This is a genomic window from Hylemonella sp. GW821-FHT12C09, from assembly GCF_058807395.1.
Genome location: NZ_JBXAQQ010000013.1, coordinates 1 through 111,960 on the forward strand (window position 1 = coordinate 1; position 111,960 = coordinate 111,960).

General features: G+C 63.8%; 115 protein-coding genes (1 of these 115 only partly in view). 48 read left to right on the forward strand and 67 right to left on the reverse strand.

The window, feature by feature from the left end:
- Nucleotides 1-279 precede the first annotated feature (279 nt).
- Nucleotides 280-1,131: a hypothetical protein gene (locus AC1RRP_RS17915; protein ID WP_493038602.1), complete on the forward strand. Its 852-nt coding sequence runs from the start codon at nt 280-282 to the stop codon at nt 1,129-1,131.
- Nucleotides 1,132-1,292: 161 nt separating this feature from the next.
- Here AC1RRP_RS17915 and AC1RRP_RS17920 read toward each other — a convergent pair whose 3' ends face one another.
- From AC1RRP_RS17920 to AC1RRP_RS17935, 4 genes are all read right to left on the reverse strand, one after another.
- Nucleotides 1,293-1,649: a hypothetical protein gene (locus AC1RRP_RS17920; RefSeq protein WP_493038604.1), complete on the reverse strand. Its 357-nt coding sequence runs from the start codon at nt 1,647-1,649 to the stop codon at nt 1,293-1,295.
- A gap of 387 nt (nt 1,650-2,036) precedes the next feature.
- The gene (locus AC1RRP_RS17925; protein ID WP_493038606.1) at nt 2,037-3,317 is read right to left on the reverse strand and encodes a TniQ family protein; all 1,281 of its coding nucleotides are present in this window, start codon (nt 3,315-3,317) and stop codon (nt 2,037-2,039) included.
- A complete protein-coding gene (locus AC1RRP_RS17930; RefSeq protein ID WP_493038608.1) occupies nt 3,314-4,309 on the reverse strand; it encodes an ATP-binding protein in 996 nt (331 codons plus the stop codon). Before AC1RRP_RS17930 ends, AC1RRP_RS17925 begins: the two co-directional genes overlap by 4 nt.
- A gap of 15 nt (nt 4,310-4,324) precedes the next feature.
- Nucleotides 4,325-7,012 carry a TnsB C-terminal domain-containing protein gene (locus tag AC1RRP_RS17935; protein ID WP_493038610.1) on the reverse strand — a complete coding sequence of 896 codons (2,688 nt, stop codon included), beginning with the start codon at nt 7,010-7,012 and terminating at the stop codon, nt 4,325-4,327.
- Between the two features lie 112 nt (nt 7,013-7,124).
- Here AC1RRP_RS17935 and AC1RRP_RS17940 point away from each other — a divergent pair, with 112 nt between their 5' ends.
- Entirely contained in the window at nt 7,125-7,454 is a 330-nt protein-coding gene (locus AC1RRP_RS17940; protein WP_493038612.1) for a DUF6471 domain-containing protein, read from the forward strand.
- A 940-nt stretch (nt 7,455-8,394) separates the two neighbouring features.
- Here AC1RRP_RS17940 and AC1RRP_RS17945 read toward each other — a convergent pair.
- The 5 genes from AC1RRP_RS17945 to AC1RRP_RS17965 are packed head-to-tail and all read right to left on the reverse strand — an operon-like array spanning nt 8,395 to nt 13,086.
- On the reverse strand, nt 8,395-9,408 hold the full coding sequence (locus tag AC1RRP_RS17945; RefSeq protein WP_493038614.1) for a 2Fe-2S iron-sulfur cluster-binding protein: 1,014 nt from the start codon (nt 9,406-9,408) through the stop codon (nt 8,395-8,397).
- A gap of 8 nt (nt 9,409-9,416) precedes the next feature.
- Entirely contained in the window at nt 9,417-10,346 is a 930-nt protein-coding gene (locus tag AC1RRP_RS17950; protein ID WP_493038616.1) for a PdxA family dehydrogenase, read from the reverse strand.
- A gap of 23 nt (nt 10,347-10,369) precedes the next feature.
- Entirely contained in the window at nt 10,370-10,843 is a 474-nt protein-coding gene (locus AC1RRP_RS17955; protein ID WP_493038618.1) for an aromatic-ring-hydroxylating dioxygenase subunit beta, read from the reverse strand.
- 12 nt (nt 10,844-10,855) lie between these two features.
- Nucleotides 10,856-12,094, reverse strand: a complete 1,239-nt coding sequence (locus AC1RRP_RS17960) for an aromatic ring-hydroxylating dioxygenase subunit alpha (protein WP_493038620.1) — start codon at nt 12,092-12,094, stop codon at nt 10,856-10,858.
- Nucleotides 12,095-12,129: 35 nt separating this feature from the next.
- Nucleotides 12,130-13,086: a Bug family tripartite tricarboxylate transporter substrate binding protein gene (locus tag AC1RRP_RS17965; protein ID WP_493038622.1), complete on the reverse strand. Its 957-nt coding sequence runs from the start codon at nt 13,084-13,086 to the stop codon at nt 12,130-12,132.
- 159 nt (nt 13,087-13,245) lie between these two features.
- Here AC1RRP_RS17965 and AC1RRP_RS17970 point away from each other — a divergent pair, with 159 nt between their 5' ends.
- On the forward strand, nt 13,246-14,028 hold the full coding sequence (locus AC1RRP_RS17970; RefSeq protein ID WP_493038624.1) for an IclR family transcriptional regulator domain-containing protein: 783 nt from the start codon (nt 13,246-13,248) through the stop codon (nt 14,026-14,028).
- Between the two features lie 116 nt (nt 14,029-14,144).
- Here the strand turns inward: AC1RRP_RS17970 and AC1RRP_RS17975 are convergent, their stop codons facing one another.
- From AC1RRP_RS17975 to AC1RRP_RS17990, 4 genes are read right to left on the reverse strand one after another with little or no spacing between them, the layout of a single operon-like run.
- The gene (locus AC1RRP_RS17975) at nt 14,145-15,125 is read right to left on the reverse strand and encodes a PDR/VanB family oxidoreductase (RefSeq protein ID WP_493038626.1); all 981 of its coding nucleotides are present in this window, start codon (nt 15,123-15,125) and stop codon (nt 14,145-14,147) included.
- A 45-nt stretch (nt 15,126-15,170) separates the two neighbouring features.
- Nucleotides 15,171-15,950, reverse strand: a complete 780-nt coding sequence (locus AC1RRP_RS17980; RefSeq protein WP_493038815.1) for an SDR family NAD(P)-dependent oxidoreductase — start codon at nt 15,948-15,950, stop codon at nt 15,171-15,173.
- 2 nt (nt 15,951-15,952) lie between these two features.
- Nucleotides 15,953-16,936 (reverse strand): Bug family tripartite tricarboxylate transporter substrate binding protein, encoded by a 984-nt coding sequence (locus AC1RRP_RS17985; protein WP_493038628.1) that lies wholly within the window; start codon nt 16,934-16,936, stop codon nt 15,953-15,955.
- Nucleotides 16,937-16,969: 33 nt separating this feature from the next.
- Nucleotides 16,970-18,244 (reverse strand): Rieske 2Fe-2S domain-containing protein, encoded by a 1,275-nt coding sequence (locus AC1RRP_RS17990; RefSeq protein WP_493038630.1) that lies wholly within the window; start codon nt 18,242-18,244, stop codon nt 16,970-16,972.
- A 223-nt stretch (nt 18,245-18,467) separates the two neighbouring features.
- On the opposite strand from AC1RRP_RS17990, the gene AC1RRP_RS17995 reads away from it, so the two are divergent.
- Complete coding sequence (locus AC1RRP_RS17995) at nt 18,468-19,220, forward strand: IclR family transcriptional regulator (RefSeq protein WP_493038632.1); 753 nt, start codon at nt 18,468-18,470, stop codon at nt 19,218-19,220.
- Between the two features lie 255 nt (nt 19,221-19,475).
- Here AC1RRP_RS17995 and AC1RRP_RS18000 read toward each other — a convergent pair whose 3' ends face one another.
- From AC1RRP_RS18000 to AC1RRP_RS18035, 8 genes are all read right to left on the reverse strand, one after another.
- Entirely contained in the window at nt 19,476-20,792 is a 1,317-nt protein-coding gene (locus tag AC1RRP_RS18000; protein WP_493038634.1) for a M20/M25/M40 family metallo-hydrolase, read from the reverse strand.
- 17 nt (nt 20,793-20,809) lie between these two features.
- Entirely contained in the window at nt 20,810-21,331 is a 522-nt protein-coding gene (locus tag AC1RRP_RS18005) for a DUF3299 domain-containing protein (protein ID WP_493038636.1), read from the reverse strand.
- Nucleotides 21,332-21,368: 37 nt separating this feature from the next.
- A complete protein-coding gene (locus AC1RRP_RS18010; RefSeq protein ID WP_493038638.1) occupies nt 21,369-22,445 on the reverse strand; it encodes a CobW family GTP-binding protein in 1,077 nt (358 codons plus the stop codon).
- On the reverse strand, nt 22,438-23,691 hold the full coding sequence (locus AC1RRP_RS18015) for an LVIVD repeat-containing protein (protein ID WP_493038640.1): 1,254 nt from the start codon (nt 23,689-23,691) through the stop codon (nt 22,438-22,440). The genes AC1RRP_RS18010 and AC1RRP_RS18015 overlap by 8 nt, the downstream gene beginning before the upstream one ends.
- Before the next feature lie 42 nt (nt 23,692-23,733).
- Nucleotides 23,734-24,717, reverse strand: a complete 984-nt coding sequence (locus AC1RRP_RS18020) for a Bug family tripartite tricarboxylate transporter substrate binding protein (RefSeq protein ID WP_493038642.1) — start codon at nt 24,715-24,717, stop codon at nt 23,734-23,736.
- A gap of 73 nt (nt 24,718-24,790) precedes the next feature.
- A complete protein-coding gene (locus tag AC1RRP_RS18025; RefSeq protein ID WP_493038644.1) occupies nt 24,791-25,213 on the reverse strand; it encodes a cupin domain-containing protein in 423 nt (140 codons plus the stop codon).
- Nucleotides 25,214-25,243: 30 nt separating this feature from the next.
- A complete protein-coding gene (locus AC1RRP_RS18030) occupies nt 25,244-26,620 on the reverse strand; it encodes an NAD-dependent succinate-semialdehyde dehydrogenase (RefSeq protein WP_493038646.1) in 1,377 nt (458 codons plus the stop codon).
- The gene (locus AC1RRP_RS18035) at nt 26,617-27,696 is read right to left on the reverse strand and encodes an Ldh family oxidoreductase (protein ID WP_493038648.1); all 1,080 of its coding nucleotides are present in this window, start codon (nt 27,694-27,696) and stop codon (nt 26,617-26,619) included. The genes AC1RRP_RS18030 and AC1RRP_RS18035 overlap by 4 nt, the downstream gene beginning before the upstream one ends.
- Nucleotides 27,697-27,950: 254 nt before the next feature.
- On the opposite strand from AC1RRP_RS18035, the gene AC1RRP_RS18040 reads away from it, so the two are divergent.
- The 6 genes from AC1RRP_RS18040 (at nt 27,951) to AC1RRP_RS18065 (ending at nt 32,912) form a co-directional block, all read left to right on the forward strand.
- Entirely contained in the window at nt 27,951-28,862 is a 912-nt protein-coding gene (locus AC1RRP_RS18040) for a LysR family transcriptional regulator (RefSeq protein ID WP_493038650.1), read from the forward strand.
- Nucleotides 28,863-28,990: 128 nt separating this feature from the next.
- Complete coding sequence (locus AC1RRP_RS18045) at nt 28,991-29,389, forward strand: thiol-disulfide oxidoreductase DCC family protein (protein ID WP_493038652.1); 399 nt, start codon at nt 28,991-28,993, stop codon at nt 29,387-29,389.
- Between the two features lie 241 nt (nt 29,390-29,630).
- Nucleotides 29,631-30,665, forward strand: a complete 1,035-nt coding sequence (locus AC1RRP_RS18050) for an ABC transporter substrate-binding protein (protein WP_493038654.1) — start codon at nt 29,631-29,633, stop codon at nt 30,663-30,665.
- Between the two features lie 59 nt (nt 30,666-30,724).
- Complete coding sequence (locus AC1RRP_RS18055) at nt 30,725-31,621, forward strand: ABC transporter ATP-binding protein (protein WP_493038656.1); 897 nt, start codon at nt 30,725-30,727, stop codon at nt 31,619-31,621.
- A 79-nt stretch (nt 31,622-31,700) separates the two neighbouring features.
- Nucleotides 31,701-32,420, forward strand: a complete 720-nt coding sequence (locus tag AC1RRP_RS18060; protein ID WP_493038817.1) for an ABC transporter permease — start codon at nt 31,701-31,703, stop codon at nt 32,418-32,420.
- Nucleotides 32,421-32,432: 12 nt separating this feature from the next.
- Nucleotides 32,433-32,912: a nucleoside deaminase gene (locus AC1RRP_RS18065; RefSeq protein WP_493038658.1), complete on the forward strand. Its 480-nt coding sequence runs from the start codon at nt 32,433-32,435 to the stop codon at nt 32,910-32,912.
- Between the two features lie 12 nt (nt 32,913-32,924).
- Here AC1RRP_RS18065 and AC1RRP_RS18070 read toward each other — a convergent pair whose 3' ends face one another.
- Complete coding sequence (locus AC1RRP_RS18070; RefSeq protein ID WP_493038660.1) at nt 32,925-33,917, reverse strand: isopenicillin N synthase family dioxygenase; 993 nt, start codon at nt 33,915-33,917, stop codon at nt 32,925-32,927.
- A 263-nt stretch (nt 33,918-34,180) separates the two neighbouring features.
- Here AC1RRP_RS18070 and AC1RRP_RS18075 point away from each other — a divergent pair, with 263 nt between their 5' ends.
- Both AC1RRP_RS18075 and AC1RRP_RS18080 read left to right on the forward strand, forming a co-directional pair.
- Entirely contained in the window at nt 34,181-35,215 is a 1,035-nt protein-coding gene (locus AC1RRP_RS18075) for an ABC transporter substrate-binding protein (RefSeq protein ID WP_493038662.1), read from the forward strand.
- Nucleotides 35,216-35,259: 44 nt separating this feature from the next.
- A complete protein-coding gene (locus AC1RRP_RS18080; protein WP_493038819.1) occupies nt 35,260-35,718 on the forward strand; it encodes a nucleoside deaminase in 459 nt (152 codons plus the stop codon).
- An 18-nt stretch (nt 35,719-35,736) separates the two neighbouring features.
- On the opposite strand, the gene AC1RRP_RS18085 is transcribed toward AC1RRP_RS18080, so the two are convergent.
- Both AC1RRP_RS18085 and uraH read right to left on the reverse strand, forming a co-directional pair.
- Nucleotides 35,737-36,933 carry a urate hydroxylase PuuD gene (locus AC1RRP_RS18085; protein WP_493038664.1) on the reverse strand — a complete coding sequence of 399 codons (1,197 nt, stop codon included), beginning with the start codon at nt 36,931-36,933 and terminating at the stop codon, nt 35,737-35,739.
- Nucleotides 36,934-36,939: 6 nt separating this feature from the next.
- Nucleotides 36,940-37,296 carry a hydroxyisourate hydrolase gene (gene uraH, locus AC1RRP_RS18090; protein WP_493038666.1) on the reverse strand — a complete coding sequence of 119 codons (357 nt, stop codon included), beginning with the start codon at nt 37,294-37,296 and terminating at the stop codon, nt 36,940-36,942.
- Nucleotides 37,297-37,374: 78 nt separating this feature from the next.
- Between uraH and AC1RRP_RS18095 the strand changes: the two genes are divergently transcribed.
- From AC1RRP_RS18095 to AC1RRP_RS18115, 5 genes are all read left to right on the forward strand, one after another.
- A complete protein-coding gene (locus tag AC1RRP_RS18095; RefSeq protein ID WP_493038668.1) occupies nt 37,375-38,040 on the forward strand; it encodes a GntR family transcriptional regulator in 666 nt (221 codons plus the stop codon).
- A complete protein-coding gene (gene puuE, locus AC1RRP_RS18100; RefSeq protein WP_493038670.1) occupies nt 38,037-38,984 on the forward strand; it encodes an allantoinase PuuE in 948 nt (315 codons plus the stop codon). The genes AC1RRP_RS18095 and puuE overlap by 4 nt, the downstream gene beginning before the upstream one ends.
- 20 nt (nt 38,985-39,004) lie before the next feature.
- A complete protein-coding gene (uraD, locus tag AC1RRP_RS18105) occupies nt 39,005-40,780 on the forward strand; it encodes a 2-oxo-4-hydroxy-4-carboxy-5-ureidoimidazoline decarboxylase (protein WP_493038672.1) in 1,776 nt (591 codons plus the stop codon).
- Nucleotides 40,781-40,788: 8 nt separating this feature from the next.
- Entirely contained in the window at nt 40,789-42,042 is a 1,254-nt protein-coding gene (locus AC1RRP_RS18110; protein ID WP_493038674.1) for a M20 family metallopeptidase, read from the forward strand.
- Nucleotides 42,043-42,313: 271 nt separating this feature from the next.
- On the forward strand, nt 42,314-43,828 hold the full coding sequence (locus AC1RRP_RS18115) for a nucleobase:cation symporter-2 family protein (protein ID WP_493038676.1): 1,515 nt from the start codon (nt 42,314-42,316) through the stop codon (nt 43,826-43,828).
- Nucleotides 43,829-43,930: 102 nt separating this feature from the next.
- Here the strand turns inward: AC1RRP_RS18115 and AC1RRP_RS18120 are convergent, their stop codons facing one another.
- Nucleotides 43,931-44,080, reverse strand: a complete 150-nt coding sequence (locus tag AC1RRP_RS18120) for a hypothetical protein (protein WP_493038678.1) — start codon at nt 44,078-44,080, stop codon at nt 43,931-43,933.
- A 71-nt stretch (nt 44,081-44,151) separates the two neighbouring features.
- Between AC1RRP_RS18120 and AC1RRP_RS18125 the strand changes: the two genes are divergently transcribed.
- Entirely contained in the window at nt 44,152-44,610 is a 459-nt protein-coding gene (locus AC1RRP_RS18125) for a hypothetical protein (RefSeq protein ID WP_493038680.1), read from the forward strand.
- Between the two features lie 57 nt (nt 44,611-44,667).
- Here AC1RRP_RS18125 and AC1RRP_RS18130 read toward each other — a convergent pair whose 3' ends face one another.
- Together AC1RRP_RS18130 and orn are read right to left on the reverse strand one after the other, a co-directional pair.
- Nucleotides 44,668-46,551, reverse strand: a complete 1,884-nt coding sequence (locus tag AC1RRP_RS18130; protein ID WP_493038682.1) for a DEAD/DEAH box helicase — start codon at nt 46,549-46,551, stop codon at nt 44,668-44,670.
- Nucleotides 46,552-46,803: 252 nt separating this feature from the next.
- Nucleotides 46,804-47,373, reverse strand: coding sequence for an oligoribonuclease (gene orn / locus AC1RRP_RS18135; protein ID WP_493038684.1), 570 nt, complete (start codon nt 47,371-47,373; stop codon nt 46,804-46,806).
- A 37-nt stretch (nt 47,374-47,410) separates the two neighbouring features.
- Here orn and AC1RRP_RS18140 point away from each other — a divergent pair, with 37 nt between their 5' ends.
- From AC1RRP_RS18140 to rsgA, 3 genes are read left to right on the forward strand one after another with little or no spacing between them, the layout of a single operon-like run.
- A complete protein-coding gene (locus tag AC1RRP_RS18140; protein ID WP_493038686.1) occupies nt 47,411-48,727 on the forward strand; it encodes a M48 family metallopeptidase in 1,317 nt (438 codons plus the stop codon).
- On the forward strand, nt 48,724-49,050 hold the full coding sequence (locus AC1RRP_RS18145) for a 4a-hydroxytetrahydrobiopterin dehydratase (protein ID WP_493038688.1): 327 nt from the start codon (nt 48,724-48,726) through the stop codon (nt 49,048-49,050). Before AC1RRP_RS18140 ends, AC1RRP_RS18145 begins: the two co-directional genes overlap by 4 nt.
- Nucleotides 49,011-49,979, forward strand: a complete 969-nt coding sequence (gene rsgA, locus AC1RRP_RS18150; protein ID WP_493038821.1) for a ribosome small subunit-dependent GTPase A — start codon at nt 49,011-49,013, stop codon at nt 49,977-49,979. Before AC1RRP_RS18145 ends, rsgA begins: the two co-directional genes overlap by 40 nt.
- 6 nt (nt 49,980-49,985) lie before the next feature.
- On the opposite strand, the gene AC1RRP_RS18155 is transcribed toward rsgA, so the two are convergent.
- The 6 genes from AC1RRP_RS18155 to rpsP all read right to left on the reverse strand — a co-directional run bounded on the left by AC1RRP_RS18155 (nt 49,986) and on the right by rpsP (nt 53,962).
- Nucleotides 49,986-50,957, reverse strand: coding sequence for a CobD/CbiB family protein (locus AC1RRP_RS18155; protein WP_493038690.1), 972 nt, complete (start codon nt 50,955-50,957; stop codon nt 49,986-49,988).
- A 48-nt stretch (nt 50,958-51,005) separates the two neighbouring features.
- The gene (locus AC1RRP_RS18160) at nt 51,006-51,707 is read right to left on the reverse strand and encodes a CoA pyrophosphatase (protein ID WP_493038692.1); all 702 of its coding nucleotides are present in this window, start codon (nt 51,705-51,707) and stop codon (nt 51,006-51,008) included.
- 159 nt (nt 51,708-51,866) lie between these two features.
- Nucleotides 51,867-52,235: a 50S ribosomal protein L19 gene (gene rplS / locus AC1RRP_RS18165; RefSeq protein WP_493038694.1), complete on the reverse strand. Its 369-nt coding sequence runs from the start codon at nt 52,233-52,235 to the stop codon at nt 51,867-51,869.
- A gap of 121 nt (nt 52,236-52,356) precedes the next feature.
- Nucleotides 52,357-53,115, reverse strand: coding sequence for a tRNA (guanosine(37)-N1)-methyltransferase TrmD (gene trmD, locus AC1RRP_RS18170; protein WP_493038696.1), 759 nt, complete (start codon nt 53,113-53,115; stop codon nt 52,357-52,359).
- 17 nt (nt 53,116-53,132) lie between these two features.
- A complete protein-coding gene (gene rimM, locus AC1RRP_RS18175; RefSeq protein ID WP_493038698.1) occupies nt 53,133-53,696 on the reverse strand; it encodes a ribosome maturation factor RimM in 564 nt (187 codons plus the stop codon).
- A gap of 11 nt (nt 53,697-53,707) precedes the next feature.
- On the reverse strand, nt 53,708-53,962 hold the full coding sequence (gene rpsP / locus AC1RRP_RS18180) for a 30S ribosomal protein S16 (protein WP_057676842.1): 255 nt from the start codon (nt 53,960-53,962) through the stop codon (nt 53,708-53,710).
- A gap of 193 nt (nt 53,963-54,155) precedes the next feature.
- Here rpsP and AC1RRP_RS18185 point away from each other — a divergent pair, with 193 nt between their 5' ends.
- Complete coding sequence (locus AC1RRP_RS18185) at nt 54,156-54,605, forward strand: TM2 domain-containing protein (RefSeq protein ID WP_493038700.1); 450 nt, start codon at nt 54,156-54,158, stop codon at nt 54,603-54,605.
- Nucleotides 54,606-54,665: 60 nt separating this feature from the next.
- Here the strand turns inward: AC1RRP_RS18185 and AC1RRP_RS18190 are convergent, their stop codons facing one another.
- The 6 genes from AC1RRP_RS18190 to AC1RRP_RS18215 all read right to left on the reverse strand — a co-directional run bounded on the left by AC1RRP_RS18190 (nt 54,666) and on the right by AC1RRP_RS18215 (nt 61,569).
- Entirely contained in the window at nt 54,666-55,679 is a 1,014-nt protein-coding gene (locus AC1RRP_RS18190) for an inorganic phosphate transporter (RefSeq protein WP_493038702.1), read from the reverse strand.
- A 16-nt stretch (nt 55,680-55,695) separates the two neighbouring features.
- Nucleotides 55,696-56,343, reverse strand: coding sequence for a DUF47 domain-containing protein (locus AC1RRP_RS18195; RefSeq protein ID WP_493038704.1), 648 nt, complete (start codon nt 56,341-56,343; stop codon nt 55,696-55,698).
- Nucleotides 56,344-56,425: 82 nt separating this feature from the next.
- Nucleotides 56,426-56,794 (reverse strand): DMT family protein, encoded by a 369-nt coding sequence (locus tag AC1RRP_RS18200; protein WP_493038706.1) that lies wholly within the window; start codon nt 56,792-56,794, stop codon nt 56,426-56,428.
- 78 nt (nt 56,795-56,872) lie between these two features.
- Nucleotides 56,873-59,458 carry a bifunctional aconitate hydratase 2/2-methylisocitrate dehydratase gene (locus AC1RRP_RS18205; RefSeq protein ID WP_493038708.1) on the reverse strand — a complete coding sequence of 862 codons (2,586 nt, stop codon included), beginning with the start codon at nt 59,456-59,458 and terminating at the stop codon, nt 56,873-56,875.
- A gap of 39 nt (nt 59,459-59,497) precedes the next feature.
- Nucleotides 59,498-60,577 (reverse strand): HpcH/HpaI aldolase/citrate lyase family protein, encoded by a 1,080-nt coding sequence (locus AC1RRP_RS18210; RefSeq protein ID WP_493038710.1) that lies wholly within the window; start codon nt 60,575-60,577, stop codon nt 59,498-59,500.
- Nucleotides 60,578-60,582: 5 nt separating this feature from the next.
- Entirely contained in the window at nt 60,583-61,569 is a 987-nt protein-coding gene (locus AC1RRP_RS18215) for a malate dehydrogenase (protein ID WP_493038712.1), read from the reverse strand.
- Between the two features lie 187 nt (nt 61,570-61,756).
- On the opposite strand from AC1RRP_RS18215, the gene AC1RRP_RS18220 reads away from it, so the two are divergent.
- From AC1RRP_RS18220 to AC1RRP_RS18315, 20 genes are all read left to right on the forward strand, one after another.
- Entirely contained in the window at nt 61,757-62,545 is a 789-nt protein-coding gene (locus AC1RRP_RS18220) for a GntR family transcriptional regulator (RefSeq protein ID WP_493038714.1), read from the forward strand.
- Nucleotides 62,546-62,678: 133 nt separating this feature from the next.
- Nucleotides 62,679-63,122, forward strand: coding sequence for a succinate dehydrogenase, cytochrome b556 subunit (gene sdhC / locus AC1RRP_RS18225; protein ID WP_493038716.1), 444 nt, complete (start codon nt 62,679-62,681; stop codon nt 63,120-63,122).
- A 48-nt stretch (nt 63,123-63,170) separates the two neighbouring features.
- Entirely contained in the window at nt 63,171-63,536 is a 366-nt protein-coding gene (gene sdhD, locus AC1RRP_RS18230) for a succinate dehydrogenase, hydrophobic membrane anchor protein (RefSeq protein WP_493038718.1), read from the forward strand.
- Nucleotides 63,537-63,539: 3 nt separating this feature from the next.
- Complete coding sequence (sdhA, locus tag AC1RRP_RS18235) at nt 63,540-65,336, forward strand: succinate dehydrogenase flavoprotein subunit (RefSeq protein ID WP_493038720.1); 1,797 nt, start codon at nt 63,540-63,542, stop codon at nt 65,334-65,336.
- Nucleotides 65,337-65,404: 68 nt separating this feature from the next.
- A complete protein-coding gene (locus AC1RRP_RS18240; RefSeq protein ID WP_493038722.1) occupies nt 65,405-66,109 on the forward strand; it encodes a succinate dehydrogenase iron-sulfur subunit in 705 nt (234 codons plus the stop codon).
- Nucleotides 66,110-66,128: 19 nt separating this feature from the next.
- Nucleotides 66,129-66,407, forward strand: coding sequence for an FAD assembly factor SdhE (locus AC1RRP_RS18245; RefSeq protein ID WP_493038724.1), 279 nt, complete (start codon nt 66,129-66,131; stop codon nt 66,405-66,407).
- A 9-nt stretch (nt 66,408-66,416) separates the two neighbouring features.
- Nucleotides 66,417-67,727 (forward strand): citrate synthase, encoded by a 1,311-nt coding sequence (gltA, locus tag AC1RRP_RS18250; RefSeq protein ID WP_493038726.1) that lies wholly within the window; start codon nt 66,417-66,419, stop codon nt 67,725-67,727.
- A 60-nt stretch (nt 67,728-67,787) separates the two neighbouring features.
- Entirely contained in the window at nt 67,788-68,168 is a 381-nt protein-coding gene (locus tag AC1RRP_RS18255; RefSeq protein ID WP_493038728.1) for a hypothetical protein, read from the forward strand.
- A 140-nt stretch (nt 68,169-68,308) separates the two neighbouring features.
- Nucleotides 68,309-69,232, forward strand: coding sequence for a LysR family transcriptional regulator (locus AC1RRP_RS18260; protein ID WP_493038730.1), 924 nt, complete (start codon nt 68,309-68,311; stop codon nt 69,230-69,232).
- Between the two features lie 25 nt (nt 69,233-69,257).
- Entirely contained in the window at nt 69,258-70,679 is a 1,422-nt protein-coding gene (gene leuC, locus AC1RRP_RS18265; protein ID WP_493038732.1) for a 3-isopropylmalate dehydratase large subunit, read from the forward strand.
- 10 nt (nt 70,680-70,689) lie between these two features.
- The gene (leuD, locus tag AC1RRP_RS18270) at nt 70,690-71,340 is read left to right on the forward strand and encodes a 3-isopropylmalate dehydratase small subunit (RefSeq protein ID WP_493038734.1); all 651 of its coding nucleotides are present in this window, start codon (nt 70,690-70,692) and stop codon (nt 71,338-71,340) included.
- Between the two features lie 30 nt (nt 71,341-71,370).
- Nucleotides 71,371-72,453: a 3-isopropylmalate dehydrogenase gene (leuB, locus tag AC1RRP_RS18275; RefSeq protein ID WP_493038736.1), complete on the forward strand. Its 1,083-nt coding sequence runs from the start codon at nt 71,371-71,373 to the stop codon at nt 72,451-72,453.
- A 71-nt stretch (nt 72,454-72,524) separates the two neighbouring features.
- Nucleotides 72,525-73,664 (forward strand): aspartate-semialdehyde dehydrogenase, encoded by a 1,140-nt coding sequence (gene asd / locus AC1RRP_RS18280; protein ID WP_493038738.1) that lies wholly within the window; start codon nt 72,525-72,527, stop codon nt 73,662-73,664.
- A gap of 272 nt (nt 73,665-73,936) precedes the next feature.
- Nucleotides 73,937-76,357 carry a motility hub landmark protein FimV gene (locus AC1RRP_RS18285; protein ID WP_493038740.1) on the forward strand — a complete coding sequence of 807 codons (2,421 nt, stop codon included), beginning with the start codon at nt 73,937-73,939 and terminating at the stop codon, nt 76,355-76,357.
- 38 nt (nt 76,358-76,395) lie between these two features.
- On the forward strand, nt 76,396-77,178 hold the full coding sequence (gene truA, locus AC1RRP_RS18290; protein WP_493038742.1) for a tRNA pseudouridine(38-40) synthase TruA: 783 nt from the start codon (nt 76,396-76,398) through the stop codon (nt 77,176-77,178).
- A complete protein-coding gene (locus tag AC1RRP_RS18295) occupies nt 77,178-77,939 on the forward strand; it encodes a phosphoribosylanthranilate isomerase (protein WP_493038823.1) in 762 nt (253 codons plus the stop codon). Before truA ends, AC1RRP_RS18295 begins: the two co-directional genes overlap by 1 nt.
- A gap of 4 nt (nt 77,940-77,943) precedes the next feature.
- On the forward strand, nt 77,944-79,233 hold the full coding sequence (gene trpB / locus AC1RRP_RS18300) for a tryptophan synthase subunit beta (protein WP_493038744.1): 1,290 nt from the start codon (nt 77,944-77,946) through the stop codon (nt 79,231-79,233).
- Complete coding sequence (gene trpA / locus AC1RRP_RS18305; protein ID WP_493038746.1) at nt 79,230-80,048, forward strand: tryptophan synthase subunit alpha; 819 nt, start codon at nt 79,230-79,232, stop codon at nt 80,046-80,048. Before trpB ends, trpA begins: the two co-directional genes overlap by 4 nt.
- Before the next feature lie 57 nt (nt 80,049-80,105).
- Nucleotides 80,106-80,978: an acetyl-CoA carboxylase, carboxyltransferase subunit beta gene (accD, locus tag AC1RRP_RS18310; RefSeq protein ID WP_493038748.1), complete on the forward strand. Its 873-nt coding sequence runs from the start codon at nt 80,106-80,108 to the stop codon at nt 80,976-80,978.
- 31 nt (nt 80,979-81,009) lie between these two features.
- On the forward strand, nt 81,010-81,609 hold the full coding sequence (locus AC1RRP_RS18315; protein WP_493038750.1) for a hypothetical protein: 600 nt from the start codon (nt 81,010-81,012) through the stop codon (nt 81,607-81,609).
- A gap of 119 nt (nt 81,610-81,728) precedes the next feature.
- Here AC1RRP_RS18315 and AC1RRP_RS18320 read toward each other — a convergent pair whose 3' ends face one another.
- The gene (locus AC1RRP_RS18320) at nt 81,729-82,289 is read right to left on the reverse strand and encodes a YggT family protein (RefSeq protein ID WP_493038752.1); all 561 of its coding nucleotides are present in this window, start codon (nt 82,287-82,289) and stop codon (nt 81,729-81,731) included.
- Between the two features lie 100 nt (nt 82,290-82,389).
- Between AC1RRP_RS18320 and lysS the strand changes: the two genes are divergently transcribed.
- Nucleotides 82,390-83,922: a lysine--tRNA ligase gene (gene lysS / locus AC1RRP_RS18325; RefSeq protein WP_493038754.1), complete on the forward strand. Its 1,533-nt coding sequence runs from the start codon at nt 82,390-82,392 to the stop codon at nt 83,920-83,922.
- A 24-nt stretch (nt 83,923-83,946) separates the two neighbouring features.
- Nucleotides 83,947-84,465, forward strand: a complete 519-nt coding sequence (locus AC1RRP_RS18330) for a YgjP-like metallopeptidase domain-containing protein (RefSeq protein ID WP_493038756.1) — start codon at nt 83,947-83,949, stop codon at nt 84,463-84,465.
- A gap of 43 nt (nt 84,466-84,508) precedes the next feature.
- Here AC1RRP_RS18330 and AC1RRP_RS18335 read toward each other — a convergent pair whose 3' ends face one another.
- From AC1RRP_RS18335 to AC1RRP_RS18445, 23 genes are all read right to left on the reverse strand, one after another.
- A complete protein-coding gene (locus tag AC1RRP_RS18335; protein ID WP_493038758.1) occupies nt 84,509-86,095 on the reverse strand; it encodes a methyl-accepting chemotaxis protein in 1,587 nt (528 codons plus the stop codon).
- A gap of 106 nt (nt 86,096-86,201) precedes the next feature.
- Complete coding sequence (gene nagZ, locus AC1RRP_RS18340) at nt 86,202-87,260, reverse strand: beta-N-acetylhexosaminidase (protein ID WP_493038760.1); 1,059 nt, start codon at nt 87,258-87,260, stop codon at nt 86,202-86,204.
- Nucleotides 87,261-87,291: 31 nt separating this feature from the next.
- Nucleotides 87,292-87,702, reverse strand: coding sequence for a holo-ACP synthase (gene acpS / locus AC1RRP_RS18345; RefSeq protein ID WP_493038762.1), 411 nt, complete (start codon nt 87,700-87,702; stop codon nt 87,292-87,294).
- A complete protein-coding gene (locus AC1RRP_RS18350) occupies nt 87,699-88,448 on the reverse strand; it encodes a pyridoxine 5'-phosphate synthase (RefSeq protein WP_493038764.1) in 750 nt (249 codons plus the stop codon). Before AC1RRP_RS18350 ends, acpS begins: the two co-directional genes overlap by 4 nt.
- Nucleotides 88,445-89,194, reverse strand: coding sequence for a DNA repair protein RecO (gene recO / locus AC1RRP_RS18355; protein ID WP_493038766.1), 750 nt, complete (start codon nt 89,192-89,194; stop codon nt 88,445-88,447). Before recO ends, AC1RRP_RS18350 begins: the two co-directional genes overlap by 4 nt.
- A gap of 24 nt (nt 89,195-89,218) precedes the next feature.
- Nucleotides 89,219-90,154: a GTPase Era gene (gene era / locus AC1RRP_RS18360; RefSeq protein WP_057676874.1), complete on the reverse strand. Its 936-nt coding sequence runs from the start codon at nt 90,152-90,154 to the stop codon at nt 89,219-89,221.
- A gap of 4 nt (nt 90,155-90,158) precedes the next feature.
- A complete protein-coding gene (rnc, locus tag AC1RRP_RS18365; protein ID WP_493038768.1) occupies nt 90,159-90,845 on the reverse strand; it encodes a ribonuclease III in 687 nt (228 codons plus the stop codon).
- Nucleotide 90,846: 1 nt separating this feature from the next.
- Nucleotides 90,847-91,203 carry a DUF4845 domain-containing protein gene (locus AC1RRP_RS18370; protein ID WP_493038770.1) on the reverse strand — a complete coding sequence of 119 codons (357 nt, stop codon included), beginning with the start codon at nt 91,201-91,203 and terminating at the stop codon, nt 90,847-90,849.
- Nucleotides 91,204-91,231: 28 nt separating this feature from the next.
- A complete protein-coding gene (lepB, locus tag AC1RRP_RS18375; RefSeq protein ID WP_493038772.1) occupies nt 91,232-92,206 on the reverse strand; it encodes a signal peptidase I in 975 nt (324 codons plus the stop codon).
- Nucleotides 92,206-94,014, reverse strand: a complete 1,809-nt coding sequence (gene lepA, locus AC1RRP_RS18380; protein WP_493038774.1) for a translation elongation factor 4 — start codon at nt 94,012-94,014, stop codon at nt 92,206-92,208. Before lepA ends, lepB begins: the two co-directional genes overlap by 1 nt.
- Nucleotides 94,015-94,498: 484 nt before the next feature.
- Nucleotides 94,499-95,917, reverse strand: a complete 1,419-nt coding sequence (locus AC1RRP_RS18385; protein ID WP_493038825.1) for a DegQ family serine endoprotease — start codon at nt 95,915-95,917, stop codon at nt 94,499-94,501.
- A 109-nt stretch (nt 95,918-96,026) separates the two neighbouring features.
- Complete coding sequence (locus AC1RRP_RS18390) at nt 96,027-97,049, reverse strand: MucB/RseB C-terminal domain-containing protein (protein ID WP_493038776.1); 1,023 nt, start codon at nt 97,047-97,049, stop codon at nt 96,027-96,029.
- Nucleotides 97,050-97,065: 16 nt separating this feature from the next.
- Entirely contained in the window at nt 97,066-97,668 is a 603-nt protein-coding gene (locus tag AC1RRP_RS18395) for a sigma-E factor negative regulatory protein (protein WP_493038778.1), read from the reverse strand.
- 11 nt (nt 97,669-97,679) lie between these two features.
- A complete protein-coding gene (gene rpoE, locus AC1RRP_RS18400) occupies nt 97,680-98,303 on the reverse strand; it encodes an RNA polymerase sigma factor RpoE (protein ID WP_493038780.1) in 624 nt (207 codons plus the stop codon).
- Complete coding sequence (locus AC1RRP_RS18405) at nt 98,300-98,761, reverse strand: hypothetical protein (RefSeq protein WP_493038782.1); 462 nt, start codon at nt 98,759-98,761, stop codon at nt 98,300-98,302. Before AC1RRP_RS18405 ends, rpoE begins: the two co-directional genes overlap by 4 nt.
- 21 nt (nt 98,762-98,782) lie before the next feature.
- Nucleotides 98,783-100,027: a beta-ketoacyl-ACP synthase II gene (fabF, locus tag AC1RRP_RS18410; RefSeq protein ID WP_493038784.1), complete on the reverse strand. Its 1,245-nt coding sequence runs from the start codon at nt 100,025-100,027 to the stop codon at nt 98,783-98,785.
- Nucleotides 100,028-100,143: 116 nt separating this feature from the next.
- Nucleotides 100,144-100,383 (reverse strand): acyl carrier protein, encoded by a 240-nt coding sequence (gene acpP, locus AC1RRP_RS18415; protein WP_493038786.1) that lies wholly within the window; start codon nt 100,381-100,383, stop codon nt 100,144-100,146.
- Nucleotides 100,384-100,489: 106 nt separating this feature from the next.
- Nucleotides 100,490-101,236 (reverse strand): 3-oxoacyl-ACP reductase FabG, encoded by a 747-nt coding sequence (gene fabG, locus AC1RRP_RS18420; RefSeq protein WP_493038788.1) that lies wholly within the window; start codon nt 101,234-101,236, stop codon nt 100,490-100,492.
- Entirely contained in the window at nt 101,233-102,183 is a 951-nt protein-coding gene (fabD, locus tag AC1RRP_RS18425) for an ACP S-malonyltransferase (RefSeq protein ID WP_493038790.1), read from the reverse strand. The genes fabG and fabD overlap by 4 nt, the downstream gene beginning before the upstream one ends.
- A gap of 54 nt (nt 102,184-102,237) precedes the next feature.
- A complete protein-coding gene (locus AC1RRP_RS18430; protein WP_493038792.1) occupies nt 102,238-103,215 on the reverse strand; it encodes a beta-ketoacyl-ACP synthase III in 978 nt (325 codons plus the stop codon).
- 50 nt (nt 103,216-103,265) lie between these two features.
- The gene (gene plsX, locus AC1RRP_RS18435) at nt 103,266-104,291 is read right to left on the reverse strand and encodes a phosphate acyltransferase PlsX (RefSeq protein WP_493038794.1); all 1,026 of its coding nucleotides are present in this window, start codon (nt 104,289-104,291) and stop codon (nt 103,266-103,268) included.
- Nucleotides 104,292-104,399: 108 nt separating this feature from the next.
- Nucleotides 104,400-104,582 carry a 50S ribosomal protein L32 gene (gene rpmF / locus AC1RRP_RS18440; protein ID WP_057676887.1) on the reverse strand — a complete coding sequence of 61 codons (183 nt, stop codon included), beginning with the start codon at nt 104,580-104,582 and terminating at the stop codon, nt 104,400-104,402.
- Between the two features lie 160 nt (nt 104,583-104,742).
- Nucleotides 104,743-105,282, reverse strand: coding sequence for a YceD family protein (locus AC1RRP_RS18445; RefSeq protein ID WP_493038797.1), 540 nt, complete (start codon nt 105,280-105,282; stop codon nt 104,743-104,745).
- A gap of 25 nt (nt 105,283-105,307) precedes the next feature.
- Here AC1RRP_RS18445 and AC1RRP_RS18450 point away from each other — a divergent pair, with 25 nt between their 5' ends.
- Genes AC1RRP_RS18450 through AC1RRP_RS18460 form a run of 3 tightly spaced genes read left to right on the forward strand, consistent with a single transcriptional unit; the run spans nt 105,308 to nt 107,921 of the window.
- On the forward strand, nt 105,308-105,910 hold the full coding sequence (locus AC1RRP_RS18450) for a Maf family nucleotide pyrophosphatase (protein WP_493038799.1): 603 nt from the start codon (nt 105,308-105,310) through the stop codon (nt 105,908-105,910).
- Nucleotides 105,907-106,671 (forward strand): SAM-dependent methyltransferase, encoded by a 765-nt coding sequence (locus AC1RRP_RS18455; RefSeq protein WP_493038801.1) that lies wholly within the window; start codon nt 105,907-105,909, stop codon nt 106,669-106,671. The genes AC1RRP_RS18450 and AC1RRP_RS18455 overlap by 4 nt, the downstream gene beginning before the upstream one ends.
- Nucleotides 106,672-106,730: 59 nt before the next feature.
- Entirely contained in the window at nt 106,731-107,921 is a 1,191-nt protein-coding gene (locus AC1RRP_RS18460) for an HD-GYP domain-containing protein (protein ID WP_493038803.1), read from the forward strand.
- Between the two features lie 15 nt (nt 107,922-107,936).
- Here AC1RRP_RS18460 and AC1RRP_RS18465 read toward each other — a convergent pair whose 3' ends face one another.
- The 4 genes from AC1RRP_RS18465 to AC1RRP_RS18480 are packed head-to-tail and all read right to left on the reverse strand — an operon-like array spanning nt 107,937 to nt 111,014.
- Nucleotides 107,937-108,929: a S49 family peptidase gene (locus AC1RRP_RS18465; protein WP_493038805.1), complete on the reverse strand. Its 993-nt coding sequence runs from the start codon at nt 108,927-108,929 to the stop codon at nt 107,937-107,939.
- A gap of 1 nt (nt 108,930) precedes the next feature.
- A complete protein-coding gene (locus AC1RRP_RS18470; protein ID WP_493038807.1) occupies nt 108,931-109,302 on the reverse strand; it encodes a Rieske (2Fe-2S) protein in 372 nt (123 codons plus the stop codon).
- Between the two features lie 4 nt (nt 109,303-109,306).
- The gene (locus AC1RRP_RS18475; protein WP_493038809.1) at nt 109,307-109,972 is read right to left on the reverse strand and encodes an HAD family hydrolase; all 666 of its coding nucleotides are present in this window, start codon (nt 109,970-109,972) and stop codon (nt 109,307-109,309) included.
- A 7-nt stretch (nt 109,973-109,979) separates the two neighbouring features.
- Nucleotides 109,980-111,014, reverse strand: coding sequence for an RluA family pseudouridine synthase (locus tag AC1RRP_RS18480; RefSeq protein ID WP_493038811.1), 1,035 nt, complete (start codon nt 111,012-111,014; stop codon nt 109,980-109,982).
- Between the two features lie 494 nt (nt 111,015-111,508).
- On the opposite strand from AC1RRP_RS18480, the gene AC1RRP_RS18485 reads away from it, so the two are divergent.
- A protein-coding gene (locus tag AC1RRP_RS18485; protein WP_493038813.1) for an Rne/Rng family ribonuclease crosses the window boundary here: on the forward strand, nt 111,509-111,960 show its start. The gene runs 2,446 nt beyond the window's last position; only the first 452 of its 2,898 coding nucleotides appear in the window; its start codon is at nt 111,509-111,511; the stop codon falls past the right edge of the window.

The following is a 111,960-nucleotide window of genomic DNA, read 5'->3' on the forward strand; positions in this document are numbered from 1 at the left end:
CGGTTACGTCAGTCCGATAGACTTCGAGAAAGCTTCAGAAGCTTAGGTGGGTGTCCACGGAACCGGCAGCAGCCCAATATCGGCAAATCTACCTGAATGGCTTGGACTTTTGAAACTGTCCCTCGAGCTCATCGGGCTTTCTGCTCGGCCTTTATGGGCACTCGATGCGATTTTTTTGATTTATGGGTGGCGCGCGACGCTATACATAAAACGACCATCGCGCGCCGTGCCCTGGTGCCCCGTCGCGCTACATATCAATAGACTTTTTTGAGAACACCCATGGTGAAATTTCGCGTATCCCGTCTTGCTGCCGCACCTATCCTCGCTTACCGTCCCGGTTTTGCTGCGGATGCATCGCTTCGGCGTAGTCTCAAATCGGTCCTGCTCTACGGGGCGCTAGCTATGGCCGGCTTCGCGCAGGCTGGCGCGCTAACGGTTACAGCTTCAGATGTATCGGCCTCGTTGGCTCTCACCGGCAAGGGCTCCCCCGCTATCTACGTTTTCGCGCCAACTATTGCAGCCGACACGCAAAACTACAACGTCCGCAGTGCAGCTATTTCAGACGGGTGGGACCAGGTTGTACCACTTCAAGCCACCATCACCATCAATTCCGGCGTTTACGTTGGCTCTAGTTCAACAGCAAACTACTCCTTTGACACCGGCAATGGCTACCCGAGTGGCTCAATCCTCAAAGTTATCAACAATGGCTACATCGCGGGCACAGGCGGCGCAGGTGGCGCGGCGGGGGTTGCTGGCGCGCCAGGGGGGCCGGCACTTATTGCGCGAGCTACCATTTCAATCACAAACAATGGAACGATTGGCGGCGGCGGCGGTGGTGGGGGCGGCGGCTCCTACGGCTACGGCGGGGGCGGTCAAGGATTTTTTGGAGGCGCGGGGTATCAGGTGGGTACAAAAACGGCGCCAGGTGCCGGTCAATTCTTTTCCGCAGGACGGGGTTCTGCGGGTGGAGCTCTAGGGCAGGCTGGCGTTGCGGGTGGAACCGACGATGGCGCTGCAGCTGGCGGAAGCGTGCCTTACGGGAAGGCTGGCGGTTCGGGGGGTGCTGCAGTTACAGGTAACGCCAACATTACTTGGACTGCGACTGGGACTCGGCTCGGCGCGATTAATTGACGTACCCGAAAGGTGCTCCAGAAAAAATCCTCCTTGCGAGGGCGTTTCTGCTTTGACGGTGTTCATGCTCCGGTGCAAGCTGTCCGCGCGAGCTTGATGGTTCCTCACCCTTCCAAGGGTTTTGTCTACGGCCCTGTCATAGGGACTCGAGAGAGCTGAGCTCATTCACCGGCACCGTCAGCTTGCGCATCCACAAGCTGGCTGACGCGCTCAATCAACCAAGCTCGCTCCTTCGGGGTGATATCCCATCCAGCCGCCAGAATTCCACGCTCCAAGGCATGGTAGTGCCCCATCAGGAAGCGAATCTCCCCAATCCGCATGCCTACTAGAGTGTCCTCTGCCAGTTGCTGCGCCTTCTCCTCTACCCAGCTCCAACGCTCCCTAACTTCGTCTAGCGTGGGCCCAGCAACGAAGCGTCCATCAATCTCCCGAGCCAACAACTTGGTCTGAAACCCTGATACGCCGCCAAGAAAATAATCTCGCGGGAAATTCTCTGGGACATCACTCTCCGCCGTCATATCGTGACCTCCTCGCATGCTCGTCAATCGAGCTTTGACGCTACTGCTTTTTGATTTCCCTGTGAAGTTCCAAAAGAGGCCATTCGGCGCTACATGACGCTGAAATAGTTAAGCGTCGGTCTTAGTCGAGAACTTAACTTTGGCGCTTTCAAGCATGCCCTATAGCGCAGAAGGGCCTGTTTCGGAACTGTTCAAAGAACGAGAAACTCTGTAGGATTTTTACGTGAACATCGGTTGACCTCTGCCCGCACCTCTTCTTCAAGAGGCAAGGCCCCTTTTTATGAAAGTGGTACGCAGATGGAACGCCGTACATTACCGACTGCAGCTGGACTGGCAACAGCCAGCCTGTATGGTTGCCTGGTGAAGCGCAGTCATCACGCACTGTGCCTATTTTTGATGACGTGCAAGTACCTGACTGATGTGACCAAAAATGCCAGAAACTGATTGCGCATCGACATCCAGTGCCTCCCATACGTCTCGTGCACTCATCCCTTCGAGTCCAGCTGCCAGCCGCGTATCCAGCATTTCGCCAATCTGGGCCTGGAAATCTGCCTCCCGCTGTTGACGCATCGAAGTGCGATACCGGGAGTGCCGGTCGGTTATGGCCCTGGCTAACGTGTTGACCCGCAGGTACAGATGCTTGCGCCCAACACCGACCCGTTCACAGGCCTCATTAATCGAGATTGGAATTGGCAATTCCAAAATGGCCTGCAATTCGGCACGAATTTCGTCCCAATCCAGTTCACGAGATTGGATGCCGGCGCGTGGCGACGGGGCCAACGGAAACGCCAACTGCGCCGGTTCCTCCGGGAAGACCCATGCCTCAACCTCGCCCGCGAACAGCTGATTCACGCCTATCCCGCCGTTGAGGGCGATGGTGAGCCAGCCTCTGATAGTCGGCAGACCGCCCTTGCGCACCCAATGCCAGACCCCGCTCTTGGAGAAGCCATAACGGCTGGCGAACGTAGAAATATTGCCGTCGGCCATTCGCTCAATGACCGTCTCCAGCAGAGGTACGACACCTTCGCTGGCCACTCGTGGGCGTTTGGCCAACATACTGCCAACTTGACGCGAAATCCACATGGATTCCGGGGTCGCCGGCTCAGCGCCCCCGTCGCCCAGGAATCCCCCGCAAGCTGTGCAATACCCTGGTACTACGACTGAAGCGCGATTGCGCACATTGCTGCGCTGGCAATGCGGACACGTCGATGTCAGCTGGACTTTGTGACGCACGCATGCGTCTGATGGCGCCACTTCCCATGCCAGACGAAAGTATGGCTCCCTCCCCTGGCGCTTGTCTTCAGCTAGACAACAAGGGCACCAGCGGTCCGACTTGGGGGCGAGTCCAGGCATCCCCAGCAAATGGCGCCAGGGCGCAAGGGTCAGCTGGTCAAGACAGGCCACCCCGGTCAACTCTGACAGCCACGCCGCCCACTCTTCGCTTTGCACCGACATGCTGGACAAGTTGCGCTGATACCAAGCATATTTTTCGCTGACGGAGCGCTCAAAATGGGCCAAGACCCAGTCCGCAAGCTTCTGGGCCGTCATTCCATGGGAATACGAAAGCCGGCAGAAATAGCTGGTCAGGCTTTCCACCTCAGGGCTATCCATCCCCTGAGGAGCCAGCGCGTGCAAAGTCGACCGAGGAGTCTGGGTGCCTTGCATCATGCAGCCTTCCGGTTCAGTTCAGCTTTCGGAATCAGCAGACGGCGATTCAAGCCCGGGGCAATACGTTCTTCGCCCTCGACGATTTCACGCAGGATTTGCGTGACCTGAGCCTCAGTCAGGAGTGCACGGCGCAGAACGTCCTCCGAGAATCCATGCTCCTCGACCAGCAGTCCCAGTCGGGTGAGCAAGGTGCGCAACGTGCCGACACAGCCTAGAGCGTTTTGAACAAACACCTCCGAATACCGCAGCAAGTCCACGCCAGCCAAGGTTGGAATTGCAGCCGCAAGGTGCTTGAGGCACCCACGAAACGCCTGGAAGTCCGAAGCAAGGTCCTCGCGGTAACGCCCAAAGTGAATCACGTGGGTTCGCCTTGCCAACTGGCCACTCAGCGATACCAGCTCGAACAAATCGTACGAGCCCAGCAAAATCCATTGGACGCCATACTCGTTGGACAGAGACTTCAGGGTGTTGAGCTGCTGTTCGAGCCGGTCCGGGTGACACTGCCGCATCATGTGGGCGGCTTCGTCAACGACGATGAAGCGAGTCCCCCGCTGTCGCAATGACCGTTCTACGGCCGTTCGGAGGCCAGACAGTCGGTTTGTCTGAGCGCCAAGCGGACGCACGACACGGCCGGTCTCGGGGTCAACGCCATATGCGCTTCGAGGAGCATCCAGTTCTCCTTCCAAGGCGTGCAGGATACGTTGGTAAAACAGGCGCCATGAGAACTCCTTTTCGCCGGAGGATGGCGCCTCTACCCGGATGGCGGGTATGTGGTCAGGCCTGGTCGCCATGGCCTCGGACTGATGCTTCAATTCTTGCTCGACCAGAAAATGGCCTAGGGTTGTCTTGCCGACACCGGTTGGGCCGCAAACTAGAAGGATGTCGGCGCTTCCAGCAGCGTTCAGCATCAGCTGGCACTCGTCGATGGTCGAAGCAATGCGCGGGTGTCGAACGCGCTGGTGCGCGATGGTTGGAGGGTTATTGGTGGTCATAGTAGGTGTTCAATTTCAAAAGGTGTCGAATTCGGGGGGAGCCGGTGGCTCCGGTAGGTGGGGCGGCAACGTCGTGGCGACACTGACGGCCTGTTGTTGGGGCGGCATGTCGACGACGAGGTAGTTAGGCTCTTCTTGGGCCAGCTGCGGCAATGTCACTGGTTGCGTGATGGCACCCAGGCCAAGGCGCCCATATAGCTCGCGGTTTTCCTGCTGGCGCTCGAAAGCCAGCTTTGCCGCCCCTTCCGGAGTGAAGAAGCGCAGGAATTCCTTCATCTTTTGCGGGTTGACCTCTTCGTTCTCGTGAAGACGGAAGCGGCCACGGAATTCGTCGGCTATCAGCTCACGCTCCTTTTCCGTCATCTGTCCAAGGCCCACCAGTGTCTTGCCGTGCGCAGCTACCCAGCGTTTGTGAATCTGGATGTAGACGGTCGACGCATCCCACGGGTCGTAGCGCACGGGAAGACGCTTGCCATGCAGCTTGGCATCGCGAAATTCTGGGCACCAATAGTGGAAGTTGTTGTGAACCTTGACGCCACGTTGGCGGTCAACTTTGCGCGTACCAAGACGGCTAACCGTTGGACATGTCATGATGAGGAAGTCCTGGGTCAGGGTCACGATGCGGTGGGACCGCACTCCTGCGTTGGCCAGACTGCGCTCGCAAGCTTGACGGGGGGACATGCCCAGTGTGGGATGGTCTAGCGAGTCGTAGTAGTCGAAGGCCCAGTACTCAAGCCCGTAATAGAGGTATTCGAGGCACCATTCCGCAAGCCGAGACGGCAGGAACTTGCCCGTGGTTTGACGGACTTTCTTGGTTGCCTTGGTATTACCCGCCAAGTTGTGCACGTAGCTGGTATGAGCGTGTCCGAAAATGCGCTCCATGACTGCCCCGTGGCGCGGACGGCCAGCGGGTCGATAGCGCACATGAATGCCCATCAGTTCTGTGAAGCGGTCAAAGTCGTGGCTGCGGAAATCGGGGCCGTTGTCCACAACGATGAACTGCGGAAGGCGCCGATACCGTCTCACCATATCGCGCAGCAGCATCATGTTCGAGCGGTATGAAGGCGAGTCGAAGCTGAGGTAAATGCCCACGATGCGACGTGTGTACGCATCAATGGCCAGGGACAACCAGGGGCGCCCCAGACACTTTCCGGTTCTCAGGGAGACGAGCTCAATGTCCAACTCCGTGTGGTCCATATGCACGTATTGCAGAAAGCGGGAGCCGTGGACAGGCGTATCGGCATACAAGACCAACACAAACTCAGAGTTTTGGTAGGCAACCCGGTTGCCGTGGCGAGACCGGTCAGCAGTCTGCTGAGGGATTGCCTTGATTCTGGCCAGCAGGGTCGGGTAAGAAGGCTTGTCTATGCCCCGTTCGACGCACACCCTCGCGAGTTGAGCGTCGACATGCTTTGCGTTGGGCGCGATGGACGTCAGGTGGTGCTCTCGTATGACGTCCTGCATCGCGGCCTCCTGCGCCTCGCTAAGGCGAGGTTGACGGTTGCCACGTTGGCGAATGCGTGGAACTAAGGCGACAAGTTCGTCGGTTCCCGTCAGCCTGGCGATAGCCAGAGCCTTGAGATGACGTCGTTGCGTTCGATTTGGGGCCGCGACGTTTTCCAGGTCTTTCATGCGCCGAAGGGCCAGCTTCAGCTCGTCCTCGGTGACATCCGCCAGCCGAAAGGGTTCGGCCATACTCACGCTGTCGGATGCAGCTGTCAGGTCTTGGTTCAGAGCGAGTTGCTCCAGTGCGCTGATGGCAATCTCTACGGTTCTGTTGTCATCCGACTGCAGGACGGCCTTACTGGACCCAACCACCATGACGGTGTACGGCTGCTGGTCGTATGTAATGCGAGAGCCGATGCGAATGTCGACAACTCCGGCAACGGACTTGGGTACAGGGCGCAGGCGCGCGAACTCAAACTCCCGTACGGCGGTATCACGGTACACGCGGAAGCGATGAGGCTCCTCGAGGGGCGCGACATCAATGTCGGAAATCAGCAAGCCGTCTGCAATCAGCTTGAAGACTTCATCGGGTCCGCAGTTGAGTTTTTCGTACACCTCCGCCAGATAGAGTACGGCGTCTTCGTTCAGGGCGTTGAGAACCCCCTGCTCGACGTCAACCGGGCACGGCGGGGCGGCCGGGTCCAGATAGTCTTCCAGCAGAAGGATGTTCTCTACCCGACGTTGTGGAACATCGCGTTCGGTGCGGATGCGGTATTCAATGCCTCGCTCAGCCAGCCATTGCTCGATGAGCGGTGCGCGCCAATGGCCATCGGCGTCTAGCTGGTAACGCCAGGGATTGCGGGATGCCAGGCTTTGCAGTTTGCTCCACGGCTTGCGCTCTTCCAGGACGACAGAACGCTCACCGATGACCAAGAAGTCCGGTGTATGGTCAATCGTGTGGATTTCGCCGTCACCGTCAATGACTTCGAATTTCAGCCGGCACGGCTGGGGGTAATACTCCAGGACATCGGGGTCGTATTCGTGGCTCACCGCCGCCGGAAATTCAAAGTGACGGCTTTCGGTCTCCACCGTCCGCTGCATCTTTCGACTTTGAAAGGGCGTGATGACATTGCCGCCGCCCTTTGAGCGAACTTGGCGCACCGGTGCGTTCCTTGTCGCATCCAGGACCAGGCGACGACCGGCGATAGGGAGCCCGAGTCGGTCGAGCAATTGCTCCCGCTGGGATTTCTCAAGCATTGAATGTTGCCTCCAGGCAGTTGGGGCTAACGTATAGACAGCTTGAGACGAGATGCGTCAAAATTGACTCTAATTCGTACAGGCCGCTCGCTGGGAGAACAAACTGCAGAAGATGCTCACAGGCAAGGGACGCCCTCTTTCGCTCGACACCAAGGCCCCTCCGGTGCCTCCTCAGTCGCAAGTTCTTGCTGAATGGGGGATGAAGGCCGAGCTGCTGATTAAGCGCGGCATGACACAGCGTGCCTGGGGTTATCGAGAGCTGGCGGAGGCTCTGGGCAAGGAGGGACTCAGAGTGAGTGCGCCGGTCCTGAATCGCCGTATCAATCGCGGCAATTTCAGCGCAGCTTTTCTTCTGGCGTGTCTGGCTGTGCTCGGAAACAAAGACGACGTTTTGAGTGTCGTCAAAGCGACCAAAGTCGCCCGCGACAAAGCAAGACGGTGAGCGAATCGCTCGGCAGGACAGGCTTTTGAAGAGGCCTGATTTGCCAACAACGCTGAAGTTAACAGTTAAAGAAGCATGCTGATGCTTCGCTGCCTTATTAACAAAGTGACGCATTGCCCCGGCTCCATTTTGTGGTCCTCTCACAAAATGGGGCCCTGGAGGCGCCGCGCTCCATCAGCAGTCTAGATAGCATCCGTACGGCATAGGCCGCCAGATGATGCTATCGCAATCTGCGATGAAAAGGAACATCTCGACGCATTCTTGTCTGCTCTACTTTCAAAGATGCCACTCGAAAGTCAACTTCCGGCAGTGCGTAACCAGCAATTCGTTCACCCAGCCTTGAAAAAGAAAAACGCCCTGAAATTTCAGGGCGTTTTTTTGGTCAGCAAATGCTTTACTTGGCAACGATTGGCCAAGATATGGTTTTGTCTTCACCGCTAGACTGGAAAACGCCGAGCTATCATGAGAGAGACAGTGCCTGAACGACCATCCATTGGCCAATTAATGCTTTATTTCAGGCCAGTTAATGCTTAACGGCACACTTGAGTCACTGTAAGCATAAGCGTGCCGCTTCGGCATGCTTGTGCTACTTTTTCGGGTGACAGGTTTTGGCTTCCACGAATTTCCCGGGCAGCGAAGCCATCGCGCGGCTTTCCCCAATAAATTCAATGAGATATGACTGCCTAGCCTCCTCAGGCGGCATCAGAGAAAGTCTGCCCCTAAAAACAGATCAACTTTCGGCACGGTTATGGTGGTATCCGAGTCGACTCAGGGTCAACCGGGAGCTTTCTCGGCGAAACCTGTCGTTGATGCGACCTGATTTGATTCAGGCCTATCGATTAGGGCTCATGAAAATGGGATTAACCAAGCCCTCATACGCAGAGCGAATCAACTCAAGCGAGTTCGATCCCTGCGTGAACTCCGACTTTTGAACTGCGAATCATTGTGCAGAATGACCAACAAACGAATCGCTGAAGAACCTTGCCTCTGGAAGAGTGCCCTGTTCGACACAAACGCGTCTAAGTGCCGCCACCATAGCAGGTGCGCCACAAGCGTAGACGTCGTGAGAAGACAGATTGGCATGGTCGGCCAACACGGCCTCGTGAACCAAGCCGGTTCGACCGGACCATGCGCCAAGAGCGGCATCGCTTACCACTGGCGTGTAGCGCAGTCCAGGCAGGATCTTCTGCCATTTTGCAATCACTTCCGGCGCGTACAGGCCCTCCACTTGCCGGGAACCCCAATACAACGCCAGCGGGCGATCGATCTTGCATCGCACCATATGGTCGATGATGGATTTGATCGGGGCAAAGCCCGTGCCGCCAGCAACCATGATCAGTGGACGTACGTCATCTTCGCGTAGCCAGAAATCGCCGTGCGGTAGCTCGAGTGGAAGTGAATCGCCTACTTTGAGCGTGGGCAGGATGCCCGCACTGAAGTGGCCACCCGGCACATGACGGATATGCAGTTGCACGCCGTCGCTCTCATGCGGCGGGTTGGCCATAGAAAAGGCTCTGCGTTGGCCGTCAGGCAGAATCACCTGCAGATACTGACCGGCCCGAAACTTGGCCCGCTGGCCGGCTGCAAAACGCATCTGCAGAACGGTCACGTCGCTGGCAGGCTGTGTGATACGAAAGATCTTCGCTGGCAATATCCTGCGGGCATGGGGGTCGATGCGCTGCCAACTCCGAGGGCGGATCAACAGGTCGCTGGCAGCCTGGGCATGGCAGAAAAGGTGCTCGTTGTCCGCGTGGATGCCCGCCTCGGCGCTGCCGCCCGCGGTGCCAGGTACCAGCTGGCCTTCGAGTACCACGCCGCGGCAGTTACCGCAAACACCTTTTCGGCAGGAGTATGGCAGTTCGATACCATTGCGCGCAGCGGCGTCGAGCACCGTCTCGCCGTGCTCGCAGGAGAAGGTGACTTCGCTGCCTTCGATCTTGATCTGATGGGTCATTGAGATATTCAGAGAGGTACCGGTACAGCAGCGAGCCGCGCGACGGTATTGATCATGGCCCTGGCGTCGGCGATGCCTTGCCCAGCGATGTCCATGGCGCAGCCATGGCCTACGCTGGAGAGGATCACATCGGCGCCTATGGACAGGGCGCTGGCCTGCTTGGGACTTAGCAGCTTGACCGGGATATGGCCTTGGTCGTGCAGCATGGCAACGTACAGGTCATGGCGACGGTCTGCCAGCAAGGCATCGGCACCAACTGGGCCGTCAACTTGTAGACCGGCCGCACGCAACCGCTCGGCAGCGGGACGGGTGATGTGTTCGTCGGCATCACCGAACAAACCATTCTCCCCGGCATGTGGATTGATGCCAAACAGGCCAATGCGCGGTGTGGATATGCCCAGGCGCTGCATGGCACGCACGCCAGCCAGCGTAGCCTGTTCGACCAGCTCGGGACTGAGTCGGTCCAGAGCGTGCTGCACACTCTCGTGCAGGGTGGCATGCACGATGTGCAGCCCGCCCCCGACCAACAACAAGAATACGCTGTCTTCCGGCTGACCACAGACGCGCGCGACGAGCGAGGGATAGCCCGAAAATGCGATGCCGGCTAGATGCACTGCGGTCTCGTGGTGCGGAGCGGCGACCACAGCGTCGAACTCGCCGTGCCGCGTCGCTTTGATGGCAACAGTAGCGGCGGCGATCATGGCGGCGCCGGCTTCGGCACATACCTGCCCCGGGACGAAAGCGTTGTTGACTCCAACCTCTGTCAAAACGACAGCATTAGCGTCCAGCAGGGCCGCGAGGCCCAGTTGGACGGCCGTGCGCTGTAGTACCACTTGAGGGCCAAACAGAGTGATCTGCACGTCACTGCGTCCGGCATAGGCGGCAACGGTCTTAAGGGCAATCTCCGGCCCGATGCCGTTCGGATCGCCGACGGGCAAGGCAATGCGGGCAGCCTTTCGAATCACAGCGGCACGGCCAGCAAAGTGTCGATACGGCTGCTGTCGCACACTACGATGCGGCTTTCCAGACGCAATTTGTCAGTGCTCGTGTCGTACACATCGTGGTAGACACCTGTGCAGTAGAGGCTGGTTTCGCCGTCGTGCATGATGCGTGCCACCATGAAAGGCGTCTCGGCACCGGTCTTCTGCGCCTGGCTGGCCGTGATGAAGGGTTGGCCGACGATGTGTCGGTAGCTGTGCTTCTCGTAGACGTTGGCATGGCGCAGGGCGGAGATGCGATCTTCCAACATGGCCCGGTTGCTGGCCCAGATCAGGCCGGCGGCCAGACCATCGCGGTGATTGTCGGCCGTGGTCACGGTGTACCGGCATTGCGCCACGAAGAAATCCGGCCAGTTTTCCAGCTCGTTGTTGTCGATGCAGCGGATGTATGCGGCCTGAAAAGCTGCGATCTTTTCTCGTAAGGAAACGGTTTCCATCAGTCTGTGCTCCTAGATGTCCATGAGGCGGCGGTAGAGTTTCCAGAAGCCTCGTACGGAGGCTTCTGTCACGCGTGAGGGGCTGGACGAGGTGCTATCCCCGCCCATTTCGATCACCGCCTGGCCTTCACCGGCTGCAGCGATGCCGCGCTGAACAAAGCCGCCGACCGCACCGTCCTCCATAGAGACAAAGCCAGCTGGGCCGATCAGGTTGGCCTGCTTGAGGCGCACATTGCGCTGTTCGGGGGTGTCGTCGGCATAGCCGAGGTAGGTCCAGTTCAGGTCGGTCTTGTCCACGCCGCGCGGTAGCACCTGGCGGATTGCCAGGCAGTTCTGGATCTGCTGCAACACGAAGCCGGGAAAGACAGACAGGATCTGCAGCGTGATGCCGTCCTCGAACTCCTTGAAGCCCGCCAGCAGCGTCGGGTCGGCCAGCTTGTAGCCTTCCTGGTCGGAACGCAGGCCTTGCTCCTGATATTGTTTGCCGGCTTCTGCTTGCGGTGCGTCCACCATCGAATAGCTGACATGATGGCCGCCCGACTCGCTGACTATCACCGCACCGCGTTGCGACAGGCGGTTGAGACGGAAGGTGGTGAAAAAGAGGTGCAACAGGCTAGCGTGGTAGCTGTCCTTGACGTTCTCGAAGTAGAGTTTCCAGTTGTTCGGCAGTGCCTGGGTGAAGCGACCGATGACCTCCACAGGCTTGTGCAGTACGCGCTCAATGCGTGCGCAGATCTCGGGGCCAAGGTAGTCTTCGATGTCGTCCACCTCGTCGCTGAAGCTGCCGAACACCAGTCCACAGAAGGTGGCGATGCGCAGCTTGCGCGGCGAATGATCTTCCTTGCAGAAGCTGGCTGGCATGCCACCGGCGCCATTGAGGCCAGCCTCGAAAGCCACGCCCTTGAGCGTGCCCTGCAGGTCGTAGGTCCAAGCGTGGTAGACGCACTGAAAGTCTTTGGCCGTACCGGCTTTTTCCAGGCAAATCAGTGCACCGCGGTGGCTGCAGCGGTTTTCGAAAGCGTAGATCTCGCCGTCGTTATCGCGCGCCACGACGATAGGGGCACGTCCGGCGAAAGTCGTGCGATAGCTGCCTGGTTCCGGCAGTTCAGCTTCCAGGCAAAGGTAGTTCCAGGCCGGTCCTTCGTAGACACGCTTTTGCTCTTGCTCAAGGACGTCCTGGTTTTGGTAAACAGCGTAGGGCACGCGGGTGTGCTGCCCCCGCACCCACTGGATAGGGTGAGTCTGGCTCATGGTGTTTTCCTTGTGTTGGAGAATCTTTGTGTCGATCAGTCGACTGTGACGTTCGCCTTCTTGACGACGGTGGCCCAACGTTCGGCTTCGCTGCGCATGAAACGGCCCATTTGTTCTGGCGTGTTGCCGATGACTTCGGCACCTAGCTCGGCGAAGCGCGACTGGACATCGGGTTGCTTGAGCGCCTCGACTAGCGCGCTGTTGAGGGATTTCACCGCGGCAGCCGGTGTGCCAGGTGGTGCGACAACTGCGAACCAGGTCACAGCCTGCATGCCAGGCAGACCAGCTTCGGTGAACGAAGGTACTTCCTTGATCGTTGGCGCGCGTTTGCTGTCAGCCACAGCGAAGATGCGAATCTTGCCGGCTTTGTGCAGCGATCCTGAAGAGCCGAGGTTGTCAAAGAAGACATCGACTTGCCCGCCGGCAAGATCCGTCAGCGCCGGTGCCGTTCCCTTGTAGGGAACGTGGGTCATCTGCGTGTCGGTGAGCAACTGGAATAGATTGGCCGTCAGATGCGAAGTCGAGCCATTACCCTGCGAGGCGTACGACACCTTGCCTGGATTGGCCTTGAGGTAGGCGATGAGCTCCTGCACATTCTTCACCGGCAACTGATTGCTGACGGCCAGCACGTTGGGCACGGCTGCCAGTACGGTCACGGGCACCCATTTGCTGGCGTCGTAGGGCAGTTTGGGATAGAGGCTCTGGTTGATGGCGATGGGGCCGGGCGGCGAAACCAACAAGGTGTGGCCGTCTGGCTCGGATTTGGCCACCAAATCGGCGCCGATGTTGCCGCCAGCACCCGGCTTGTTCTCGACGATCACGCCGGCCGGAAAGCGATGGCGGATCTTTTCGGACAGGATGCGCGGCAGCACATCAGCCGTGCCACCAGCAGGAAAGGGAACGATCAGGCGAATCGGTTTGTTCTGTAAGTCGGCAGCGTGCAGGCTGGTCCAGGCGAACGCAGCACACAGCCAGATCATCAATTTTCTCAAGTGGCTTCTCCTCGGGTAGTGATAGTCCGGATGAACCAGACGGATGGCGAAAAACAGGCAGAAGTGTGTGGTTTCGACCTAGGTTTGACAAAGTCAAATTTGCGGATATCGCAAAATCAGTGAAATTCTTTTGACTCCCGTCAATGCAAAATCCAGGTCATGGAAACGAATTCTCTGAATCCATCTGTTAGCGACAAGGACTTGATTGCAGGTCTGGCCAAAGGCTTGCGTCTGATAGAAGCCTTCGATGACGTACACGCCCGACTGACCTCCTCCGAGGCAGCGCGACGGGTCGGCATCAGTCCTGCTGCAGCCCGGCGTTGCCTGCTGACGCTGTGTCATGGCGGCTACGCTGAGACGGACGGCAAGCGCTTCTGGCTGAACCACGGAATACTGCGGCTGTCCTACGCCTACGCTGCATCCACGCGGCTGCCGCGCCTGCTGCAACCCACGTTGGACGCTCTGAGCGAACGCACACGCGAGTCGGCATCCGTGGCCGTTTTGCACGGGACGGAAGTCATGGTCGCAGCGCGATCGACAGCCCGTAAAAGCTTGACTGTCGGTCTGGGCGTCGGGTCGCGCCTTCCTCTGCACTGCTCGGCCACCGGCCGTGTGCTGCTAAGCTCGCGTCCTGCAGCGGAGTTTGAGGCTCTCTTCAATGCGATGCCACTGAACAGACTGACACCGCACACTCTTACGGACCCGATTCGTCTGCGCAAAATCCTCAAGGCCTGTGCCGACGATGGGTACGCACTTAGCAACGAGGAAATTGAAATCGGGGTCAGGTCGATCGCGGTCCCGCTGTACAACATGGGGGGGCTGGTTGTTGGCGCTCTCAGTCTTTCCAGCCGCGCCGATCGTATGACCGCCAGTGAAATGGCAGAGCAATTGCTGCCAGCCATGCTGCGCAGCCAGACATGGGTACGCGCAAGGTTGACCTGAGGCTACGGGGCTATGCTTGGCCCCGGGCGCCAGCCCTGCCAACAAACGCGCTGGCGGATCCGAATCTGAGCATTCCTTCATTAGGAGACATCGAAGTTCCCCAGATCCAGGCTACTTTACGCATCCAGTACCAATGTCCCCGATCGACAACCTGAAACACAGAGCATCATCGATTTGTTAGCTGCGCGTTCTTCCTTGGTCAAGATGCTGTCTCGATGTTCAACTTCGCCTGACAAGACTCGCGTTTCGCAGGCGCCGCACAGCCCTTCCCGGCAGCTGGACTCAACCGCGCACCCGGCGGTCAACAGCGCGTCAAGCAAGGTCGTTCCTGGTGACACGTGAATGGTCTTTTTGGATCTCCGCAATTCCACTTCGTATCCTTCCAGGGCGACAGCATGGCCCTCTGGCAGGGCGGTAGCGGCAAAGCGTTCCATGTGAACGTTTTTGTAGCCTAGCTGGGTGCATGCCTTCTCATAGGCCTCCAACATCCGCCCTGGCCCGCAACTGTAAAAGTGGGTCTCCCTTGGAAAGCCGCTGAGCAGGCGAGTCATGTCTGGTGGAGCACCCTGCTCATCATCGAAATGAAAATATGCGGTGATGCAATTTTTCTTGCTGTTAGCGACCAGTTCCTTGATCTCGGCCACAAATGCGGCATCCTGGTGACTACGTGCGCAGTAAATCAGATGGGCTTGCCGTCCCAGTGCTGAAAGATGTTTCAGCATGGCAACAAGGGGGGTGATACCAATGCCTCCCGCCAGTAGAACACTCAACCTTGCCTCTTCATGGAGGCGAAAGTGGTTCCGAGGAACGCTAGTCGTAATAACTTGTCCAACTCGCAGCTGCTGATGCACATAGCGCGATCCACCTCGGCTTGCTCGATCTCTGAGAACAGTCACCACGTACCGACTGGACTCGCCGGTGTTGGTCAGGGAGTAGCTTCTTACCAGTCCGGTGCCCAGATGAAGATCGATGTGGGCGCCAGCCTCCACATTTGGAAACGCGACTTCTGGCGAGACTGGTCGAAGCTCGACGCTGACGATGTCGCGGGCTTCATAGCGAATATTGAAGACAAGTGCTTGGAGGAGGTTTGAGGACATGACAAGCGCGCACCACAAAGATGGGGCCGGCAAGACCCCATCGGATTACATGATGTGAAGGCCACCGTCGACCATCAGCGTGGTCCCGGTGATGAAAGATGCCTCGCTGGATGCCAGCCAGAGAATGGGCCATGCAACTTCCTCAGGGCTCGCCCATCGGCCGATCAGCGAAGTGTCTTTCCGTTCTGTCCGGAGCTGCTCCACGGACTTGCCTGCCTGCTGCGCACGTCCAACGTGAAAATCGGTCAGCGTCGAGCCCGGGCATACCGCATTGGCACGGACGCGATACGGAGCCTCTTCGAAGGCCAGCGTTCGGGTGTAGGCCAGCTGCGCAGCCTTGGTCGCGTCGTACAAAGCCATGCCTTTGCGGCCCGTTACGGCATAACACGAGGAAACGTTGACGATGCTGCCAGCCCCTGAGGCCCGCAGGTACGGCAGTGCAGCCCTGCAGTAGTTGGAAATGCCCACCAGGTTGACGCCGACCATCGCCTGCCATTCGGCGGGCGTAACTTCCGCTGCGGCACTGTAGTTGCGCATGGCAGCGTTGTTCACAAGAATGTCCAAGCTCTCAAACTGCGCCACAGCTGACTGCACGGCGGCAAGTGCCGCCTCCGCGTCAGAGACATCCGCCGTGACGCTGGTCACGCGTGCCTGCGGTACAGCTTGGCGGAGAGCCTCGCAGGTTCGCTGCAGGGCCTCGGCGTTGGCGTCGACCAGGAGAACGGATGCACCCTCCTGAGCGAAACACTTGGCAGCCGCTGCTCCAATGCCTGCACCTCCACCGGTAATCAGGGCGGTCTTGCCACCCAAACGTGCTTGCCTCATGCTCATTCCGCCTTTGCGCCAGTGTCTTTGATGACTTTGCCCCAGCGCTTGATCTCGATACGGATCCAGTCGCTGAATTGTTTCGGATTGGAGGCCACGATCTCGAACTCCATTTCGACCAGCCGTTTCCGAATGTCGGGCGAGTTGAGAATGTTGACGATCTCCCGGTGATAGCGTTCGATAATGGGTGCCGGTGTACCCCCCGGTGCCAGAAAGCCGATCCAGGATGTCGCCTCAAAATCCTTGTAGCCCGATTCAATCAGCGTCGGAATCTCCGGTGTGCTGGCAAAACGCTTGCCGCCGGAACTGGCCAGCAAGCGCAGACGCCCTTCCTTGACGAACTGCTGCACATTGCCCGGCACAAAGAAGCCTGCCTGGATATTGCCGGCGATCAGGTCGGTTACAGCCGGACCCGCGCCCCGGTAGGGGATGTGGGTCATGTGGAAGCCAGCAGCTGACTTGAACATTTCCATTGTCAAGTGAGAGGCGCTACCCAGCGCGACCGATCCATACGAGTATTTGGTCGGCGCGGCCTTGGCCTTGGTCACCAGATCTTTGACGCTGGTGATGCCGGTCGCGGGATTGACCACCAGGTACTGCGGCGATTTCACTGCCAGTGTGATCGGTGCGAGGTCCTTGGTCGGGTCATAAGGCATCTTGTCGAACAAGCTGACATTGATTGCCAGAGGGCCGTTGTAACCTACCAGCAGTGTGTGCCCGTCAGGTGCCGACCTTGCCACCTCATTCGCGCCGATGTTGCCGCCTGCGCCGGGCTTGTTGTCCACCACAACCGGCTGTCCCAGAGCCTCCTGCAGTCTGGGGGCGATCAGCCGTGCCAGCACGTCGTTGGTACTGCCGGTGATGGGTACAACGATGCGCACCGGCTTGCTGGGCGCCCAATCGCTGCCAGGGCCTTGTGCCCACGTCGCGAATGATGCGCAAATGGCAACCATAGCCACAGCCATGTTCCGCTTCAGATAATCCATGCTGTCTCCTTCATTATGGGGATTTGTCCGGCATCAGAGGCTGAAGACCGGCTTGTTGATGCTGTCGGCGAGGTTTTCGCTCGCCCATTCGACCGGATCCTGGTCTTTGGGGAGCAATACGCCCGCAGGGCGCACTCGCTGCTGGCTGGCATCAAGCGCGGGTGGCTCTTGCCCCTCTTTCAGGCCGAGTGCCGCTTCGTTCAGCATGCGTCGCGCCATCACGATGGCTTTGTCTGTCGGCAGTAACTGCTCGGCTTCGTGATTCTGGATCGAGCCCATGCTTTCTTGCAGCGAGTAGTCTTGTGCGGCGAAGCCGAAAATGCCGCTGTAGGAGCGCTTTTCCTTCTGGGCCACACGGTCCATCATGTAATCGTTGTCACGGTTGGCCTTGGGGATGAAGCTGCCAGGGGCTTCGTACTCCACGTGGATGCCCTTGCCGGCTTCCATGGCAGCACGTTCCTCGGCCGACAGCGGGCGGCTGGGTTGCCAGTTGATGCTCCAGGCCCAGCAGCTGTGGTCGTCGATCGGCACCCATACGTGGCCGCCCAGCGCGTGCTCGCCGAACGGGGCGATCAGCGTGAACCAAGGGAACAGCCACTGGGTGACGCGCCAATAGTAGGAGTCGGGTTCGCCGTTGCGGCGGCCAAACAGGCTCAAGCCGAAAGGCGTCTTTTCAATCTCGAACACCACATTCCCATCGGCCTTGATGTAGTCCAGCGCCTTGACGCCCTGGTGCATCGGGTCTGAATCGACTTCGAAGCTATGTACATACGAGACGTGCGCGGTGTCGATGCCGCCCTCCATCGCTTGCAGGTAGTTCGAATATTGCAGTCGCTTGGAGACGAACACATGGTCCGCCGGTAGCGTGCACCACTCGAGTTCCGGCGGTGCCGGCTGCTTGTCAGCCGGGCCCATGTAAGTCCACACGATACCGCCGCGCTCGATGCACGGATAGGCCTTGATGTGCATGCGTTCGCAGGCTTGTGGCGACGACGGGACGTCCACGCATTTGCCATCGCCGTTGAACTTGACGCCGTGGTAGGCGCAGCGGATGCCGTTTTCCTCATTGCGGCCGAAATACAGCGAGACGCCGCGGTGCGAGCAGAACTCGTCGATCAGACGGGCCTTGCCATCGCTGTCGCGGAAAGCCAGCAGTTTCTCGCCCAGCAACTGGACACGTACCTGAGGGCCGTCAGGGTCGGCAATCTCGCTCGATTGCAGGGCCGGTACCCAGTAGCGGCGCATCAGGTCGCCCATGGGGGTGCCACGACCCACACGGGTAAGCGTTTCAGACATTTCCTTGTTCATGACTGCAGTCTCCTTCGGTTGAAAACACGGGCGTTCTTAGGAAAAACGCCTATTTTTTGATGTCCATCAGGCAATAACAATGTCCATTGTATGGACAGTTTGAGCTATGTCAAGTGCCTTGGCAACAAAACCCGTCGTTTCTGGCGCTGCCAGGTGTAGCCGGGGATACGATGCAGGCTCTGCCTGTTATGCGAAGGAACCTGGATTGGCCCAGCCAGAAAAAATGAACGACAGCGTCCGTGCGGTGGATCGCGCGCTAGAGATCCTCATGGCGTTCACAGCCACCGACTACGAACTGTCGGTCGCTGAATTGCTCAAGCGCGTCGATCTGAGTCGTCCCACGCTGTACCGTCTGCTGCACACCCTGGAGCAAAGCGGCTTCGTCATATCGGGCGGAGAGCCGCAAAAATTCCGGCTAGGTCCGTCCGTTGCGCATTTGGCGCATGTGTGGACGTCCAGCTTGGACATCAGCGCTTTGGCACAGCCCGTCATGCGCCGAATCTGGGAACAGACTGGAGAAACGGTGGCCTTGTTTGTTCCGCAGGGGGCCTATCGTCTTTGCGTTGCCGAAATGCCAAGTGCCCAACCGTTGAGTTTCAAACGAGGCGCCGGCTATCAAGAACGGATCTTGTTGGGCGCCAGCGGCCGGGCTATCTTGGCTTATGCGGTGGATGATGCGAATGATCTGAAGGACTATGCGGTCGGCACCCAGATCGATTTGACAAGGTATCCCGCTGAACTCGCGCAAATTCGCAAACGCGGCTACGCCATCAGCAAGGATGAGTTAATTGAAGGTGCGGTTGCAGTGGCTGCCCCGTTTTTCAACGGGGCAGGCAGGGTTGCCGGGTCTATTGGCGTGTTTGGTCCTGGTGCTCGATTACATGCAGCGCAGATCGAGGCCTATGGTCTGCTGCTGTTGCAGGAAGCCGGCGTTCTATCCGAGGCGCTGGGCCATGTCGCGTCGGGTCAGAAATAGCCTATGGTTGGGAGAAGGATATTCAGCCTGACCTTCCCGTGTTGAAGTCACCTTGGTTCGCGCTGGACTTAGAGCACATTGCAAGCCTGCCCGCCGCTGAGTAGGCTATTTCAAGCCATCTCCAAGTCGAACGGCACATTTATGCGTCTCTTTGCGGCAGGGATATGGTTCCGGCGACACCTTGCTGCGGCATCCGCCCCATGAAAAAAGCCCCAGGCAGCGCAAGCCGCCCGGGGCTTTGTACATTGCAGCGCCTCAGCGCGCCCGCAGCGGCAGCAGGGGCTCCGTCACGCCCTCCACCCCCACCAGCGACAAGACCGTGAGCAGGGTGCTCTGCGGGCCGAGCCAGGCATTGATGGGCGAGAACCACTCCCCCGGCCCGTGCGAACCACCGCCCACCCCCCCGCTGCCCAGCGTGACGGCAGGAATGCCCAGGCTGATCGGCAGGTTGGAGTCGGTGCTGGAAGCGGTGATGGCCTTCACCTCGCCGCCCACCGTGGCCACGGCGCGGCGCGCGGCCTGGACCATGGGGGAGCCCGGCTGCCCGGCACCGGCCGGACGGTCGCCCACCAGCTTGAATTCGACCTTGATCACGTCTTTCTTGTCCCAGCGCTTGTTCTCCTCATCGGCGGCCTCCCGGGCCAGCGCCATGATCTGGTCTTCCAGCTTCTTGAGTTCGACGGCGCTGTTCGAGCGCATGTCCAGCCCGAGTTCAGCCTCGGCCGCAATCGCATTGACCGAGGTACCGCCCTTGAGCGTGCCCACGGTGAAGGTGGTTTTCGGCTGCTCGACGGTCCGCACTTCGCTGATCTTGGCAATCGCGCGGCCCAGCGCGTGGGTGGCCGAAGGCAGGCCGAACGCCGAGAAGCTGTGTCCGCCCGGGCCGGTGTAGATGATGCGGAAACGGCGGCTGCCGGTGGCCTGGTTCACGATGCGGCCGATGTCCAGGCCATCGAGCGAGATGAAGCCGTCGATGGCCTTGTTGTCGCGAAACAGCGCCTTGACCCCGCGCAGGTCACCGAGTTCCTCTTCGCCCACCGTGCCGACAAAAACGATGTCACCCACCGTTTTCAGGCCGGTCTGGTTCAGCGCACGCAGCACGCTGAGCAGCGAGGCCAGGCCCCGCCCGTCGTCATAGATGCCCGGGGCTTCATAACGGTTGCCCTTGACCTTGACTTTCACATCCGTGCCTTCGGGAAACACCGTGTCCAGATGCGCCGACAGCACCAGCACCGGGCCCTTGCCGCTGCCCTTGCGCACGGCGATCACATTGCCTTCGGCGTCGATGCGGGCGTCGCTCAGACCCAGCGCCTTCAGCCGCTTCTGGTACTCCTGGGCGCGCACCATTTCCTTGAACGGCGGCGCGGGGATTTCGGTCAGCTCGATCTGGTCCTTGAGCGTGCGCTCGTCGTCTGCCCGCAGAAAATCCACCGCCTGCCTGACACCCGCATGCGCCGTCAGCCTGGCGAACGCGGTCTCGGTCGCCGCATCGAGCGGCGGCAAAGCCGCCTGGGACCAGGCGGCGCTGACCGCCAGCGTGAGCGTGGCGGCCGTAAAAAGACGTCGTAGCATGGGATCTCCGTTGCAGTTTATGGAAGGCTGGCGGGCACCGCTTCGACCAGCCGGTAAAACACGCCGCCGGGATCGTTGTCCAGCAGCAGCAGGCGCCCTTCGACCACGACCGGGTCGATCGAATATTTCACCGCCTTGCGCGCACGCACCTCGACCATGGCTTCAGGCCCGGCCGACAGGCAGAACGGACAGGTGGGTGACCAGGCCGAGAGCAGGAAGTAGCTGTGGGTCTGCCCGGCCTCGATGGGCAGGAGGTAACCCTGCAGCTTGACGGTCTTGCCCTGCAGGGGCCGCAAGGCCTCCGGAAACGCCGGCCCCAGACTGCCCTGGCTCATCTTGATGGTGGCCGCACTGAGCACGGACCAGGGTACGGCGCCGGGGGCATCGGGCAGCATGGAGGTGCTGGGGTCGTGCGCGGGGGCAGCGGCAGCGGGACGACCGGTTTGCGCCAGCGCCGGCAGCATGAACAGGCCGAGCCACAAGCCCATGCCCGCCAGCAGGTGGCGGATACGGCGCTCAGGCAGGCGCAAGCTCATCATGGGATCAGTGTAGCAAGCGCCACGGTCCCCGACCCGCCTAAGCGGCAGACCCCAGCCCGCCGACCACCTGGAACAGGGCCCTGATCTTGTCGGCGTCGATGTTGCGGGTGATGAAGACGATGCGGCTGCCCTGGTCATCACTGGGCCAGCGGTCCAGCGGGACCGGCGGATGGAACACATGGCCCACGCCCTGCACGACCACGGGGCGGCCCTCGACGTTCACGATGCCCTTGACGCGCAGCATGTCCTGGCCGCGCAGGGAGATCAGCAGCTCCATGGCCGCCGAGAACGCGGGCCAGGTGAAGGGTGCGTCAAAGCGCAAGGACAGGTTGCGCACGGAAGGGTGGTGCCGACCGGGCAGGCGCCCCGCCAGATAGGCCCCCTCCTCCCCGGTCGCCTGGTCCACGCGCGAGGCCATCTCACCCAGGAAGCGCAGGGTATCGGGGCCGGCGCGCTCGCTTTGCAGGCCCAGCCCGATGAGGTCGCGGGGATGGAGTTCGCCCTGGGTGCAGCGGCGGATGTCGGCGCGCGTGTTGACCGCGGCGATCTCGGCCATGAGCTCGTCCACGCTCGCGGCCGGCACCAGGTCACCCTTGGTGATGAAGATGCGATCCGCCAGGGCGATCTGCTGCTGGGCCTCCGGTTGCTGCGCCAGCTGGTCACGCGCGTTGACGGCGTCGACCAGGGTCACCACACCGTCCAGGCGGTAGTGCGCGCCCAGCATGGTGTCGCTGGAGAGGGTCTGGATCACCGGGCCGGGATCGGCCAGGCCGGTGGTCTCGATGATGACGCGGTCGAAGTCGGGGATCACCCCGGCGCGGCGGTCGCCGAAGAGCTCGCGCAGGGTGTCCTGCAGGTCGGTGCGCACCGAGCAGCACAGGCAGCCGTTGGCCAGCAGGCTCACGCTCTCGGTCGACATCTTGACCAGGTCGTTGTCGATCCCGATCTCGCCGATCTCGTTGATGACCACCGCCACCCGGTCCATCTCCGGGTGCCTGACCAGCTTGCTGATCAGCGTGGTCTTGCCCGCGCCGAGGAAGCCGGTGACCAGCGTGACCGGGATCTTGCCGGCCAGCGCATCACGCCCGCCGGAGGCCGTGGACCACTCAGACATTCATTTCAAGGATGTAGAGCCCGCCACTGAAACGGTCCACCGTGTAGACCAGCTTGCGCTCGTCGACGTAGACGTCGTTGAGCTGCACCGCACCGCGCGGCGAGAGGGCCGGGGTGGGCGGCACGTAGTAGGCCACTTCCTGCACCTGGTAGGGGTTGCTGGTGTCGTAGACGCGCACGCCGGCGTTGAAGAAGGTGCCGATGAACAGCGTCTCCGAGCGGAAGGAACAGGGCACGGGCAGGTTCTCGTGCAGGTTGTGCGCACCGAAACGGCCGCCGCGCTTGGCGAAGGTGTCGTAGGGCGGGGCCGGGAAGGTGCCGATGGGCAGGGGATTCGCATCGGTACGCGAGTCCACCACCCAGACCAGCTTGGGCCAGTCCTTGCCGTCGTCCTGCACGCACTCGTCGGAGACGATCCACAGATTGCGCTCGAACAGCGGCAGCACCGTGTGGGTGAAACCGTTGAAGGGCGGCGAATGGTTCCAGTGCGACACCACCTTGATGTCCGCCGGATTGCTGATGTCGAGCACGATGGCGCCGCCGTCGATGTAACCCACATAGGCGCGGTCGGGCCGCTGGGGGAAGACGTTGGTGTTGTGCGCGCGGAAACCCGTGTCGAACTGGGCCGGCAGGCGCGGCGGCGGGGGCGCCACATCGCCCTCGCGCGTGCCGGGGTACCACCAGCGGCCCTTCTCGAACGGCTGGGTCGGATCGGAGATGTCGATGATGCGATAGATCTGGTCATCCTTGGGGTTGCGCGGCTGGAAGTCCGCTGCGCCCGAGGAGATGTGCACGGTCTTGCCGTCCACGAACCAGACCGCGTGCACACCGCGCGAGTACGGGCCCGAGCAGTCGAAGTGCGAGAGCAGGCGCGGCGCTTCGGGTTTGCTGATGTCGTAGATGTTGAGGCCGGCCGGCTTGGCGCCGAGCTCCTTGACCTGGCTGGCCACCACCATGATGTTGCCCACCACGTCCAGCGAGTTGGAGCGCACCTTCATGTGCGGCAGCTCGGTCTGCACGATCACGCGCGGGTTCTTGGGGTCGGTGACGTCGACGCCCGTGAAGTTCTTGGGCGCCGACTCGTGCGCCATCCACAGGATGCGCCGGCCGTCGTCGGCCAGCTGCATGGCGATGCCCTCGCCCATGCCGCCGAAGCCCTGCAGCTCGTTGTGCGAGATCAGCTTCATGTTGTGCGCCATGGGCTGGTCGGCGCGGGGACGCAGGGTCGTCAAATCAGGTTTGTTCATGTTGCACTCAAAATAGGTCGGGGGTATCCAGGCGCAGCGACGTCAGTCCGCCTGGATGTTCTTTTCCTTCACCAGCTTGCCGTACTTGGCGTATTCCGCCTGCACGTAGCGCGTGAAAACAGCGGAGGTATTCCCCCCGGGCGTGGCGCCTTCCTTGGCCAGGCGTTCGAGCACGCCGGGGTCCTTGAGGACTTTGGCGGTTTCGCGCTGCAGCCGGTCCACGATGGCGGGCGGTGTGCTGGACGGCACGAAGAAGCCGAACCACGAGGAGACGTCGAAATCCTTGAGGCCCGATTCGGCCAGGGTGGGCACGTCCGGCACCGCAGAAGAACGGCTGGCCGACGTGAGGGCCAGGGCCCGCACGCGACCGGATTGCACGTGCGGCAACACGGCGACCATGGGGGCGAACATCAGCTGGATCTCGCCAGCCAGCAGGGCATTGACGGAGGGGCCGGCGCCCCGGTAGGGGATGTGGGTGATCTCAGTCCCCGTGGCGATCTCGAACAGCTCGCCCGCCAGGTGGGTGGGAGCACCCTTGCCGGAAGACCCGTAGTTGAGGGCGCCGGGCTTGGCCTTGGCCAGGGCGATCAGCTCCTGCACATTCTTGGCGGGCACGCTCTGGTGGACCACCAGGATGTTGGGGACCTCGGCCACCATCGTCACCGGCTTGAGATCCCGCAAGGTGTCGTAGGCCAGTTTGTTGTACATGTGCGGAGCCACGGCCATGCTGGTCGACTGACCGATCAGCACCGTGTAGCCGTCCCCCGCCGACTTGGCCGTCATATCGGCCGCAATGGTGCCCGAAGCGCCCGAACGGTTCTCGACCACGATGCTCTGACCCAGCGCCTCGCCGAGTTTGGGGCCGACGATGCGGGCAAAGAAATCCGCAGCGCCGCCGGGCGACGCGGGCACGATCAGGCGGATCGGCTTGCTGGGGTAGTTGTCCGCCTGGGCCAGGGCCAGGCCCATGGTTGCCAGCAGGACGGCGCCGCTCAGCAGACGCAGGCTGTTTCTACGCAACATCATCTTGTCTCCTTGTGGTCCATGCATCCAGCCTGGTGGCAGCGCAAAAGACGCATACCCCAGGCGTTCGAAAAAATCACTTGCTGTGTTCTACCGACACCATCCGGGTTTCGCCGGTTTCGGTCAGGGTACGCGTCGCATTCGGGGAGGCATAGATCCAGAGGATCTTCATGGGCTCGGTGCTCGACATGTTGCGGAAGCGGTGCGAAACATTGGGCGGGATCCAGGTCGTGTCCAGGGGTTTGAGCACATGCGAGTCCTGCCCTGCAACATCCATGACGGCGTTGCCCGAGAGCAGCATCACGCTCTCTTCACAGTTGTGGCTGTGGAAGGGGATGGCCGTGCCGGGTGCGAACTCGGTGATGCCGTTGATGAAACTCTGCGCGCCGAGCGCCGGCGTCACCAGGGGCGTGGTGCGGGCGCCGCCGCCGCGGTCGTGGCTCTTGATCTGGTCGGGCTTGAGCACGGTGGGGGTGCGTGCGGGTGTGGCAGTGGTCATGGTGTTCTCCATTGAGCGTGGCTGTCAATTTCAGTTTGTAGCAGGTCCGGTCCAGACCGTCTTGATGTTCATGAATTCATGCAGGCCCAAATGCCCGAGTTCGCGACCGTAGCCGGATTGTTTGGTGCCGCCAAAAGGCAGGCGGGGATCGGAAGCCACCAGGCCGTTCACGAAGACGGCGCCGGCCTCGATGCGCCGCGTCAGCTGGCGTGCACGGTCGAGGTCGCCGGTCCAGAGCGAAGCCCCGAGACCGAAGGGCGAGTCGTTGGCCACGGCGACGGCGGCCTCCGCCGAGGCCACGCGCAGGATGGCGGCGGCCGGGCCGAAGGTCTCCTCGCGCGCGGCGGTCATGGCGGGCGTGACGTGGTCCAGGATCGTCGGCTGGTAGTAGGCGCCGGGCCCCGGCAGCGGCTCGCCGCCGATCAGCACTTTGGCGCCCTCCTGGATGGAGGCCATGACCTGGACATGCAGTTCCTCGCGCAGTTTGCCGCGCGCCATGGCACCGATGGTGGTGCCGGGCAGCAGGGGATCGCCGACCACGAGCTTGCGCGCACCGGCCACGAAAGCCTCCGCGAAGCGATCCGCCACGGCCTGCTCGACGATGAAACGCTTGGCCGAGATGCAGCTTTGCCCCGTGTTGGAGAAACGCGCCTTGACGGCGACCGCGGCGGCCGCCTCGATGTCGGCATCGGCCAGCACGATGAAGGGGTCCGAGCCGCCGAGTTCGAGCACCTGCTTCTTGAGCGCCTGCCCGGCCTGCGAGGCGATGCTGCGCCCCACCGGGGTGGAACCGGTGAAGGTGACCGCGGCAATGCGCTCATCCTCGATCAGCCCGCGCACGGCGGAGGACTCGACCAGCAGCGTGGTGAACAGGCCGTCGGGCAGGCCTGCGTCCTTGAACACCTGCTCGAGCGCCAGCGCGCATTGCGGCACATTGCTGGCGTGCTTGAGCACCATGCCGTTGCCGCCCACCAGCACCGGGGCTGCGGCACGCATGACCTGCCAGAAGGGATAGTTCCAGGGCATCACCGCCAGCACCAGCCCCAGCGGATCGAACACGATGCGGCTGTCGGCCGCCGAGCTTGCGACCACCTGGTCCGCCAGAAAGGTCTCGCCCTGCTGGGCGTAGTACTCGAAATTCCAGGCGCACTTCTCGATCTCGCCCAGCGATTCGCCCAGGGGCTTGCCCATCTCCTGCGTGATGAGCAGGGCCAGTTCCTGCTTCTTGCGGCGCAGCACGGTCGCGACCTGCAGGAGATAAGGCAGACGCTGACGGACGTCCAGGCGGGCCCAGGCCTTCTGGGATTGCGCGGCGACGCGCAGCCGGTATTCGATGGCCCGCTCATCATGGATGGAAAATTTCCCCAGCAGCGTGTCGGTGGCCGGGTTGAAGGAGTTCATCATCATGCAGCGCTCCCCTGGACCAGCGGCGCAATGCCCAGGTCCTTGGCCAGCACGGCCAGTTCCTGGACCAGGGTGTTGGCGATCGGGATGCCGGCCTGGTAAGTTTGCCGGCGCTCATGGCTCTGCTCGCCCGGCAGCCAGATGCGCTCCACCCCCGGCAGGCGCTCGCTGTTGCGGATGTCCCGGACCAGCGTATCGACCGCGCCCTTGAAGACCGCAACGTCGCCGAAGGCGCTGAGGTCGATCACCAGGATGGCCTGGCCGGTGTTGGTGACGCTGACGTGGTCGGCGTTGAAGTCGATCACGTCCTTGCCCATGGCCGCTCCGCCCAGGGTGCCGGCCAGCAGCCCGACCACCAGCGCCAGGCCGTAGCCCTTGTAGTCACCGATGGGCAGCAGGAAGCCTTCGCTGGCACGGTTCGGATCGGTCAGGGGCTTGCCCTGGCGGTCGATCATCCAGCCCTCGGGCATCATCTCGCCGCGCTTGGCCTTGGCCTTGACCTTGCCATAGGCCGCCACCGTCGTGGCCATGTCCAGCACCACGGGCGGCTCTGCGCCGGCGGGGATGCCGGCCGCGATGGGGTTGGTCGACAGCAGCATGTCGGTGCCACCCCATGGCGGCAGGTGGTTGGCGTTGCCCACGGCAAAGTACAGGCCCAGCATGTCGTGCTGCAGGGGCTTGCGTGCATACAGGGAAGCCGGGCCGGCGTGGTTGCTGTGGCGCGCACTGACCCAGGCCACGCCGCAAGTGCGGGCCTTCTCGATGGCCAGATCGACCGCACGCGACATCACCAGATGCCCCATGCCGTTGTCACCATCGAGCACGGCCATGCCCGGGCGTTCGCTCACCACCTTGATGTCGGGGTGCTTGTTGATGCCGCCGGCACGGATGCGCTTCATGTACTGGGGCAGGCGGATGACGCCGTGGCCGTCCGAGCCCTGCAGGTCGGCTTCGGCCATGAGGGAGGCAATGGTCAGGGCGTCCGCCTGCGGGAAGCCCTGGCTGACAAATGCCGCCTGGATGAAGTTGCGCAGGGTGTCGGGCAGGACCGGCGTGAAGTTGGTGCTGGGCGCGTTCAAGTGGCGTTCTTTCTTTGGATCTTGGATGGCATGGAGCGGCTGCCCGGTGGGCCCGGGTCTGCGCCGGTTCTGGCCATGGAATCTCAATCGGTTATCGCTGCGAGGGCTGCGCCCGGAGGCCTGTGATAGGTCGACCCGGGGCAGCTCTCAGGTGTGCTGAAGTCCCGCAGTGTAGGAAGGCCGGGGCGACCCGTCCAATACTGATTTCTCGCAAGCCCATATCATCTTGGTATTGATCGCCTCATTTTTTCCGTATGAACCTGAAGACCCTGCGCTACTTCGTGGCCATTGCGGATGCCGGCAGCCTGACCGCCGCCGCCGCCGCCATCTCGATTGCCCAGCCTGCCCTGACGCGACAGCTGCGGGAACTGGAGGCCGACCTGGGCGTGGCGCTGTTTCACCGCATGCCGCGCGGCGTGCGGCTGACCCAGGCGGGTGTCACTTTCTACGAGTCGGCACAGCGCATCCTCGGTGAGGCACAGCGCGTGCGCCAGCGCCTGGCCGGCAAGACCGGTGACACCAAGACCACGGTGGTCCTGGGCGTCTCCCCCACGCTGGCGCGGGTGCTGCTGCCGGGCCTGTTCGAGCACTGCCTGCGCACCCTGCCGGAGGTGGAATTGCGCTCGCGCGAGGCCTTCACGCCGGAGCTGCTGGACTGGCTGGAGCGCGGCATCATCGACATGGCGGTGGTCACCAACCCGGGGGTGGGACGCTCCGTCTCGCTGCAGCCCCTGATCGGCGAACCGTTCGCGCTCGTCACCCACGCCTCCATGGGCATGGGCCCGCTGGTATCGGTGGCCCAGCTGGCCCGCATCCCCCTGCTCATGACCAGCCTGCACCGCGACCTGGTCGAGCGGCAACTGCTGCCGCTGGGCAAGACGCTGAACGTGCAGGCGGTGCTGGACTCGGTGGACACCATCCGCGCGCTGGTCCAGAGGGGGCCGTGGGCCACGATCATGCCGGTCTCCGTCTACAAGGAGGCCGGCACCGCGTCCGAGGTCGTCATGTCCCAGATCACGGGCATCCAGCTCAACCGCCTGCTGGTGCTGGCGACCCGGCTGGAGCCCGAGGGCAAGCTGGCCATTCCGGTCGTCCAGGAAATGATTGAGGCTGAATTCTCGCGACTCATGCGCGAAGGCGTTTTCACCTTCACGGCCCCCGCATGAAGGCCCGGATGTCCCGTCAGGTCGCCACCCTCCTGCCCTGAGACCCGGCGCCGCACAACAGACCCGTGGCCTCAGGGGCCATCCCCGGGGGCCCCACCTGCGCGCGCCAGGCGCGGCATGATGTAGCCATGCCTGACACGATGACATCCGCCGCCCTGACCGTCTACTACGACGGCAGCTGTCCCTTGTGCTCACGCGAGATCGCCTTCTACCGGCGCTCACCCGCTGCGGCCGGGCTGGACTGGGTCGACGTGAGCCAGTCGACCGAACTCGGGCCCGGACTCGATTGCCAGGCCGCCCTGCGGCGTTTTCACGTGCGCGATGCGCAAGGCCGGCTGCACCACGGCGCAGCGGGTTTCGCGCGGCTCTGGCGCGAACTGCCGGGCTGGCGCTGGCTGGGCCGCCTGTGCGCCGTGCCGCCGTTGTCCTGGCTGGCCGAAGGTGCCTACCGTCTCTTCCTGCCCCTGCGTCCCCGCCTGCAACGCGCCCTGCAACGCTGGCTGGACCGGCCTTCGCGCTCGCGCTGACAGTCGGGCGCCCACCAGGCGCACAAGCAACGTGCAGCGCACCACCCCGGTGCGCACCGTTTAGGGTTTGTCTGAATATCTGGGGCACAAATCGACCAGACAATCTGTATACAGCTATGTTTTCAATCTCAAGACCCCGAGACTGGAACTGGCACCCTTTTTGCTCAAGACCCAGGTACCGTGATGACGGCCCTCGCTTTTTCCCATTGCCTGCAGACAAGCTAACCCCAAGGAGCTCCCCATGTCCAAGCGCCACCTCCTCCAAACCGTCGTCGCCCTCGCCTTGACGGCCAGCTTCGCCACCGCACAGGCACAGACCAAACCCATCAAGTTCCAGCTCGACTGGCGTTTCGAAGGCCCGGCCGCCTTCTTCACCCTGCCCGCTGCCAAGGGCCATTTCAAGGACGCCGGGCTGGACGTGACGGTGGACAGCGGCAACGGCTCGGGCGGCACCGTCACGCGCGTGGCCTCGGGCACCTACGACATCGGCTTCGCGGACATGGCCGCCCTGATGGAATTCCACGCCAACAACCCGGACGCCCCCAACAAACCGGTGGCCGTCATGATGGTCTACAACAACACGCCGGCTGCCGTGATGGCGCTCAAGAAATCCGGCATCAAGACCCCGGCCGACCTCAGCGGCAAGAAGCTCGGTGCGCCGGTCTTCGACGCCGGCCGCAAAGCCTTCCCGATCTTCGAGAAGGCCAATAGCGTGAAGAACGTGGCCTGGACCGCCATGGACCCGCCGCTGCGCGAAACCATGCTGGTGCGCGGCGATGTCGATGCGATCACGGGTTTCTCCTTCACCTCCCTGCTCAACCTGGAAGCGCGCGGCGTCAAGGCCGAGGACGTGGTCGTCATGCCCTACGCCGAGTTCGGTGTGAAGCTCTATGGCAACGCCATCATCGCCAGCCCCAAGCTGGTCAAGGAGAACCCCGAGCTGATCAAGGCCTTCCTCAAGGCCTTCACCAAGGGTGCCAAGGAAGTGATGGCCAATCCGGCGGCCGGCATCGAGACCGTCAAGGCGCGCGACGGCATCATCAATGTGGCGCTGGAAACCCGCCGCCTGCAGATGGCCATCGACTCGGTGGTCGCCAGCCCGGACGCCCGCAAGGAAGGTTTCGGCCAGGTCAACCCGGGCCGCCTGGCCCTGATGGCCTCCCAGGTGTCCGACGCCTTCGGCACCAAGACCCGCGTCGATCCCGGCGCGATCTGGAATGGCTCGATGCTGCCCACCGCAGCCGAACTGAACATCCTGCCGCCGGCCAAGAAGTGAGCCGCATGCTTGTCTGAAACCCCTGGCCAGCATCGTCTGGCCATTTTTTTGCAGTCACCATGACGACCGAATCCGCTTCCCCTCCCTTCGTCCAGTTCGACGATGTCTGGCTGGCCTACAACGACGAGTTGCTGGCCCAGAACAACTTCGCGGTCGAGGCCATCAACCTGAACGTGCGCCAGGGCGAGTTCATCGCCATCGTCGGGCCTTCGGGTTGCGGCAAGTCCACCTTCATGAAACTGACCACCGGCCTGAAGATGCCCAGCATGGGCCGCATCCGCGTCGACGGCCAGCCCGTGACCGGTCCGCTCAAGGTCTCGGGCATGGCCTTCCAGGCGCCTTCGCTGCTGCCCTGGCGCACCACGCTGGACAACGTGCTGCTGCCGCTGGAAATCGTCGAGCCCTACCGCTCGCAGTTCAAGGACAGGCGCAAGGCGTTCGAGGAGCGCGCGCTCAAGCTGCTCGAGACCGTGGGCCTGGGCGGCTACGCCAAGAAATTCCCCTGGGAACTCTCGGGCGGCATGCAGCAACGCGCCAGCATCTGCCGCGCCCTGATCCACGAGCCCAAGATGCTGCTGCTGGACGAGCCCTTCGGGGCGCTCGACGCCTTCACGCGCGAGGAACTCTGGTGCACCCTGCGCGACCTGTGGCAGGCGCAGAAATTCAACGTGATCCTGGTCACGCACGACCTGCGCGAATCGGTCTTCCTGGCCGACACGGTCTACGTCATGAGCAAGGGCCCGGGCCGCTTCGTGGTGCAGCGCGAGATCGACCTGCCGCGCCCGCGCGACCTGGAAATCACCTACACCCCCGAATTCACCGGCATCGTGCACGAACTGCGCGGCCACATCGGCGCGATGAGAAGCCCCCCTGTGCCGGCCAGTCGGCCGTCATCCCCCCCTGGGGGACAACACCAGCAGCCCGGCGAAGCCGGTTCTGCGGTGTTCCCGCAATGAAGACAGGCGCCTCGGAGAAATCATCGTGAATTTGAAACACCGCAAACAAGTCGAACGCTGGTCCCCCCTGCTGCTGCTGATGGCCATCGTCATCCTCTGGCAGATCATCACCTCGGCCTTCAACGTCTCGGAATTCATCTTCCCCAGCCCCCTGCGCATCTGGGAGCAGACGCTGGAGTACAAGGCCGTCATCGCCGGCCATGCCTGGCGTACCTTCTGGGTCACCATGGCGGGTTTCGGCATCGCCATCGTGGTGGGTGTGCTGCTGGGCTTCCTGATCGGCAGTTCGCGCCTGGCCTACGCAGCCGTCTATCCGCTGATGACGGCCTTCAACGCCCTGCCCAAGGCAGCCTTCGTGCCCATCCTCGTGGTGTGGTTCGGCATCGGCATCGGCCCGGCCATCCTCACGGCCTTCCTGATCAGCTTCTTCCCCATCACGGTCAACATCGCCACCGGCCTGGCCACGCTGGAGCCCGAGCTGGAGGACGTGCTGCGCGTGCTGGGCGCCAAGCGCTGGGACGTGCTCATGAAAGTGGGGCTGCCGCGCTCCATGCCCTACTTCTTCGGCTCGCTCAAGGTGGCCATCACCCTGGCCTTCGTGGGCACCACGGTGTCCGAGATGACCGCCGCCAACGAGGGCATCGGCTACCTGCTGATCTCGGCCGGCTCGGCCATGCAGATGGGCCTGGCCTTCAGCGGCCTGCTGGTGGTGGGCGCCATGGCCATGGCCATGTACGAACTCTTCAGCTTCATCGAGAAGCACACGACGGGCTGGGCCCACCGCGGCTCGCAGGGTTGAGCGAGCCCACCGGTGTCTCCCCAGCAAGTCATACGCCACCTGCGGCGCGCCAACGAGGTGGCGCGCCGTGCGCGTGATGATCTCGGGCGCCACCCCTTCGGCGCTCTCCTGATCGCCCCGGATGGCGAGACCCTGCTGGCCGAGCAATGCAATGTGGACACGGTCAACCACGCGGAGGCCGTGCTGGCACGCAGCGCCGCGCAGAACTACGCACCGGATTACCTTTGGCGCTGCACCCTGGTCACCACGGTGGAGCCCTGCGCCATGTGCGCTGGCACCCAGTACTGGGTAAATATCGGACGCCTGGTATTTGGCATGAGCGAGCGCCGCCTGCTTGAACTCACAGGCAGCCATGAAGAGAACCCCACCATGAACCTGCCCTGCCGCAGTGTTTTTGAGGCTGGGCAGAAACGCTTCGAGGTCATTGGCCCCGTGGCTGAACTGGAAGACGAAATCGCGGCCCTGCACCGCGATTTCTGGCACACGCGCTGAACGCGCTACCGGTCAGTAGGCCTTGAAGTTGGCCGCGACCCGCTGCTTGAGATAGTCGCCTGCCGCAATGGCGGGATACTTCTTCGCCGGCCCCTCAATCACAGCATGGCGATTGGCCTGCGCGAAGTAGGCCAGGCTGTAGCGCGGACCCATGTACTCGCCAGGCTGCGGGTTGCGCACGCGGTGAAAGTTGCTGGGCAGCTGGTCATCGCTCCAGCGCATCAGCATGTCGCCGATATTGCAGGTGATGGCCTCGGCATCGGGCGGAATGGGCGTCCAGGCCTGGGCTTCCATTTCCTTGCCGGGACAGACCTCCAGCCCGCCTTGACCCTGCTGCTGGTAGAGCAACGTCAGGCAGTCGAAATCGGTGTGCGCGCCGGCACGCCAGAGCTCCAGCTTGTCCTGCGCCTCGGGCGGAATCGCGTAGTAGTGCAAGAGGCGCAGCGTGCTCTGGTAGTCGGGCTGCGCGGGGTCATGTGCGCCCGTGAAGAAATCATGGTCGAAGCCAAGCTTGTAGGCGAAGCAGGACAGCACCTGCATGCCCACCGCCCAGCTCTTGCGCTCGAAATCAAGCATCGTGGTCTGGAAGCCAGGCAACTCGGCCTCGCTCGGCAAGAGCCCGTCCATATGGGGGCGGGTGAGCTGGTAGCTCTCCTTCTGATCGGGCGTGCCGGTCGAGGGACGCACCTGGGCGCGGCTTTCCCAGCCGGCGTTGAGCGCCTTTTTCAGCGGGTACTGCGCCTTCACGGCCTCCGGCAGGGCGAAGAAGCGCTCGGACATGGCAAAGGCCGCGCGGATCTCCTCGGGGGAAATGCCGTGGTTGACGAGCTGGAAGAAGCCGACATCCACTGCGGCGTCCCAGAGCTGGTCCGCGATCTCGGTCTTGCGGGCCTCGAAATTGGATAGGTCGATGCGACGAATCTCGCGTGTGGTGTCGAGTGCCCCCATCGCGCCCATGCGCGATTCTTTTTGCAGCTCGGTGAGGTCGTAAAGCTTGGCGGTCATAAGGTTCTCCTGAAAGTTGAGCTTCAAGAGCAATTTCCGGCCACAGCCTTGCGCAGGCTGGGTGAACGCTTCTACTCCTGCCGGAATACTAGCAAAGACCGGGCCAAAACAGTGAACTTGACCGTATACAACTTGGCACGCGCTTTGCTTCACACCCTTCAAGAGTAGAAGCGTTCAGCGCAGGCAGCAGCCGGCGCCCGGAAATTGCTCTGGAAGCCCGGTCGATCTGACCGGGGGTTGCAACACTTTCCAGGAGCACTGCCATGCAGCGTCGTCATTTTCTCGGCACATCTGCCGCTCTCGCCACCACGGCCCTCGCCGCGCCAGCCGTCTGGGCGCAATCCACCCCCAAACTCACGCCGTTGAAGTTCACCCTGGACTTCCGTGTCACCGGTCAGACCGCCCCCTTCTTCCTCGCGCTGGCCAAAGGCTATTACCGCGACGAGGGCCTGGACGTTTCCATCGACGTGGGGGCTGGCTCCGTGGCCTCGATCACCCGCATTGCCAGCGGTGTCTACCAGCTGGGCCTGGGTGACATCAGCTCGCTGGTCGAGTTCCAGTCCCAGAACCCGGGCACCCCCGTGGTGCAGGCGGTGTACCAGTATTACAACCGCGCACCATTCGTGATCATCGGCCGCAAGGACCGCGGCATCACCAGTGACTTCAAGAGTCTGCAGGGCAAACGCGTCGCTGCTGCCGCCGTGGAATCCACCCGCCGCGCCTGGCCCATGGTGGCCAACAAGCTCAAGCTGGGGGCGGATCATTTCCAGTGGATGACGACCGACTTCAGCGCCCGCGACAACGTGATGGTGCGCGGCGACGTCGATGCTGCCACCTACTTCCACGACTCGGCCGTGTCCCTGTTCGCGCGCATGAAACAGGAAGAGCTGTCGGTACTCAAATACACCGACGCCGGCGTCAACCTGTATGGCAACGCCGTGCTGGCCAGCCGCAAACTGATCACCGAACAGCCCGCCCTGGTCACTGGTTTCCTGCGCGCGAGCAACCGCGCCCTGAAGGAAACCCTGGCCGACCCGACCGCTGCCATCGCCGCCATCAAACAGCGCGAGCCCATCCTCGACGAAAAGGTGGAACTCGATCGCTGGCGTCTCACGTCGCAGTACGTGGCCGCGCCCGATGTGGCCAGCCACGGCCTGGGCGATGTGCGTAAGGTGTTGCTGGACGAGCAGATCGAACAGGTCGCCGAGGTTTTCAGCCTCAAGAGCCGGCCGACGGCCGAGAGCGTGTTCGAGCGCAGCCTGCTGCCCGCCGCTGCCGAACGCGCCTGGAAGGCCTGAGCGTGCGCCTGCCTACAGAAGCGACGCTGGACACGCGCGACGGCATGTATCTGCGCCAGGCCATCACCTGGTCAGCCACGGGCCGTGCGCGCGGCAACCGCCCTTTCGGCGCGGTCATCGTGTCGGAACAGGGTGAGGTGCTGGCCGAGGCCTGGTGCAACACGAGCGAGACCGGCGACTGCACGGGCCATGCCGAGACGAATGCCGTGCGTATGGTCTCGCCGCGCGTGGCCCGCGAAGTTCTGGCCCGCGCCACGCTCTACTCGTCCGCCGAGCCCTGCGTGATGTGCGCGGGGGCCATCTTCTGGTCCAACATCGGGCGTGTGGTCTACGGCATCGACGCGGTACGGCTGCGTGTCTTCAGAGGAGAACGGTTCGAGCAGCGTGATGCCGAACTGTCATGTCGCGATGTGTTTGCGGCCTCGCCACATCGCATCGAATGCATCGGACCGGCCCTGATTGAAGAGGCGAGCATGCCGCACCAGGGTTTCTGGAAAACCTGAGACAGGCCGCCAGTGATTTCAGTCGGCTTTTGCGCCGGCACGGAACCACTGCGCCAGCAAGGCCCGTTCATCCTCGGTCATGCCCGTGGCATTGTTCATGGGCATGATACGACTCACCACCACCTGCTGATAGACCTGCTGCGCGTGCTTCTGCAGTTCGACCGCGCTGTCCAGCCGCACGCCCTTGGACTGCAAGGCCTCGCCATGGCACATGACACAGCGCTGCGCCACCACGGCCTGCACATCGGCCAGACTGGCCTTGGGTGCAGCAGGAGCCGGAGTGACCGGCGCCGGCCGCAGCCAGACGATGAGCCCCAGCAGAGCCACCCCACCCGCCGCCGCATAGGGCCAGGGATGCGCATTGCGCCCCAGCTTGTAGCCATGGCGCAGCACAAAAAACTGACGGATGGCCGCGCCGGCAAACATGATGAGGATCAGGAAGGCCCAGTTGTAAGCGGACCCGTAGGTGAAGCTGTAGTGGTTGCTCAGCATGGCAAACAGCACGGGCAGCGTGAAGTAGGTGTTGTGCACGCTGCGCTGCTTGCCGCGCTGGCCGTGGATCGGATCCACGGGCTGGCCGGCCTTGAGCGCGGCCACCACCTTGCGCTGGCCCGGGATGATGCACATGGCCACGTTGGCGCTCATGGTCGTGGCCAGCATGGCGCCCACCAGCAGGAAGGCCGCGCGGCCGGCAAAGAGATGGCAGGCCAGCCAGGACGCCAGGATCACCAGCAGGGCCACGGCCAGTCCCACCTTGGCATCCCCGTGCTCACCCTTGCCCAGGAAACGGCAGGCCAGGTCGTAGAGCACCCAGAACACCACCAGAAAGGACAGCGCCGTCGTCACCGCGGCCCAGGGCGCCCAGTCCATCACCCGCGAGTCGATCAGGTAGACGCTGGGGCTCCAGAGGTAGGAGATGAGGAACAGCGCGAAGCCGCTGAGCCAGGTGCTGTAACTCTCCCAGTAAAACCAGTGCAGATGCGGCGGCATGGCGGGCGGGGACACCGCGTACTTGACCGGGTGATAGAAGCCGCCGCCGTGCACGGCCCAGAGCTCACCGGTGGCGCCTTCGCTGCGGAGCTTGGCATCTTCGGGGGGCGTGAGGCTGCTGTCGAGGAAGACGAAATAAAAGGAGGAGCCGATCCAGGCAATGGCCACGATCACATGCAGCCAGCGCAGGAGCAGATTGGCCCAGTCAAGCAGATACGCATCCATATGGACTCAGCTCCCGCGGTAGGTGGAGTAGCTCCAGGGGCTCACGAGCAGGGGCACGTGGTAGTGCTCCTCGGGCCTGGCCACGCCGAAATCGAGGTTCACCTGGTCCAGAAACGCGGGCTCGGGCAGCGCCACGCCGCGCGCGCGGAAGTAGCCCTTCACATCGAAGCTCAGGCGGTAGGTGCCGGCCTTCAGGCTGTGGTGCTCGTAGAGCAGGCCCTCAGGGTTGCGGCCATGGCTGTCGAGCGTAAAACGACGCACCAGCTGGGCCTGGCCGTCGGGGGCGGTGGTGTAGAGCGCGACCTGCATGCCGGCGGCGGGACAGCCATGCATGGTGTCGAGTACGTGGGTGCTGAGTCCCATGGTGATTGTCCTTTTAAAAAACCGGAGCAGTCCACCGAAAGTGTATACAGTTTTTCCGATTGGCGATATCATTTCAAAATGGAATCGTCCAGCACACGTCACATCGTCGAGGCCCTCACACGCGCCATCGTGGAGCATCGCCTGCACCCAGGCACCAAACTGGCCGAGCAGAAACTGGGCGACCACTTCGGCGTCTCGCGCACCCTGGTGCGCCAGGCCCTGTTCCAGCTGGCCCAGAACCGCCTGATCCGGCTCGAGCCCTCACGCGGCGCCTTCGTGGCCACACCTTCCGTGGAGGAGGCCCAGCAGGTCTTCGAGGTACGGCGCATGCTGGAACTCGAAATGGTGCGCAATTTCGTGCGCCAGGCCACGCCAGCCAAGATCAAGGCTCTGAGGGCCCACGTGGCCGAAGAGAAAAAGGCCGTGGCCAGCAACGATGTCCCCGGTCGCAACGAACTGCTGGGTGATTTTCACGTGCGCATGGCCGAACTCATGAACAACCGGGTCCTGGCCGAGCTGCTGGAAGAACTGATCTCGCGCTGCGCCCTCATCACCCTGGTCTACCAGTCCAAGAGTGCGGCCGAGCATTCGAACGACGAGCATGTGGAGATCGTCAAGGCCGTGGCCGCCAAGGACGAGGACCTGGCCGTGCGACTGATGGACGAACACCTCAACAACGTGATGGCCAACCTCACCTTCGACCGCAAGCCGCCGACGAGCGACATCGCGCTCGCGCTCGCATGACCTACGACAGCACCGCCCCCTACCCGCGCGACCTCGTCGGCTACGGCCGCACGCCCCCGCATGCCCGCTGGCCGGGCGGCGCGCGTATCGCCGTGCAGTTCGTCCTCAACTATGAAGAAGGCGGCGAGAACTCCGTGCTGCACGGCGACGCCGCCTCCGAGACCTTCCTCTCCGAGATGTTCAACCCGGCCGCCTTTGCCGCCCGGCACATCAGCATGGAAGGCATCTACGAATACGGTTCGCGCCAGGGCGTCTGGCGCATCCTGCGCGAATTTGAACAGCGCGGACTTCCGCTCACCGTCTTTGGCGTGGCCACGGCCCTGCAACGCCACCCCGAGCTCTGTGCCGCCTTCACGGCGCTGGGCCATGAGATCGCCTGCCACGGCCTCAAGTGGATCCATTACCAGAACCTCGATGAGGCCGTCGAGCGCGCCCACATGGCCGAAGCCATGGAGATCCTGCGCCAGCTGACGGGCGAACGCCCGTTGGGCTGGTACACCGGCCGCGACAGCCCCAACACGCGCCGCCTGGTGGCCGACTACGGCGGCTTCGAATACGACAGTGACTACTACGGCGACGACCTGCCCTTCTGGATGACGGTGCGCAAGAGCGACGGCAGCGACGCGCAGCAGCTCATCGTGCCCTACACGCTCGATTGCAACGACATGCGTTTCTCGCTGCCCCAGGGCTTCTCCCATGCCGATCCGTTTTTCACCTACCTGAAGGACAGCTTCGACGCGCTGTATGCCGAAGGTGATCCGCAAGGCCTGGACCGGCCCAAGATGATGAGCATCGGCATGCACTGCCGTCTGCTCGGCCGCCCCGGCCGCATCACGGCGCTGCAGCGTTTCCTCGACCACGTCCAGTCGCACGACAAGGTCTGGGTCGCGCGCCGGCTCGATATCGCACGGCACTGGAGAGCCGCACACCCCGCAAGCCACTGAGGCCATTCGCAAGGATTGCCATGCCCTTTACCCTGAACCAGCTCAACGCCGCGCCCCTGCCCGAGGCACTGCAGATGCTCGACGGCCTGTACGAGCATACGCCCTGGATCGCCGAACGTGCGCTCGGCCAGCGGCCCTTCGCTTCGCTGGCGCAGCTCAAGCACGCGATGACGCGCGTGCTCGACGAAGCCGGGCGCGAGGCGCAGATCGGCCTGATCCGTGCCCACCCGGAACTGGCCGGCAAGGCCATGGTGAGCAAGACCCTCACGGCCGAATCGACGAACGAGCAGACCAGGGCCGGGCTCACCCACTGCACGCCCGACGAGTTCATCCGCATCCAGCAGCTCAACGCCGCATACAACGCGAAGTTCGGCTGGCCCTTCATCCTGGCGGTGCGCGGCCCCCGCGGCACGGGCCTGGACAAGGTACAGATCATGGAGGCCTTCGAGCGCCGCCTGCACGCTCACCCGGACTTCGAATTGCAGGAATGCCTGCGCAACATCCACCGCATCGCCGAGATCCGGCTGAATGACAAGTTCGGTTTCGAGCCGCTGGACGGCCAGCGGGTCTGGGACTGGCAGGAAACTCTGGCCCGGCACAGCGACCCGGGCTACGGCGAAAAGGGACAGCTCACGGTGACCTATCTCACCGATGCACACCGCGCCTGCGCCCAGCGTATCAGCGACTGGATGAAGGACTGCGGTTTCGACGAGGTCGGGATCGACGCTGTGGGCAACGTGGTCGGGCGCTATCACCCGGCCGTCGCGGGCGCCAGATACCTGATGACCGGATCGCACTACGACACCGTGCGCAACGGCGGCAAGTATGACGGCCGGTTGGGCATCTTCGTGCCCATGGCCTGCGTGCAGAAGCTGCATGCCGCCGGCAGGCGTCTGCCCTTCGGCATCGAGGTCGTGGGCTTTGCCGAAGAGGAAGGCCAGCGCTACAAGGCCACCTTCCTCGGCTCGGGTGCGCTCACCGGCCATTTCGACCCGGCCTGGCTGGACCAGAAGGATGTTGACGGCATCACGATGCGCGAGGCCATGGAGCACGCGGGCCTGTGCATCGCCGACATCCCCAAGCTGCAGCGCGATCCCGCCCACTACCTGGGTTTCGTCGAGGTGCACATCGAGCAGGGACCGGTGCTCAACGAACTGAACCTGCCGCTGGGCGTCGTCACCAGCATCAACGGCAGCGTGCGCTACGCGGGCGAGGTCATGGGCATGGCCAGCCACGCGGGCACCACGCCCATGGACCGCCGGCGCGATGCCGCCGCCGCGGTGGCCGAGCTCATCCTGTACGCCGAGCAACGGGCGGCACAGGACGGCGACTCGGTCGCCACCGTGGGCATGCTGCAGGTCCCCAACGGCTCCATCAACGTCGTCCCCGGCACCTGCCGGTTCAGCCTGGACCTGCGCGCGCCCACCGACACACAACGCGATGCGATGACCCGGGACGTGCTGTCCAAGCTCAAGGAAATCTGCGCGCGCCGCGGTGTGCACCACACGCTGGAGGAAACCATGCGTGCCGCCGCCGCGCCCAGCGCCCCGGCCTGGCAGGCTCGCTGGGAACAGGCCTGCACTGCCTTGGGCATTCCGCTGCACCGCATGCCCAGTGGCGCGGGCCACGACGCGATGAAATTGCACGAGATCCTGCCGCAGGCCATGCTGTTCGTGCGCGGCGAGAACAGCGGGATCAGCCACAACCCGCTGGAGTCGAGCACCGCCGACGACATGGACCTAGCCGTCAAGGCCTTTGACCACATGCTGCAACAGCTTACCTCCGCATCCCACTGACATCCGCCATGACCACACCGCAACAGCAAATCGACGCCTGGATCGACGCCCACTTTGACGAAGAAGTGAAGTTCCTGCAGGAACTCATCCGCGTGCCCACCGACACACCGCCAGGCAACAACGCGCCGCATGCCGAACGCACCGCAGAACTGCTGGGCGGCATGGGCCTGGCGGCCGAAAAGTATGCCGTGCCCGAGGCCGAGGTGAAAGCGGCCGGGCTGGAGTCCGTCACCAATCTGATCGTGCGCCGACGCTACGGCGACGGGGGCAGGACCATCGCGCTCAACGCCCACGGCGACGTGGTGCCGCCGGGCGAAGGCTGGACACACGACCCCTATGGCGGCGAGATCGACAACGGCAGGATCTACGGCCGCGCGTCCGCAGTAAGCAAGTGCGATATCGCCAGCTTCACCTACGCGATCCGCGCCCTCGAAGCGCTGGGTACCCCGCTCAAGGGGGGCGTGGAACTGCACGTGACCTACGACGAGGAGTACGGCGGCGAGATCGGCCCCGGCTGGCTGCTGGAGAAAGGCCTGACCAAGCCCGACCTGATGATCGCAGCCGGCTTCAGCTATCAGGTGGTGGTCGCGCACAACGGCTGCCTGCAGCTGGAGGTGACCGTGCACGGCGACATGGCGCATGCAGCCATCCCCGACAGCGGCACCGACGCGCTGCAGGGCGCCACCCACATCCTGACCGCCCTCTACCAGCTCAATGCCGACTACCTCAAGGTACGCTCGAAGGTCGAGGGCATCACCCACCCCTACCTCAACGTGGGCCTGATCCAGGGTGGCACCAACACCAACGTGATCCCCGGCAAGGTGACCCTCAAGCTCGACCGCCGCATGATCCCGGAGGAAGATCCGGCCGAGGTCGAGGCCAGCTTGCGCCGCACCATCGAACAGGCAGCGGCCAGCTTCAACCCGCCGCGCGGCGGCAAGCAGATCCGCGTCGAGGTCAAGCGCATGCTGCTGTGCCGGGCCATGAAGCCGCTGGCCGGTAATGCCCCGCTCGTGCAGGCGATCCAGAAGCACGCCCAGGAACTGTTCGGCCAAGCCATCCCGGCCTTGGGTACCCCGCTGTACACGGATGTACGCCTGTATGTCGAGCGCGGCATTCCCGGCGTCATCTACGGCGCCGGCCCGCGCACCGTGCGTGAATCCAACGCCAAGCGCGCCGACGAGCATCTGGTGCTCGACGACCTGCGCCGCGCCACCAAGGTGGTCGCACGCACGCTCCTGGATTTGCTCAGTCCCGCCTGAGCCGGCGCTGCGCAGGCGTGCCCTTCCCCCCGGACCATCGGCACGCTGTGTGCCGATGTGAGACGGCGACCGCCCTTGCGGACGGACCGGACGGTCTGCCCGGGCAGGGGGCCTGAGGCCGCAGCCGTAGCCCTGCCGCCCAGGGTCAGACGGCGGCCTGAAGCCCTGCCCCACCACGGGTAAACCCCATGGATGAACACCTCCTCTGTACACATAATTTGTATACAGTTATGTATCCAATGCGCGACGTCGCACCACCCAGGAGACAGCCATGACAGCTACCGTTCATCCCGTCGACGAGCGCCTGCCCAGCGGCAGACTGACCGCACTGGGCCTTCAGCATGTGCTGGTGATGTATGCGGGCGCCGTGGCGGTACCGCTGATCGTGGGCCGTGCGCTCAAGCTCAGCCCGGACCAGGTCACCATGCTGATCCAGGCGGACCTGTTCTGCTGTGGCCTTGTGACCCTGGTTCAGGCGTTTGGCGCGACCCAGTGGTTCGGCATTCGCCTGCCCGTCATGATGGGCGTGACCTTCGCCGCCGTGGCGCCCATGGTGGCGATGGCGAACGCCAAGCCCGGGGTCGAAGGGGCTGGCCTGATCTTCGGGGCGATCATCGGCGCAGGGGTGATATCGATCCTGCTCGCCCCCGTGGTCAGTCGCATGCTGCGCTTCTTCCCGCCCGTGGTCACGGGGACGATCATTGCAGTGATAGGCATCAGCCTGATGCGCGTGGGCATCAACTGGATCTTCGGCGTCCCGGCCGGCCCGACGGCACCACAGATCGTCAACCCCGAGCACGCCCAGTGGCTGGCCACGGTCAAGAGCATGGCCGGCGCTGCGATCGCCCCCGGCGCTGCTGCCAGCGCACCGGCAACGGTACCGGCGGTTCCGCAGGGTCTGGCGCTGGTCGGTACCGTTGCGAACCCGAAGTACGCGCAACTCCCCCACATTGCCATCGCCGCCGTCTCGCTGGCCTCCATCCTCGTGATCGCCAAGTTTGCCCGCGGCTTCATCGCCAACATCTCCGTCTTGCTCGGCATCGTCATCGCGGCCGTCATCGCGACGGTCATGGGTCTGATGAACTTCGACAAGGTGGCCAAGGCCAACTGGTTCGATCTGGTGCTGCCTTTCGAGATCGCAGCACCGGTGTTCGACCCGATCCTGATCGTGACGATGACCCTGGTCATGATCGTCGTCATGATCGAATCCACCGGCATGTTCCTGGCACTGTCCGACATCACGGGCAAGAAGATAGACCAGAAGCAGCTTTCCGCCGGCCTTCGGGTCGATGGCCTCGGCACCCTGATCGGTGGCATCTTCAACACCTTCCCCTACACCAGCTTCTCGCAGAATGTCGGTCTGGTGGGTGTCACGGGGGTGAAAAGCCGCTACGTCTGCGTCGCCGCGGGTGTCATCCTGGTGCTGCTTGGCATGCTGCCAAAGATGGCGGCCCTCGTCGAGTCGCTGCCTACCTTCGTCCTGGGCGGTGCAGGCCTGGTCATGTTCGGCATGGTCGCCGCCACAGGCATCCGGATCCTCGCGGCAGTGGACTACAAGGGCAACCGCAACAACCTCTTCATCGTCGCCGTGTCCATCGCCATAGGCATGATTCCGCTGATCGCACCGCGCTACCTGCAGTGGATGCCCCATGACATCCACCCGCTGATCGAGTCGGGCATTCTGCTGGCGTCCATCAGCGCCGTCTTGCTGAACCTGTTCTTCAACGGCGCCAGCGGCGACTCGCGTGAGGCTGTAGAAGCTGCAAAAGCAGCAGACGCTCACTGAGCGCCTGTCACAGGCCATACCCTCCAAGGCCCCCCGGGGGGGCTTTTTTATGGGGCGCCCTGCCCAAGGCGTGAAAGAAGCGGCACCAGGGTGCGGCTATGCTCAATGCAGCCAGAAACCCAGCGCCAAGGCCAGCACGGCCGCGGCAAAGATCAGCTTGTAGAGGAAGAACCGGTCAGGATTGCGCTTCGCACGCTCGTGCAGCGCGCCCGGCATCGTCAGCAGCCCGGGCATGGTGGTTTCGTTGTCCATACGACGTCTTTTATTTCGGGTAAGCAGCCGGGTCTTGTGCCCGCCGGCCGGTATTCTATGATGGCCACATCATGAAACACGACGCACATAACCGTTCAGTCCTGCTGCTCGCAGGGGCTTTGCTGCTGGGCGGCTGCGCCGCGGTGAACGATGTCACCATGCGCGCGCTGGCCACGTCCGCACCCGTGCTGGCCGTGGTCGGCGAGCGCGTGCTCAGCGGTGAAGTGCTGCTCTACACCGACCGCAGCGGCAAGCTGCAGCTGCGCGGCGAGGGCGACCCCGCGCTCAGCTGCATGGGCGCGCTGCGCTACACCGCCACGTCCAGCGGCACCGTGAACCTGAGCTGCAGCGACGGCAGGCAGGCGCAGCTGCCCTTCACCGCCCTGGGCGAAACCAGCGGCTACAGCGGTACGGTCAGCGGGCCCATCAGCTTCACCTACGGCCTGGCGCCCGAGCCGGCTCGCGCCTGGCTCACGCCTCCGCCCGGCAAGCGCCTGGTGGTCGACGGCGACAGCCTGCGTCTCGAGTAGGCAAGAAAAAACCCGCCGGCATCACTGCGGGCGGGTTTGCATCAGGTCGCTGGCTGATCAGCGGGCCGGGCGCGGCGAGCGCTTGGCAGCATCACGTGGCACAAAGACCTTGCCGGTTCCGGCGCCGGGTTTGGCGAAGGAAGGCTTGCCAAAAGCCGGCTTGCGCGCCGCGAAATCACCGCGCGGTGCGGCGCCTTCACGGCGGCCATCGCCGGCGAAGCGGTCGTTGAAACCGCCTTTGCGCTCATAACTGCGACCTTCGGGCGCGCCTTCATGGCCACGGTTCTGATAGCCACCGTCACGGGCCTGGTAAGGGCCGCGCGCATCGCGGTCGCCAAAGCCGCCACGCGGGGCGCCGAAATCACCGCGCGGCGCAGCGAAGTCGCCACCGCGGGGCGCGCCGCCAAAATCACCACCACGGTTGCCGCCGAAACCGCCGCGGGGCGCACCACCGCCGCCGAACTTGCGGTCGCGCGAGAAGTTGTCATTGCCACCGCGGCTGTTGCGGCCACCGAAATTGGAGCCGGGACGCGACTCGGGCATGCGCTGCTTGGGCTCCATGCCGGGGATGACCTCGGCCTTGATGGGCTGCTTGCTGTAAGCCTCGATGTCGAAAATCTTGCGACGGTCACGGAACTCGGCAAAGGTGATGGCCAGGCCGTCGCGACCGGCACGGCCGGTACGACCGATGCGGTGCGTGTAGTCCTCGGCCTTCATCGGCAGGCCGAAGTTGAAGACGTGGGTGATGGTGGGCACGTCGATGCCGCGCGCGGCGACGTCGGTGGCCACCAGGATCTGCACCTGGCCCTGGCGCAGCGCCATCAGGCGGCGGTTGCGCAGGCCCTGGCTCAGGGCACCGTGCAGCGCCACAGCGGAGAAGCCGTCCTGCTGCAGGTCGTTGGCCAGGCCGTCGCACTCCACCTGGGTGCTGGCGAACACGATGGCCTGGTCGATCGAGGCGTCACGCAGCCAGTGGTCCAGCAGCTGGCGCTTGTGCTGGGCGTTGTCGGCCCAGAACAGCGACTGCTTGATGTTGGCGTGTTTTTCCTGAGGCGAATCGATCTGCACCTTCTTCACGCCGGAGCCGTTGTCGTGCATCACGCGCATGGCGAGCTGCTGGATGCGCGGCGCAAAGGTGGCGCTGAACATCATGGTCTGGCGGCGCTGAGCCGTCAGCTGGTTGACTTCGGCCAGGTCGTCGGAGAAACCGAGGTCGAGCATGCGGTCGGCCTCGTCCACCACGAGGAACTGCACCTGGTCGAGCTTGATCTGCATGGAGCGCTGCAGGTCCAGCAGGCGGCCGGGGGTGGCCACCACGAGGTTGGCGTTCTGCAGCTTGGCGATCTGGAGCTGGTAGGGCATGCCGCCCACCACGTTCGCGATGCGCAGGCCGCGGCAATGCTTGACCAGTTCGATGGCGTCATGCGCCACCTGCTGGGCCAGTTCGCGCGTCGGGCACAGGATCAGGGCGCCGGGTGCGGCGGCCTTGAAATGGCGCGGGTTGGTCGGGTCCTGGCGCTTGGGGCGCTTCGGAGCCGGCTCGCCCTTGGCAGCAGCTTCGGCCGCCGCGCGTTCGTAAGCGGCACGCTCATCTTCAGCGGCCTGGGCCTGCTGCTGGAGGATGGTGTGCAGCACGGGCAGCAGGAAGGCCGCGGTCTTGCCGCTGCCGGTCTGGCTGGAGACCATCAGGTCGATATAACGCTGGGCTTCGCCGGCAGCACCGGAGGGCATGGCCAGGGGGATGGCACGTTCCTGCACGGTCGTGGGCTGGGTGTAACCCAGGTCGGCCACGGCTTGCACCAGCTCGGGCGCCAGGCCCAGCTGCACAAAGCCGTTGGGCAGGGTTTCGGTCACTTCGGCCTCGACCGCCACGGCGGTGTCGGTGGAAAGAATGGATTCGGCAGGCGCAAATTCGCCCGTCACTTCAAAAGCGTCGGTCATTAGATTTTTCTCACACGCGAACGCCGCAGGGACTGCGGGTGTTTCGCTGATGGTTAAAAGACATCAACCATCAAACAAAACCTGCACCGGTTGGGACCGGCACCGGGGACTCATTCAGATTGACGATCGTGAAGATCGAAACCGGAGTCCGGTGTGTGAGGGGAGATGCACGAAAAGCGCCGCGTTTTGCAGCGCAAGTCGAATTATGACACAGATCAGGGTTTTCACCTAATCACTAAGCACCACCCGATTTCAGGCCAGCTTGAGGAAGTGCTCGCGGTAATGCAGCAACTCGTCGATGGACTCGTTCACATCGGCCAGCGCCGTGTGCTTCTGCGCCTTCTTGAAGCCGCTGTAGACATCGGGCCGCCAGCGCCGCGCCAGCTCCTTGAAGGTGCTGACGTCGACGTTGCGGTAGTGGAAGAACGCCTCCAGCTTGGGCATGTACCTGGCCAGGAAGCGCCGATCCTGGCCGATGCTGTTGCCGCACATGGGCGCGACGCCCTTGGGCACGTACTTGGCCAGGAAGGCGATCAGTTGCGCCTCGGCCTCGGCTTCGGTCAGGGTCGAGGCCTTGACCTTGTCGATCAGACCGCTGCGGCCGTGAGTGCCCTTGTTCCAGGCGTCCATCTTGCCCAGGATCTCGTCACCCTGGTGGATCACCAGCACCGGGCCTTCGACGCGCGGCTCCAGATTCGGGCCGGTGACGATGACGGCGATTTCGATGAGGCGTTCTTTTTCGGGATCCAGGCCGGTCATCTCGCAATCGAGCCAGACCAGGTTGAGATCAGATTTGCCGAGTGGGGGTGCGTTGTCGCTCATGGGCCCGATTGTCGCCGATGACCTAAACTCCTCGCCCATGAACGCTGTCTCTGCTCCCGCCTTCAATCCCAGCCTGGCCCTGACCCTGGTCTTTGCCGCGACCCTGCTGCTGGGCCTGGCCGTCAAGTTCTGGCTGGCCACGCGCCAGGTACGCCATGTGGCCAACCACCGTGCTGCGGTGCCGGCCGCCTTTGCCGACACCATGCCTCTGGCGGCACACCAGAAGGCCGCCGACTACACCGTGGTCAAGGTGCGCTTCGGCCTGATCGAAACCGCCGTGGGTGCGGCCCTGCTGCTGGGCTGGACGCTGCTGGGCGGCCTGGACGCGCTGAACCAGGCCTTGCTGGCCTGGCTGGGCGGCGGCATGCTGCAGCAGCTGGCGCTGATCGCCGGTTTCGTGCTGATCGGCAGCCTGATCGAGTTGCCGCTCACCCTGTACCAGACCTTTGTGATCGAGCAGCGTTTCGGTTTCAACAAGATGACGCTCAAGCTCTGGCTGGTCGATCTCGTGAAATCCACCGTGCTGGGCACCCTGATCGGCCTGCCAATTGCCGCCCTCATCCTCTGGGTCATGGGCGCCACCGGCACCCTGTGGTGGCTCTGGGCCTGGGGCATCTGGATGGGTTTCAACCTGCTGCTGCTGCTGATCTACCCGACCTTCATCGCGCCGCTGTTCAACAAATTCCAGCCGCTGGAAGACGAGACGCTGAAGGCACGCGTGACCGCATTGATGCAACGTTGCGGCTTCTCGGCCAAGGGCCTGTACGTGATGGACGGCAGCCGCCGCAGCGCGCATGCCAACGCCTACTTCACCGGCTTCGGCGCCGCCAAGCGCGTGGTCTTCTTCGACACCCTGCTGGCCAAGCTCAGCCCGGGCGAGGTCGACGCCGTGCTGGCGCACGAACTCGGCCACTTCAAGCACAAGCACATCCTCAAGCGCATCGTGATCCTGTTCGCCATCAGCCTGGCCGGCTTCGCGCTGCTGGGCTGGCTGGCCACGCAGGCCTGGTTCTACACGGGCCTGGGTGCCGCGCCCAGCCTGCAGCTGCTGGTGCCCGCCCTGGGCGCGACCGATGCCGTCCCCAACGATGCCCCGGCCCTGTTGCTCTTCGTGCTGGTCTCACCGGTGTTCAGCTTTTTCATCGCGCCCCTCATGGCGCTGTCCTCACGCAAGCACGAGTTCGAGGCCGATGCCTACGCCGCCACGCAGACCCAGGGCCGGGATCTGTCCAGCGCCCTGCTCAAGCTATACGAGGACAATGCCTCGACGCTGACACCGGACCCGCTCTACGTGGCCTTCTACTACTCGCACCCCCCGGCCAGCCAGCGCCTGGCACGACTGGGCCTCGCATGAACAACGCGCCGCAGGCCAACGCACGCCGCCCCCTGGGCCCGACCGAACTCGTGACCCAGCTGGCCCGGCACCCCGGCTGGGCACTGCAGGGCGATGGTCCGGAACTGGCCATCGCCCGCCGCTACGAATTCGCCAGCTACCCCGAGGTCATGGCCTTCGCCAATGCCGTGGCCTGGATCGCCCAGGGGCGCGACCACCACCCTGACATGCAGCTGGGCTACCGGTATTGCACGGTGGCCTGGCGCACGCACGACGCCGGCGGCATCACGCGCATCGATTTCGACTGTGCGGCCCAGGTCGACGCGCTGCGGGGCTCGCCTTGAGCAAGCCCCCCGAACTCGAACGCGGCCTGGTCGTCGCCAGCCACGGCCGCCACGTGGTGGTGGAGACGCCGGAAGGCCGCCAGCTGATCTGCCATCCGCGCGGCAAGAAAAGCCAGGCCGTGGTCGGCGACCGCGTGCTCTGGCTGGCCAGCACCGACGAAGGCAGCATCGAGAAGGTGGAGCCGCGGCGCAACCTGTTCTACCGCCAGGACGAGATCCGCACCAAGAGCTTCGCCGCCAACCTGGACCAGGTACTGATCCTGATCGCCGCAGAACCCGAATTTTCCGAGAGCCAATTGGCGCGCGCATTGATCGCCGCAGAGGCCGAACGCATCCGGCCGCTGATCGTGCTCAACAAGAGCGACCTGCCCGACCTGTTTACACGGGCCTGGGCGCGGCTGGAGCCGTACCGACGCATGGGCTACACCGTGCTGCCGCTCAGCCTGAAGGCGCAGGGCGCCGGCAGCGACAGCACGCTGGGCGCCCTGGCGCATGAACTCGACGCGCGCGCAACGCTGGTGCTGGGCCCTTCGGGTGCGGGCAAGAGCACGCTGATCAACCGGCTGGTGCCGGGCGCGCAAGCCCCGACGGGTGAGATTTCCACCGCGCTCAACTCGGGCAAACACACCACCACCAGCACGCGCTGGTACTGGGTGGATGCGGCCCATCGCACAGCCCTGCTCGATTCACCCGGCTTCCAGGAGTTCGGCCTGCAACACATCGAGGCCGCGCAGCTGGCGGGCCTGATGCCGGACCTGCGCGAGCACGCGGGCGCCTGCCGCTTCTACAACTGCAGCCACCTGCACGAACCCGGCTGCGGCGTGATCGCTGCGGTGGACGACAAGACGGGCGGCGCGGGCATCAGCCCATCGCGCTACAGAATTTATAGTGAACTGCACGCCGAGCTGTCGCAGGCGCCGCGCTACTGAATCGGACTAGCCGATCAGGCGCGCCAGCGTCAGGAGCGCCAGCAGCAGCATCCAGAGCACGACCGAGCGCCATACCAGGCCCACGATGCTGCGCAGATGGGCCAGCTGCGGCTCATGCCGTGCCGAGGCGGCCGGCATGTCGGACTGGGCCTGGGTTGCCCCCTGGGCCATGGCCGTCGTGCCCAGGCGCACGTTGATGGCGCCGGCCGTGGCCGCCACGATCAGGCCGTCGTTGCCGCCCACCCCCTCGCTCTCGGGCAGGGATTCATAACGACGCCAGTTGTCGACGGCATCTTCGAAGCTGCCGACCACGGCAAAACCCAGCGCAGTAATGCGTGCGGGCAACCAGTCCAGCCACTGCCAGGCGCGTGCCGCGGCGCCGCAGGCCGCATCACTGACAGAAGGCGCCTGGCGCCGCGAGACGTAGGGCCAGTAGCGCGTGACGAACTCGGCCAGGCGGTACAGCACGGCACCCGCCGGCCCCATCCCCAGGACGGCCAGCACAATGAACCAGCTCAGCACGCCAAAGACGTGGCGATGGGCCGCAAGCACGGAGAATTCGATGACGTGACGCACGATCTCGCGCTGCGGAAGTTCGCTGGCATCGATCTGCCGCCACTCGGCCAGCAGGCGGCGCGCCTCCTCTTCGTGACCGGCCTGGAGCGCATCGCGGATGGCGGTGAAATGATGGCTGAACTGGCGAAAGCCCAGGGTGACGTAGAGCACGGCCACGTTCCAGAGCATGGCCAAGGGCCAGCCCACGAACTGGCACAGCAGCCAGTAGATCAGCAAGGCCATCCCGCTGGGCAGCAGGACGGCAAAACCCCAGGCCAGCCAGCCATGCGAGCGTTCACCCGCGTCCAGCTTGCGCACCACCCAGCGCAGCCAACTGCGCATGCCGGCATGCACCGCATTGCCGCGGGCCAGCGGACGCACCTGCTCGATCAGCAAGGCCAGCAAAAGGGAGAAGAAACTCATGCCAAGATCATAACGACGCAAGGCGCCTGTCCAGGCCGGCGCCGCCGCTCAGGCCGCCATGAAGCGATAAAAATTGCGCAACATGCCAGCCGTAGCCCCCCAGATGTAGCGCTCGGTGCCGGCGTCCTGCCAGGGCATGGAAAACCATTCGCGACGCAACCCCTCGAACTCGAAGGCGTGGCGCCGGTGGTTGGCCGGGTCGAGCAGAAAAGACAGCGGCACCTCGAACACATCGGCCACCTCGCCCGCGTTGGGCGTGAGCGTGAAGCCGGGACGCACCAGCGCCACGACCGGCGTGATGACAAAGGCCGTTCCCGTGGTGTAGATGGGCAAGGTGCCCAGCACCTGGACGAAATCACGCGTCAGCCCCACCTCTTCCTCGGCCTCGCGCAGGGCGGCGTCCACCACGTCGATGTCGGCCGGATCGACCTTGCCGCCGGGAAAGGCGATCTGGCCTGAGTGATGGGCCAGGTGGCTGGTGCGCAGGGTCAGCAGCAGCGTGGGCTCGGACCGGGCCACCAGCGGCAGCAGCACGGCGGCCTGCGCCGGCTTGCGCTGCGTGAAACGGGGCTCGGCCCGGACCTCGGGCTCCCAGGCCGGTGGCGCGGCAAAACGCCGGCGCAGGGCCTCGGCCAGCAGGCGTTCGGCCGGTACCGGCGGCAGATGCGCATCGACACCGACCACCGGCACGCTGCGCGGATCGAAGTTGGGCAGCTTGGACAGGGGGGTGATGTGATCGGCGGAAGACACGCTACAAGTATCTGCTAGAAGGCCGCAACCCGCCAGTTGGCGGCTTGCGTCGCAGGCTCGCTTCGCGCAGCGAAGTTGAGCGCAGCGCGCCCGACGACAAAAACAAAAAAGCCGCCCGGGCAGAAGCGAGGGCGGCTTATTCGGACAGCGGACCGGCGCTTAAGCGGCGGCCTTGCTGACCAGCTTTTCCTTGATACGGGCCGACTTGCCACTGCGGTCGCGCAGGTAGTACAGCTTGGCACGGCGCACGTCACCGCGGCGCTTGACTTCGATGCTGGCGATCAGCGGGCTGTAGGTCTGGAAGGTACGTTCCACGCCTTCGCCGCTGGAGATCTTGCGCACGGTGAAGCCACTGTTGAGTCCACGGTTGCGCTTGGCGATCACCACGCCTTCGTAGGCCTGCACGCGCTTGCGGGTGCCTTCGACCACGTTCACGCTCACGATGACGGTGTCACCAGGTGCGAATTCAGGGATCTTCTTGCCCAGGCGGGCGATTTCCTCTTGCTCGAGGGTCTGGATCAGGTTCATGTTTACCTCTAATGATCTTGTCCGCGCCCGTGTCGGGATGACACGCAGTGCTGAGCCACAAAGGGCCAGCGGCCGGCCAGAGGATCTGGAAAGCCTGAAATTATAGCAGGAAGCGCCCGCTTCAGGCCAGGGGCTTGGGCAGGCTGGCCAGATAGGCCTCGTCCTGGCGGCTCAGGCGGCCGGCCTCGCGGGCCCGGGCAATCAGCTCCGGCCGCAGCCGGGCGGTCAGCGCCAGCCGCTGCTCGCGGCGCCAGCGTTCGATCTGGCCGTGGTGGCCCGACAACAGCACCTCGGGCACGCCCTGCCCCCCCCAGGACTCGGGCCGCGTGTAATGCGGGTGGTCCAGCAGGCCATCCAGGGCCGGGTTGAAGCTGTCCAGGGCGTGGCTGTCAGCGTCACCCAGCACACCGGGCTGCAGGCGGGCGACGGCGTCCAGCAGGGCCATGGCGGCAATCTCGCCACCCGACAACACGAAATCTCCCAGGCTGATCTGCTCGGTCACATGGGTGTCGATGAAACGCTGATCGATCCCCTCGTAACGGCCACAGACCAGCACGGCGCCGTCGCTGGCGGCCCAGCGTTCGACCACGGCATGGGTCAGGGGCTTTCCCAGGGGGGAAAACAGCAGGACAGGCCCGGGTGCCTGGCGCTGCGCCTGGGCCTGTTGCAGGCAACGCGTGAGCGGCTCGGCCATCATGACCATGCCCGGGCCGCCGCCGAAGGGCCGGTCATCGACACGGCGATAGTTGCCCTCGGCATGGTCGCGCGGGTTGTGCAACTGCACCTCGACCTGGCCAGCCTCATAGGCGCGGCGGGTGATGCCACTGCTCAGCAACGGGGCAAACAGTTCGGGGAACAGGGTCAGGACGTCGAAGCGCATGGGACGGACGTCCGGCTTCAATAATCGGGTTGCCAGTCCACGCGGATGCGGCGGGCCTTGAGATCCACGTCGTCGACATAGGTCGCGACAAAAGGGATCATGCGCTCGGCCGGCTTGCCGTCTTGCTCATAGGCGATGACCAGCACAGTCTGCGGGCCGGTGGACAGCAGTTCCTGCACCGTCCCCAGAGGCAAGCCTTCGCGGTTGACCACGTCCAGGCCGATCAGGTCGACCCAGTAGTACTCGCCCGAATCAGGCGTGGGAAAGCTGGAGCGGGCCACGAAGATGCGGGCACCGCGCAGGGCCTCGGCCGTGTCGCGATCGGGCACATCGTGCGCCGTGGCCACCACCGAATCCGAGTGTTCTTTCGCTTCCTTGATGGACAACTGCACCGGACCGGTAAAGGTCTTGGCACCTCTTTCGGACGGCAGCAGGAACCAGCGCTTGGAAGAAAACAGCGCCTCTGCAGAGGCGCTGTAGGGCTGAACCTTGAACCAGCCCTTGATGCCCCAGGCATCAAGGATGCGCCCGACTTCGATGGCATCCGCTGGCAATTCAGCGGCTTCGAGTTCGAGCGTCATGGGGGATCAGGTCAGGCGGCCTTCTTGGCAGCAGACTGCTTGATCAGGCGTTCCACGGTGGGGGAAGCCTGGGCACCGACGCCCAGCCAGTAGGTCAGGCGATCTTGTGCAATACGAATGCTTTCCTCGCTGGCGGTGGCGATCGGGTTGTAGAAACCGATGCGCTCGATGAAGCGGCCGTCACGACGGGTACGCTTGTCGGCTACGACGATGTTGAAAAACGGACGGGCCTTGGCGCCGCCACGGGAAAGTCGAATCACGACCATGATTTGTCCTTTGGGTGGGTGAAGCATGCCGCATGAGCTGCACGCCGCGATTCTTCCGATGTTTGAGACACGCGACTGGCCACCCGGCCAGCGACACACCGAAGAGCCTGCGATTATAGCCTGTACTGTGTGCCCCATGCCCCATCCATTGGATGGGCATGCCAACAGCCCCCGTTCCCGGCACAATCAGCCCATGCTCAAAAACAAGACCTTGGCCGCCTGGCTGACCTTTCTGGCTGGCCCCCTGGGCCTGCACCGTTTCTACCTGCGCGGCTTCAACGACCTGATCGGCTGGGCGCTCCCCATCCCGACCGCGCTGGGCATCTACGGCATCGAGCGCGTGCTGCAATACGGGCTGGACGACCTTTGGAGCTGGGTGCTGATCCCGCTACTGGGCTTCACCATCGCCGCCTGCTCGCTCAACGCCATCGTCTATGGACTGATGACTGACGAAAAATGGAATGCCCGCTACAACCCCCAGGCGCCAGCCGACGCACCCGCCGGCCAGACCGGCTGGCTGACCATCGGCGCCGTGGTCTGCGCTTTGCTCGTGGGCACCACGGTACTGATGTCCAGCATCGCCTTCAGCTTTCAGCGCTACTTCGAATACCAGGTCGAGGAAGCACGCAAAATCAGCCAGTGAGGCGCCGACACCCCATGAGAAAAGGGCCCTCCGGCCCTTTTCTCATGAGGCAGTGACAATTCAGAACAGCCCGAGGCTGATCCAGTAGGCGACGATGGCCACGAAGGCACTGGCCGGGATGGTGAAAATCCAGGCCCAGACGATATTACCGGCCACCCCCCAACGCACCGCGCTGGCACGCCGGGCCGACCCCACGCCAACGATGGCGCCGGTGATGGTGTGGGTGGTGGAGACCGGTATGCCCAGGCTGGTGGCCAGGAATAGCGTGATGGCCCCGCCCGTTTCGGCGCAAAAACCGCCGACCGGCTTGAGCTTGGTAATCTTCTGCCCCATGGTCTTGACGATGCGCCAGCCGCCGAACATGGTGCCCAGGCCGATGGCCATGTAGCAGCTCACCACCACCCAAGACGGCGGCGCCTTGTCGCTGGACGTCATGTAACCCGTGGCGACCAGCAGCATCCAGATGATGCCGATGGTCTTTTGCGCATCGTTGCCGCCGTGGCCCAGGCTGTAGGCGCCGGCCGAGACCAGTTGCAGGCGGCGGAACCAGCCGTCCACGCGCGAAGGCGAACTGCGGCGGAACAGCCAGGCCACCAGCAGCATCATCAGCGAACCCAGCAGGAAACCCAGGAAAGGCGAGACGAAGATGAACACCACTGTCTTGAGAATGCCCGCAGAAAGCAGCGCATCCGTACCTGCCTTGCCGATCACGGCGCCCACGATGCCACCTATGAGGGCATGCGAGGAGCTGCTGGGGATGCCGTAATACCAGGTGATCAGATTCCAGGTGATAGCGCCGATCAGCGCACCGAACACCACGTGGGTGTCGACCACCCCGGGCTGCACGATGCCCTTGCCCACCGTCGCGGCCACGCTAAGGTGGAAGATGAAGATGGCGATGACATTGAAGAAGGCGGCAAACAGCACCGCCTGACCGGGTTTGAGCACGCCGGTGGACACCACCGTGGCGATCGAATTGGCCGCGTCATGAAAGCCGTTCATGAAGTCGAAGGCCAGTGCCAGGAACACCAGCAGGATGATCACCCAGAGGGCGGCTTGCGGAATATTTTCCATGACGGACGCCGCTCGTTCAGGCGTTCTCGAGGACGACGCCCTCGATCAGGTTGGCCACGTCCTCGCACTTGTCGGTCACGGTCTCCAGCAGTTCGTAGATCGCCTTGAGCTTGATGACCTCGCGCACGTCCGGCTCTTCGCGGAACAGCTTGCTCATGGCGGTGCGCATGACGCGGTCGGCATCGGACTCCAGCCGGTCGATTTCCTCGCAGGTCTTGAGGGCGGCTTCGGCCGTCTTGGCGTCGCCAATGTTGTTGAGCAGGTAGACCGCATCCTTGACGCGCTCGCAGCACTTCACGCTGAGTTCGGTCAGGCGCACGATTTCCTCGGTCATGTGACGCACGTCGTACAGGGCCATGGTCTCGGCCGCGTCCTGGATCAGGTCGGCCACGTCGTCCATGGTGTTGATCAGCGAATGGATCTGCTCCCGGTCGATCGGGGTGATGAAGGTCTTGTGCAGGGCCTTGTTGACCTCGTGGGTGATGCGGTCGGCTGCCTTTTCAGCATTGTCGACATCCCGGTTGTACTGCTCGCGCAGGTTGACGTCGCTGTAATGCGCCACCAGCTGGGAAAAGGCCCGCGCCGCTTCCACGATGCGGTCCGCATGCTGGTTGAACATCTCGAAGAAATTGCCGTCGCGCGGCATCAGTTTTCCAAACAGCATGGCTAACTCCTGATTCTGGTTCGGTCGTTGGACTGGGATGGCGTGAAGTTTAACCGCGGCATGCCTGCGGCTTGCTGACGTTTCAGGCAGACCGGAAGATGAAGTACACCGCCCCCACCATGCACAGCGCCGCCCAGAGGTAGTCGAGCTTGAACGGCTCCTTCAGGTACAGCACGGCAAAGGGCACAAAGAGGCTGAGCGTGATGACCTCCTGCATGATCTTGAGCTGGGCCACCGTGAAGCCGGCCTGCTGGAAGCCGATACGGTTGGCCGGCACCTGCAGCAGGTACTCGAACAAGGCAATGCCCCAGCTGGCCAGCGCCGCCCAGTACCAGGGTGCGGTCGCCAGGTTCTTCAGGTGGCCGTACCAGGCAAAAGTCATGAAGACATTGCTGCCGATCAGCAACAGCACGGTCTGCAGCGAGAAAGGAAGGGACTGGAGGGTGTTCATGCCTCAAATTATCGACGGGCCCATGAAAAAAGCCCTGCGGCTCGCGCCACAGGGCCTTGGATCAACAGCTCGCGTGGATCAGGCAGTGACCTTGTCGGCCACGTCCTTGTACTCGTTGATCTGGTCGAAGTTCAGGTACTTGTAGACCTTGTCGCCGTTGGCGGACAGGACCCCCATATCGGCCTGGTACTCGGCCTTGGTCGGGATACGACCCAGCTTGGAACAGATCGCGGCCAGTTCGGCCGAGCCCAGGTACACATTGGTGTTCTTGCCCAGGCGGTTGGGGAAGTTGCGCGTGCTGGTGGACATCACGGTCGCGCCTTCCTTCACCTGCGCCTGGTTGCCCATGCACAGGCTGCAACCCGGCATTTCCATGCGGGCGCCCGCGGCACCAAAGGTCGCGTAGTGTCCCTCTTCGTTCAGCTGCTGCGCATCCATCTTGGTCGGCGGCGCCATCCACAGCTTGACCGGGATATCCCTCTTGCCTTCGAGCAGCTTGGAGGCCGCGCGGAAGTGGCCGATATTGGTCATGCACGAGCCGATGAACACTTCGTCGATCTTGGCGCCGGCCACGTCGGACAGGGTCTTGGCGTCATCTGGATCGTTGGGGCAGCAGACGATGGGCTCGGTGATCTCGTTGAGGTCGATCTCAACCACATGGGCGTACTCGGCGTCCTTGTCGGCCTTGAGCAACTCGGGCTTGGCCAGCCAGGCTTCCATGGCCTTGATGCGACGGCTGATGGTGCGCTCATCGTGATAGCCGTTGGCGATCAGGTTCTTCAGCAGCACGATATTGCTGTTGATGTACTCGATGATGGGTTCCTTGTTCAGCGCGACTGTGCAACCTGCAGCGGAACGCTCGGCCGAGGCGTCGGCCAGCTCGAAGGCCTGTTCCACCTTCAGGTCCGGCAGGCCCTCGATCTCGAGGATGCGGCCGGAGAAGGCGTTCTTCTTGCCCTTCTTCTCGACCGTCAGCAGGCCCTGCTTGATCGCGTACAGCGGAATGGCGTGCACCAGGTCACGCAGGGTGACGCCGGGCTGCATCTTGCCCTTGAAACGCACCAGCACCGACTCGGGCATGTCCAGCGGCATGACGCCGGTGGCGGCCGCGAAGGCCACCAGGCCGGAGCCGGCCGGGAAGGAGATGCCGATGGGAAAACGCGTGTGGCTGTCACCACCGGTGCCCACGGTGTCGGGCAGCAGCATGCGGTTGAGCCAGCTGTGGATGATGCCGTCACCGGGCTTGAGCGAGATGCCGCCGCGGTTGCTCATGAACTCGGGCAGCTCATGGTGCATCTTCACGTCCACCGGCTTCGGATAGGCAGCGGTGTGGCAGAAGGACTGCATGACGAGATCGGAGCTGAAGCCCAGGCAGGCCAGGTCCTTGAGCTCGTCGCGTGTCATGGTGCCGGTGGTGTCCTGCGAACCGACCGAGGTCATCTTGGGTTCGCAATAGGTACCGGGCAGCACGCCCTTGCCTTCGGGCAGACCGCAGGCGCGGCCGACCATCTTCTGGGCCAGCGTGAAGCCCTTGCCGGTGGCCTTGGGCACTTGCGGCAGGCGGAACAGGGTGCTCGGGGGCAGGCCCAGGGCCTCGCGCGCCTTGCCGGTCAGGCCGCGGCCGATGATCAGCGGGATGCGGCCACCGGCGCGCACCTCGTCGAAGAGCACCTCGCTGCGAACCGTAAATTCGGCGATGACCTTGCCATCCTTGAGAGCCTTGCCTTCATAGGGACGCAGTTCGATGGTGTCGCCCATGTTCATCTGGCTCACGTCCAGCTCGATCGGCAGGGCGCCAGCGTCTTCCATGGTGTTGTAGAAGATCGGGGCGATCTTGGAACCCAGGCAGACGCCGCCATAACGCTTGTTCGGCACGAAGGGGATGTCCTCGCCGGTGAACCACAGCACGCTGTTGGTCGCCGACTTGCGCGAAGAGCCAGTGCCCACCACGTCGCCAACGTAGGCCACCAGGTTGCCGCGGGCGCGCAGGTCTTCGATGAACTTGATCGGGCCGCGTTTGCCGTCTTCCTCGGGCGTGATGCCGTCACGCTTGTTCTTGAGCATGGCCAGGGCGTGCAGCGGAATGTCCGGGCGGCTCCAGGCGTCGGGCGCGGGCGACAGGTCGTCGGTGTTGGTCTCGCCGGTCACCTTGAGCACGGTGAGCTTGATGCTCTTGGGCACTTCGGGACGGCTGGTGAACCACTCGGCATCGGCCCAGCTCTGGACCACGGCCTTGGCGTTGGCATTGCCCTTGGCGGCCTTTTCCTGCACGTCATGGAACTGGTCGAACATCAGCAGCGTCTTCTTCAGGCCCTCGGCGGCGACCTTGCCCACCTGGGCATCGTCCAGCAGGTCGATCAGCGGGGTCAGGTTGTAGCCGCCCAGCATGGTGCCCAGCAGCTCGGTGGCCTTCTCGCGCGAGATCAGGCTGCATTTTTCGGTGCCGTGGGCCACGGCCGCCAGGTAGCTGGCCTTGACCTTGGCCGCGTCGTCCACGCCGGCCGGCACGCGGTGCGTGATCAGCTCGACCAGGGTGGTCTCTTCGCCCTTGGGCGGATTCTTGAGCAACTCGATCAGCTCGCCGGTCTGCTTGGCCGTCAGCGGCAGCGGGGGGATGCCGAGTGCGGCTCGTTCAGCGACATGGGCGCGGTAGGCTTGCAACATGGTGACTCCTTCTTAGCAATTCAAAAAAGCGCTCTCGCCTCAGGCGGGAACAGCGGGGGTTTCCAATGCGACCGGGGTCGCGAAATAGGCTTGCACGGCAAGGGGCAGGACGCGCCCGGTCTGGTGGGCGCGCTCCAGCACCTGCCAGAAATAACGGTAGCTGGCACGGTCGTGCAGTTGCCCCTCAAAACTCACGGGGGCCCACTGCGCCCGCTCGGCCGCCTCGACGATGGCAGCGGCGCGCTCGATATCGGCCCCGCTGGGCGCGAGCGCCTCCAGGATGGGTCGGATCTGGCTCGGGTGGATGCTCCACATGCGCGTGTAACCGAATTCGCGCGAAGCCTTGCGAGCTGCAGCCTTCATGGCTTCAGTGTCGCTGAATTCAGTCACCACACAATGAGAAGGCACTTTGCCGTGCGCGTGGCAGGCCGCGGCGATCTCCAGCTTGGCGCGCAAGACCAGTGGGTGCGTGAACTGGCCCATTTCCCCCGTCAACCGGTCGGGCCGCGAACTCATGGCGCTGTCGGGTATGGCCCCCCCATGGGCCGACACAAAGTCCATGAGACCGAAGCTGATGGACTGCACGCGCGGATGCGCGGCAATGTCAAACGCACGGTGCACGGCCGCCGGCGATTCCAGCAGCACCTGCAAGGGCAGCGGATCGGCCCGACCGGCGGTGCGGGCCGCCGCATCGATCGCCGCCACGGCGCGCTCGACATCGGCCACCGTCTCGACCTTGGGGATCATGAGATGGCACAAGGCTTTACCGGCGCCACCGACGATGGTGGCCACATCGGCGTCGAAGGCCGCATGGTCCACCGGATGGACGCGCACCGCGATGCGAGGTGTTGCAGGCAAGGCGGCCTTTCGTGCGCTGGCCTGGGCCTCGTTCGCCAGCGCCACCACCATCAGCGCATGGTCACGCTCGCCGCCCACGGGCGCGCCGTCTTCGCAATCGAGCGAGACGTCGAACACGCAGGCGCCGAACTCGGCCGTCATCTCGGCCTGCAGTTGCAGGCTCTTGCGCATGCGCAGCTCGACGCCGCTGTAATGGTCGCAGACCGGCAGGAAACCGGCTGCGGCCTGGGCGCCGAGGAGGATGTCGCGCGGGTGAGCCATGGAAATTACAGCAGGTGCTTGACGCCGTCCTGCTCACCCACCAGCTCGGCCAGGGTCTTGGCTATGCACTTCTGGCTGAATTCGTCGATGGTCAGGCCCTCGACCAGCTTGTACTCACCGCCTTCGCAGGTGACGGGGAAGCCGAACATGACGTCCTTCGGGATGCCGTACTGGCCGTCCGACGGAATGCCCATGGTGACCCACTTGCCGTTGGTGCCCAAAGCCCAGTCGCGCATGTGGTCGATGGCGGCGTTGGCAGCCGAAGCGGCGGAGGAGAGGCCACGCGCCTCGATGATGGCGGCGCCGCGCTTGCCCACGGTGGGCAGGAACACATTGGCGTTCCATTCCTGGTCGTTGATCATCTTGGCCACGCTCTCGCCCTTGATGGTGGCGAAGCGGTAGTCAGCGTACATGGTGGGCGAATGGTTGCCCCAGACGGTGAGCTTCTCGATATCGGCCACGGCCTTGCCGGTCTTGGCAGCGATCTGGCTGGCAGCGCGGTTGTGGTCCAGGCGCAGCATGGCGGTGAAGTTCTTGCGCGGCAGGTCCGGCGCGCTCTTCATGGCAATGTAGGCGTTGGTGTTGGCCGGGTTGCCGACCACCAGCACCTTGACCTTGCGCGAAGCCACGGCGTTCAGGGCCTTGCCCTGGGCCGTGAAGATGGCGCCGTTGACGGCCAGCAGCTCGGCACGCTCCATGCCCGGGCCGCGCGGACGCGAACCCACCAGCAGGGCGTAATCGGTGTCCTTGAACGCGGTCATCGGATCGCTGTGGGCTTCCATGCCGGCCAGCAGCGGGAAAGCGCAGTCTTCGAGTTCCATCATCACGCCCTTGAGCGCCTTCTGGGCCTTCTCGTCGGGAATTTCCAGCAGTTGCAGGATGACGGGCTGGTCCTTGCCCAGCATCTCGCCGGATGCGATGCGGAACAGCAGGGCGTAACCGATTTGACCGGCGGCTCCGGTGACGGCGACGCGAACGGGCTTTTTGCTCATGTTGGAAACTCCAGATGGTGATGTGGGATGGGTGACCATGGAACCGTGCCGGACAGCGTGCCGGTGGTACCCCGGATGTATCCGAAAGTGTAGCGCGAAAACACCAATTTATCAATTTGTCTTATGTCTTATATAAGATATGATTCGGACCGATAATGCCCCCTCACTTCATGCCCCGGCCGTCCTTATGACCCCCAGCTCGCCCTCCCTGGCCGACCCCTCCGCAGAAAGCGGCGGGCCGGCGGCGGCTGCGCCGGCCTTCAGCCCCCTGTACCAGCAGATCAAGGGCCTGATCCTGCAAAGCCTGCAGTCGGGCGAATGGAAACCGGGCGAGGCCATCCCCAGCGAGATGGATCTGGCCGCGCGCTACCGCGTCAGCCAGGGCACGGTGCGCAAGGCCATCGACGAACTGGCGGCCGAACACCTTCTGGTGCGCCGCCAGGGCAAAGGCACCTTCGTGGCCACCCATGCCGAGCAGCATGTGCAGTACCGCTTCCTGCGCCTGATGCCCGACCAGGGCGACCGCCAGAGCGAAGGTCCGGCTGAACGCAACATCATCGACTGCAAGCGCCTGCGTGCCAGCGCCGAGATCGCGCGCGCGCTGGCGCTGCGCAGCGGAGACAGCGTGCTGCAGGCGCGGCGCGTGCTGTCCTTCGCGGGTCGCCCCACCATCCTGGAAGACCTGTGGCTGCCCGGCCTGCCCTTCAAGGGGCTGACCGCCGAGCGCTTGAGCCAGCATCACGGCCATATGTACGAATTGTTCGAAACCGAATTCGGCGTGCGCATGGTGCGCGCCGAAGAGAAGATACGCGCCGTCTTGCCCGATGCAGCCCAGTGCGCCCTGCTCAAGGTGGGCAGGAACACGCCACTGCTGAGCGTGGAGCGGATTGCCTATACCTATAACGACGCGCCCATGGAACTGCGTCGTGGCCTGTACCTGACCGACACGCACCATTACCGCAATGTCCTGAGCTGAGAAACTTGGTTACGAGCTGTGGATCGCAGAATGAATCCGCCGCCACAGAGCAATGAATGCTGCATTGCAATAGAATTTGCCGCTGCGAAAGCCCGAAAATTACAAAGCGGTTACATCCACAGAAAGCCCACCCATGACTGAGCTTGCCACCCCCTCCCGGCCACAGCGCCCCGAGTTCCGCAACATCAACGCCCTCAAGGACCTGCCGACGTATCGCTGGCCACTGGCCGCTCTCGTCTCCGGCATGCATCGCATCAGCGGTCTGATCATGTTCCTGCTGCTGCCCTTCATCATCTGGCTGTTCGACACCTCGGTGTCCTCCGAGTTCTCGTACGCCCGTTTCAGCGCTGCCTTCAGCGCGGGTCTGGGCTTCCTGCCGGGCTGGTTCATCAAGCTGATCGCCCTGGGCCTGATCTGGGCCTTTCTGCACCACATCGTGGCCGGCCTGCGTCACCTGTGGATGGACGTGGCGCACGCCGTGAGCAAGGAATTCGGCCGCCGCTCGGCCATCGTGACGCTGGTGCTCAGCCTGGGCCTGACCGCCGTGCTGGGCGCCAAGCTGTTCAATCTGTATTAATGGCGTGCCTGGCCCCCAGCTCCGCCCTCACTGACTAGGAAACCTACTATGTCCGTCAACTACGGCTCCAAGCGCCTCGTCGTCGGTGCCCACTATGGCCTGCGCGACTGGCTGGCCCAGCGCGTCACCGCCGCCCTCATGGTCCTGTTCACCGCCATTGTGCTGGTCAAGGTGCTCGCTACCCGCGGCCCCCTGGGCTACGAGGGCTGGGCCGGCATCTTCGCGCCGCAGTGGATGAAGGCCCTGACCTTCGCTGTCATCGTCGCACTGATCTGGCACGTCTGGGTCGGCATGCGCGAAATCTGGATGGATTACGTCAAGCCGGTCTGGCTGCGCCTGTCCCTGCAGGTATTCACCATCGTCTGGCTGGCTGGCTGTGCCGGCTGGGCCATCCAAGTCCTGTGGAGACTCTGACCCATGTCCTATTCCGTATCCAAGCGCAAATTTGACGTCGTCATCGTCGGGGCCGGCGGCTCCGGCATGCGCGCGTCGCTGCAACTGGCCCGCGCCGGCCTGAACGTGGCCGTGCTGTCCAAGGTGTTCCCGACCCGCTCGCACACCGTGGCAGCCCAGGGTGGCATCGGTGCCTCGCTGGGCAATATGTCCGAGGACAACTGGCACTACCACTTCTACGACACCGTCAAGGGCTCCGACTGGCTCGGTGACCAGGACGCCATCGAGTTCATGTGCCGTGAAGCGCCCAAGGTCGTGTACGACCTGGAGCACATGGGCATGCCCTTCGACCGCAACCCCGACGGCACCATCTACCAGCGCCCCTTCGGCGGCCACACGGCCAACTACGGCGAGAAGCCCGTGCAGCGCGCCTGCGCTGCGGCCGACCGCACCGGCCACGCCATGCTGCACACGCTGTACCAGCAGAACGTCGCCGCGCGCACCCAGTTCTTCGTCGAGTGGATGGCGCTGGACCTGGTCCGAGACGCCGAAGGCGACGTGGTGGGCGTGACCGCCCTGGAAATGGAGACTGGCGACCTGCACGTGCTGCACGCCAAGACGGTTCTGTTGGCCACCGGTGGCGCCGGCCGCATCTTCGCGGCGTCCACCAACGCCTTCATCAACACCGGCGACGGCCTGGGCATGGCGGCGCGCGCCGGCATCCCGCTGCAGGACATGGAGTTCTGGCAGTTCCACCCCACCGGCGTGGCCGGCGCGGGCGTGCTGCTCACGGAAGGCTGCCGCGGTGAAGGCGCCATCCTGCTCAACAGCAATGGCGAGCGCTTCATGGAGCGTTACGCCCCGACCCTGAAGGACCTGGCACCGCGCGACTTCGTCTCGCGCTGCATGGACCAGGAGATCAAGGAAGGTCGCGGTTGCGGTCCGAACAAGGACTACGTGATGCTCAAGCTCGACCACCTGGGCGCCGAGACCATCCACAAGCGCCTGCCCTCGGTCTACGAGATCGGCGTCAACTTCGCCAACGTGGACATCACCAAGGAGCCGATCCCCGTGGTGCCCACCATCCACTACCAGATGGGCGGCATCCCGACCAACATCAACGGCCAGGTGGTGGTGCATGACGGCAGCAGCAACAAGGTCGTCAACGGCCTGTATGCCGTGGGCGAATGCTCCTGCGTCAGCGTGCATGGCGCCAACCGCCTGGGCACCAACTCCCTGCTCGACCTGCTGGTGTTCGGCCGTGCCGCCGGCAACCACATCGTCGACTTCGCCTCGCGCACCAAGTCGCACAAGTCGCTGCCGGCCGATGCCGCCGACCGCACGCTGGCGCGCCTGGCGCGGCTGGATTCCGCCAGCAACGGCGAATACGCCCAGAACGTGGCCAATGACATGCGCGCCGCCATGCAGCAGCACGCCGGTGTGTTCCGCACCCAGGCCAGCATGGACGAGGGTGTCAGGAAGATCGCCGCCCTGCGCGAGCGCAGCAAGCACATCGGCTTGAAGGACACCTCCAAGGTCTTCAACACCGCGCGCATCGAGGCGCTGGAAGTCGATAACCTGATCGAATGCGCCCAGGCCACCATGGTCTCCGCCGCTGCCCGCAAGGAGTGCCGTGGCGCCCATACCGTGAGCGACTACGAGCGCCCGGTGGATGACGCGGTGGCACCGCTGGGCCGCGACGATGCCAACTGGATGAAACACACCCTGTGGCACAGCGCGAACAACAGCCTGAGCTACAAGCCGGTCAACCTCAAGCCGCTGACGGTCGAATCCGTCCCGCCCAAGGTTCGTACATTCTGAAACCTTGCGGGTCAGACCCCTCGCGCAGCGATGTGCTCTGACCCCAACTGAATAGAACAGGTGACATCATGACCCTACGCACGTTCCAGATCTATCGCTACGACCCGGACAAGGACGCCAAGCCCTACATGCAGACCCTCGAGGTCGAACTCGACGGCAACGAGCGCATGCTGCTCGACGCCCTGATCAAGCTCAAGGCGGTTGATCCCACCCTGTCCTTCCGCCGTTCCTGCCGTGAAGGCGTGTGCGGTTCGGACGCCATGAACATCAACGGCAAGAACGGTCTGGCCTGCCTGACCAATATGAAGACGCTCAAGGGCACCGTGGTGCTCAAGCCCCTGCCCGGCCTGCCGGTGGTGCGCGACCTGATCGTCGACATGACGCAGTTCTTCAAGCAGTACCACTCGATCAAGCCCTATCTGGTCAATGAGGACGTACCGCCCGAGAAGGAGCGCCTGCAGAGCCCCGAAGAGCGTGAAGAGCTCAACGGCCTGTACGAGTGCATCCTGTGCGCCAGCTGCTCCACCAGCTGCCCGAGCTTCTGGTGGAACCCGGACAAGTTCGTCGGCCCGGCCGGCCTGCTGCAGGCTTACCGCTTCCTCGCCGACAGCCGTGACCAGGCCACCGGCGAACGCCTGGACAACCTGGAAGACCCCTACCGCCTGTTCCGCTGCCACTCCATCATGAACTGCGTCGACGTCTGCCCCAAGGGTCTGAACCCGACCAAGGCGATCGGCAAGATCAAGGAAATGATGGTCGCCCGCGCGGTGTAAGCAAACCAGCAGATTCGCCGTGGACAATGAACTGATCGACGAGAGGGGCCTGAGCAAGCTGAAGTGGCGCTGCCGCCGCGGCCTGCTCGAAAACGACCTTTTCATCGAACGTTTTTTCCGCAAGTTCGAGTCCGCGCTGACCGTCCGCCAGTCGCAGGGTCTGACCGCTCTGATGGATCTGAGCGACAACGACCTGCTGGACCTGCACCTGGGTCGCAAGCCGCTGGCCGAAGTCAGCCCCGAACTGGACCGCGCGGATGTGCAAGAAGTTTTGAAAATGTTGAGAGAAACCTGCTGAAAGGCCCCCATGAAACTCGCTGACAACAAAGCCACCCTGTCGTTCAGTAACGGCACCCCCAGCATGGAGCTGCCGGTCTACCAGGGCAATATCGGCCCGGACGTGATCGACATCCGCAAGCTCTATGGCCAGACCGGCATGTTCACCTATGACCCGGGCTTCCTGTCCACGGCATCCTGCCAGTCGGCCATCACCTACATCGATGGCGACAAGGGCGAGCTGCTGTACCGCGGTTACCCGATCGAGCAACTGGCCACCCAGTGCGACTTCCTGGAAACCTGCCACCTGCTGCTCTACGGTGACCTGCCGGACGCCCAGAAGAAAACCGACTTCACCAAGCGCGTGACCATGCACACCATGGTCAACGAGCAGATGCAGTTCTTCCTGCGTGGTTTCCGCCGCGACGCCCACCCCATGGCGGTGCTGACCGGCCTGGTCGGTGCCCTGTCGGCCTTCTACCACGACAGCACGGACATCAACAATCCCGAGCACCGCGAGATTGCCGCCATCCGCCTGATCGCCAAGATGCCCACCCTGGTGGCCATGGCCTACAAGTACGGCGTGGGCCAGCCCTATATGTACCCGCGCAACGACCTGAGCTATGCCGGCAACTTCCTGCGCATGATGTTCGGCACGCCCTGCGAGGATTACCAGGTCAACCCGGTGCTTGAACGCGCCCTGGACCGCATCTTCATCCTGCACGCCGACCACGAGCAGAACGCCTCCACCTCGACCGTGCGTCTGTGCGGCTCCTCAGGCACCAACCCGTTTGCAGCCATCGCCGCCGGCGTGGCCTGCCTCTGGGGCCCGGCTCACGGTGGCGCCAACGAGGCGGCACTCAACATGCTGGGTGACATCCAGAAGAACGGCGGCGTCGAGAAGATCGGCGAGTTCATCAAGCAGGCCAAGGACAAGAACTCGGGCGTCAAGCTCATGGGCTTCGGTCACCGTGTCTACAAGAACTACGACCCGCGCGCCAAGCTCATGCAGGAAACCTGCAAGGAAGTGCTGCAGGAGATGGGCCTGGAGAACGATCCGCTGTTCAAGCTGGCCATGGCCCTGGAGAAGATCGCCCTGGAAGACGACTACTTCGTGCAGCGCAAGCTTTACCCGAACGTGGATTTCTATTCGGGCATCGTGCAACGCGCCATCGGCATCCCGGTCAACCTGTTCACTGGCATCTTCTCGCTGGCCCGCACCGTGGGCTGGATCGCCCAGCTCAACGAGATGATCAGCGACCCCGAGTACAAGATCGGTCGTCCGCGCCAACTCTTCACCGGCTCGCCGCGCCGCGACGTGCCGCCGCTGGCCAAGCGCTAAGCCGCGCCACAGAGCCCGCCGCACGGCAACGTCGGCGGGCTTTTTCTTTGGGACATACGCATGAAACTGATCCGGCTCGCCGCCGAACTGCGCGCCCTGCAGACTGAAGCCCCGGGCACGGAACCTTGTGCCTGCGGCCTGGGGGCCTACACCGGCTGGACCAGCCTGACCGAAGAGCGCTGGCCCGCCGCACTCATGACCCAGCTCGCCACCCTGCGCGATCCCGAGGTTGATGAGCCGACCTTCGAGGAATGCCACCCCGCCGGCACGCGTTATGACGACCCCTCCGCCCCGGTGGCCCTGGCCTGGTTCCCCTACAACCGCTGCGACGTCTGGCGCTGCCAGACCTGCCAGCGCCTGGTGCTGCGGTACACCGAATTCGGTGGTTATTACGTGGACCACCGCGTGCGCCTGCTCAATCCAGCCTTGATCGTCGACTGAGTCCTTGCACCCGGGGAACCGGGTGCAAGCATCGCCCGCAGGGCAGCACAGTCATCGTGAAACACGATGACAAACACATCCTTCATAAGGGAAAATGGAAAACTCATCGTCAAGCGCGATGACAAATCCAGAGTCACCCGATGAAAACCGCCGACCGCAGCTTCGCCCGCCGCATGGACCTCACGTCCCTGCAGCTGTTCGTGGCCGTCTGCGAACTCGGAAGCATCGGCCGCGCGGCCGAACGCGAATTCATCGCCGCCTCGGCCATCAGCAAACGCCTGGCTGACCTCGAAGCCACGCTGGGCACCCCGCTGCTGTATCGGCACACGCGTGGGGTGGACCTCACGCCGGCCGGCGAAAGCCTGCTGCACCACGCACGCTCCGTGCTCTACAGCCTGGAGAAGATGCAGGGCGAGCTTAGCGAATACGTGGACGGCGTGCGTGGCCATGTGCGTGTGCATGCCAGCATTTCGGCCATCGTGCAATTCCTGCCCGAGGACCTGGGCGCCTTCATCCGCGCGCACGAGCAGGTCAAGATCGACCTCGAAGAGCACCTGAGCACCGAGGTCGTGCGCGCCGTGCAGGAAGGTGCCGCCGACCTCGGTGTCTGCAATGTGGCGGTTGGCACGGGTGAGCTGCAGACCCTGCCCTACCGGCAAGATCAACTCGTGCTCATCGTGCCCCAGGGTCATCCGCTGGCCTCAGCCGGCGCCATCGCCTTCGTGCAGACCCTGGACTGGGACCATGTGGGCCTGCACGCCACCAGTTCCATCTACCTGGCCATGCGCGAAGCCGCCGCGGCTGCCGGCCGCAGCATCCGCCTGCGCATCCACGTCACGGGCCTGGACGCCATGTGCCGCATGATCCACAACGGCCTGGGCGTGGGCGTGATGCCGCGCCGCGCTTTCGAGCTCATGCACGGCGTGGGCAAGCTGGCCTGTGTACCCCTTCAGGACGACTGGGCCCACCGCCGCATCGAGCTCGTCGCCCGCGACTTTTCCACCCTGCCCGTCACCGCGCGGCTGCTGGTAGACCACCTCACCGCCACACCGGCAACCCCCTAAAATCGAACACTCTGCAGAGGACACCATGGGACGCACCCTTTACGACAAGATCTGGGACGAGCACGTCGTCCACACCGAGGAAGACGGCACCGCCGTCCTCTACATCGACCGTCACCTGGTCCATGAAGTGACCAGCCCGCAGGCCTTCGAAGGCCTGCGCCAGGCCGGCCGCAAGGTCTGGCGCGTGAGCTCCATCGTGGCCACCGCCGACCACAACACCCCGACCACGGGCTGGGAACTCGGCTACGACGGTATTGCCGACCCGATCAGCAAGGAACAGATCACCACGCTGGATGCCAACATCAAGGAATCGGGCGCGGCCGCCTTCTTCCCCTTCCTGTCCAAGCGGCAGGGCATCGTGCACGTGATCGGCCCGGAAAACGGCGCCACGCTGCCGGGCATGACCGTGGTCTGTGGCGACAGCCACACCTCGACCCACGGCGCCTTCGGCGCACTGGCGCACGGCATCGGCACCAGCGAGGTTGAGCACGTGATGGCCACGCAGACCCTGCTGGCCAAGAAGGCGAAGAACATGCTGGTCAAGGTCGAAGGCACGCTGGCCAAGGGCGTGACGGCCAAGGACATCGTGCTGGCCATCATCGGCAAGATCGGCACCGCCGGCGGCACCGGCTACACCATCGAGTTCGCCGGCTCGGCCATCCGTGCCCTGTCCATGGAAGGCCGCATGACGGTCTGCAACATGGCCATCGAAGGCGGCGCGCGCGCCGGCCTGGTGGCCGTGGACGAGAAGACCATCGAGTACGTCAAGGGCCGTCCGCTTTCGCCCACGGGCGTGGAGTGGGAGCAGGCTGCTGCCTACTGGAAGACGCTCAAGTCCGATGCAGACGCGAAGTTCGACACCGTGGTCGAACTCGACGCCACGCAGATCCTGCCGCAGGTCACCTGGGGCACCTCGCCCGAGATGGTGCTGGGCATCGACGGTCGCGTGCCCGATCCGGACAAGGAAAAAGATGCCAACAAACGTGGCGCCATCGAACGCGCTCTGACCTATATGGGCCTGGAGCCCGGCAAGGCCCTGGCTGACGTCACCATCGACAAGGTCTTCATCGGTTCCTGCACCAACAGCCGCATCGAAGACATGCGCGAAGCCGCCGCCGTGGTCAAGAAACTGGGGCAGAAGGTTGCCAAGAACGTCCGCCTGGCCCTGGTCGTGCCCGGTTCGGGCCAGGTCAAGGAGCAGGCCGAACGTGAAGGCCTGCACGAGATCTTCAAGGCCGCCGGCTTCGAATGGCGCGAGCCCGGCTGCTCCATGTGCCTGGCCATGAACGCCGATCGCCTGGAGCCCGGCGAGCGCTGCGCCTCCACCAGCAACCGCAACTTCGAGGGGCGCCAGGGCGCCGGGGGCCGCACCCACCTGGTCAGCCCGGCCATGGCGGCGGCAGCTGCCGTGCACGGCCACTTCGTCGACATCCGCAAGTTCTCCTGAGAGGTCCCCCATGCAGAAATTCACCGTGCACAAGGGTCTCGTGGCGCCCATGGACCGCGAGAACGTCGACACCGACGCCATCATCCCCAAGCAGTTCCTGAAGTCCATCCGCAAGACCGGCTTCGGCCCCAACCTGTTCGACGAGTGGCGCTACCTGGACGCCGGCTACCCGGGCCAGGACCCGGCCAGCCGCAAGCCCAACCCGGACTTCGTGCTGAACCAGCCGCGTTACGCGGGCGCCTCCGTGCTGCTGGCGCGCAAGAACTTCGGTTGCGGCTCCTCACGTGAACACGCGCCCTGGGCACTGGACCAGTATGGCTTTCGCGCCATCATCGCCCCCAGCTTTGCCGACATCTTCTTCAACAACAGCTTCAAGAACGGCCTGCTGCCCATCGTGCTGCCCGAGGCCACGGTGGCCCAGCTGTTCGACGAGTGCCTGGCCTTCCCCGGCTATCAGTTGACCGTGGATCTGGAGCGCCAGGTCATTGTCAAGCCGCAGGGCGAGGAGATCCCCTTCGACGTTCAGGCGTTCCGCAAGTACTGCCTGCTCAACGGTTTCGACGACATCGGCCTGACCCTGCGTCACAAGGACAAGATCGCCGCCTTCGAAGCCCAGCGCCTGACGCAAAAACCCTGGCTTGCACATACCATGCTCGGCTGATAGCTCTCAATTCAATAGCAAACCTACATCATGAAAATCGCAGTTCTGCCGGGTGACGGCATCGGTACCGAAATCGTGGCCGAGGCCGTCAAGGTCCTCCAGGTCCTGGACCTCAAGTTCGAAATGGAAACCGCCCCCGTGGGCGGTGCGGCCTACGAGGCCGCCGGCCACCCCCTGCCCGATGCCACGCTGAACCTGGCCAAGGCGGCCGACGCCATCCTCTTCGGCGCCGTTGGCGACTGGAAATACGACAAGCTCGAGCGCGCCCTGCGCCCTGAGCAGGCCATCCTGGGCCTGCGCAAGCACCTGGGCCTGTACGCCAATTTCCGCCCGGCCATCTGCTATGAAGAGCTCGTGGGTGCTTCGAGCCTCAAGCCCGAGCTGATTGCCGGCCTGGACATCCTGATCGTGCGTGAACTCACGGGCGACATCTACTTCGGCCAGCCGCGCGGACGCCGCACGGCCGTGGACGGCCACTTCCCCGGTGCCGAGGAAGCCTTCGACACCATGCGCTACAGCCGCCCGGAGATCGAGCGCATTGCCCACACGGCCTTCCAGGCCGCGCGCAAGCGCAACAAGAAGGTCACCAGCGTGGACAAGGCCAATGTGCTCGAAACCTTCCAGTTCTGGAAAGACGTGGTCACCGAGGTGCACAAGGACTACCCGGACGTGGAACTGAGCCACATGTACGTGGACAACGCAGCCATGCAGCTGGTCAAGGCGCCGAAGAGCTTTGACGTGATCGTGACCGGCAATATGTTCGGCGACATCCTCTCGGACGAAGCCGCCATGCTGACGGGCTCCATCGGCATGCTGCCCTCGGCCAGCCTGAACAGCAGGAACCAGGGCCTGTACGAGCCCAGCCACGGCAGCGCGCCGGACATCGCCGGCAAGGGCGTGGCCAACCCGCTGGCTACAATACTGTCTGCTGCCATGATGCTCCGCTTCTCGCTCAACCAGGCCACGGCCGCCGACCGTATCGAGTCGGCCGTGAAGAGCGTGCTTGCGTCCGGACTGCGCACGGCGGACATCTGGTCGGCAGGCACCGCGAAAGTGGGCACCCGCGAGATGGGCGACGCGGTGGTCGCCGCCATTACGAAAACCAAGGGCTGAACAGCGCCCGGTTCGTCACGCCCTCCCGGCCGACGAGCCGGGTAAACAGGATTTGATTGAAAGGGCATGTGATGAGCAAGGTAGGTAATGTCGTAGGTCTCGTCGGCTGGCGAGGCATGGTGGGTTCGGTCCTGATGGACCGCATGCAGGCCGAAGGCGACTTCGCCCTGATCGAGCCCGTGTTCTTCTCGACCTCCAACGCCGGCGGCAAGGCTCCGGCACAGGCCAAGAACGAAACCACCCTCAAGGACGCCAACAGCATCGAGGACCTCAAGAAGTGCGACATCGTCCTGACCTGCCAGGGCGGTGATTACACGAAAGAGGTGTACCCGAAGCTGCGCGCTGCCGGCTGGAAGGGCCACTGGATCGACGCGGCCTCATCGCTGCGCATGGCCGACGACGCGGTCATCATCCTGGACCCCGTCAACCGCCACGTGATCGACCAGTCCCTCGCCCAGGGCGGCCGCAACTGGATCGGCGGCAACTGCACCGTGAGCCTGATGCTCATGGGCATGGGCGGCCTGTTCAAGGCCGGCCTGGTCGAATGGGTCAGCGCCATGACCTACCAGGCCGCTTCCGGCGCCGGCGCGCAGAACATGCGCGAGCTGCTGAGCCAGATGGGCGCCCTGCACGACGCCGTCAAGGCCGAGCTGGCCGATCCGGCTTCCGCCATCCTGGACATCGACCGCAAGGTGGCCGCCACCATGCGCGACGCCAGCTTCCCGACCAAGAACTTCCGCAACACGGCCCTGGCCGGCAGCCTGATCCCCTGGATCGACGTGCCCGTCGAACACGGCCAGAGCAAGGAAGAGTGGAAGGGCGGCGCCGAGTGCAACAAGATCCTGGGCAAGCCGGCCTTCCGCAGCGCCGGCAGCATCCCGATCGACGGCCTGTGCGTGCGCATCGGCGCCATGCGTTGCCATTCGCAGGGACTGACCGTCAAGCTCAAGAAGGACGTGCCCCTGGCAGAGATCGAAGGTTTGCTGGCCGGCGCCAACGACTGGGTGAAAGTGGTCCCCAACCAACGCGAGATCACCGAGCGTGAACTGACCCCGGCCGCCGTGACCGGCACGCTGACCGTACCGGTCGGCCGCCTGCACAAGCTGGCCATGGGCAACGATTACCTGGGCGCCTTCACGGTCGGCGACCAGCTCCTGTGGGGCGCTGCCGAGCCGCTGCGCCGCATGTTGCGCATCCTCTTGCAAGCTTGAGGCAAAGACAGATATTCGTTGTCCGTTAACAACAAACACAGCCTGAATCAGAGCAAGGATCTTAGGGCAAGAAAGTTAAGCGCTTTCTCAGCTTGTCAGGCTAACGTATTGATGTTAAGGTACTTTTCCAGTTTGACGATCATGGTTTTTGGACTGAAAACCGTGAAGTTCACCCCTACCTCGCCCGAGCATCGGAGGCCCCTAAATTGATTGCTAAGTCACAACGCTGGCAAAGAACCGCCCTGGCGATTGCCTCTGCCACGGTTCTAGGTTTGTGGGGATCGCAGGCCGCTGCACTCTCCCTGGGGCGCATCATGGTCCAGTCAGCGCTGGGCGAACCGCTGCGCGCCGAGATCGAGATCCTGGAAATCAGCGAGGACGAAGCATCCTCGCTGCGGCCCCGGGTGGCCTTGCCGGACACCTTCCGTGCCAGCGGCATGGAATACAGCTCGACCCTCAATGGCCTGCAGATCTCCCTGCAAAAACGCGCCAACGGGCAGCGGTACCTGCGCCTGAGCAATGTGCGGGCCGTCAATGAACCCTATGTGGACCTGATCCTCGAGGCCAACTGGTCCTCGGGCCGCATCGTGCGTGACTACACGATGCTCTTCGATCCGCCGGTCCTCAATGGCGCCCAGACCGCCGTCGTGCCGCAGGCGCCCCAGGTCAGCTCGGTGCCGATCCGCATCGCACCGCCCCCCGCGCCTGCTGAAGCTGCGATCCCGGCCCCCGTGCCTGCACCGGAAACACCGGCCAGCGCGGCGCCGGAGCCGGCTACCGCGCCTGCCGCAGATGCTGCGGCCCAAGCTGCAAGCGAAGCAGCCAGTGCAACAGCCCCTGCGCCCGCCGCCGAGCCCCGCAGGAGTGCTGAGCCGCCACCGCCTGCGGTGGCTGGCCGCGAGCGCATCACCGTCAAGGCTGGCGATACCGCCGGCAAGCTGGCACTGAACCAGAAACCGGCCGACGTTTCCCTCGACCAGATGCTGGTGGCCATGTTGCGCAGCAACCCGGAAGCCTTTATCGGCGGCAACGTCAACCGGCTGCGCAAGGGCGCCGTGCTGGACATGCCCGGCGCAGAAGACGCGCAAGCCACGCCGGCCGACGAAGCCCGCCAGATCCTGCAGACCCAGAGCAAGGACTTCAACGAATTCCGCCGCCGCTTGGCAGCCAGCGCTCCGGCCAGTCCTGAGGCTGCGGCCGACCGCAAGACCAGCGGCGCCGTGCAGGCCCAGGTCGAGGAAAAGAAAGCTGCGACCACCGCGCCCGACAAGCTGACCCTCTCCAAGGGCGCCGTCCAGGCCAAGGCCTCGGAAGACAAACTGGCCAAGGAACGCAGCGCCAAGGATGCGGCAGTCCGCACCGAGGAACTGTCCAAGAACGTGGCCGAGCTGGAAAAACTCAGCAAGGCTGCTACGCCGGCACCCGCACCGGCCACCAAACCGGCCGCGCCCGCCGCACCGGCTGCGGCGCCAGTGGCCTCGGCACCCGTCGTGACACCCGCTCCCGCACCGCAAGTTGCGGCGGCCCCCGTGGCGCCGCCCGCCGCCGCGCCGGCTGCGGTCGCATCCGCGCCCAAGGCGGCTGCACCTGCTCCGCGCCCGGCTGCATCGGCCCCCATGGGGCCCGTCGCCGAGGAACCTTCGCTGCTGGACGAGTTGATGGACAACCCGTTGATCCCGGCTGCGGCCGGTGGTCTGGTGGCCCTGCTGGCCGGCCTGGCCTTCTACCGCAGCCGCCAGCGCAAGAATGCAGGACAAGTCGACAGCGCCTACCTGGAGAGCCGTCTCCAGCCTGACTCTTTTTTCGGCGCAAGCGGCGGACAACGAGTTGACACCAACGACAATGGTGCCAGCAGTTCCTCGTCCATGGTCTATTCGCCCAGCCAGCTCGACGCTGGCGACGATGTCGACCCCGTCGCTGAAGCCGATGTCTACCTCGCGTATGGCCGTGACCTGCAGGCCGAAGAGATCCTCAAGGAAGCGCTGCGCAATCATCCGAGCCGTGTTGCCATCCACCAGAAACTCCTGGAGATCTACGCCAAGCGGCGCGATGTCAAGAATTTCGGAGTGATCGCCAAGGAAGCCTACAAGGTGACCGGCGGCAGTGGTGCCGAGTGGGAGCAGATCTGCGAACTCGGCCGCGGCATCGACCCGAACAACGAGGCCTACCACCCCGGCGGCGAGCCCCCGGCGTCGGTACCCGCCCCCCTGCAGGCCACCCCCAGCAGCTACGCCAGCCAGCCCGCACGTCAGGCGGCCGCGGCCCCTGTTGCAGCGGCGGCCAGCATGGACCTCGATCTGGATCTGGACTTCTCGCTGGACGAAGCAGAGTCGCGCGCTCCCGCGCCCTCCGCCGCCACCATGCCCGCGCCGATTGCCTCGGCACCCGACAACAGCCTGGCCTTCGAAGCTCCGTCCCTGCCGCAGATCAGCCCGGCGGCCTCTGCCCCGGCCCCCGCTGCCGACAACATGATGAACTTCGACATGGGCGGGCTGTCGCTCGACCTCGGCACGCCTTCCGTGGAACCCGGCACGGGTTCGGACGACCCCCTAGGCACCAAGCTGGCACTGGCCGATGAGTTCAAGGCCATCGGCGATACCGACGGCGCCCGCGCGCTGATCGAGGAAATCATTGCCGAAGCCTCGGGTGACATGAAGGCCCGCGCACAGAAGGCCCTGGCCCAGCTCGGCTGATCCGGCCGGGTCCCTTCGTCCATGGCACAGGCCGCGTCGTGAGGGTCGCCCTCGGCGTCAGCTACGACGGCCACTCCTACGACGGCTGGCAGAGCCAGCCGTCGGGCCGCACGGTCCAGGACCAGCTGGAGAAAGCGCTGGGCCAGTTCGCTGACCAGCGCGTCTCCACCCTCTGCGCCGGCCGAACTGACGCCGGCGTGCACGGCCTCATGCAGGTGGTGCACTTCGACACCACGGCACAGCGCACACCCTACGCCTGGGTCCGCGGAACCAACAGCATCCTGCCGCGCGACATCGCGGTGCAATGGGCGCAGATCGTCCCCGAGGCCTTCCACTGCCGCGCCAGCGCCACCTCACGCCGTTACGCCTACCTGCTGCTGGAGTCGCCGGTGCGCCCCAGCGTGGATACACACCGGGTCGGCTGGGTCTTCCAGCCCCTGGATCTGGAGCGCATGCAGGAAGCAGCCCGGCACCTGCTGGGGGAGCACGATTTCACCTCCTTCCGCGCCTCGGCCTGCCAGGCCCTGTCACCCGTCAAGAACATGCTGCGCATCGAGATCAGCCGGCGCGGCGCCTACTGGCGCTTCGAGTTCGAGGCCAGCGCCTTCCTGCATCACATGATCCGCAACCTCATGGGCTGCCTCATCGTCATCGGCCAGGGAAAACAACCCCCGGCCTGGATGGCCGACGTACTGGCCGCACGCAGCCGTGATGCCGCCGCGCCCACCTTCGCGCCCGACGGGCTGTACTTCCTGGGGCCCCGCTACGACGCCCACTGGGGCCTGCCGGAACGCACGCCTGCGTATGATTGGCTGCCATGATGAACAAGGCCCCCACGCTTGCGACCTCGTCCGCTGCGCTGCCCCCCGAGGGGGCCCGATCCACCCTGGGGTGGCCCGGCGACGGAGTGCGCCACGCCCGCACCCGCATCAAGATCTGCGGCCTGACGCGCGAGCAGGACGTGGAGGCGGCTGTGGCCGCCGGCGCCGACGCCGTGGGCTTCGTGCTGTATGAGAAGAGCCCCCGTCACGTGACGGCCCAGCGCGCCGCCGAACTGGCGCGCCGCCTGCCCCCCTTTGTGACGCCGGTGCTGCTGGTCGTCAATGCGAGCCCGCAGGGCATCCGGGCCGCCTGCGACCTGGTGCCGTCCGCCACCCTGCAGTTCCATGGGGACGAAACCCCGGATCAGTGCCAACTGGCTGCCGGCACCCGCCCTTTCCTGCGCGCTGCCCGCATTCCCGTCGGGGAAGCGGGGCGAAGCTTCGACCTCGTAAAATACGCCCAGGATTATTCGGCCGCCCAGGCCATCCTGCTCGACGCCCATGTCGAGGGTTTCGGGGGCGGCGGCAAGGCATTCGATTGGTCACTTCTTCCTCCAAGCGTCGACGCTCACCTCGTCTTGAGTGGTGGGCTCACACCTGCAAACGTAGCCGATGGCATCGCGCAGCTGCGGCCGCGCTGTAGGTCGCTGGCCGTCGATGTGAGTTCCGGCGTCGAAGCCTCCAAGGGCATCAAGAGCGCCGACAAGATCCACCAGTTTGTCGCGGCCGTGCGCGCCGCCGACAAGCCCATTGCAGGTTAAACCCATGTTTGAATACCACCAGCCCGACCCCAAGGGCCACTTCGGCATCTATGGCGGCAGCTTCGTCAGCGAAACGCTGACCCATGCCATCAACGAGCTGCGCGCAGCCTACGCCAAGTACCAGCACGACCCGGCCTTCATCGCCGAGTTCAAGTACGAACTGGCCCACTTCGTCGGCCGGCCCTCACCGGTCTACCACGCGGCCCGCATGAGCCGCGAGCAGGGTGGCGCCCAGATCTTCCTCAAGCGCGAGGATCTGAACCACACCGGCGCGCACAAGATCAACAACACCATCGGCCAAGCCATGCTGGCGCGCCGCATGGGCAAGACGCGCATCATTGCCGAAACCGGTGCCGGCCAGCACGGTGTGGCCACCGCCACCATCTGCGCGCGCTACGGTCTGGAATGCGTGGTCTACATGGGTTCCGAGGACGTCAAGCGTCAGAGCCCCAATGTCTACCGCATGAAGCTGCTGGGCGCCACCGTGGTGCCGGTCGAATCCGGCAGCAAGACCCTCAAGGACGCGCTCAACGAGGCCATGCGCGACTGGGTGGCCAATGTGGACAACACCTTCTACATCATCGGCACCGTTGCTGGCCCGCATCCTTACCCGATGATGGTGCGCGACTTCCAGAGCGTGATCGGCGAGGAATGCCTGGTGCAGATGCCCGAGATGCTGCAGCGCACTGGCTGCGATAGCCCCCAGCCTGATGCGGTGCTCGCCTGCGTGGGCGGCGGCTCCAACGCCATGGGCATCTTCTACCCTTATATCCAGCACGAGCAGACGCGCCTGATCGGCGTGGAAGCCGCTGGCGAGGGCATGGACTCCGGCAAGCACTCGGCCTCGCTGCAGCGCGGCAGCCCCGGCGTGCTGCACGGCAACCGCACCTATGTGCTGCAGAACGAAGACGGCCAGGTGACCGAGACGCACAGCATCAGCGCCGGCCTGGACTACCCCGGTGTCGGTCCTGAGCACGCCTTCCTCAAGGACATCGGCCGCGCCGAGTACGTGGGCATCACCGACACCGAAGCCCTGGCCGCCTTCCACTACCTGTGCCGCACCGAAGGCATCATCCCGGCGCTGGAGTCCAGCCATGCCGTGGCCTACGCGATGAAACTGGCCAAGACGATGCGGCCCGACCAGTCCATCCTGGTCAACCTCTCCGGCCGGGGCGACAAGGACATCGGCACCGTGGCCGACCTGAGCCAGGCGGACTTCTACTGCCGTCCGAGCTGCAAGGGCCAGGCCGTCAAGGGTGGTATGGCCGAACAAAAGATCGAGTTGAAAAAATGAGCCGCATCGCTTCCACGTTCGCCGCGCTGCAAAAGAGCCAGCGCAAGGCCCTGATTCCCTTCATCACGGCCGGCTATCCCTATCCCGACATCACACCCGAGCTCATGCACGGCATGGTGGCTGCGGGCTCCGACGTCATCGAGCTGGGTGTGCCCTTTTCCGACCCCAGCGCCGACGGCCCGGTCATCCAAGCGGCTGGTGACAAGGCCCTGGCCGCCGGCATCGGCCTGCGCCAGGTGCTGGAGATGGTGCGCGTCTTCCGCCAGAAAAACAGCACGACCCCCGTGGTCCTGATGGGCTACGCCAACCCGATCGAGCGCTACGACCAGTTGCACCAGGCCAGCGGCCCCAATGCCTTCGCGCGCGACGCTGCTGCTGTCGGCGTGGACGGCGTGCTGGTGGTGGACTACCCGCCCGAGGAATGCGAAGCCTTCGCCGCCGCACTCAAGCAGCACGGACTGGACCTCATCTTCCTGCTGGCCCCCACCAGCACCGACGAACGCATGGCCCAGGTGGCCCGCGTGGCCAGCGGCTACGTCTATTACGTCTCGCTCAAGGGCGTGACCGGCGCCGGCACCCTGGACACCGCCGCCGTGGAGGCCATGCTGCCGCGCATCCGCCAGCACGTGAAAGTGCCGGTGGGCGTGGGCTTCGGCATCCGTGACGCCGCCAGCGCGAAGGCCGTGAGCCGGGTGGCCGACGCCGTGGTGATCGGCAGCCGCATCATCCAGCTGATCGACCCCCTGCCCCGGGCACAGGTCGTTACCGTGGCCTCGGATTTCCTGCGGGAAATTCGCCAGGCTTTGGATTCATAATGCCGGTCTTGCGCCTGACCGCCGTTGGAATCTGACCCCAATTAAAGGAAGCACACCATGAGTTGGCTCGAAAAACTTCTGCCCCCGAAAATCCAGCACACTGACCCGGCCGATCGCCGCAGCGTGCCCGAGGGCCTGTGGATCAAGTGCCCCAGCTGCGAATCCGTGCTCTACAAGACCGATCTGGAGCAGAACCAGAACGTCTGCCCGACCTGCAGCCATCACCACCGCATCGACGCGCGCACCCGCCTCAACCTGTTCCTGGACAACGAAGGCCGCTTCGAGATCGGCCAGGAGGTGCTGCCGGTCGATGCCCTGAAGTTCAAGGACAGCCGCAAATACCCCGAGCGCCTGAAGGAAGCCCTGGAAGCCACCGGTGAGACCGACGCCCTGGTGGTCATGGGCGGTGCCGTGCACGGCATCAGCCTGGTGGCGGCCAGCTTCGAATTCGGTTTCATGGGCGGCTCCATGGGTTCGGTGGTCGGCGAGCGTTTCGTGCGCGGCGTCGAGACCGCCGTCGAGCAGAAGGTGCCCTTTCTGTGCTTCACGGCCACCGGCGGCGCCCGCATGCAGGAAGGCCTGCTCTCGCTGATGCAGATGGCCAAGACCAATGCCGCCCTGACCCGCCTGGCCAAGAAGAAGCTGCCCTACATCAGCGTGCTGACCGACCCGACCATGGGCGGCGTGAGTGCCGGCTTCGCCTTCCTGGGTGACGTGGTGATTGCCGAGCCCAAGGCCCTGATCGGCTTTGCCGGTCCGCGCGTGATCGAGTCCACGGTGCGCGTGAAGCTGCCCGAAGGCTTCCAACGCGCCGAGTTCCTGCAGGAAAAGGGTGCCGTGGACTTCATCTGCGACCGCCGCGAACTGCGCAAGACCGTGGCCAACACCCTGGCCATGCTGCAGCGTCAGCCGGCCGATGCCGTGATCTGAAGAGTTCAACCCAAAAAAAGGGGGGCTATAAATGAGCGCCCAAGAAGATCGGAACATAGAGCGTGCGCTGCAGGATGCCTCCAAAGCACCTCTGTGGAAAAGGGTCAAGCCTTTTCTGTTGATCCCGTTCGTAATGCTGCTGATCTACATTGGCATCAAGCCAATGTTTGTCACGATGTGGACCACTGAATCTGTAGCTGGTACATATGAACTACACGGTAAAGACGGTCGCTCACTTGTCATCACATTCCTGCCAAACAGAGAATTATTGATGGCCTACCGAGAAGAATCGACAGGCTATCTGGAAGTAGCAAAGGCGCAAGCAACGGGGCATATGGCGACCCATTACTTCGGCCCATTCTGGAGCGTTGCAAAGGGCGGCTCAATGACTACGCCGCTCGATTACAGGCTGTACTTCAATGACGAAAGACCAGCCATTACGCAGATAAAAATCGAACGGAAATACACGTCCAAGGAAGGGAAAGATGTGTTTCTTAAGACCGGAGAGTCCAACGTTTCAGTTCTGTTGTTCAGACCAAAAGAATTCAGGTTCGACTCGATGTGGCTCGAACGTAAGCCAGTTGACCAAGCTCTGGTTGCCAAGACGATTCAACTGTTGGACATGAAATAGGCTTCTCATACCCGCCGTCCACGATGCCAATAAGACTGTGAGTCCAGCCATCGAGCGATGGGTATTCAGAAAGTGCGCCATTGCAAAAGCAAAAACCGGCCGCGCGGCCGGTTTTTGCTTTACAGCAGGGCCAGGCCCTGCAGATGCCCCAGCACGATGGCCGCCACCTGCAGCAGCACCAGCAGCACGAGTGGCGACAGGTCGACCCCGCCGACCAAGGGCACGAAACGGCGGATCGGTGCCAGGAAGGGGGCCACCAGGCGCTCGATGATGTCGGACAGCACGGTATGGGACTGCACCCAGGACAGCACGGCATACACGATCACCAGCCCGGTCAGGCCGGAAATCACGAGGCGCACCACGCCAAACGCGGCCAGGATCAGCACCGACACATAGCTGGCGACGAAACTGGTGAAAACCCACAGGAGCGAGAACATGGCCAGCTCGATCAGCCAGGCCGCCAACAGGCTGGAGAGGTCCCAGCGGCCGGCCGAGGGCACAAAACGGCGCAGCGGCAGCACCAGCCAGTCGGTCAAGGCGAAGACAAAACGGCCCAGCGGATTGCCCGAGCGCGACGACATGGGGATGCGCTGGTACTGCATGTACAGGCGCAAGAGACAGGCGCCACCGAGTACGCCGGCCACGACTTCGAGCAGGAGGGAAAAGATCTGGAACAGCATGACAGGCCCGGACAGAAGGGAAAAAGCTGAAGGGATGATAGCGTCATTAAAATAGCGGGTTCTGGCCCTCTCTCAGGGCCGCCTCCTACCCGGCCTTCTCATGTCAGAACAACACACCGCTGCCCCCGCCCAGGACGAAAACCAGCTGATCGCCGAACGGCGCGAAAAGCTCAAGGCCATCCGCCAGCGGCAGGCCGAAGGCAAGGGCCCGGCCTTCCCCAACGACTTCAAGCCGACCGACCGCGCCGCCGACCTTTTTGCCGCCCACGCCGGCCAGACGCCCGAGGGCCTGCTGGCCCAGGCCAGCCGTGCCAGCGTGGCCGGCCGCATGATGCTCAAGCGTGTCATGGGCAAGGCCAGCTTCGCCACCCTGCAGGACAGCAGCGGCCGCATCCAGATCTACGTCAAGCGCGACGAGATCGGTGAGGAAGCCTACGAGACCTTCAAGCACTGGGACCTGGGCGACATCGTGGCCGCCGAAGGCCTGGTCTTCAAGACCAAGACCGGCGAGTTGTCCATCCAGGCCAGCAGCGTGCGCCTGCTGACCAAGAGCCTGCGCCCTATGCCCGACAAGTTCCACGGCGTGGCCGACCAGGAGGTCAAGTACCGCCAGCGTTACGTGGACCTGATGACCGACGAAGAAGCGCGCAAGCGTTTCGTCGCGCGCAGCAGGGCCGTGAGCTCGATCCGCGAGTTCATGGTCACGCACGGCTTCCTGGAAGTCGAGACGCCCATGCTGCACCCCATCCCCGGCGGTGCCAATGCCAAGCCCTTCGTCACGCACCACAACGCGCTGGACCAGGAGATGTTCCTGCGCATCGCACCCGAGCTCTACCTCAAGCGCCTGATCGTGGGCGGTTTCGAGCGCGTGTTCGAGATCAACCGCAACTTCCGCAACGAAGGCATCTCGGTACGCCACAACCCCGAGTTCACGATGATGGAGTTCTATGCGGCCTACTGGGACTACCAGGACCTCATGACCTTCACGGAAGGCCTGGTGCGCCACGCTGCCCAGCAGGCCACGGGCACCCTGCAACTGAGCTACGGCGGCAAGCCGGTGGACCTGGCCCAGCCCTTCGAACGCCTGACCATCCGCGAAGCCATCGTGCGCCACAGCGAGGCTGGCAGCGCCTTTGTCGACGACAGCGCCTGGCTGGTCAACGCACTGAAGAAGCTCGGCCTGAACGAGGAGAAGAACAAGCTCTCGACCCGTTCGCTGTCCAGCCTGCAAGTGCTCTACTTTGAAGAGGTCGTGGAAGAGAAACTCTGGCAGCCCACTTTCATCTGCGAGCACCCGGTGGAGATCTCGCCGCTGGCACGCGCCAGTGACACCCGCCCGGACGTGACCGAACGCTTCGAGCTCTACATCACCGGGCGCGAATTCGGCAACGGCTTCTCCGAGCTCAACGATGCAGAGGAGCAGGCCGCACGCTTCCATAGCCAGGTGGCGGCCAAGGACAGCGGCGACGACGAGGCCATGTTCTTCGACCACGACTTCGTGCGCGCGCTCGAATACGGCATGCCGCCCACCGGCGGCTGCGGCATCGGCATCGACCGCCTGATGATGCTGCTGACCGACAGCCCCAGCATCCGCGACGTGATCCTTTTCCCGGCGCTGCGCCGGGAAGGCTGAGCCGGTCCCGAACCGACGGTCCGCTTGAAATATCTGTCGGGCTATCCGCAGCCGATTCAGGGCCAGGTCCGGCAGTTGCTCGCCCAGGGTCTTCTGGGTGCCATGCTGCTGGACAGGTACCCGCGCCGGCATGGCATCCGCACAGACCGCGCCCTGTTCGATTACGTGCAGGGCCTCAAGACGGAGTTTCTGCGCAGCGCCGAGCCCTTGAGCAAGGTCTGTTTCGACAACAAGCTGCACGTGATCCAGCATGCGCTGGGCACGCACACGAGCATTTCACGCGTGCAGGGCAGCCGGCTGAAGGCCAAACGCGAGATCCGCATCGCCACCCTGTTCCGGGAGGTGCCTCTCGCATTCCTGAAAATGATTGCGGTGCATGAACTGGCCCATCTGAAGGTCCAGGCCCATGACAAGGCCTTTTACCAGTTGTGCACCCACATGGAGCCGGACTACCACCAGATCGAGTTCGATCTGCGCCTGTACCTTACCCACGCCGAGGCCTGCGGGCGCCTGGACTGGCCAGATCAGCCTGGCAAGGCCTGATACAGGCCCAAGTGTATTGCCGCCGCATGCGCGGCGATCTACATCACACCGTCAGCAGCAAGGGCTGGCGCTCCCGGTTCACGATGAAACGGTGCATCGCCCCGGCCATGCGATCGGCCTGATCCTTGAGGCTGGCAGAAGCCGCTGCCGCCTGCTCGACCAAGGCCGCGTTCTGCTGGGTCATCTGCTCAAGCTGGCCCATGGACTGGTTGACGCCGCCGATCTCGCTCGACTGCACACTGGCATCCTGCGTGATCGCCTGGATCATGCGGCTGACCTCGGCCACCTGCTGCACGATCTGCGCCATGGCCCGACCGGCGTCCTCGACCTGCCGGGATCCGGCCGCCACTTCGGCGCGGCTGGCCTCGATCAGCCCCCTGATCTCGCGTGCCGCCTCTGCCGAACGCTGCGCCAGCAGGCGCACCTCACCGGCCACCACGGCAAATCCCCGGCCCTGCTCGCCGGCCCGCGCCGCTTCCACGGCCGCATTGAGCGCCAGGATGTTGGTCTGGAAGGCAATACCGTCGATCACCGCGGTGATCTCGGCAATCCGGCTGCTGGAGGCCTGGATGCCCTGCATGCTGTGCACCACCTGCTGGACCAGTTCACCGCCCTGCCCGGCGGCACTGGCGGCGGCACTGGCCGTCTGGCTGGCAGATCGCGCCGACTCGGCCATGGTGCGTACCGTGGTGGTCAGGGCATCGAGCGAAGCGGTTGCCTGCTGCAGGCTGGCAGCCGCCTGTTCGGTACGCGAGCTCAGGTCCAGGTTGCCGCTGGCGATCTGCGCGCTGGCCCCCGTGATGCTGTCGGCGGCCAGCCGGACATCCAGCACCATCAGCTGCAAGGCGTCGACCATGCCATTGAAATCGTGTGACATGCGGCCCAGCTCGTCCTCGGAGCGAACCTGCACTGCGCGTGACAGGTCACCCGATCTGACACGCGTGATGCCCTCGGTCAACTGGGCCAGCGGCTGACGAATCCGCGCCAGCAGGACACCGCCCAGCGCCAGACCGCTGAGTACGGAAAATGCCAGGCCCACCCCTAGCAGCCAGGTCAGTTGATAGACGGCCGCATTCACCTTTTCCCCACCGGCCTCGGTCAAGCGGCGGTTCTGTTCGATCGCCTGGCCGATGCTGGCTTCAGCCGCCAGAGCAGACAGCACGGGCTGCTGGATTTCCTCTTCAAAGATCGCCTGATCGAGGATTTCTCGTCGTTCGATCCTGGCGACGATGCCGCCAACCCGGGTGATGTAGCTGTCCTGATGCGCCCGGCCGCTCTGCAGCATCTGTGCCAGGGCCGGATCAGGCTCGGCCTCGATGGCGGCATGCAACTGCGTGGTGACTGCTGCACCATGCAATTTCCACTCGGCAATGCGCTGCGGGACCCGCTCCATCTTCATCAGCAGATCGATGGAGATGTCTTTTTCGGCACGGCGCAGTTTCAGCAGGTTTTCCTGGACGGAGGCCATGCGCACCAGTTGGGCCAGATCTGCGCCCACGGTCTGGTGGGCCTGGGCCTGGATGCCTTGCACAGCCCAGGCCGTGAAAGCGCCGACCAACAAGAATACGCCGACCAGCAGCGCGATGGTCATCCCGATACGCTGGACCAGCGTCAAATTCAGATTCGTCATCCCAACTCCCCGATACCGCAGGTCACCCGTGACCGGCTATGTGTCAGGAGAAAATTTTATGACTATCGTGTTTCAGTTTCGTGACGAAAGAGATGTCGACCGAGACTCAGGGGATCAGGTCCAGCGCGTGCATATAGGCCGGGCTGACCATGAGTTCGTCCCAGTCGGGCGGCGTTGTCTGCGGCAGCAGGGCCTGGCGCCGGGTTTCCCCCCCGTCGTCGGGTTGCCACTGGCCCTTGACCTGCGCCTCGGTCAAACCGGCGATCAGTTCGTCCACGGCCTGGCCGCCATCGAGCGACTGGTTGCACAGCAGCACCATGTCGCAACCGGCGTTCAGCGCCGTCACGGCAGCTTCGGTGTAGCTGACCCGGCGACCATCGATCAAGCGTGCCCCGGCCATGCTGAGGTCGTCACTGAAGACAGCGCCCTGGAAACGCAAACGGCCGCGCAGGATATCGCCCAGCCATTTTTCTGAGAAACCGGCGGGCCGCGCATCCACCTTCGGGTAGATCACGTGCGCCGGCATCACGCTGTCCAGAGCGGTGCTGAGCCAGTCGTAAGGCGCGGCATCGTCGGCCAGGATGGCCTTGAGGCTGCGCTTGTCCACCGGGATCTCGGTGTGGGAATCGGCCTTCACGAAACCATGCCCGGGGAAATGCTTGCCGCAGCTGGCCATGCCGCCCAGACGCAGGCCGTGCATCAAGCTCTTTGCCAGCAGCGTGACGACACGCGGGTCGCGACCGAAGGCCCGGTCGCCGATGACACCGCTCTCTCCATAGTCGAGATCGAGCACCGGGGTGAAGCTGAAGTCCACGCCACAGGCACGCAGCTCGCTGGCCAGCACCAGGCCGCAAGCGGTGGCTGCGTTGGTGGCACCCAGCTGATCGCGTGCCCACAGTTCGCCCAGGGCGCGCATGGGCGGCAGAGGGGTGTAGCCACCGGTCTTGAAGCGCTGCACACGGCCGCCTTCGTGGTCGACGCAGATCAATAGATCAGCCCGGATCCGCTTGATGTCAGCACAGAGCGAAACCAGTTGGGACCGATCCTGCCAGTTGCGCGCAAAAAGGATGAGGCCACCGACCAGCGGATGGGCCAGCCGGCGACGGTCGTCCGCATTCAGGGCCAGGCCGGCGATATCGATGATCAAGGGTGCGTGCTGGCTCATACAGGTCTTTCGCGGAAAATCAATGGTAGGGCTATGCGTCAGGCCGGGCGGAGATTTTCTCGACCACCACGAAGCTGGCGGCGTAATCGGTCTCGTCGGTCACGCTCACGTGGGCACTCAGCCCCTGGGCCTCGAACCAGGTCTTGAGTTCACCATGGAGCACGATGAAAGGCTTGCCGCTGGGCAGCTTGCCCACCTCACACAAACGCCAGCTCATGGGCAAACGCATGCCCAGGCCGATGGCCTTGGAGAACGCCTCTTTCGCGGAAAAACGGGTCGCGAGATAACGCAAGCCGCGCTCGGGCCAGCGTACGCTGCGCGCCTTCCAGGTGGCAAACTCGGCATCGCTGAGGATGCGCTGGGCGAAGCGCTCACCATGCCGCTCCATGCTGAGGCGAATGCGACGCACGTCGCAGATATCGGTACCGATGCCGTAGATCATCGAGCAGCGTCCGCGATACAGCGCAGGTAATCTTTGACCGTGGCGCTGTAACCGAGCTCCAGGGCGTCGGCAATCAGGGCGTGACCGATCGAGACCTCGGCCACGCCGGGGACCTGGCGCAGGAATTCGGCGAGGTTGTCGCGGTTCAGATCGTGGCCGGCATTCACCCCCAGTCCGGCATCCAGCGCCGCCTGCGCTGCCACGGCATAACGCCGCAGCTGCTCGGCCTGGCTGGCGTGGCCCCAGGCTGCAGCGTAGGGTTCGGTATAGAGCTCGACACGGTCGGCCCCGGCAGCCCGGGCCAGCGCCATCTGCCCGGGCACGGGATCCATGAACAGGCTGACGCGCACGCCCAGACCACGGCATTCGGCGATCAGCGGGCGCAGGCGCTCGGCATCCTGGGGAAAGCTCCAGCCGTGGTCACTGGTGAACTGGCCTTCGGCATCGGGCACGAAGGTGGCCTGTTGCGGACGCACCTGACGGATGAAATCCATCAGGTTGTGGAAGGGGTTGCCTTCGATATTGAATTCGCGGCCTGGCCAGTCCTGCATCAGGATGGCGATATCAAAAACGTCCTGCGCGCGGATATGGCGCTCGTCAGGCCTCGGATGCACTGTGATCCCGTGGGCGCCGGCCTGCAGGCACAAGACGGCTGCACGCGTGACGCTGGGGATGCCCAGATGGCGCGTGTTGCGCACCAAGGCGACCTTGTTGACGTTGACGGAGAGTGCAGTGCGAATTTTCATAGGGATTGGATATCCACCATCATCTGCCGGGTGCGCAGCGTGGATACGCCGCAATGGTAATGGAGCAAGGCACGCAGTAGCGGTTTCAGTTCATTCATCACGGCCGCAGAAGCGCGCAAGGTGTCGGTGAAAGGCGCCCCGGATTCCAGCGCCAGCTGTAATGTCTGCCACTGCGCGCCGCTCAGGCCTGAGCGATCTGACTCGTTGCGCGTGCGCAGGCCGCCTTCGGGTACCAGCGCGTATTGGACATCGGCCTGCAGCGGCGCCAGCGTCATGGTCTGGTGGTCCAGCCGTGGCAGCAAGCCGATCTCGCGCAGCAACAGCAGCTCGAAGGTACGCAAGGCCGCCTGCAGCACCTCGTCGTGTTCGGAAGCCAGCACGCGCACCACGTTGGCATAGACATCGAACAAGACCGGATGCGGGTCATCGCGCGCCAGCAGCTGCAGCAGCAGTTCGTTGAGGTAATAGCCCGACAGCAGGGACTCGCCGGTGGGCATGACGTGGCCGCCCATCCATTCCGCGCCCTTGAGCGTGCGGATCTCGGCGTCGCCACCGTAGCTGAGCTGCAGGGGCTGCAGCGGCAGCAACACGGGGCGGAAACTGGAACTGGGACGCTTGGCGCCCTTGGCCACCAGGGCAATGCGGCCATGATGGCGCGTGAAAACTTCCAGGATCAGGCTGGTCTCGCTCCAGTCGTAGCGGTGCAGCACATAGGCCGGCTCTTCTGAAATGCGTTTCGTCGCCATCGCACTAGCCGGCCCGGCGGCCACTCACTCGTAGCCGAAACTGCGAACGCGAGCCTCGTCATCCGCCCAGCCGGAGCGAACCTTGACCCACAGCTCCAGGAAGACCTTGGCATCAGCCAGCTTCTCCAACTCCACCCGGGTTTCCATGCCTATGCGCTTGATGCGCTCGCCCTTATCACCGATCACCATGGCCTTATGCCCGTCGCGCTCCACCACGATGGTGGCAGCAATGCGCAGCAGGCGTTTCTGCCCCTTCTTCTGCGGTGGTTCTTCTTCAAACTTGTCGATCACCACGGTAGAAGTGTAGGGCAGCTCGTCGCCGGTGAGGCGAAACAGTTTTTCGCGTACCAGCTCGCTGGCGAGGAATTTTTCGCTGCGATCGGTCAGCTCGTCTTCGGCGTACCACCAGTCCTGCTCGGGAAGATATTTTTCGCAAATGCCCAGCAGGCGCTCGATATCCTTGGGATTTTTGGCCGACATGGGCACGAACTCGGCAAAGGCGTGCTTGGCCTGCATTTCCTGCAGCCAGGGGGCGATGTCACCTCGACGGTGCACGTTGTCGAGCTTGTTGGCCACCAACAGTGTAGGAATGCCCTGCCCCAAGAGGGCCAGCACGCGTGCATCTGCAGGGGTGAAGCTGCCGGCCTCCACAACCAGCAAGATCAGGTCCACGTCGGACACTGCGCCCACCACCGTCTTGTTCAGCGATTTGTTGAGCGCATTTCCGTGCACGGTCTGGAAGCCCGGCGTATCCACAAACACGAACTGGGTCGAACCCTGGGTTCGCATGCCGGTGATGCGGTGGCGCGTGGTCTGCGCCTTGCGCGAGGTGATGCTGATCTTCTGCCCCACCAGGGCATTGAGCAGCGTGGACTTGCCGACGTTGGGCTTGCCGACGATGGCCACCAGACCGCAACGATGCGGCGCTTCGGCAGACGGGGTTACCACTGTGCTTTCCATGAGGTCAGGCCTTGTCCCGCGTCTTGAGTGATTGCAGCATGGCAGCAGCAGCTGCCTGCTCACCGGCCCGGCGCGAGTTGCCGATGCCGCGCTCGTTGAGGTTCAGTTCGGAGACTTCGCATTCGATATCGAAAGTCTGCCGATGGGCGGCCCCCAGAGTGCCCACCACACGGTACAAGGGCAACTTGAGTTTGCGCGCCTGCAGCCATTCCTGAAGCTCTGTTTTGGCATCCTTGGCACTGGCCTGCATCTGCGGGTTGATTTCCACGGCCTCGAAGAGACGCTGGACGAGCCCCTGGGCGGCGCCATAGCCGGCATCCAGATAGACCGCGCCAATCAAGGCCTCCAGGGCGTCGGCCAGGATCGAGGGCCGGCGGCTGCCACCGGAACGAACTTCCCCCTCGCCCAAGCGCACCACCTCGGACAAGCCCAGTCCGACGGCCAGCTGGTGCAGGGTGTCCTGCTTGACCAGGTTGGCGCGGATGCGCGAGAGATCACCTTCCGGCAAGGCACTGAGTCGCTGGTAAAGCAGGTCGGCCACGGACAGATTGAGGACGGAGTCCCCCAGGAACTCCAGGCGCTCGTTATGGTCGGCAGAGAAACTGCGGTGCGTGACCGCGCGCGCCAGCAAGGCTGGGTCAGAGAAATGATGCTGCAGGCGCTCCTGCAATGCGGTCAGACCATCAGCCACGCTATTTGGTGCTTCCTTCGTACTTGAGCGTCAGCCAGGCCGGACCGGCCAGATGGATCTCGCGCTCATAGGCAAAGCTGACGACCACCTTGTCGCCGTTTTTGGTCACCGTCAGATCCTTGCCCTCGACGGACTTGATATCGTCGATCGTCGCTGCCCTGTCGAAGACAGCTTTCACTTCGGCCACGGTCCCCCCCTCGGCCGCCGCCTTCTTGGCCGCCTTGTGGATGGCCTGCAACTCGATCGCCGTCGGGATGATCTGTGCCACGATGACCCCGGTGACCGCCAGGATGCCGCCGATGAACAGCAAGCCGATAAAGGTGATGCCACGCTGTCCCGATTTCAGTTGCCTTGTCATAGTTTCCCCCGTCTATCCATCATCGAAATCAGTTGAACGAACCAATACGCTTGAGGTTGCCGAAATTCATCCAGACAAAGAAGGCCTTGCCCACGATGTTCTGATCCGGCACAAAACCCCAGTAGCGCGAATCCAGCGAATTATCGCGATTGTCGCCCATCATGAAATAGTGTCCTTCGGGCACCTTGCAGACCACGCCTTCGATGCTGTAACGGCAGTTCTGGCGGGCAGGGAAGTCGCCGATCTCGGCTTCTGCAAAGCCACCGCGGCGCTCGCCGTCGACGATCATGCGGTGCGGCTGCGCCCCCAGGGCCTCGCCGTACTGCTTGAAGTAGCGCATGGCGTCTTCGTCGAAGAACTCGGGCAACTCGCTGGTGGCCACCGGCTGACCGTTGATCGTCAGCCGCTTGTTCAGGTAGGCCACCTCGTCGCCCGGCACGCCGACGACGCGCTTGATGTAGTCCTGGCTGGGCCGAGGCGGGTAGCGGAACACCATGACATCGCCGCGCTGAGGCTTGTTGCCTTCGGTCAGCTTGGTGTTGAGCACCGGCAGGCGTATGCCGTAGTGATATTTGTTGACCAGGATCAGGTCACCCACCAGCAGGGTCGGGATCATGGAGCCCGAGGGGATCTTGAACGGCTCGAACAGGAAGGAGCGCAGCAGGAAGACCACCACGATCACCGGGAACAGGCCGGCCGTCCAGTCCAGCCACCAGGGTTGCATCAGCAGGCGTTCACGGGCTTGGGCCAGTTCGCCCCCTTCGTCCACGGCAATGCCCTGCTGCTGCAGGCCTGCGCGTCGCTGCAGCGCCTCGGCTTCCAGCCGGGCCGCGGCCGCCTGGCGCTGCGGCAGGAAATAGAAACGCTCGGCCAGCCAGTACAGGCCGGTGACCACCGAGGCCAGAAACAGCAGCAGGGCGAAATTGCCCTCGATCGACCCGAAATACCAGGCACCTATATAGCCGGCGAAGGCCGCCAGCACCATCGCGGTGAGGATCTGCATCAATCCTCCACCTGCAAAATGGCCAGGAAGGCCTCCTGCGGCACTTCCACCGAACCGATCTGCTTCATGCGTTTCTTGCCTGCTTTTTGTTTCTCGAGAAGTTTCTTCTTGCGGCTGATGTCGCCGCCGTAGCATTTTGCCAGCACGTTCTTGCGCAGGGCCTTGATGTTCTCGCGAGCAATGATGTTGGCGCCAATGGCGGCCTGGATGGCCACGTCGAACTGCTGGCGGCTGATGATCTCGCGCATCTTGGCCGCCACGGCCCGGCCGCGGAAGGCGGCCTGGGTGCGGTGCACGATGATGGACAAGGCGTCGACCTTCTCGCCGTTGAGCAGGATGTCGACCTTCACCACATCCGATGCGCGGTATTCCTTGAACTCGTAGTCCATGCTGGCGTAGCCTCGGCTGACGGACTTGAGTTTGTCGAAGAAGTCCAGCACGATCTCGCCCAGGGGCAACTCGTAGGTCAGCATGACCTGGCGGCCGTGGTAGGCCATGTTGAGCTGCAGACCGCGTTTCTGGTTGGCCAGGGTCATGACCGGGCCCACATACTCCTGCGGCATGTAGAGGTGCACCGTCACGATGGGCTCGCGGATCTCCTGGATCTGGCTCTGGTCCGGCATCTTGGACGGGTTCTCGACCATGATGACCTCACCGTCGCCCCGCAGCACTTGGTAGACCACGCTGGGTGCGGTGGTGATCAGGTCCTGGTCGAATTCACGCTCCAGCCGCTCCTGCACGATCTCCATGTGCAGCAGGCCCAGGAAACCGCAGCGGAAGCCGAAGCCCAGGGCCTGGGACACCTCCGGCTCGAAATGCAGGGAAGCATCGTTGAGCTTGAGCTTTTCCAGGCTGTCGCGCAGCGCGTCGTACTGGTTGGCTTCGGTCGGGTACAGGCCGGCAAACACCTGCGGCTGGATCTCCTTGAAACCAGGCAGCGCCTCGGTGGCCGGGCCGGCATTGTTGGGCAGCTTCTTTTCCAGCGTCACGGTATCGCCCACCTTGGCGGCCTGCAGCTCCCGGATACCGGCAATGATGTAACCCACTTCGCCGGCATAGAGCGCCTCGCGTGGCTGGTTGGCCGGCGTGAACACCCCCAGGCTGCCGGCCTCGAAGACGGCATTGGCCGCCATCAGCCGGATGCGCTCCCCCTTGAGCAGGCGACCATCGACCACCCGCACCAGCATGACCACGCCGACGTAGCTGTCGAACCAGCTGTCGACGATCATGGCGCGCAGCGGACCGTCCGGCTTGCCCTGCGGCGCCGGGATGCGGGCCACGATGGCCTCCAGGATGTCGTCCACCCCCATGCCGGTCTTGGCTGAACAGGGAATCGCATCGGAGGCATCGATGCCGATCACGTCCTCGATCTCCTCCTTGGAGCGCTCCGGGTCGGCCTGCGGCAGATCCATCTTGTTGAGCACCGGCACCACCTCCACACCCAGGTCGAGCGCGGTGTAACAGTTGGCGACGGTTTGCGCCTCCACGCCCTGGCTGGCATCGACCACCAGCAGCGCCCCTTCACAGGCCGACAGCGAGCGACTGACCTCGTACGAGAAATCCACGTGGCCAGGTGTATCGATCAGGTTGAGGTTGTAGATCTGGCCGTCACGGGCCTTGTATTGCAGCGCAGCGGTCTGCGCCTTGATGGTTATCCCACGCTCTTTCTCGATATCCATGGAGTCGAGCACCTGCGCCTCCATCTCGCGCTCTTCCAGTCCGCCACAGCGCTGGATCAAGCGGTCCGCGAGCGTCGATTTGCCATGATCGATGTGCGCGATGATCGAAAAATTTCTGATGTGCTTCATCAACGAAAACGTTTAAGTGATTGAATTTAAAAAGACGCGGGCAAGAAAAAAGGGCGCGTCGGGTTGTGACGCGCCCTGAACCAACAATCTATGGCAACTGCGATAGTTGGAGCTTCATTGTAGGCAAAAAGGCAGCCCCGTACAGCCCGAAAAATCGCAAATTTCCGTCGTTGCGACGTCACAACAGGAATTTATCAACAGTTTATCAACAGATTCTTGTGGGCTGATCTTGAACAAGTTGTGGGTGATCTGTGGATGCCTCTGTATGAAGGCCCAGAGATCCCGCATGGTGGATTCAGACCAAGACCATATGCAGGTAATGCCTGTCTGAACGCTGTGCATTCTAACCAAAATGTCGAATCTTGACAATAAGTAAGTGAATACAAACTTATAAATTGGTTTGAAAATTTAAAAGATATTTGCACACGGTATGCACGGCAAAGCCCCTATCCCCAACTCGGGTTGGAGACGGGGCCGCCTACCGTCAGCGCACCGGCCTGATCACGGCGTACTGCGCCCACTCGCCCCGGCGAAACAGCACATGAACAGGTTTGCCCTTTTCGAGCTTGGCTTGCAGCGCCTCGAATTCGCGCACGCTGGCGACCTCGACATTCGCCAGGGCCAGGATCACATCGCCCTCGCGCAGGCCGGCGCGGGCAGCCGCCTCGACAGCCGACTCCACCCGCACCCCACCTTTGAGATTGAGTTCCTTCTTCTGCGCCTCGCTGAGGTCGGTCACGGTCAGGCCCAGCGTCGGTGCGGCACCAGAACGCGGCTTGTCCTCACGCTCCTTGCGCGCCACCGGCTTCTCGACGTCGAATTGGCCGATGGTCACCGTGAGATCCTTGCTGCTGCCACGGCGAAACACGGTCAGCGTGCTGCGCGTACCTGGCTTGAGGCTGCCGACCATGCGCGGCAGGTCCGTCGATTTCTCGATCGCCTTGCCATCGACCTTGGTGATGATGTCGCCGGCTTCCACCCCGGCCTTCTCGGCCGGCGAACCGGTCTCCACCCCACGCACCAGCGCGCCCTGGGGCTTGCCCAGGCCGATGGCCTCGGCCACCTCCTTCGTCACCTGGTCGATCTGCACCCCGATGCGTCCGCGGGTCACGCGCCCGCTGGCACGCAGTTGCTCGCTCACGCGCATGGCCTCATCGATCGGAATGGCGAAGGCGATGCCCATATAGCCACCCGAGCGCGAATAGATCTGGCTATTGATGCCAACCACTTCGCCGCGCAGATTGATCAGCGGCCCACCCGAATTGCCGGGATTGATCGCCACATCGGTCTGGATCAGCGCCAGATAGTCACCCGTGTCACGCTGCTTGGCGCTGACAATGCCGGCCGTCACGGTATTTTCCAGTCCGAAGGGCGAGCCGATGGCCATCACCCACTCGCCCACCTTGAGGCGGTTCACGTCCCCCACCTTCACAGCCGGCAGGCCCGTGGCCTCGATCTTCACGACGGCCACGTCGGTGCGCTTGTCGGCGCCTACGATGCGCGCCTTGAATTCGCGCTTGTCGGTCAAGGTCACGAGCACCTCGTCGGCGCCATCGACCACATGGGCATTGGTCATGATGTAACCATCGGCCGACAGGATGAAGCCAGAGCCCACGCCGCGTGGCTGCTCCTCGGGCTGCGGGCGACCCGACCGCGGTGTCTGGCGCGGCAGGTTCGGGGGCACCGGCAAGCCGAAGCGGCGGAAAAACTCCAGCATTTCCTCATCCGTGCCGTTCTCATCGGCCGCACGCGCGCTGACCTTTTCCAGGGTGCGGATATTGACGACTGAAGGCCCGACCTGATCAACCAGTTCGGTGAAATCAGGCAGGCCGCGCCCTTGGGCTGCGGCCGTGCCACTCAGTGAATAGGCAGCCATTGCCAGCAGAAGCGCGGTCCCCAGCATGAACAGCTTGCGCCTGGGTCCGGTGAACACCGATATAGCCATCACAGACATGTTGAACCCCGTGTGATCAAACGATTAAAGAAAAAAGGAAGGCCATGAAGATGTGGGCTCAGCGCGTGCGCTCAAGCCCTTGGGAAAAAGCCTGCAAGGTCTGGGCCGGCACCTCGCCCACGAGCGTCAACCACCAGGACGTACCGCCCGCCATGACGCGGCGCACCAGTGCGTGGGTGGCCCCCAGGGCTTGCAGCCCCTCCTGGCCGTGATGGCGTGGGTCATAGGCCTCGATGAACACCGAAACCGAGGCCAGACCGTCCGAGAATGCCCACTGCACGGCATCCACCCCCGAGGCCGTAGGACGGCGGTAACAGCTCATGGCGCGAAAGCCTGGCACCTCCTGGGCCAACCGCCAGCCTTCGGCCGCAGGTGTGGTTTTCATCAGCGCCGGAGACTCCACCTTGTAGCCCTCGGTGTTGCCCATCATGCGGCTGAGCTTGTCCATGCTGACCGGAGCGTCGAGCTGCAGTTCGGAGAACGCCACCTGCTCCAGAACCCGGCCCTGGTCGTCCAGGGTCTGCAGTTTGACCACCAGTCCCGTGCGTTTTTCACTCCAGATCCGGTAGCCAAAGCGCAGGCTGTCCCGCGGGTTCAGTTGCACGACGTCGGCCTCGAAACCGGCCACACGTTCACTGCCCTGGGGGCTGGCGGCGTAATGCTGTTCGATCGCCGCATCCACGGTCTTGAGCAGGTGCGGGAACAGCCCCAGGGCCTCGCGCTTTTCCGCCACAACCACACGACTGAGCGGCGAGAAAGTCACGACCACATCGTTCCGCCGGAAGGTCGAGCGTGGCGTGCCAGTCAGCGACTCCACGCGCTCCATCTGCTGCTCGCCGTCGCAGACGTGCCAGACACGCGCGCTGGCCATGCTGCCACCCGAAGACACCACCAGCGTACCGATGTAGGCCCGGCGGCGCGAGGCCTCATGCATGCGCAACAGCCATTCGGAAACGCTGCGCTCACGCACAACCGCCTGCGAGGCTGCACTGGCAGCACCTTGATCAGCAACGGCCGGCAGCACCAGCCCCGGAAACAGGGCCGCCAGCAGGATCAGACGAGGCCAGAAGAGGATCGGCATACGGAAGCGGCCTGTTTCAGCGCGACGGGCGCTCGAAGGTGGCGTTGCGCAGGAAGCCTGCCGGCATCTGGAGGGCAGAGGTGCCCCCCAGTTGCTGGTGCGCGGTGATCAGCTGGTCCAGCCTCGGATCTCGGATCATGACGGGGGGCTCGGCGCTGGTCTGCGCCACGGACGTCTGCGGCTGGAAGGGCGCCCGGCCGGAGACCGCCATCTGTACGGCTTGCGGCGAGGGAACGGCCAGTTGCCACCCCAGCACGGCCACCACGGCCAGAGAACTCAGGCCAGCCACCAGCTTCCAGCGCCAGACGCTGTCGTTGGCGCTGGACGGTGCAAGGTCCAGGCGGAGCCTGGCCTCAGGCTGTGGACGGCTGCCCTCCTGATGCAAACGCAGGCGCAAACGCGCCACGAACTCGGCATCATGCGCACCGACTGCTGCGCCCGCCCCCGCGCGCATGACATCGCCAACCAGGTGGTAGCTATGCCAACGCGACTGTGCCTCCGGGCTGGACTCCAGAACGCGCAGGGCCTGCGCGAACTCCGCACCCTGCAGTTCGCCATCGGCCAAAGCCGAAGCCAGCTCATGGGCCCGCTCTGCCTGCTGCATCTTGGTTTCCTGCATCTGTTCTGTTCCTACCAACGTTTGCCTGTCTGGCGCTCCAGCATGGGACGTACCCGCGCCGAGATCGCCTCACGCGCCCGGAATATCCGCGAACGCACCGTACCGATCGGACAGTCCATCACCGCCGCGATGTCCTCGTAGCTCAAACCCTCGATCTCGCGCAGGGTCACGGCCTGACGTAAATCCTCCGGCAAGGCCTCCAACGCGGCCTGCACGGCCTCGGCGATTTCGCGCGCGGCCAACAGGGTTTCCGGCGTTTCTTCTGCTATTGGTTCCCTTCCGGGCTGGAAAGTTTCATCCTCATCGTCCTCGGGCCGCAACGCCGCCATGGTCACCAGCGGGTCGTGCTTGAGATCCAGCAAGGCTTTTTTGGCCGTATTGACGGCAATCCGGTACAGCCAGGTATAGAACTGCGCCTCCCCCCGGAACTGGTGCAAGGCCCGGTAGGCACGAATAAAAGTCTCCTGGGCGATGTCTTCCACCAGGTCGGTGTCGCGCACCATGCGAGCGATCAGGCGCTGGATACGGCGCTGGTACTTGAGAACCAGCAACTCAAACGCCTTGGCATCACCCGCCAGGGTGCGCGTCACCAGCTGGGCGTCGCTGTCACCACTTGGGGATGGGGTCGCCGTCAAGATCCGGTCTCCTGCCGCGCCGGCAGGGCGGACGGAGTCGGTGCCGTTGGCGCGTAAACGGCACGCCGCAAACTCTCCCACACCAGGGGTGCCATGCCGCGCTCAAGCCAGAGCCAGAAACCCCGGCCTTCCAGCGGCTGGAATTCCAACAGCAGCCCCTGTTGCCAATCCAGGCGCGGGCGCAGCCCACCGACGCACTGCACGCCCTGTGTTTCCCAGTTCCAGGACTGGCCATCCCAGGCGAGCAGGCCCTCGGGCTGGCGACGCAGCTCCGTATGCACCAGCCAGGCGCCACCCAGCCACAGAATCAGCGCCAGGCCGTGGGCTGCGGAAAAGTGGTCGGATGGCAAGACCCAGACCGCACAGACCAGGCCCGCCAGCGACCAGGGCAGGAGCAGACACGCCGTGCGCATGGAAGAACGCCCCACCGGATAAGAAACCGCTGGGGCGCTGTGCATGTCGCTCGGAGATTCTGCGCGTCAGATGCGCTTGAAGACCAGGGTGCCGTTGGTTCCGCCGAAGCCGAAGTTGTTCTTCACCGCGACATTGATCTTCACATCACGCGCAGTATTGGCGCAGTAATCGAGATCGCACTCCGGATCCTGGTTGAAGATGTTGATGGTGGGCGGGCTCTTCTGGTGATGCAGTGCGAGCACGGTGAAGACCGACTCGATGCCGCCAGCCCCACCCAGCAGGTGGCCCGTCATGGATTTGGTCGAATTGACCACGGTCTTCTTGGCGTGGGCGCCCAGCGCCGCCTTGATGGCGTTGGTTTCGTTGATGTCGCCCAGCGGTGTCGAGGTGCCGTGGGCATTCAGGTAGTCCACCTGATCGGCATTGACACCGGCATTGCGCATGGCACCCAACATGGCGCGACGGGGGCCGTCCATGTTCGGGGCGGTCATGTGACCGGCATCGGCGCTCATGCCGAAACCGGACAGCTCGGCATAGATCCTGGCGCCACGGGCCTTGGCATGCTCGTACTCTTCGAGCACCATGACACCCGCACCCTCGCCCAGCACGAAGCCGTCGCGGTCCTTGTCCCAGGGGCGCGAAGCCGTCTTGGGGTCGTCGTTGCGGGTGGACAGGGCGCGCATGGCAGCAAAACCACCCACCCCCAGGGGCGAGACCGTCGCCTCGGAACCGCCGGCAATCATCACATCTGCGTCGCCGTACTCGATCAGGCGCCCGGCCTGGCCGATGCTGTGCAGGCCCGTGGTACAGGCCGTCACGATCGCCAGGTTCGGGCCCTTGAAACCGAAGCGCATCGAGACGTGCCCGGAAATCATGTTGATGATGGAGGCCGGGACGAAAAACGGCGAAATACGACGCGGACCACGGTTGGTGTACTCGGCGTGCGTCTCTTCGATCAACGGCAGGCCGCCGATGCCGGAGCCGATCAGGCAGCCGATACGCACCGCCTGTTCTTCGTCCAGTCCTTCACCGGTGGGCAAGCCGGCATCTTCGACCGCCTGCACGGCCGCGGCGATGCCGTAGTGGATGAAGGTGTCCATCGTGCGCGCTTCCTTGCTGCCGATGTACCTCTCCAACTCAAAACCTTTGACCTCGCCGGCGAACTTGCAGGCAAAGTTGCTGGCATCGAACCTAGTGATCAGATCGATGCCGGAGCGACCGGCCAGCAGGCTGGACCATGACTCGGCCACGGTATTGCCGACCGGGCTGATACAGCCCATACCTGTTACGACGACGCGACGACGGGACATAGTTTTCTGTGCAGGCTAGGAAACGGAAACAACCGCAAGCGGAACATCTCATCCGGATGGACAGGCCGCTTGCAGCGGCGGGCGGCACAGCCGCGCCGCAACCGCCGGGTTGGCCATCAGGCCTTCTGGTGCGCCTTGGCGTAGTCGATGGCGTTTTTCACCGTGGTGATCTTCTCGGCGTCTTCGTCCGGGATCTCGATGCCGAACTCGTCTTCCAGTGCCATCACCAGTTCGACGGTGTCCAGGGAGTCGGCGCCCAGATCAGCCACGAAAGCCTTCTCGCTGGTCACCTGGGACTCTTCCACACCGAGTTGTTCGGCAATGATTTTTTTGACGCGTGCTTCGATATCGCTCATGTGTTCCCTCAGAGGGTTGTAAATGAATCCGTGATTTTAGCTGGCCCGGGAAAAGGGTTTTCCCGGGCTGCTGCCGTACGGATAAATCGGCTTGATTCTTGTCTCGTTACATGTACATGCCGCCGTTGACGTGCAGTTCCTGCCCCGTCACGTAAGCGGCATGCGGCGAGGCCAGGTAGGCCACGGCGTGCGCAATGTCCGCCGGCTTGCCCAGGTGCCCCAGCGGGATCTGCCCCAGCAGGGCCTTCTGCTGATCTTCGGGCAGATGGGCCGTCATGTCGGTCTCGATGAAACCCGGCGCCACACAGTTCACCGTGATGTTGCGCGTACCGAGCTCTCTCGCCAAGGCACGCGTCATGCCAGCCACGCCAGCCTTGGCCGCCGCGTAGTTGGCCTGGCCCGGATTGCCCGAGGCGCCGACGACCGAGGTGATGCTGATGATGCGGCCGTAACGCTGCTTCATCATGGTGCGCATCACGGCCCGACTCATGCGGAACACGGCCTTGAGGTTGGTGTCCAGCACCTCGTCCCACTCGCCATCCTTCATGCGCATGGCCAGGTTGTCACGCGTGATGCCGGCGTTGTTGACCAGCACATGCAGGGCGCCCTGCTCCTTGACGATGGCATCGATGGCGGCATCGCAGCCTGCCGCGTCGTTGACGTTGAGCTTGATGCCCTTGCAGCCGTTGAAGGCGGCCAGGGCAGCGCTGATCTTGGCGGCCCCCTCGTCGCTGGTGGCGGTGCCTATGACCTTGAGGCCCTGGTGGGCCAGTTCGTACGCAATGGCCGCGCCAATGCCGCGCGAAGCGCCGGTGACCAGGGCCACCTGGCCATCGAATTTCATGTCGCTCATGCGAGTTGTCCTTTCACTTCAGCCAGCGTGGCAGGATCAAACAGCGGCCAGCCCGTCAGATCGGGGTCGATGCGCTTGACCATGCCCGCCAGTACCTTGCCGGGGCCGCATTCCACGATGTGGGCGATGCCATGCGCCTTGACGGCCTGCACGCACTCCACCCAGCGTACCGGCCCGAAGGCCTGGCGATAAAGGGCGTCGCGGATCCGGTCGGCATCGACCTCGACGGTCACGTCGATGTTGTTGATCAGGGTGATCTGCGGCTCGCCCAGCGCCACATCCTCCAGACGCTCGCGCAACTTCTCGGCGGCCGGTTTCATCAGGCTGGAGTGAAAGGGCGCCGACACCGGCAGCGGCAGGGCGCGCTTGGCACCGTTGGCCTTGAGGACTTCACAGGCCTTCTCGACGGCCGCCTTGGAGCCGGCGATCACGGTCTGGGCCGGATCGTTGAAATTCACGGCTTCGACCACTTCGTTCGAGTTCGGACCGAAGGACTGCACCACCTCGGCGCAGCCAGCGATCACCTTGGCCGCCTCCATCCCGAGGATGGCGGCCATGGCACCGGTGCCCACCGGCACGGCCTCCTGCATGGCCTGGGCGCGAAAACGCACCAGCGGCACGGCCTGCGACAGCGTCAGCACACCGGCGGCCACCATGGCCGAATACTCGCCCAGGGAATGGCCCGCCACAGCGGCCGGCGCAACGCCGGTCTCGCTCATCCAGACACGGTAGGCGGCAACGCCAGCCACCAGCATCACGGGCTGGGTATTGGTGGTCAGCGCCAGGGCTTCCTTGGGGCCGTCCTTGATCAGCTGCCCCAGGTTTTCACCCAAGGCATCGGAGGCTTCCTGCAGCGCTTCGCGCACTTCTGGATGGTCGCCCCAGGCGTCGAGCATGCCGACCGACTGCGACCCCTGGCCCGGAAAGACAAAGGCAAACGGTTTCATCTTGTTGCTTGGTGTTGTGTATTGGAGTGAAGGCGCCCGGTACGGCGCCCCTGCCTACATTTTCAGCAGGACGGCGCCCCAGGTAAAGCCACCGCCGACACCTTCGAGCATGACCAGGTTGCCCGGCTTGACGCGGCCACTGCGCACGCCGGCGTCAAGCGCCAGCGGGATCGAGGCGGCCGACGTGTTGCCATGCTGGTCCACGGTAACGATGACCTTGTCCATCGGCAGCTTCAGCTTCTTGGCCGTGCCCGTCATGATGCGGATATTGGCCTGGTGCGGGATCAGCCAGTCGATATCGCTTTCCTGCTTGCCGGCCTTGGCCAGCACCGCGCGGGCCGTCTCTTCGAGCACCCCCACAGCCAGTTTGAAGACCGCCTGGCCATCCATCTTGAGCAGCGGGTCGCCCAGCACGATGCCACCACAGACATGTCCCGGGGTGCACAGGATGTCGACATGCTTACCATCGGCGTGCAAATCACTGGCCAGCAGGCCCGGCTCCTCCGACGCCTCCAGTACCACCGCACCGGCGCCATCACCGAACAGCACGCAGGTGGTGCGGTCCTTGAAATCGATGATGCGAGAAAAGACCTCGGCCCCCACCACCAGCGCCCGGCTCGCCGCGCCGCTCTTGATCATGGCATCGGCCACGGTCAGCGCATAGACAAAGCCGCTGCAGACCGCCTGCACGTCGAAGGCCGGGCAGCCGTTGGCGCCGATCTTGTTCTGCAGGATGCACGCTGCGGACGGGAACACCATATCCGGCGTCGAGGTCGCCACGATGATCAGGTCAATATCCTTGGCGGCCACGCCGGCCGCATCCAGCGCACGGCGCGCGGCTTCGGCCCCCAGATCGCTGCTGGTCACGCCGGCTTCGGCGAAGTGACGGGCTCGGATACCGGTGCGCTCGACGATCCACTCATCCGAGCTTTCGATGCCATCGGCAGCCAGCTGGGCCACCAGATCGGCATTGCTCAGGCGCTTGGGCGGCAGGAAACTGCCGGTACCGGTGATACGGGAATAACGACTCATGGGTTGTTCTGCTTGAAATTCGGCCTACGGGCCCGGCGGGTCCGTCCTGGCTACTCTGCCGCGGCCACACCAGCCAGCAGCGGAGCGGCATGCGCGATACGGGCCTGGACCCGCTCCAGTAGCTTGTTCCGGGCTGCATCATACGCGCGGTTCAGGGCATGCTCAAAAGCCAGCTCGTCGGCCGATCCGTGGCTTTTGAACACCAGCCCTCGCAAGCCCAGCAAGGCAGCTCCGTTGTAACGACGGTAGTCCATCTTCTTTTTAAGGGAAGACAAAACAGGATAGGCAACAATAGCCGCAATTTTCGTGAAAATATTGCTAGAAAACCCCTGCTTCAGGAAGCCGCCAATCATCGAGGCCAAGCCCTCACTCGCCTTCAGGGCCACATTGCCGACAAAACCATCGCAGACCACGATATCCGTCGTTCCCTTGAAGATATCGTTGCCCTCCACATTGCCGTAGAAATTAAGATCGCCAGAATTGGCAGCAGATCTAAGTAATTCACCGGCTTTTTTGATGACTTCGCTGCCTTTAATGACTTCTTCACCGATATTGAGCAAGCCGACCGAGGGGTTCGGATCATCGCGCAGCACCGACACCAGGGCCGAGCCCATGACGGCAAACTGCAGCAGGTGCTCCGCCGTGCAATCCACATTGGCCCCAAGATCCAGCACCGTGGAGGCCCCGCCGGCCGCGTTGGGCAGCTGGGTGGCAATAGCCGGGCGGTCGATACCTTCCATCGTCTTGAGCACGTAACGGGCGATCGCCATCAGGGCCCCCGTGTTGCCAGCCGAGACGGCAGCCTGGGCCGCGCCGGCCTTGACCTGCTCGATGGCCACACGCATGGAGGAATCCTTCTTGCGGCGCAGGGCAACCTCGATCGGATCGTCCATGCCCACCACCTCACTGGCAGGAACAATGCGCGCGCGCGCATAGGTGGCGTCACTCAGGCGGTCGGGCAGGCCGACCAGGAGCAACTCGGCATCCGGATGACGGTCAAGGAAATTGCGGCACGCCGCGAGCGTGACGCGGGGGCCGTGATCGCCCCCCATGCAGTCCACAGCAATGGTGATCATGGGCAAGCTACGCAATCAGGCGCGAGAGGAACCGAAAGAAGATCGGCATCAAGACAAAGGCCCGAGCTACCTGTTGTGTAGCGTCGGGCCCTGCAGAACCTGAGGTGATCAGGCTTCGGATTTGGTCTTCAGCACCTTGCGGCCACGGTAAAAGCCGTTGGGGCTGATGTGGTGGCGCAGGTGGGTCTCACCCGTGGTCGGCTCGACGGCGATGCCGGGCACGTTCAGGGCGTTGTGCGAACGGTGCATGCCGCGCTTGGAGGGCGACTTTTTGTTTTGCTGGACTGCCATGATTGGCTCCTGGTAATCAGGCCGCGCGACAGGCGCACGGCAAGGGTTGTTCAAGGGTTGGACAGATCGGCACAGGTTGGGTCTGTGCGAAGCCTTGAATTATAGCCTAACTTGTTGATTTCAGGCCAGTTTCACAAACCGGGCCAGCTCGTCAGCTGGACTAGCCACCCTTGAGCCCCGCCAGGGCGGCAAAGGGATTGGGCTTTTCAGCCTGGGCCGCCTCGAAATCCGCGTCCTGGACCACCAGCTTGACCTCGGTCGGGCAAACCTCATGACGCGGCACCACGGGCATCTCCATGAGCAGTTCGTCCTCGATCAACTCCTGGAGATTGAACTCGCGGGCCAAGGCCAGCACGTCCTCTTCGGCCTCCTCATCCTCGGCCTGGGCCTGCTCTTCGTTCGCCACAAAACGGAAATCGCGGACCACCGCAAGCTCGATGTCGGCCGGACCCAGGCAGCGCTGGCAGGTCAGCGGCAGGGTGACCTGGGCGCGCAGGTGCAGCCAGATCTGGGCGAAACCGCTGGCGTCGATGCGCTGCTCGCCCCGGGCATCCCAGCGCACCAGGCGCTCGGCGCCCACGCCACCCGTTTCCGCAAGCAATCGCTCATATTTTGATAGCAAATCCTGGTCGGACAGGACAGCACCGGCTTGCGCAAAGGCCTTGATATCCAGGCGGCGGGTTTGAAACTCTTGGGTCATGTCGGCAGTGTAAGAGAATCGACGCATGAGCGCCCCCGCCCCCCGCCCCCTGATCCTCGGCTCCACCTCGGCCTATCGGCGCGAACTGCTGCAACGCCTGCGCCTGCCTTTTGAGGTGGTCTCACCCGAAGTCGACGAAACCCCCCTGCCCGGCGAACACCCGCGTGATCTGGCCCTGCGTCTGGCCCTGGCCAAGGCGCGAGCGGTGGCCGCACGCCAGCCGTCGGCCGTGGTGATCGGCTCGGACCAGGTCGCCGACCTGGGCGGTGACCCTCTGGGCAAACCCGGCACGCACGAACGCGCCGTGGCCCAGCTGCGCCGCATGCGCGGCCGCACGGTGATCTTCCAGACCGCCGTGGCCGTAGTCTGCGTCGAAACGGGTTTCGAACAGGTCGAGCTGGCACCGGTGCGCGTGCGCTTTCGCGACCTGACGGACGCGGAAATCGAAAACTATCTGCGTGCCGAAACGCCCTACGACTGCGCCGGCAGCGCCAAAAGCGAGGGCTTGGGCATCGCCCTGCTCGACACCATCGAAAGCGACGACCCGACCGCGCTGGTCGGCTTGCCGTTGATCCGCACGGCCCGCCTGCTGCGCGCGGCTGGCTTGTCCCTACTAGGCATCGCATGACCACGCCCGGAAAACTCTATCTGGTGCCCGCACCGCTGGACTTCGGCTGCAGCACCCAGACCCCACTGACTGAGGTGCTGCCTGCCGGCACCCTGGTCGTGGCGGCACGGCTGCAGCACTGGATCTGCGAGAACGCCAAGAGCGCCCGCGCCTATCTCAAACGCGTGGGTGAACTGCAGCCCCTGGTGAACCCGCTCCAGGCGCTGGACCTCCAGGAGTTGCCGCGCGAAGTGCACAAAAAAGGCGACCACGGCAGCACGGGCTTCGATGCCAGGCCGCTGCTGGCCCCGGCGCTGGCTGGCCAGGACCTGGGGCTGCTGAGTGAAGCCGGCATGCCGGCCGTGGCGGATCCGGGTTCTTCGGTGGTACGGGCCGCGCACGAGCTCGGCATCACGGTGGTGCCACTGGTGGGACCGGTCTCGCTGCTGCTGGCGCTGGCCGCCAGCGGCCTGTCAGGCCAGAACTTTGCCTTCGTCGGTTACCTGCCGCAGGACGCCACCGAGCGCGCCACGCGCATCCGCGAGCTGGAATCGCTGGCGCTCAAGAGCGGACAGACCCAGCTCTTCATCGAAACGCCCTACCGCAACGCCGCGCTGCAGGACGCCCTGCTCAAGACCCTGCAGCACAACACCCGCCTGGCGGTGGCCAGCGGGCTGACACTGGCCACCGCGCAGCTGCGCAGCAACACCGTCAAGAACTGGAAACAGCAGCCGCTGGCGCCGGACAAGGATACGCCGGCGGTCTACGCCATCGGACGCTGACCCCACCGCAGGGCAACCCCGCTTGTTGCCCGGGAGGATCGTCCCCATAATGGTCCGGCATGAAGCTGCTTCGACTGCCCCGCTCGAAGGTCAGGCTCGGGGAACCCTTGCCATGGAATATCCGTGACGAGAGCACCCGGCTCCTGTTATCGCGAGGCCATATCGTCGAGAGCGAGGAGCTGCTCGATGCCCTGCTGAGCCGTGGTGCATTCGTCGACATGGAGGAAGCCCGAGCTGTCGCTCACCTTGCGGACCTGGCCGAAAAGGAACGGACCAACATCTCCGCCCTGAAGCGCCCGGAAAATCTGTTCAGCCTTTGGGACCAGAGCGCCGAGGAGATGCACCAGCTCATGGCCAAGCTGCCGGAGGTGTCCCCCTCACCAGGCCAGATCGCCGACTTTGCCAATCGGCTGATCACGCTGGTGGACAAGGACGTGGACATGGCCCTGTACCACATGGTCCGGCAGGAATCGGCGCACCTCTATTACTACGGCTACAACCACGCCATCCATGCGTCCGTTCTCTGCCTGCTGATGGCGCGCCGGCTGCAGTGGCCGCAAGCCAGAATCCTGAGCCTGGTACATGCCGCCCTCACCATGAACATGCCCATCCTGCAACTGCAGGGAGTGATGGCCGAGCAGGATGAACCCATGCGCGAAAGCCAGAAAGTACAGATCCACGCACACCCGGAGCTGGCAGTCCAGTGGCTGACCGCGGCTGGCGTCACCGATGGCGACTGGTTGACGGCCATCGCCCAGCACCACGAACATGCGGATGGCAACGGTTATCCGCATGGCAGGACCGATCCCTCCGACCTGGCTGTCGCCTTGCGTGTCGCCGATGTCTTCACCTCCAAGATCAGCCCCCGCAAACTGCGGGCTGCCTTACCGATACAAGAGGCAGCCCGGCAACTGTTCCGTGAAGACCATGGCGGCCCGCTCTCATCGGCCGTCATCAAGGAGTTCGGACTCTACCCGCCAGGCGAGGTCGTGAAACTGAGCAGCGGAGAGATCGGGGTCGTGATGCGACGCACCGACAGCGTGAAATGCCCCATCGTGGCATCCATCACCGATGACAAGGGCCACCCGACGGTCCACACCGTCCAGCGCGACACCTCCCAGGCGCCGTACGCCATCGTCGGTCCCGTGGCCGACAAGACACTGGTCGCACGCATGCCTCCGGAACGGATCTACGGCTATCAGCAACTCCCCCCTGCGGCCGCAGGCCAGGGCTCCGGCCGTCCGGCTTGATGCGGAGCTCGCGGCTCAGCGCCAGGTCGGCTGCGTGCGCACGGCCTTGACCGAACCTTCTCCGATCGCCGCGCCAAAGCGTTTGATCAGGCGTTCGGCCACGTTCGGATGACGCGTGTAATCGACGATCTCCTCGGCCTTGACCACCTCGCGCGCCACGTAATCCAGGTTGCCGAGCTGGTCGGCCAGGCCCAGGTCCACGGCCTGCTGGCCGGTCCAGAACAGGCCGCTGAACATATCGGGCGTTTCTTTCAGGCGCTTGCCGCGCCCGGCCTTGACCACGTCGATGAACTGTTTGTGGATCTGGTCCAGCATGGCCTGGGCAAAGGCGCGCTGTTTCTCGGTCTGCGGGCTGAAGGGGTCGAGAAAGCCCTTGTTCTCGCCGGCCGTCATGAGGCGGCGCTCGACGCCCAGCTTGTCCATCAGGCCGGTGAAGCCGAAGCCATCCATGAGCACACCGATGCTGCCCACGATGCTGGCCTTGTCCACGTAGATCTTGTCGGCCGACACGGCGATGTAGTAAGCCGCCGAAGCGCAGGCCTCTTCCACCACCGCGTAGACCGGCTTGTTGTGCTTGGCCTTGAGACGACGGATCTCGTCGTTGATGATGCCGGCCTGCACCGGACTGCCACCAGGTGAGTTGATCAGCAGCACCACGGCCTGGGCACCGTGGTCCTCGAAGGCGTTGCGGATCGCCGCCACCACCAGATCGGCACTGGCCTCGCTGTCCGAGGCAATCTCACCCTGGATCTCCACCAGGGCCGTATGGCGCGTGCTGGGGGCACTCCCCCCCTGCCCCAGACCAAAGATGAGCCAGATGAGCAAGAGCAGTACGCCCAGCGTCGTCAGACGGTTGATGATCTTCCAGCGCCGTGTCGCGCGCTGTTCCTCCAGCGCGGCAAAGGCCAGTTTTTCCAGGACGGCGCGCTCCCAGCCCGGAGCCTGGGCCGCGGACGTGGCCGTTTCCTGCCGGGAGCTGCCGGATTCGGCGCCAAAGTTGTCACTCATGTCAGAACTCAAGAGGTTTCAGGTTGTAGGCAGTATGCCATTGCACCACACCGTCCTGCTCGGTCAGGGCGATCTTGACCAGCCCGCCACGGCAGGGCCCGCCGCGGCAGGCACCAGATTCGGGCGAATAGAGGGCGCCATGCGTGGAGCAGATCAGCCAGTGGCCGGTGAGATCAAAAAATTGGTTGGGCTGGTAATCCAGCTCCATGGCCACGTGCGTGCAGCGGTTCAGGTAGGCCTGCGCCCGGCCCGCATAACGAACGGCAAAGGCGCGGCAGGTCTGGCCGCCATAGACCACATCAAAAGGCACACCCAGCCCGCCGTCGACCAGGTCGGCCGAGTTGCACAGGGGGATCAGTTCCTCGGCCTCCATGGCCTTACGCCTTGTGCAGCAACCAGTCGTGCAGGTCGCGCACCGAATGCGCCACGTGCAGCGGTTGCAGAGCATGGAAAGCTTCGGGCTCGTGGGCGCCGTAACTCACCCCCACGCTGGGGCAGCCGGCATTGAGCGCCATCTGCAGGTCATGCGTGGTATCGCCGATCATGAGGGTGCGTTCGGGCTCCACACCAAACTCGCGCATCAGTTCCTGCAGCATGCGCGGGTGCGGCTTGCCGGCGGTTTCGTCGGCCGTGCGCGAACCGTTGAACACGCCCTTGAGCTGCACCGTGTGCAGCACCTCGTCCAGCCCGCGCCGGCTCTTGCCCGTGGCCACGGCCAGCCAGTGGTGACGCTGTTTCAGATCGTCCAGCAGCTCGAGCACGCCGGCAAACAGGCTCAGGTCGTTCTGGTGCGCGATGTAGTGGAAGCGGTAGCGCTCGCCCAGCAGGGGGTATTTGTCGGCCGGCACGTCAGGCGCGGCATGCGCCAGCGCCTGCATCAGGCCCATGCCGATCACATAGGCGGCTTCCTTGTCGCTGGGCACGGTGCCGCCCACGTCGCGCACCGCGTTCTGGATGCAGCGCGTGATGATGGCTGTGGAATCGAACAGCGTGCCATCCCAGTCGAAGGCAATCAGGTCATATTGTCTGGGTCGGGAACTCATGGGGTCGTCAAGTCTTGTCGGGAATGGCCTGGGCCAGGAACTGTTCCAGCTCAGGCGGCAGGGGGGCCAGCAGTTCGATGCGCTCTTCGCTGGCCGGATGGTTGAACTGTAAACGCCAGGCGTGCAGGAACATGCGCTTGAGCGACACAGCCCCCTCGCCGGCTGCGGGTTTCTGCAGCGCCTTGTTGAGTTCGAAATCACCGTATTTGTCATCGCCCACGATGGGCAGCCCTTCGGACGCCAGATGCACGCGGATCTGGTGGGTGCGGCCGGTCTTGATGGTCACTTCCAGCAGGCTGTAACCGGGTGTGCCCGCCGAGCGACTGCGCACCTTGACCAGGGTGACGGATTTCATGCCGTCCGGGTCGTCGCGCGCCACCACCTTGACGCGGCGCTCGCCATCCTCCAGCAGGTACTTGTGCAGGGGTTTGTCCAGCACCTTCTTGTTCAGCGGCCACTGGCCGACCACCAGGGCCAGGTAGGTCTTGCCCGTTTCTCGCTCGCGAAACTGGTCCTGCAGGTGTTTGAGCGCGCTGCGCTTCTTGGCCAGCAACAGGATGCCGCTGGTCTCACGGTCCAGCCGGTGCACCAGTTCCAGGAATTTGGCTTGGGGCCGGGCCATACGCAATTGCTCGATCACCCCGAAGCTCACGCCCGAGCCGCCATGCACGGCCACGCCGGCTGGCTTGTCGATGGCCAGCACGGCCTCGTCCTCGAACAGCACCGGGAACTCGCGCGCCGGTGCTCCCCTGGCCACCAGCCCGGCCATGGCCTCAGCCTTTTCGGTGGCCCGCTCGGACAGCCGCACCGGCGGCACCCGCACCACATCACCAGCCTGAACCCTTGTATCCGCTGAGGCCCGGCCTTTGTTAACCCTCACTTCGCCACTGCGGATGATGCGGTAGACATGGGTCTTGGGCACGCCCTTGAGCTGGCGCAGCAGGAAGTTGTCCAGGCGCTGGCCGGCCGATTCCTCGTCGACTTCGACCTGTTTCACTTCAGGGCTGGCGGGGGCCGATTTGCCCCCTATAATGTGTTTCACTAGCGACGCGCTGTAAGTGGTTGATTTGTCTGGAGTTTAGTCCACATGACACCACCGGCCGCGCTGGAAGGTCGATGTCACCGACCACCGGGTACGCAAACCGCAAGCCAGCTGCTTGCCGTGGCCTGCCCAGTGGAAGGCGCAACCGACGCCTTGAAACACTGAACGGAATACCCAGTGCTGCCAGCCACAAGCTGGCAGCCGGATCTAAGCGAAATGTTTGTGTTGATGAGCCTGATACTCATGTGCCTGCAGCGCGTACGCGTGCTGATCCATGGCACGGGTCAGCCGTCAGCGCCCGCAGTGCGGGCAGCCTGGGCCACCAAGTTGGTGGTGGCCCCACACTCACCTCCCCTCGCCCCCATCCACGCGCCTATGCCGCGGCTCACAAGCTGAGCCTGCGGTTCTCCGGCAATTCCATCCGTTTCGAAGCGTCAGTTCCGGCATCGTGCGCCCGCACAGGGCATGTGTACTGATGTAAAGGAAACCATCCCATGAAACGGATGCTGATCAACGCCACGCAGGCCGAAGAACGCCGCCTGGCCATCGTCGACGGGCAAAAGCTCCTCGACTACGAAATCGAGGTCGAAGGGCGCGAACAGCGCAAGGGCAACATCTACAAGGCCGTCGTCACGCGCGTCGAGCCCTCCTTGGAAGCCTGCTTCGTCGACTACGGCGAAGACCGCCACGGTTTCCTGCCCTTCAAGGAAATCTCGCGCCAGTACTTCCAGCAGGGGGTCTCGGTCAGCCAGGCCCGCATCCAGGATGCCATCAAGGAAGGGCAGGAACTGCTGGTCCAGGTGGAAAAGGAAGAACGCGGCAACAAGGGCGCGGCCCTGACCACCTTTGTCTCCCTGGCCGGTCGTTACGTGGTGCTCATGCCCAACAACCCGCGCGGCGGTGGCGTCAGCCGCCGCATCGAGGGTGACGACCGTGCCGACCTGAA

Bases quoted from the DNA above. Each gene is read 5' to 3' on its own strand.
- AC1RRP_RS18475 (WP_493038809.1), bottom strand. From the start codon at position 109,972: ATGAGTTCCCGACCCAGACAATATGACCTGATTGCCTTCGACTGGGAT.
- trpA (WP_493038746.1), top strand. From the start codon at position 79,230: ATGAGCCGCATCGCTTCCACGTTCGCCGCGCTGCAAAAGAGCCAGCGC.
- AC1RRP_RS18005 (WP_493038636.1), bottom strand. From the start codon at position 21,331: ATGATGAGCTTGCGCCTGCCTGAGCGCCGTATCCGCCACCTGCTGGCG.
- AC1RRP_RS18315 (WP_493038750.1), top strand. From the start codon at position 81,010: ATGAGCGCCCAAGAAGATCGGAACATAGAGCGTGCGCTGCAGGATGCC.
- AC1RRP_RS18370 (WP_493038770.1), bottom strand. From the start codon at position 91,203: ATGACAAGGCAACTGAAATCGGGACAGCGTGGCATCACCTTTATCGGC.
- leuC (WP_493038732.1), top strand. From the start codon at position 69,258: ATGGGACGCACCCTTTACGACAAGATCTGGGACGAGCACGTCGTCCAC.
- AC1RRP_RS18430 (WP_493038792.1), bottom strand. From the start codon at position 103,215: ATGAGTCGTTATTCCCGTATCACCGGTACCGGCAGTTTCCTGCCGCCC.
- rimM (WP_493038698.1), bottom strand. From the start codon at position 53,696: ATGACGCTCGAACTCGAAGCCGCTGAATTGCCAGCGGATGCCATCGAA.
- lepA (WP_493038774.1), bottom strand. From the start codon at position 94,014: ATGAAGCACATCAGAAATTTTTCGATCATCGCGCACATCGATCATGGC.
- gltA (WP_493038726.1), top strand. From the start codon at position 66,417: ATGAAACTCGCTGACAACAAAGCCACCCTGTCGTTCAGTAACGGCACC.
- AC1RRP_RS18470 (WP_493038807.1), bottom strand. From the start codon at position 109,302: ATGGAGGCCGAGGAACTGATCCCCCTGTGCAACTCGGCCGACCTGGTC.
- acpP (WP_493038786.1), bottom strand. From the start codon at position 100,383: ATGAGCGATATCGAAGCACGCGTCAAAAAAATCATTGCCGAACAACTC.
- lepB (WP_493038772.1), bottom strand. From the start codon at position 92,206: ATGCAGATCCTCACCGCGATGGTGCTGGCGGCCTTCGCCGGCTATATA.
- AC1RRP_RS18395 (WP_493038778.1), bottom strand. From the start codon at position 97,668: ATGCAGGAAACCAAGATGCAGCAGGCAGAGCGGGCCCATGAGCTGGCT.
- AC1RRP_RS18220 (WP_493038714.1), top strand. From the start codon at position 61,757: ATGACCCCCAGCTCGCCCTCCCTGGCCGACCCCTCCGCAGAAAGCGGC.
- AC1RRP_RS17915 (WP_493038602.1), top strand. From the start codon at position 280: ATGGTGAAATTTCGCGTATCCCGTCTTGCTGCCGCACCTATCCTCGCT.
- AC1RRP_RS17920 (WP_493038604.1), bottom strand. From the start codon at position 1,649: ATGACGGCGGAGAGTGATGTCCCAGAGAATTTCCCGCGAGATTATTTT.
- AC1RRP_RS17945 (WP_493038614.1), bottom strand. From the start codon at position 9,408: ATGACCCATCAGATCAAGATCGAAGGCAGCGAAGTCACCTTCTCCTGC.
- acpS (WP_493038762.1), bottom strand. From the start codon at position 87,702: ATGATCTACGGCATCGGTACCGATATCTGCGACGTGCGTCGCATTCGC.
- asd (WP_493038738.1), top strand. From the start codon at position 72,525: ATGAGCAAGGTAGGTAATGTCGTAGGTCTCGTCGGCTGGCGAGGCATG.
- trpB (WP_493038744.1), top strand. From the start codon at position 77,944: ATGTTTGAATACCACCAGCCCGACCCCAAGGGCCACTTCGGCATCTAT.
- AC1RRP_RS17955 (WP_493038618.1), bottom strand. From the start codon at position 10,843: ATGGAAACCGTTTCCTTACGAGAAAAGATCGCAGCTTTTCAGGCCGCA.
- AC1RRP_RS17970 (WP_493038624.1), top strand. From the start codon at position 13,246: ATGGAAACGAATTCTCTGAATCCATCTGTTAGCGACAAGGACTTGATT.
- AC1RRP_RS18130 (WP_493038682.1), bottom strand. From the start codon at position 46,551: ATGACCGACGCTTTTGAAGTGACGGGCGAATTTGCGCCTGCCGAATCC.
- AC1RRP_RS18405 (WP_493038782.1), bottom strand. From the start codon at position 98,761: ATGCACAGCGCCCCAGCGGTTTCTTATCCGGTGGGGCGTTCTTCCATG.
- AC1RRP_RS18190 (WP_493038702.1), bottom strand. From the start codon at position 55,679: ATGGAAAATATTCCGCAAGCCGCCCTCTGGGTGATCATCCTGCTGGTG.
- AC1RRP_RS18110 (WP_493038674.1), top strand. From the start codon at position 40,789: ATGACCACACCGCAACAGCAAATCGACGCCTGGATCGACGCCCACTTT.
- AC1RRP_RS17975 (WP_493038626.1), bottom strand. From the start codon at position 15,125: ATGTCCTCAAACCTCCTCCAAGCACTTGTCTTCAATATTCGCTATGAA.
- AC1RRP_RS17940 (WP_493038612.1), top strand. From the start codon at position 7,125: ATGCTCACAGGCAAGGGACGCCCTCTTTCGCTCGACACCAAGGCCCCT.
- AC1RRP_RS18050 (WP_493038654.1), top strand. From the start codon at position 29,631: ATGTCCAAGCGCCACCTCCTCCAAACCGTCGTCGCCCTCGCCTTGACG.
- AC1RRP_RS18145 (WP_493038688.1), top strand. From the start codon at position 48,724: ATGAACAACGCGCCGCAGGCCAACGCACGCCGCCCCCTGGGCCCGACC.
- era (WP_057676874.1), bottom strand. From the start codon at position 90,154: ATGGAAAGCACAGTGGTAACCCCGTCTGCCGAAGCGCCGCATCGTTGC.
- AC1RRP_RS18060 (WP_493038817.1), top strand. From the start codon at position 31,701: ATGGCCATCGTCATCCTCTGGCAGATCATCACCTCGGCCTTCAACGTC.
- lysS (WP_493038754.1), top strand. From the start codon at position 82,390: ATGTCAGAACAACACACCGCTGCCCCCGCCCAGGACGAAAACCAGCTG.
- AC1RRP_RS18240 (WP_493038722.1), top strand. From the start codon at position 65,405: ATGACCCTACGCACGTTCCAGATCTATCGCTACGACCCGGACAAGGAC.
- AC1RRP_RS17990 (WP_493038630.1), bottom strand. From the start codon at position 18,244: ATGAACAAGGAAATGTCTGAAACGCTTACCCGTGTGGGTCGTGGCACC.
- AC1RRP_RS18295 (WP_493038823.1), top strand. From the start codon at position 77,178: ATGAACAAGGCCCCCACGCTTGCGACCTCGTCCGCTGCGCTGCCCCCC.
- AC1RRP_RS18070 (WP_493038660.1), bottom strand. From the start codon at position 33,917: ATGACCGCCAAGCTTTACGACCTCACCGAGCTGCAAAAAGAATCGCGC.
- fabD (WP_493038790.1), bottom strand. From the start codon at position 102,183: ATGAAACCGTTTGCCTTTGTCTTTCCGGGCCAGGGGTCGCAGTCGGTC.
- leuD (WP_493038734.1), top strand. From the start codon at position 70,690: ATGCAGAAATTCACCGTGCACAAGGGTCTCGTGGCGCCCATGGACCGC.
- AC1RRP_RS18030 (WP_493038646.1), bottom strand. From the start codon at position 26,620: ATGATGATGAACTCCTTCAACCCGGCCACCGACACGCTGCTGGGGAAA.
- trmD (WP_493038696.1), bottom strand. From the start codon at position 53,115: ATGCGCTTCGACGTCCTGACCCTGTTCCCCGAACTGTTTGCCCCGTTG.
- AC1RRP_RS17935 (WP_493038610.1), bottom strand. From the start codon at position 7,012: ATGCTTGAGAAATCCCAGCGGGAGCAATTGCTCGACCGACTCGGGCTC.
- AC1RRP_RS17985 (WP_493038628.1), bottom strand. From the start codon at position 16,936: ATGGATTATCTGAAGCGGAACATGGCTGTGGCTATGGTTGCCATTTGC.
- AC1RRP_RS18045 (WP_493038652.1), top strand. From the start codon at position 28,991: ATGCCTGACACGATGACATCCGCCGCCCTGACCGTCTACTACGACGGC.
- AC1RRP_RS18200 (WP_493038706.1), bottom strand. From the start codon at position 56,794: ATGAACACCCTCCAGTCCCTTCCTTTCTCGCTGCAGACCGTGCTGTTG.
- rpsP (WP_057676842.1), bottom strand. From the start codon at position 53,962: ATGGTCGTGATTCGACTTTCCCGTGGCGGCGCCAAGGCCCGTCCGTTT.
- AC1RRP_RS18450 (WP_493038799.1), top strand. From the start codon at position 105,308: ATGAGCGCCCCCGCCCCCCGCCCCCTGATCCTCGGCTCCACCTCGGCC.
- AC1RRP_RS17960 (WP_493038620.1), bottom strand. From the start codon at position 12,094: ATGAGCCAGACTCACCCTATCCAGTGGGTGCGGGGGCAGCACACCCGC.
- AC1RRP_RS18095 (WP_493038668.1), top strand. From the start codon at position 37,375: ATGGAATCGTCCAGCACACGTCACATCGTCGAGGCCCTCACACGCGCC.
- uraD (WP_493038672.1), top strand. From the start codon at position 39,005: ATGCCCTTTACCCTGAACCAGCTCAACGCCGCGCCCCTGCCCGAGGCA.
- AC1RRP_RS18260 (WP_493038730.1), top strand. From the start codon at position 68,309: ATGAAAACCGCCGACCGCAGCTTCGCCCGCCGCATGGACCTCACGTCC.
- AC1RRP_RS18385 (WP_493038825.1), bottom strand. From the start codon at position 95,917: ATGCTGGGGACCGCGCTTCTGCTGGCAATGGCTGCCTATTCACTGAGT.
- AC1RRP_RS18335 (WP_493038758.1), bottom strand. From the start codon at position 86,095: ATGACGAATCTGAATTTGACGCTGGTCCAGCGTATCGGGATGACCATC.
- AC1RRP_RS18025 (WP_493038644.1), bottom strand. From the start codon at position 25,213: ATGACCACTGCCACACCCGCACGCACCCCCACCGTGCTCAAGCCCGAC.
- accD (WP_493038748.1), top strand. From the start codon at position 80,106: ATGAGTTGGCTCGAAAAACTTCTGCCCCCGAAAATCCAGCACACTGAC.
- AC1RRP_RS17930 (WP_493038608.1), bottom strand. From the start codon at position 4,309: ATGACCACCAATAACCCTCCAACCATCGCGCACCAGCGCGTTCGACAC.
- AC1RRP_RS18255 (WP_493038728.1), top strand. From the start codon at position 67,788: ATGAAACTGATCCGGCTCGCCGCCGAACTGCGCGCCCTGCAGACTGAA.
- AC1RRP_RS18140 (WP_493038686.1), top strand. From the start codon at position 47,411: ATGAACGCTGTCTCTGCTCCCGCCTTCAATCCCAGCCTGGCCCTGACC.
- AC1RRP_RS18085 (WP_493038664.1), bottom strand. From the start codon at position 36,933: ATGGATGCGTATCTGCTTGACTGGGCCAATCTGCTCCTGCGCTGGCTG.
- sdhD (WP_493038718.1), top strand. From the start codon at position 63,171: ATGTCCGTCAACTACGGCTCCAAGCGCCTCGTCGTCGGTGCCCACTAT.
- fabG (WP_493038788.1), bottom strand. From the start codon at position 101,236: ATGAGCGACATGAAATTCGATGGCCAGGTGGCCCTGGTCACCGGCGCT.
- AC1RRP_RS18120 (WP_493038678.1), bottom strand. From the start codon at position 44,080: ATGGACAACGAAACCACCATGCCCGGGCTGCTGACGATGCCGGGCGCG.
- rplS (WP_493038694.1), bottom strand. From the start codon at position 52,235: ATGAACCTGATCCAGACCCTCGAGCAAGAGGAAATCGCCCGCCTGGGC.
- sdhA (WP_493038720.1), top strand. From the start codon at position 63,540: ATGTCCTATTCCGTATCCAAGCGCAAATTTGACGTCGTCATCGTCGGG.
- AC1RRP_RS18010 (WP_493038638.1), bottom strand. From the start codon at position 22,445: ATGTCTGAGTGGTCCACGGCCTCCGGCGGGCGTGATGCGCTGGCCGGC.
- puuE (WP_493038670.1), top strand. From the start codon at position 38,037: ATGACCTACGACAGCACCGCCCCCTACCCGCGCGACCTCGTCGGCTAC.
- AC1RRP_RS18215 (WP_493038712.1), bottom strand. From the start codon at position 61,569: ATGAGCAAAAAGCCCGTTCGCGTCGCCGTCACCGGAGCCGCCGGTCAA.
- AC1RRP_RS18465 (WP_493038805.1), bottom strand. From the start codon at position 108,929: ATGAGTGACAACTTTGGCGCCGAATCCGGCAGCTCCCGGCAGGAAACG.
- AC1RRP_RS18015 (WP_493038640.1), bottom strand. From the start codon at position 23,691: ATGAACAAACCTGATTTGACGACCCTGCGTCCCCGCGCCGACCAGCCC.
- AC1RRP_RS18020 (WP_493038642.1), bottom strand. From the start codon at position 24,717: ATGATGTTGCGTAGAAACAGCCTGCGTCTGCTGAGCGGCGCCGTCCTG.
- AC1RRP_RS18455 (WP_493038801.1), top strand. From the start codon at position 105,907: ATGACCACGCCCGGAAAACTCTATCTGGTGCCCGCACCGCTGGACTTC.
- AC1RRP_RS17980 (WP_493038815.1), bottom strand. From the start codon at position 15,950: ATGAGGCAAGCACGTTTGGGTGGCAAGACCGCCCTGATTACCGGTGGA.
- AC1RRP_RS18080 (WP_493038819.1), top strand. From the start codon at position 35,260: ATGTATCTGCGCCAGGCCATCACCTGGTCAGCCACGGGCCGTGCGCGC.
- fabF (WP_493038784.1), bottom strand. From the start codon at position 100,027: ATGTCCCGTCGTCGCGTCGTCGTAACAGGTATGGGCTGTATCAGCCCG.
- orn (WP_493038684.1), bottom strand. From the start codon at position 47,373: ATGAGCGACAACGCACCCCCACTCGGCAAATCTGATCTCAACCTGGTC.
- AC1RRP_RS18205 (WP_493038708.1), bottom strand. From the start codon at position 59,458: ATGTTGCAAGCCTACCGCGCCCATGTCGCTGAACGAGCCGCACTCGGC.
- AC1RRP_RS18460 (WP_493038803.1), top strand. From the start codon at position 106,731: ATGAAGCTGCTTCGACTGCCCCGCTCGAAGGTCAGGCTCGGGGAACCC.
- AC1RRP_RS18000 (WP_493038634.1), bottom strand. From the start codon at position 20,792: ATGCTACGACGTCTTTTTACGGCCGCCACGCTCACGCTGGCGGTCAGC.
- AC1RRP_RS18075 (WP_493038662.1), top strand. From the start codon at position 34,181: ATGCAGCGTCGTCATTTTCTCGGCACATCTGCCGCTCTCGCCACCACG.
- AC1RRP_RS18040 (WP_493038650.1), top strand. From the start codon at position 27,951: ATGAACCTGAAGACCCTGCGCTACTTCGTGGCCATTGCGGATGCCGGC.
- AC1RRP_RS18195 (WP_493038704.1), bottom strand. From the start codon at position 56,343: ATGCTGTTTGGAAAACTGATGCCGCGCGACGGCAATTTCTTCGAGATG.
- recO (WP_493038766.1), bottom strand. From the start codon at position 89,194: ATGGCGACGAAACGCATTTCAGAAGAGCCGGCCTATGTGCTGCACCGC.
- nagZ (WP_493038760.1), bottom strand. From the start codon at position 87,260: ATGAGCCAGCACGCACCCTTGATCATCGATATCGCCGGCCTGGCCCTG.
- AC1RRP_RS18055 (WP_493038656.1), top strand. From the start codon at position 30,725: ATGACGACCGAATCCGCTTCCCCTCCCTTCGTCCAGTTCGACGATGTC.
- uraH (WP_493038666.1), bottom strand. From the start codon at position 37,296: ATGGGACTCAGCACCCACGTACTCGACACCATGCATGGCTGTCCCGCC.
- AC1RRP_RS18115 (WP_493038676.1), top strand. From the start codon at position 42,314: ATGACAGCTACCGTTCATCCCGTCGACGAGCGCCTGCCCAGCGGCAGA.
- AC1RRP_RS18155 (WP_493038690.1), bottom strand. From the start codon at position 50,957: ATGAGTTTCTTCTCCCTTTTGCTGGCCTTGCTGATCGAGCAGGTGCGT.
- AC1RRP_RS17925 (WP_493038606.1), bottom strand. From the start codon at position 3,317: ATGATGCAAGGCACCCAGACTCCTCGGTCGACTTTGCACGCGCTGGCT.
- AC1RRP_RS18390 (WP_493038776.1), bottom strand. From the start codon at position 97,049: ATGCCGATCCTCTTCTGGCCTCGTCTGATCCTGCTGGCGGCCCTGTTT.
- AC1RRP_RS17995 (WP_493038632.1), top strand. From the start codon at position 18,468: ATGAACGACAGCGTCCGTGCGGTGGATCGCGCGCTAGAGATCCTCATG.
- plsX (WP_493038794.1), bottom strand. From the start codon at position 104,291: ATGATCACCATTGCTGTGGACTGCATGGGGGGCGATCACGGCCCCCGC.
- AC1RRP_RS18210 (WP_493038710.1), bottom strand. From the start codon at position 60,577: ATGGCTCACCCGCGCGACATCCTCCTCGGCGCCCAGGCCGCAGCCGGT.
- AC1RRP_RS18185 (WP_493038700.1), top strand. From the start codon at position 54,156: ATGCTCAAAAACAAGACCTTGGCCGCCTGGCTGACCTTTCTGGCTGGC.
- AC1RRP_RS18445 (WP_493038797.1), bottom strand. From the start codon at position 105,282: ATGACCCAAGAGTTTCAAACCCGCCGCCTGGATATCAAGGCCTTTGCG.
- leuB (WP_493038736.1), top strand. From the start codon at position 71,371: ATGAAAATCGCAGTTCTGCCGGGTGACGGCATCGGTACCGAAATCGTG.
- sdhC (WP_493038716.1), top strand. From the start codon at position 62,679: ATGACTGAGCTTGCCACCCCCTCCCGGCCACAGCGCCCCGAGTTCCGC.
- AC1RRP_RS18125 (WP_493038680.1), top strand. From the start codon at position 44,152: ATGAAACACGACGCACATAACCGTTCAGTCCTGCTGCTCGCAGGGGCT.
- rpmF (WP_057676887.1), bottom strand. From the start codon at position 104,582: ATGGCAGTCCAGCAAAACAAAAAGTCGCCCTCCAAGCGCGGCATGCAC.
- AC1RRP_RS18320 (WP_493038752.1), bottom strand. From the start codon at position 82,289: ATGCTGTTCCAGATCTTTTCCCTCCTGCTCGAAGTCGTGGCCGGCGTA.
- AC1RRP_RS18350 (WP_493038764.1), bottom strand. From the start codon at position 88,448: ATGAAAATTCGCACTGCACTCTCCGTCAACGTCAACAAGGTCGCCTTG.